At 58.4% G+C, this 86,285-nt stretch carries 80 protein-coding genes and 1 pseudogene (1 of these 81 only partly in view); 57 read left to right on the plus strand and 24 right to left on the minus strand.

Going from position 1 to position 86,285, the window contains the following annotated elements:
* From mtnA to HX807_RS20860, 28 genes are all read left to right on the plus strand, one after another.
* A protein-coding gene (mtnA, locus tag HX807_RS20725) for an S-methyl-5-thioribose-1-phosphate isomerase (protein ID WP_177050902.1) crosses the window boundary here: on the plus strand, nt 1-819 show its 3' portion. Its footprint begins 258 nt before the window's first position; only the last 819 of its 1,077 coding nucleotides appear in the window; its start codon lies beyond the left edge, outside the window; it ends in the stop codon at nt 817-819.
* Between the two features lie 302 nt (nt 820-1,121).
* Nucleotides 1,122-3,785 carry a DNA gyrase subunit A gene (gene gyrA, locus HX807_RS20730; RefSeq protein WP_003218817.1) on the plus strand — a complete coding sequence of 888 codons (2,664 nt, stop codon included), beginning with the start codon at nt 1,122-1,124 and terminating at the stop codon, nt 3,783-3,785.
* Nucleotides 3,786-4,003: 218 nt separating this feature from the next.
* Nucleotides 4,004-5,089, plus strand: a complete 1,086-nt coding sequence (serC, locus tag HX807_RS20735; RefSeq protein WP_003218814.1) for a 3-phosphoserine/phosphohydroxythreonine transaminase — start codon at nt 4,004-4,006, stop codon at nt 5,087-5,089.
* Nucleotides 5,089-6,183 carry a prephenate dehydratase gene (gene pheA, locus HX807_RS20740; RefSeq protein WP_003218812.1) on the plus strand — a complete coding sequence of 365 codons (1,095 nt, stop codon included), beginning with the start codon at nt 5,089-5,091 and terminating at the stop codon, nt 6,181-6,183. Before serC ends, pheA begins: the two co-directional genes overlap by 1 nt.
* 9 nt (nt 6,184-6,192) lie before the next feature.
* The gene (hisC, locus tag HX807_RS20745) at nt 6,193-7,305 is read left to right on the plus strand and encodes a histidinol-phosphate transaminase (RefSeq protein WP_008437685.1); all 1,113 of its coding nucleotides are present in this window, start codon (nt 6,193-6,195) and stop codon (nt 7,303-7,305) included.
* Nucleotides 7,306-7,333: 28 nt separating this feature from the next.
* Entirely contained in the window at nt 7,334-9,544 is a 2,211-nt protein-coding gene (locus HX807_RS20750) for a bifunctional prephenate dehydrogenase/3-phosphoshikimate 1-carboxyvinyltransferase (RefSeq protein WP_008437686.1), read from the plus strand.
* Nucleotides 9,541-10,230 carry a (d)CMP kinase gene (cmk, locus tag HX807_RS20755; protein WP_003172653.1) on the plus strand — a complete coding sequence of 230 codons (690 nt, stop codon included), beginning with the start codon at nt 9,541-9,543 and terminating at the stop codon, nt 10,228-10,230. Before HX807_RS20750 ends, cmk begins: the two co-directional genes overlap by 4 nt.
* A gap of 119 nt (nt 10,231-10,349) precedes the next feature.
* Nucleotides 10,350-12,044 (plus strand): 30S ribosomal protein S1, encoded by a 1,695-nt coding sequence (rpsA, locus tag HX807_RS20760; protein WP_003218806.1) that lies wholly within the window; start codon nt 10,350-10,352, stop codon nt 12,042-12,044.
* 339 nt (nt 12,045-12,383) lie between these two features.
* The gene (gene ihfB, locus HX807_RS20765; RefSeq protein ID WP_003218804.1) at nt 12,384-12,680 is read left to right on the plus strand and encodes an integration host factor subunit beta; all 297 of its coding nucleotides are present in this window, start codon (nt 12,384-12,386) and stop codon (nt 12,678-12,680) included.
* Nucleotides 12,681-12,703: 23 nt separating this feature from the next.
* On the plus strand, nt 12,704-12,946 hold the full coding sequence (locus HX807_RS20770; RefSeq protein WP_102606087.1) for a lipopolysaccharide assembly protein LapA domain-containing protein: 243 nt from the start codon (nt 12,704-12,706) through the stop codon (nt 12,944-12,946).
* 266 nt (nt 12,947-13,212) lie between these two features.
* A complete protein-coding gene (locus HX807_RS20775; RefSeq protein WP_003218800.1) occupies nt 13,213-14,562 on the plus strand; it encodes a Wzz/FepE/Etk N-terminal domain-containing protein in 1,350 nt (449 codons plus the stop codon).
* 649 nt (nt 14,563-15,211) lie between these two features.
* Nucleotides 15,212-16,489: a Vi polysaccharide biosynthesis UDP-N-acetylglucosamine C-6 dehydrogenase TviB gene (gene tviB, locus HX807_RS20780; protein WP_102606086.1), complete on the plus strand. Its 1,278-nt coding sequence runs from the start codon at nt 15,212-15,214 to the stop codon at nt 16,487-16,489.
* Between the two features lie 51 nt (nt 16,490-16,540).
* Complete coding sequence (locus tag HX807_RS20785) at nt 16,541-17,566, plus strand: NAD-dependent epimerase/dehydratase family protein (protein ID WP_023659073.1); 1,026 nt, start codon at nt 16,541-16,543, stop codon at nt 17,564-17,566.
* A gap of 105 nt (nt 17,567-17,671) precedes the next feature.
* Complete coding sequence (locus tag HX807_RS20790) at nt 17,672-18,793, plus strand: DegT/DnrJ/EryC1/StrS aminotransferase family protein (RefSeq protein WP_003218792.1); 1,122 nt, start codon at nt 17,672-17,674, stop codon at nt 18,791-18,793.
* Between the two features lie 14 nt (nt 18,794-18,807).
* Nucleotides 18,808-19,482, plus strand: a complete 675-nt coding sequence (locus tag HX807_RS20795) for a WbqC family protein (RefSeq protein ID WP_207241541.1) — start codon at nt 18,808-18,810, stop codon at nt 19,480-19,482.
* Between the two features lie 14 nt (nt 19,483-19,496).
* The gene (locus HX807_RS20800; protein WP_076017300.1) at nt 19,497-19,910 is read left to right on the plus strand and encodes an N-acetyltransferase; all 414 of its coding nucleotides are present in this window, start codon (nt 19,497-19,499) and stop codon (nt 19,908-19,910) included.
* 19 nt (nt 19,911-19,929) lie between these two features.
* Nucleotides 19,930-21,435 carry an oligosaccharide flippase family protein gene (locus tag HX807_RS20805; protein WP_003218787.1) on the plus strand — a complete coding sequence of 502 codons (1,506 nt, stop codon included), beginning with the start codon at nt 19,930-19,932 and terminating at the stop codon, nt 21,433-21,435.
* Nucleotides 21,432-22,352, plus strand: a complete 921-nt coding sequence (locus HX807_RS20810) for a glycosyltransferase family A protein (protein ID WP_177050904.1) — start codon at nt 21,432-21,434, stop codon at nt 22,350-22,352. The genes HX807_RS20805 and HX807_RS20810 overlap by 4 nt, the downstream gene beginning before the upstream one ends.
* A 7-nt stretch (nt 22,353-22,359) precedes the next feature.
* Complete coding sequence (locus tag HX807_RS20815) at nt 22,360-22,887, plus strand: serine O-acetyltransferase (RefSeq protein ID WP_177050906.1); 528 nt, start codon at nt 22,360-22,362, stop codon at nt 22,885-22,887.
* A gap of 19 nt (nt 22,888-22,906) precedes the next feature.
* A complete protein-coding gene (locus tag HX807_RS20820) occupies nt 22,907-24,190 on the plus strand; it encodes a hypothetical protein (RefSeq protein WP_173406090.1) in 1,284 nt (427 codons plus the stop codon).
* A 51-nt stretch (nt 24,191-24,241) separates the two neighbouring features.
* Nucleotides 24,242-26,131, plus strand: a complete 1,890-nt coding sequence (asnB, locus tag HX807_RS20825) for an asparagine synthase (glutamine-hydrolyzing) (RefSeq protein ID WP_102605093.1) — start codon at nt 24,242-24,244, stop codon at nt 26,129-26,131.
* Complete coding sequence (locus HX807_RS20830) at nt 26,128-27,270, plus strand: glycosyltransferase (RefSeq protein WP_102605092.1); 1,143 nt, start codon at nt 26,128-26,130, stop codon at nt 27,268-27,270. Before asnB (HX807_RS20825) ends, HX807_RS20830 begins: the two co-directional genes overlap by 4 nt.
* Nucleotides 27,270-29,228 carry an asparagine synthase (glutamine-hydrolyzing) gene (gene asnB / locus HX807_RS20835; RefSeq protein WP_003218773.1) on the plus strand — a complete coding sequence of 653 codons (1,959 nt, stop codon included), beginning with the start codon at nt 27,270-27,272 and terminating at the stop codon, nt 29,226-29,228. Before HX807_RS20830 ends, asnB (HX807_RS20835) begins: the two co-directional genes overlap by 1 nt.
* Nucleotides 29,225-30,355 (plus strand): glycosyltransferase family 4 protein, encoded by a 1,131-nt coding sequence (locus HX807_RS20840; RefSeq protein ID WP_102605091.1) that lies wholly within the window; start codon nt 29,225-29,227, stop codon nt 30,353-30,355. The genes asnB (HX807_RS20835) and HX807_RS20840 overlap by 4 nt, the downstream gene beginning before the upstream one ends.
* Nucleotides 30,352-31,320 (plus strand): SDR family oxidoreductase, encoded by a 969-nt coding sequence (locus HX807_RS20845; protein ID WP_102605090.1) that lies wholly within the window; start codon nt 30,352-30,354, stop codon nt 31,318-31,320. Before HX807_RS20840 ends, HX807_RS20845 begins: the two co-directional genes overlap by 4 nt.
* Nucleotides 31,321-31,359: 39 nt before the next feature.
* Nucleotides 31,360-32,382, plus strand: coding sequence for a glycosyltransferase family 4 protein (locus HX807_RS20850; protein WP_134325981.1), 1,023 nt, complete (start codon nt 31,360-31,362; stop codon nt 32,380-32,382).
* Nucleotides 32,383-32,484: 102 nt separating this feature from the next.
* Nucleotides 32,485-34,479, plus strand: coding sequence for a nucleoside-diphosphate sugar epimerase/dehydratase (locus HX807_RS20855; RefSeq protein WP_003218766.1), 1,995 nt, complete (start codon nt 32,485-32,487; stop codon nt 34,477-34,479).
* 110 nt (nt 34,480-34,589) lie between these two features.
* The gene (locus HX807_RS20860) at nt 34,590-34,922 is read left to right on the plus strand and encodes a helix-hairpin-helix domain-containing protein (RefSeq protein WP_003218764.1); all 333 of its coding nucleotides are present in this window, start codon (nt 34,590-34,592) and stop codon (nt 34,920-34,922) included.
* 44 nt (nt 34,923-34,966) lie between these two features.
* Here HX807_RS20860 and HX807_RS20865 read toward each other — a convergent pair whose 3' ends face one another.
* The 4 genes from HX807_RS20865 to eat form a co-directional block, all read right to left on the minus strand.
* Entirely contained in the window at nt 34,967-35,530 is a 564-nt protein-coding gene (locus HX807_RS20865; protein ID WP_134325982.1) for a TetR/AcrR family transcriptional regulator, read from the minus strand.
* A 353-nt stretch (nt 35,531-35,883) separates the two neighbouring features.
* On the minus strand, nt 35,884-37,566 hold the full coding sequence (locus HX807_RS20875) for a hypothetical protein (RefSeq protein WP_003218760.1): 1,683 nt from the start codon (nt 37,564-37,566) through the stop codon (nt 35,884-35,886).
* Between the two features lie 394 nt (nt 37,567-37,960).
* Nucleotides 37,961-38,128, minus strand: coding sequence for a DUF2897 family protein (locus HX807_RS20880; RefSeq protein WP_008437727.1), 168 nt, complete (start codon nt 38,126-38,128; stop codon nt 37,961-37,963).
* Between the two features lie 110 nt (nt 38,129-38,238).
* Nucleotides 38,239-39,603, minus strand: coding sequence for an ethanolamine permease (gene eat / locus HX807_RS20885; protein WP_177050908.1), 1,365 nt, complete (start codon nt 39,601-39,603; stop codon nt 38,239-38,241).
* Between the two features lie 344 nt (nt 39,604-39,947).
* Between eat and kdpF the strand changes: the two genes are divergently transcribed.
* The 6 genes from kdpF to HX807_RS20915 all read left to right on the plus strand — a co-directional run bounded on the left by kdpF (nt 39,948) and on the right by HX807_RS20915 (nt 47,952).
* Nucleotides 39,948-40,037, plus strand: a complete 90-nt coding sequence (gene kdpF, locus HX807_RS20890; RefSeq protein ID WP_003218754.1) for a K(+)-transporting ATPase subunit F — start codon at nt 39,948-39,950, stop codon at nt 40,035-40,037.
* Nucleotides 40,038-40,046: 9 nt separating this feature from the next.
* Complete coding sequence (gene kdpA / locus HX807_RS20895; protein WP_003218753.1) at nt 40,047-41,741, plus strand: potassium-transporting ATPase subunit KdpA; 1,695 nt, start codon at nt 40,047-40,049, stop codon at nt 41,739-41,741.
* 12 nt (nt 41,742-41,753) lie between these two features.
* Nucleotides 41,754-43,811, plus strand: coding sequence for a potassium-transporting ATPase subunit KdpB (gene kdpB, locus HX807_RS20900; RefSeq protein WP_003218752.1), 2,058 nt, complete (start codon nt 41,754-41,756; stop codon nt 43,809-43,811).
* Nucleotides 43,812-43,878: 67 nt separating this feature from the next.
* Complete coding sequence (gene kdpC, locus HX807_RS20905) at nt 43,879-44,424, plus strand: potassium-transporting ATPase subunit KdpC (RefSeq protein WP_087693688.1); 546 nt, start codon at nt 43,879-43,881, stop codon at nt 44,422-44,424.
* A 143-nt stretch (nt 44,425-44,567) separates the two neighbouring features.
* On the plus strand, nt 44,568-47,219 hold the full coding sequence (locus HX807_RS20910; protein WP_177050910.1) for a sensor histidine kinase KdpD: 2,652 nt from the start codon (nt 44,568-44,570) through the stop codon (nt 47,217-47,219).
* Nucleotides 47,220-47,256: 37 nt separating this feature from the next.
* The gene (locus tag HX807_RS20915; protein ID WP_003218747.1) at nt 47,257-47,952 is read left to right on the plus strand and encodes a response regulator; all 696 of its coding nucleotides are present in this window, start codon (nt 47,257-47,259) and stop codon (nt 47,950-47,952) included.
* A 128-nt stretch (nt 47,953-48,080) separates the two neighbouring features.
* Here HX807_RS20915 and HX807_RS20920 read toward each other — a convergent pair whose 3' ends face one another.
* The gene (locus HX807_RS20920; RefSeq protein WP_087693690.1) at nt 48,081-49,118 is read right to left on the minus strand and encodes a patatin-like phospholipase family protein; all 1,038 of its coding nucleotides are present in this window, start codon (nt 49,116-49,118) and stop codon (nt 48,081-48,083) included.
* A gap of 217 nt (nt 49,119-49,335) precedes the next feature.
* Between HX807_RS20920 and HX807_RS20925 the strand changes: the two genes are divergently transcribed.
* From HX807_RS20925 to HX807_RS20935, 3 genes are all read left to right on the plus strand, one after another.
* Complete coding sequence (locus HX807_RS20925; protein WP_003218744.1) at nt 49,336-49,614, plus strand: hypothetical protein; 279 nt, start codon at nt 49,336-49,338, stop codon at nt 49,612-49,614.
* Between the two features lie 80 nt (nt 49,615-49,694).
* Nucleotides 49,695-50,459, plus strand: coding sequence for a CHAD domain-containing protein (locus HX807_RS20930; RefSeq protein ID WP_134325986.1), 765 nt, complete (start codon nt 49,695-49,697; stop codon nt 50,457-50,459).
* Between the two features lie 101 nt (nt 50,460-50,560).
* The gene (locus tag HX807_RS20935) at nt 50,561-51,358 is read left to right on the plus strand and encodes an acyl-CoA thioesterase II (protein WP_008437738.1); all 798 of its coding nucleotides are present in this window, start codon (nt 50,561-50,563) and stop codon (nt 51,356-51,358) included.
* Nucleotides 51,359-51,377: 19 nt separating this feature from the next.
* Here the strand turns inward: HX807_RS20935 and HX807_RS20940 are convergent.
* The 3 genes and pseudogenes from HX807_RS20940 to HX807_RS20950 all read right to left on the minus strand — a co-directional run.
* A pseudogene (locus HX807_RS20940) lies at nt 51,378-51,635 on the minus strand (terminase); the annotation flags it as partial.
* A gap of 108 nt (nt 51,636-51,743) precedes the next feature.
* A complete protein-coding gene (locus HX807_RS20945) occupies nt 51,744-53,225 on the minus strand; it encodes a methyl-accepting chemotaxis protein (RefSeq protein WP_177050912.1) in 1,482 nt (493 codons plus the stop codon).
* 96 nt (nt 53,226-53,321) lie between these two features.
* Nucleotides 53,322-54,128, minus strand: coding sequence for a TatD family hydrolase (locus tag HX807_RS20950; RefSeq protein ID WP_177050914.1), 807 nt, complete (start codon nt 54,126-54,128; stop codon nt 53,322-53,324).
* A gap of 238 nt (nt 54,129-54,366) precedes the next feature.
* Here HX807_RS20950 and HX807_RS20955 point away from each other — a divergent pair, with 238 nt between their 5' ends.
* The 3 genes from HX807_RS20955 (at nt 54,367) to HX807_RS20965 (ending at nt 56,891) form a co-directional block, all read left to right on the plus strand.
* The gene (locus HX807_RS20955; RefSeq protein ID WP_177050916.1) at nt 54,367-55,788 is read left to right on the plus strand and encodes a transglycosylase SLT domain-containing protein; all 1,422 of its coding nucleotides are present in this window, start codon (nt 54,367-54,369) and stop codon (nt 55,786-55,788) included.
* A gap of 104 nt (nt 55,789-55,892) precedes the next feature.
* Entirely contained in the window at nt 55,893-56,327 is a 435-nt protein-coding gene (locus HX807_RS20960; protein ID WP_003218737.1) for a DoxX family protein, read from the plus strand.
* Between the two features lie 255 nt (nt 56,328-56,582).
* Nucleotides 56,583-56,891 carry a hypothetical protein gene (locus HX807_RS20965; protein ID WP_003218736.1) on the plus strand — a complete coding sequence of 103 codons (309 nt, stop codon included), beginning with the start codon at nt 56,583-56,585 and terminating at the stop codon, nt 56,889-56,891.
* A 4-nt stretch (nt 56,892-56,895) separates the two neighbouring features.
* Here HX807_RS20965 and HX807_RS20970 read toward each other — a convergent pair whose 3' ends face one another.
* Genes HX807_RS20970 through HX807_RS20980 form a run of 3 tightly spaced genes read right to left on the minus strand, consistent with a single transcriptional unit; the run spans nt 56,896 to nt 60,365 of the window.
* Nucleotides 56,896-58,701, minus strand: coding sequence for a Gldg family protein (locus tag HX807_RS20970; protein ID WP_177050918.1), 1,806 nt, complete (start codon nt 58,699-58,701; stop codon nt 56,896-56,898).
* Nucleotides 58,702-58,716: 15 nt separating this feature from the next.
* The gene (locus HX807_RS20975; RefSeq protein WP_008437749.1) at nt 58,717-59,442 is read right to left on the minus strand and encodes an ABC transporter permease; all 726 of its coding nucleotides are present in this window, start codon (nt 59,440-59,442) and stop codon (nt 58,717-58,719) included.
* Nucleotides 59,439-60,365, minus strand: coding sequence for an ABC transporter ATP-binding protein (locus tag HX807_RS20980; RefSeq protein WP_177050920.1), 927 nt, complete (start codon nt 60,363-60,365; stop codon nt 59,439-59,441). Before HX807_RS20980 ends, HX807_RS20975 begins: the two co-directional genes overlap by 4 nt.
* Nucleotides 60,366-60,669: 304 nt before the next feature.
* On the opposite strand from HX807_RS20980, the gene HX807_RS20985 reads away from it, so the two are divergent.
* Both HX807_RS20985 and greB read left to right on the plus strand, forming a co-directional pair.
* The gene (locus HX807_RS20985) at nt 60,670-61,899 is read left to right on the plus strand and encodes a hypothetical protein (protein ID WP_177050922.1); all 1,230 of its coding nucleotides are present in this window, start codon (nt 60,670-60,672) and stop codon (nt 61,897-61,899) included.
* Between the two features lie 152 nt (nt 61,900-62,051).
* On the plus strand, nt 62,052-62,525 hold the full coding sequence (gene greB / locus HX807_RS20990; RefSeq protein WP_008437752.1) for a transcription elongation factor GreB: 474 nt from the start codon (nt 62,052-62,054) through the stop codon (nt 62,523-62,525).
* Between the two features lie 46 nt (nt 62,526-62,571).
* Here the strand turns inward: greB and HX807_RS20995 are convergent, their stop codons facing one another.
* The gene (locus HX807_RS20995; RefSeq protein ID WP_177050924.1) at nt 62,572-65,082 is read right to left on the minus strand and encodes an ABC transporter permease; all 2,511 of its coding nucleotides are present in this window, start codon (nt 65,080-65,082) and stop codon (nt 62,572-62,574) included.
* The gene (locus HX807_RS21000) at nt 65,082-65,765 is read right to left on the minus strand and encodes an ABC transporter ATP-binding protein (RefSeq protein ID WP_177050926.1); all 684 of its coding nucleotides are present in this window, start codon (nt 65,763-65,765) and stop codon (nt 65,082-65,084) included. The genes HX807_RS20995 and HX807_RS21000 overlap by 1 nt, the downstream gene beginning before the upstream one ends.
* Nucleotides 65,766-65,775: 10 nt before the next feature.
* On the opposite strand from HX807_RS21000, the gene HX807_RS21005 reads away from it, so the two are divergent.
* The 3 genes from HX807_RS21005 to HX807_RS21015 all read left to right on the plus strand — a co-directional run bounded on the left by HX807_RS21005 (nt 65,776) and on the right by HX807_RS21015 (nt 67,774).
* Nucleotides 65,776-66,381: an arylesterase gene (locus tag HX807_RS21005; RefSeq protein ID WP_134325994.1), complete on the plus strand. Its 606-nt coding sequence runs from the start codon at nt 65,776-65,778 to the stop codon at nt 66,379-66,381.
* A 58-nt stretch (nt 66,382-66,439) separates the two neighbouring features.
* The gene (locus HX807_RS21010) at nt 66,440-66,733 is read left to right on the plus strand and encodes a hypothetical protein (RefSeq protein WP_003218723.1); all 294 of its coding nucleotides are present in this window, start codon (nt 66,440-66,442) and stop codon (nt 66,731-66,733) included.
* A 72-nt stretch (nt 66,734-66,805) separates the two neighbouring features.
* Nucleotides 66,806-67,774 carry a L,D-transpeptidase family protein gene (locus HX807_RS21015; protein WP_008437756.1) on the plus strand — a complete coding sequence of 323 codons (969 nt, stop codon included), beginning with the start codon at nt 66,806-66,808 and terminating at the stop codon, nt 67,772-67,774.
* Nucleotides 67,775-67,906: 132 nt separating this feature from the next.
* Here HX807_RS21015 and oprI read toward each other — a convergent pair whose 3' ends face one another.
* A complete protein-coding gene (gene oprI, locus HX807_RS21020) occupies nt 67,907-68,158 on the minus strand; it encodes an outer membrane lipoprotei OprI (RefSeq protein WP_003172710.1) in 252 nt (83 codons plus the stop codon).
* A gap of 626 nt (nt 68,159-68,784) precedes the next feature.
* Here oprI and HX807_RS21025 point away from each other — a divergent pair.
* Entirely contained in the window at nt 68,785-69,066 is a 282-nt protein-coding gene (locus HX807_RS21025; RefSeq protein WP_003189869.1) for a GNAT family N-acetyltransferase, read from the plus strand.
* 114 nt (nt 69,067-69,180) lie between these two features.
* Here the strand turns inward: HX807_RS21025 and HX807_RS21030 are convergent, their stop codons facing one another.
* Nucleotides 69,181-70,257 carry a 3-deoxy-7-phosphoheptulonate synthase gene (locus tag HX807_RS21030; protein WP_003218719.1) on the minus strand — a complete coding sequence of 359 codons (1,077 nt, stop codon included), beginning with the start codon at nt 70,255-70,257 and terminating at the stop codon, nt 69,181-69,183.
* A 133-nt stretch (nt 70,258-70,390) separates the two neighbouring features.
* Nucleotides 70,391-70,825, minus strand: a complete 435-nt coding sequence (locus HX807_RS21035) for a PilZ domain-containing protein (RefSeq protein WP_003218717.1) — start codon at nt 70,823-70,825, stop codon at nt 70,391-70,393.
* Between HX807_RS21035 and HX807_RS21040 the strand changes: the two genes are divergently transcribed.
* The 5 genes from HX807_RS21040 to cysB all read left to right on the plus strand — a co-directional run bounded on the left by HX807_RS21040 (nt 70,824) and on the right by cysB (nt 74,750).
* Nucleotides 70,824-71,216, plus strand: coding sequence for a thioredoxin (locus tag HX807_RS21040; RefSeq protein WP_177050928.1), 393 nt, complete (start codon nt 70,824-70,826; stop codon nt 71,214-71,216). The two genes, HX807_RS21035 and HX807_RS21040, sit on opposite strands and share 2 nt — an antisense overlap.
* Entirely contained in the window at nt 71,213-72,175 is a 963-nt protein-coding gene (locus tag HX807_RS21045; protein WP_003218713.1) for a putative 2-dehydropantoate 2-reductase, read from the plus strand. Before HX807_RS21040 ends, HX807_RS21045 begins: the two co-directional genes overlap by 4 nt.
* A gap of 14 nt (nt 72,176-72,189) precedes the next feature.
* The gene (locus tag HX807_RS21050; protein WP_134325996.1) at nt 72,190-73,107 is read left to right on the plus strand and encodes a 5'-nucleotidase; all 918 of its coding nucleotides are present in this window, start codon (nt 72,190-72,192) and stop codon (nt 73,105-73,107) included.
* Nucleotides 73,108-73,170: 63 nt separating this feature from the next.
* Nucleotides 73,171-73,671 carry a universal stress protein gene (locus tag HX807_RS21055; RefSeq protein WP_003218709.1) on the plus strand — a complete coding sequence of 167 codons (501 nt, stop codon included), beginning with the start codon at nt 73,171-73,173 and terminating at the stop codon, nt 73,669-73,671.
* Nucleotides 73,672-73,775: 104 nt separating this feature from the next.
* Nucleotides 73,776-74,750, plus strand: coding sequence for an HTH-type transcriptional regulator CysB (gene cysB / locus HX807_RS21060; RefSeq protein ID WP_003218707.1), 975 nt, complete (start codon nt 73,776-73,778; stop codon nt 74,748-74,750).
* 5 nt (nt 74,751-74,755) lie between these two features.
* Here the strand turns inward: cysB and HX807_RS21065 are convergent, their stop codons facing one another.
* On the minus strand, nt 74,756-75,238 hold the full coding sequence (locus tag HX807_RS21065) for a GreA/GreB family elongation factor (RefSeq protein WP_003218705.1): 483 nt from the start codon (nt 75,236-75,238) through the stop codon (nt 74,756-74,758).
* A gap of 15 nt (nt 75,239-75,253) precedes the next feature.
* Entirely contained in the window at nt 75,254-75,622 is a 369-nt protein-coding gene (locus HX807_RS21070) for a hypothetical protein (RefSeq protein WP_003218702.1), read from the minus strand.
* Nucleotides 75,623-75,753: 131 nt separating this feature from the next.
* Between HX807_RS21070 and earP the strand changes: the two genes are divergently transcribed.
* Nucleotides 75,754-76,887, plus strand: coding sequence for an elongation factor P maturation arginine rhamnosyltransferase EarP (gene earP, locus HX807_RS21075; RefSeq protein ID WP_177050929.1), 1,134 nt, complete (start codon nt 75,754-75,756; stop codon nt 76,885-76,887).
* Nucleotides 76,888-76,936: 49 nt separating this feature from the next.
* Nucleotides 76,937-77,509 carry an elongation factor P gene (locus HX807_RS21080; protein ID WP_003218698.1) on the plus strand — a complete coding sequence of 191 codons (573 nt, stop codon included), beginning with the start codon at nt 76,937-76,939 and terminating at the stop codon, nt 77,507-77,509.
* A gap of 67 nt (nt 77,510-77,576) precedes the next feature.
* Here HX807_RS21080 and HX807_RS21085 read toward each other — a convergent pair whose 3' ends face one another.
* The 4 genes from HX807_RS21085 to HX807_RS21100 all read right to left on the minus strand — a co-directional run bounded on the left by HX807_RS21085 (nt 77,577) and on the right by HX807_RS21100 (nt 80,772).
* Nucleotides 77,577-78,593: an alpha/beta hydrolase gene (locus HX807_RS21085; RefSeq protein ID WP_102368442.1), complete on the minus strand. Its 1,017-nt coding sequence runs from the start codon at nt 78,591-78,593 to the stop codon at nt 77,577-77,579.
* Nucleotides 78,594-78,618: 25 nt separating this feature from the next.
* Nucleotides 78,619-79,038 (minus strand): organic hydroperoxide resistance protein, encoded by a 420-nt coding sequence (locus tag HX807_RS21090; protein WP_003218695.1) that lies wholly within the window; start codon nt 79,036-79,038, stop codon nt 78,619-78,621.
* A gap of 253 nt (nt 79,039-79,291) precedes the next feature.
* Complete coding sequence (locus tag HX807_RS21095; protein ID WP_177050930.1) at nt 79,292-79,744, minus strand: MarR family winged helix-turn-helix transcriptional regulator; 453 nt, start codon at nt 79,742-79,744, stop codon at nt 79,292-79,294.
* Nucleotides 79,745-79,821: 77 nt separating this feature from the next.
* Nucleotides 79,822-80,772 carry a LysR family transcriptional regulator gene (locus tag HX807_RS21100; RefSeq protein ID WP_008437773.1) on the minus strand — a complete coding sequence of 317 codons (951 nt, stop codon included), beginning with the start codon at nt 80,770-80,772 and terminating at the stop codon, nt 79,822-79,824.
* A gap of 108 nt (nt 80,773-80,880) precedes the next feature.
* Here HX807_RS21100 and HX807_RS21105 point away from each other — a divergent pair, with 108 nt between their 5' ends.
* Nucleotides 80,881-81,630, plus strand: a complete 750-nt coding sequence (locus HX807_RS21105; RefSeq protein WP_102605071.1) for a sulfite exporter TauE/SafE family protein — start codon at nt 80,881-80,883, stop codon at nt 81,628-81,630.
* Here HX807_RS21105 and HX807_RS21110 read toward each other — a convergent pair.
* On the minus strand, nt 81,620-82,501 hold the full coding sequence (locus tag HX807_RS21110; RefSeq protein ID WP_023659060.1) for a LysR family transcriptional regulator: 882 nt from the start codon (nt 82,499-82,501) through the stop codon (nt 81,620-81,622). The genes HX807_RS21105 and HX807_RS21110 overlap by 11 nt on opposite strands.
* A gap of 70 nt (nt 82,502-82,571) precedes the next feature.
* Between HX807_RS21110 and HX807_RS21115 the strand changes: the two genes are divergently transcribed.
* Together HX807_RS21115 and HX807_RS21120 are read left to right on the plus strand one after the other, a co-directional pair.
* Nucleotides 82,572-82,778 (plus strand): DUF1127 domain-containing protein, encoded by a 207-nt coding sequence (locus HX807_RS21115; protein WP_003218685.1) that lies wholly within the window; start codon nt 82,572-82,574, stop codon nt 82,776-82,778.
* 45 nt (nt 82,779-82,823) lie between these two features.
* Nucleotides 82,824-84,053 (plus strand): winged helix-turn-helix domain-containing protein, encoded by a 1,230-nt coding sequence (locus tag HX807_RS21120; RefSeq protein ID WP_177050931.1) that lies wholly within the window; start codon nt 82,824-82,826, stop codon nt 84,051-84,053.
* Here the strand turns inward: HX807_RS21120 and HX807_RS21125 are convergent.
* Complete coding sequence (locus tag HX807_RS21125; RefSeq protein ID WP_087693647.1) at nt 84,033-85,379, minus strand: class II 3-deoxy-7-phosphoheptulonate synthase; 1,347 nt, start codon at nt 85,377-85,379, stop codon at nt 84,033-84,035. The genes HX807_RS21120 and HX807_RS21125 overlap by 21 nt on opposite strands.
* Before the next feature lie 118 nt (nt 85,380-85,497).
* Between HX807_RS21125 and HX807_RS21130 the strand changes: the two genes are divergently transcribed.
* Nucleotides 85,498-86,253 carry a spermidine synthase gene (locus HX807_RS21130; RefSeq protein WP_087693646.1) on the plus strand — a complete coding sequence of 252 codons (756 nt, stop codon included), beginning with the start codon at nt 85,498-85,500 and terminating at the stop codon, nt 86,251-86,253.
* The last annotated feature ends 32 nt before the right edge of the window (nt 86,254-86,285 follow it).

The raw sequence follows: 86,285 nt of genomic DNA on the forward strand, positions 1-86,285 counted from the left end.
GAGGACTACGCGCTGCTGGCGGATACCCGCCCGACCGCGTCGAATCTTTTCTGGGCCATGAAGCGCATGCGCGATTGCCTCGACCGCCTCAAGAAACACGCCGACCCGCTGGCGGTACTGGAAGCCGAGGCGGTGGCCATTCACCAAAGTGATCGCGAAGCCAACCTGACCATGGCGCAGCTGGGTGTAGAGCTGATCCGCAAGCATCAGGGCAATGTCCAGGCGATCCTGACCCATGGCAATGCGGGTGCGCTGGCTACCGGCGGCGTCGGTACCGCGCTCGGGGTGATTCGCGGAGCGTTCCTGGAAGGCATGGTGGAGCGCGTCTACGCCAACGAAACCCGGCCCTGGCTGCAAGGTTCGCGGCTGACGGCCTGGGAATTGGCCAATGAAGGCATTCCGGTCACCGTGAATGCCGATTCGGCGGCTGCGCATATCCTCAAGACCAAAGGCGTGACCTGGGTGATCGTCGGTGCCGACTGCATTGCGGCCAATGGCGATGTGGTCAGCAAGATCGGCACCTATCAGCTGGCGGTGTGCGCCATGCATCACGGCGTGCGTTTCATGGTGGTGGCGCCCAGCTCCACCATCGACCTGATGGCGGCCAGCGGTGATGACGTGCCGCTTGAAGAGCGCGACGCCCGTGAACTGCTGGAAGTCGGCGGCACCCGCGTAGCCGCTGATGTAGACGCCTTCAACCCGGTGTTTGACGTGACGCCGGCGGACCTGATTGATGTGATCGTCACTGAAAAGGGCATCGTCGAACGCCCCGACACGGCGAAGTTGGCGCAACTGATGTGTCGTAAACGCCTGCATTGAGGCAATTTGCCCGCAAAAATCCCCTTGGATCCAGCTCTAAGGCCCTCTCGTCGCCGTCAAGCCTGTCATCCGTCAACTTACTATGCTCCATGCGCATCAGGGGGATAGGTGCGTGGCGGCGATTGTGATAACATCCGGCGGTTTCCAGGGTCACCCCAAGGGGTAACCTTTAATGCGCAGATCCGTGTCATAACTCGTTGATTTGTCGTAAGTCGTTGCCAGGCATCATGCCGGCAGCGGCGAGCTTCGTTCGTCCCATAGGATGTGACGAGGTTTCACCCGAAAAAGGAATCAGGCTTCTCATGGGCGAACTGGCCAAAGAAATCCTCCCGGTCAATATCGAAGACGAGCTGAAACAGTCCTACCTCGACTACGCGATGAGCGTAATTGTCGGTCGGGCACTGCCTGATGCGCGCGATGGCTTGAAGCCCGTGCACAGGCGTGTGCTGTTCGCGATGAGCGAGCTGGGTAACGACTGGAACAAGCCGTACAAGAAATCTGCCCGTGTTGTCGGTGACGTGATCGGTAAGTATCACCCTCACGGCGACACTGCGGTGTACGACACCATCGTTCGGATGGCCCAGCCGTTTTCCCTGCGCTACCTGCTGGTAGACGGCCAGGGCAACTTCGGTTCGGTCGACGGCGACAACGCTGCGGCCATGCGATACACCGAAGTGCGCATGACCAAGCTGGCGCACGAGCTGCTGGCTGACCTGCACAAGGAAACCGTGGACTGGGTGCCGAACTACGACGGCACCGAAATGATCCCGGCGGTCATGCCGACCCGTATTCCCAACCTGTTGGTCAACGGCTCCAGCGGTATCGCCGTGGGCATGGCCACCAACATCCCGCCACACAACCTCGGTGAAGTCATCGACGGTTGCCTGGCCCTCATCGACAACCCCGAGCTGACCGTCGATGAACTGATGCAGTACATCCCGGGTCCGGACTTCCCGACCGCCGCGATCATCAACGGTCGCGCCGGCATCATCGAAGCCTACCGTACCGGTCGCGGCCGCATTTACATGCGTGCCCGCTCGATCATCGAAGACATCGACAAGGTCGGTGGCCGTCAGCAGATCGTCATCACCGAACTCCCTTACCAGTTGAACAAGGCGCGTCTGATCGAGAAGATCGCCGAGCTGGTTAAAGAGAAGAAGCTGGAAGGCATCACCGAGCTGCGCGACGAGTCTGACAAGGACGGTATGCGCGTGGTGATCGAGCTGCGTCGTGGCGAAGTGCCTGAGGTGATCCTCAACAACCTCTACGCCCAGACCCAGCTGCAAAGCGTATTCGGTATCAACGTGGTAGCGCTGATCGACGGCCGCCCGCGTATCCTGAACCTCAAGGATCTGCTGGAAGCCTTCGTGCGTCACCGCCGCGAAGTGGTAACCCGCCGTACCGTATTCGAACTGCGCAAGGCCCGTGAACGCGGCCACATCCTGGAAGGCCAGGCTGTTGCGCTGTCGAACATCGACCCGGTCATCGCCCTGATCAAGGCTTCGCCGACGCCGTCGGAAGCCAAGGAAGCGCTGATCAAGATGCCGTGGGAATCCAGCGCCGTAGTGGCGATGGTGGAACGTGCCGGTGCCGATTCGTGCCGTCCGGAGACCCTGGACCCACAATACGGCCTGCGCGACGGCAAGTATTTCCTGTCCCCGGAACAGGCCCAGGCCATTCTGGAACTGCGTCTGCACCGTCTGACCGGCCTGGAACACGAGAAACTGCTGGCCGAGTACCAGGAGATCCTCAACCAGATCGGCGAGCTGATCCGCATCCTCAACAGCGCGGTGCGCCTGATGGAAGTGATCCGCGAAGAACTGGAAGTGATCCGCGCCGAATACGGCGATGTGCGCCGCACCGAGATTCTCGACGCCCGTCTCGACCTGACCCTGGGTGACATGATCCCGGAAGAAGATCGCGTCGTGACCATTTCCCACGGTGGCTATGCCAAGACCCAGCCTCTGGCTGCGTACCAGGCCCAGCGTCGTGGCGGTAAAGGCAAATCGGCTACCGGCGTCAAGGATGAGGACTACATCGCTCACCTGCTGGTTGCCAACAGCCACACCACGCTGCTGCTGTTCTCCAGCAAGGGCAAGGTGTACTGGCTGAAAACCTACGAAATCCCGGAAGCGTCCCGCGCCGCCCGTGGTCGTCCGCTGGTCAACCTGCTGCCGCTGGACAGTGATGAATACATCACCACCATGCTGCCGGTAGACGAGTACACCGAAGGTCACTTCATCTTCATGGCCACTGCGAAAGGCACCGTGAAGAAGACCCCGCTGGAATCCTTCAGCCGTCAACGCAGCGTGGGCCTGATCGCCCTCGAACTGGACGAAGGCGACGTATTGATCAGCGCGGCCATCACCGACGGCGAGCGTGAAGTCATGCTGTTCTCCGACGGCGGCAAGGTCACGCGCTTCAAGGAATCCGACGTTCGTGCCATGGGCCGTACCGCCCGCGGTGTGCGCGGCATGCGTCTGCCGGAAGGGCAGAAGCTGATTTCGATGCTGATCCCGGAAGAAGGCAGCGAGATCCTCACGGCATCGGCCCGCGGCTACGGCAAGCGTACGGCCATCAGCGAGTTCCCCGAGTACAAGCGTGGCGGCCAGGGCGTTATCGCCATGGTCAGCAACGATCGCAACGGCCGCCTGGTCGGCGCGGTCCAGGTGCTGGATGGTGAGGAAATCATGCTGATTTCCGACCAGGGCACCCTGGTACGTACCCGGGTTGATGAAGTGTCGAGCCTGGGGCGTAACACCCAGGGCGTGACCTTGATCAAGCTGGCCAGCGACGAAACGTTGGTAGGCCTGGAGCGTGTCCAGGAGCCATCGGAAGTCGAAGGCGAGGAGCTGGAAGGTGAAGAGGGGATTGCACTCGAGGGGCAAGTGATCGGCGATGCCGATGACGGCGTCGACGAGCCAACACTCGACGCTGCCGCAGACGAAGAAGAACCGCAGGAATAAGCGGACACACAGGGGGCGGATGAAGATTCGCCCCCTTGTTGTTTGTCCCGTTTGAAATACGACGCCGCGCCGCTCTTGTAGGAGCCGGCTTGCCGGCGATGGCATCAACTCGATTCAAGTGAAGCACCGAGTCGTTTGCATCGCTGGCAAGCCAGCTCCTACAGGGTTCCGCGTTGCGGGATGTTGATTGCAGTCCCACCAGATCAGAGAGATTGGATGTGAGCAAGAGAGCCTATAACTTCTGTGCCGGTCCCGCGGCGCTTCCTGAAGCAGTCCTGCAGCGCGCGCAGGGTGAACTCCTCGACTGGCATGGAAAAGGCCTCTCCGTGATGGAAATGAGCCATCGCAGCGATGAGTTCGTGTCCATTGCCACCAAGGCCGAGCAGGATATGCGCGACTTGCTGGACATCCCGTCCGATTACAAAGTGCTGTTCCTGCAGGGTGGTGCGAGCCAGCAGTTCGCCCAGATCCCGCTGAACCTGCTGCCGGAAGATGGCACTGCGGACTATATCGACACCGGTATCTGGGGGCAGAAGGCCATTGAAGAGGCCTCCCGTTACGGTCACGTCAATGTGGCAGGCACGGCCAAGCCCTACGACTACTTCGCGATCCCCGGTCAGAACGAGTGGAAGCTGTCGAAAGACGCGGCCTATGTTCACTACGTGGCAAACGAAACCATCGGCGGCCTGGAGTTCGATTGGGTGCCGGAAGTGGGTGATGTCCCGCTGGTCTGCGACATGTCCTCGGACATCCTCTCGCGCCCGATCGATGTGTCCAAGTACGGCATGATCTACGCCGGTGCACAGAAGAACATCGGCCCGAGCGGCATCCTGGTCAACATCGTCCGTGAAGACCTGTTGGGTCGTGCGCGTTCGCTATGCCCGACCATGCTCAACTACAAGGTCGCGGCCGATAACGGCTCGATGTACAACACCCCGCCGGCCTTCGCCTGGTACTTGTCGGGCCTGGTGTTCGAATGGCTGAAAGAGCAGGGCGGCGTGGCTGCCATGGGCAAGCTCAACGAAGAGAAGAAACGTACCCTGTACGACTTCATCGACGCCAGCGGCCTGTACAGCAACCCGATCAACCTGACCGACCGTTCGTGGATGAACGTGCCGTTCCGCCTGGCGGATGATCGCCTGGACAAGCCTTTCCTCGCCGGCGCCGACGAGCGCGGCCTGTTGAACCTCAAGGGCCACCGTTCGGTAGGTGGCATGCGCGCCTCCATCTATAACGCTGTCGATATCCACGCCGTCAAGGCGCTGGTGGCTTACATGGCAGAGTTCGAAAAGGAACACGGCTAATGTCTGAGCAAGAACTCAAGGCCCTGCGCGTACGCATTGACAGCCTGGACGAGAAAGTCCTGGAACTGATCAGTGAGCGCGCGCGGTGCGCCCAGGAAGTTGCACGGGTGAAGATGGCTTCCCTGGCTGAAGGCGAAGTGCCGGTATTCTACCGTCCGGAGCGTGAAGCCCAGGTGCTCAAGCGCGTGATGGAACGCAACAAGGGCCCGTTGGGCAACGAAGAGATGGCGCGGTTGTTCCGTGAAATCATGTCTTCGTGCCTGGCACTGGAGCAGCCGCTGAAAGTGGCTTACCTGGGCCCGGAAGGCACCTTCACTCAAGCCGCGGCCATGAAGCACTTCGGTCACGCGGTGATCAGCAAGCCGATGGCTGCGATCGACGAAGTGTTCCGTGAAGTGGCCGCCGGGGCGGTGAATTTTGGCGTGGTGCCGGTGGAAAACTCCACCGAAGGTGCCGTCAACCACACCCTCGACAGCTTCCTTGAGCACGACATGGTGATCTGCGGCGAAGTCGAGTTGCGTATTCACCACCACTTGCTGGTGGGCGAAAACACCAAGACCGACAGCATCAGCCGCATCTACTCCCACGCCCAGTCCCTGGCCCAGTGCCGCAAGTGGCTGGACGCGCACTACCCGAATGTGGAGCGCGTGGCGGTGTCCAGCAACGCCGAAGCGGCGAAGCGGGTCAAGGGTGAGTGGAACTCGGCGGCGATTGCCGGCGACATGGCTGCCGGCCTGTATGGGTTGACGCGCCTGGCCGAGAAAATCGAGGATCGCCCGGATAACTCCACGCGCTTCCTGATGATCGGCAGCCAGGAAGTGCCGCCGACCGGCGACGACAAGACATCGATCATCGTCTCCATGAGCAACAAGCCCGGCGCGCTGCATGAGCTGCTGGTGCCGTTCCACGATAACGGGATTGACCTGACGCGAATCGAGACTCGTCCTTCGCGCAGCGGTAAATGGACTTATGTGTTCTTTATCGACTTCGTCGGCCATCACCGCGACCCTCTGGTCAAGGGTGTGCTCGAGAAAATCAGTCAGGAAGCCGTGGCACTCAAGGTGCTGGGCTCCTACCCGAAAGCGGTTTTGTGAGGCTTTAACATGAGTGGCAACTTCCTCGCCCTGGCGCAGCCGGGCGTGCAACAACTGTCGCCTTACGTTCCGGGCAAGCCTGTGGACGAGTTGGCGCGCGAGTTGAACCTGGATCCGTCGAAGATCGTAAAGCTGGCCAGTAACGAAAACCCGATGGGCCCAAGCCCCAAGGTACTGGCCGCGATTCGTGAGGCGCTGGCCGAACTGACCCGTTATCCCGATGGTAACGGCTTTGAACTCAAGTCCCTGCTGGCGAAAAACTGCCGCGTTGATATCAACCAGGTGACCCTGGGTAACGGCTCCAACGATATTCTGGAGCTGGTCGGCCGCGCCTATCTGGCGCCGGGCTTGAACGCGGTGTTCAGCGAGCATGCATTTGCGGTCTATCCGATCGTCACTCAGGCCGTTGGCGCCGAGGCGCGTGTGATTCCTGCGAGAGACTGGGGTCATGACCTGCCAGCCATGCTGGCGGCCATCGATGACAATACTCGTGTCGTGTTTATCGCCAACCCGAACAACCCGACCGGCACCTGGTTCAGCGCCGAGGTGCTGGATAACTTCCTGCAGGACGTGCCGGAGCATGTACTGGTGGTGCTGGACGAGGCATACATCGAGTACGCCGAAGGCAGCGACTTGCCGGACGGCCTGGACTTCCTCGCGGCTTATCCGAACCTGCTGGTCTCGCGCACCTTCTCCAAGGCTTATGGCCTGGCGTCGCTGCGGGTCGGTTACGGCTTGTCCACTGCGGTGGTGGCCGATGTGTTGAACCGTGTGCGCCAGCCATTCAACGTCAACAGCCTCGCGCTGGCGGCGGCTTGCGCTGCGGTGCAGGACACCGAGTACCTGGAAGAAGGCCGTCGCCTCAACGAAAGCGGCATGCTGCAATTGCAGGAAGGCTTCCGTGAGCTGGGCCTGGGCTGGATTCCGTCCAAGGGCAACTTCATCTGCGTCGACCTCGGCCAAGTGGCGGCTCCTGTGTTCCAGGGCTTGCTGCGCGAGGGTGTGATCGTGCGTCCGGTGGCCAATTACGGCATGCCGAACCACCTGCGCATCACCATCGGTCTGCCTGCTGAAAACAGCCGCTTCCTCGAAGCGCTGGCCAAGGTTCTGGCTCGTGGTTGATGTCACTGCATTGCAACCTGCTGTACCTATGATCGGTCGCCTGGTGGTGGTCGGTCTGGGATTGATCGGCGGCTCCTTTGCGAAGGGCCTGCGGGAAAGCGGCCTGTGTGGCGAAGTGGTCGGTGTGGACCTGGACCCGCAATCGCGCAAGTTGGCGGTGGAGTTGGGTGTGGTGGACCGTTGCGAGGCTGATCTCGCTGTAGCCTGCCAGGGCGCGGATGTCATTCAGCTGGCGGTGCCGATCCTGGCCATGGAGAAGTTGCTGGCGCTGTTGGCCGGCATGGATCTGGGCCAGGCAATCCTGACCGATGTCGGCAGTGCCAAGGGCAATGTGGTGCGTGCGGCGCGGCTGGCCTTTGGTGGCATGCCTGCGCGGTTTGTGCCTGGGCATCCGATTGCCGGGTCCGAGCAGAGCGGGGTGGAGGCGTCCAATGCGCAGCTGTTCCGTCGCCATAAAGTGATTCTGACACCGCTGGATGAAACCGATCCTGCGGCACTGGCCGTGGTGGATCGGCTCTGGCGCGAGCTGGGGGCGGATGTCGAGCATATGCAGGTCGAGCGCCACGATGAAGTGCTGGCAGCGACCAGCCATCTGCCGCATTTGCTCGCATTTGGCCTGGTGGATTCGTTGGCCAAGCGCAACGAGAACCTCGAGATTTTCCGCTACGCCGCCGGTGGTTTCCGCGACTTTACCCGGATCGCGGGTAGTGATCCGGTGATGTGGCACGACATCTTCCTTGCCAACCGCGATGCGGTGTTGCGCACCCTGGACACGTTCCGCAGCGACCTCGACGCCTTGCGCGACGCGGTCGATGCTGGCGACGGGCACCAGTTGTTGGGCGTGTTCACCCGTGCGCGGGTGGCGCGGGAGCATTTCAGCAAGATTCTGGCGCGTCGGGCCTATATGGATGCTGCAGTAAACGCGGATGACCTGGTGTTTCTCGCCAGTCCCGGTGGCCGCTTGAGCGGGCAGATCCGCGTGCCTGGGGATAAGTCGATCTCCCATCGCTCGATCATGCTCGGTTCTCTGGCGGACGGTGTCACTGAAGTCGAAGGTTTTCTGGAGGGTGAGGACGCCCTGGCGACTTTGCAGGCGTTCCGCGACATGGGCGTGGTGATTGAAGGCCCGCACCATGGGCGCGTCACCATCCACGGGGTTGGCCTGCATGGCTTGAAGCCGGCGCCAGGTCCGATCTATCTGGGTAACTCCGGCACCTCCATGCGGTTGTTGTCCGGTTTGCTGGCGGCCCAGCGCTTCGACAGTGTGTTGACGGGGGACGCCTCGCTGTCCAAGCGCCCGATGAATCGCGTGGCCAAGCCATTGCGCGCAATGGGCGCGGTGATCGAGACCGGGCCGGAAGGGCGCCCGCCGCTGACCATTCGTGGCGGCCAGGCACTCAAGGGGCTGACCTACGCATTGCCGATGGCCAGCGCTCAGGTCAAGTCCTGCCTGTTGTTGGCCGGGTTGTATGCCGAGGGTAAAACCTCGATTACCGAACCGGCGCCGACCCGCGACCATACCGAGCGGATGTTGCGCGGTTTTGGGTATCCGGTGGACGTGGCGGGCGCTACGGCTGCGGTCGAGTCGGGCCATGCGTTGACCGCGACCCATATTGAGGTGCCTGGGGATATTTCCTCCTCGGCGTTCTTTCTGGTGGCGGCTTCAATCGCCGAAGGCTCCGAGCTGTTGCTTGAACATGTGGGTATCAATCCGACCCGTACCGGCGTGATCGATATCCTGCGACTGATGGGCGCGGACATCACCCTGGAAAACCAACGGGAAGTGGGTGGTGAGCCGGTCGCTGATTTGCGTGTTCGTGCGGCGCCGTTGAAGGGGATCGAGATTCCTGAAGCCCTGGTCCCGCTGGCTATCGATGAGTTCCCGGTGTTGTTCGTGGCTGCGGCGTGCGCCGAAGGCCGGACGGTATTGCGTGGGGCAGAGGAGCTGCGGGTCAAGGAGTCCGACCGGATCCAGGTCATGGCCGACGGTCTGCTTGCGCTGGGCGTGAAGTGTGAACCGACACCTGATGGGATTATTATCGATGGTGGCGTGATCGGCGGTGGTGAAGTCCACGCCCATGGCGATCACCGGATTGCCATGGCCTTCAGCGTGGCTTCCCTGCGAGCGGCTGCGCCGATTCGTATCCATGACTGTGCCAACGTGGCTACGTCTTTTCCGAATTTTCTTACACTGTGTGCCCAAGTCGGCATCCGTGTTGCCCAAGAGGCTCAATTGTGAATATCAAAGCACCGGTGATTACCATCGACGGGCCAAGTGGCTCGGGCAAGGGCACGATCGCCGGCATCCTGGCCAAGCGCCTGGGCTGGTGCCTGCTGGATTCCGGGGCGCTATACCGCTTGCTGGCCTTTGCCGCCCGCAACCATGGTGTCGACCTGACCAACGAAGAATCGCTGAAGCTGCTGGCTGCGCATCTTGACGTGCAGTTCGTCGGGGCGACCGAAGGTCATCCCCAGCGCATCATCCTGGAAGGGGACGATGTGACCGACGACCTGCGCAACGAGCAGGTCGGCTCCTGGGCTTCCCAGGTCGCCGCATTGCCGGCGGTGCGCGATGCTTTGCTGCAGCGCCAGCGGGCTTTCCAGGAACCGCCGGGTCTGGTGGCCGATGGCCGCGACATGGGCACGGTGGTCTTCCCCGAGGCGCCGCTGAAGATTTTCCTCACGGCCAGCGCCGAGGAGCGGGCCCGTCGCCGTTACTTGCAGTTGAAGGGCAAAGTCGATGGTGTTAGTCTGTCGAGTCTGCTAGATGAGATCCGTGCACGCGATGAGCGTGATACCCAGCGTGCGGTAGCCCCGCTCAAGCCGGCGGCTGACGCCATACAGCTGGATTCCACGGAGTTGTCCATCGAGCAGGTGCTGGAACGCATCTTGAGTGAGATCGCCATTCGCGATATCGCCGGGTGACCAAGAAGGCCGCAGGGGACCAGTCATAGTCCTGTGGTGCTTCTTTTAATTGAAACTGACCCACACCGTCTGGGGTGTGGAGATGGGCGTATTCTTCGCCCTTATCAACAGGAATTAAAATGAGCGAAAGCTTTGCGGAACTCTTTGAAGAAAGCCTAAAAACCCTGAACCTTCAGGCAGGCTCCATCATCACCGGTGTTATCGTTGATATCGATTACCAAGCTCGCTGGGTAACCGTTCACGCTGGTCTGAAGTCTGAAGCTCTGATCCCGCTGGAACAGTTCTACAACGATGCTGGTGACCTGACTATCAATGTCGGTGACGAAGTTCACGTTGCTCTGGACTCGGTTGAAGACGGTTTCGGTGAAACCAAGCTGTCCCGTGAAAAAGCCAAGCGCGCTGAATGCTGGATTGTTCTCGAAGCAGCCTTCGCAGCTGAAGAAGTGGTCAAGGGCGTTATCAACGGTAAGGTTAAAGGCGGCTTCACTGTCGACGTTAACGGCATCCGTGCGTTCCTGCCAGGTTCTTTGGTCGACGTTCGTCCTGTGCGCGACACCACGCACCTGGAAGGCAAGGAACTCGAATTCAAGGTCATCAAGCTCGACCAGAAGCGCAACAACGTTGTCGTTTCCCGTCGCAGCGTCCTGGAAGCAGAGAACTCCGCCGAGCGTGAAGCTCTGCTGGAATCCCTGCAGGAAGGCCAACAAGTCAAAGGTATCGTCAAAAACCTCACCGATTACGGCGCATTCGTCGATCTGGGTGGCGTCGATGGCCTGCTGCACATTACCGACATGGCTTGGAAGCGTATCAAGCATCCATCGGAAATCGTCAACGTTGGCGACGAGATCGATGTCAAGGTTCTGAAGTACGATCGTGAGCGCAACCGTGTTTCCCTGGGCTTGAAGCAGCTGGGCGAAGATCCATGGGTCGCTATCAAGGCTCGTTACCCAGAAAGCACTCGCGTCACCGCGCGTGTTACCAACCTGACCGACTACGGCTGCTTTGCAGAGCTGGAAGAAGGCGTGGAAGGCCTGGTACACGTTTCCGAAATGGACTGGACCAACAAGAACATCCATCCTTCGAAAGTCGTACAAGTCGGCGACGAAGTGGAAGTTATGGTTCTGGACATCGACGAAGAGCGTCGTCGTATCTCCCTCGGCATCAAGCAGTGCAAATCTAACCCATGGGAAGATTTCTCTGGCCAGTTCAACAAGGGCGATAAAATCTCCGGCACCATCAAGTCGATCACCGATTTCGGTATCTTCATTGGTCTGGACGGCGGCATCGACGGTCTGGTTCACCTGTCCGACATCTCCTGGAACGAAGTTGGCGAAGAAGCTGTTCGTCGTTTCAAGAAGGGCGACGAGCTGGACACCGTTATCCTGTCGGTTGACCCAGAGCGCGAGCGCATCTCCCTGGGTATCAAGCAACTGGAAAGCGATCCGTTCTCCGAGTACGTTCAAGAGAACGACAAAGGCGCAATCGTTAAAGGCATCGTGAAGGAAGTTGACGCTAAAGGCGCCATCATCACTCTGGCCGACGATATCGAAGCGACTCTGAAAGCCTCCGAAATCAGCCGTGACCGCGTTGAAGACGCGCGCAACGTTCTGAAAGAAGGCGAAGAAGTAGAAGCCAAGATCATCAGCGTTGACCGCAAGAGCCGCGTAATCCAGCTCTCCATCAAGTCGAAAGACGATGCTGAAGAGAAAGAAGCCATCCAGAGCCTGCGCGACAAGCCAGCTACCTCTGAGCCTTCTGCTGGTCCTACCACTCTGGGCGACCTGCTGCGTGCACAAATGGAAAAGCAGAACTAAGTTCTGTCAGACCATAGAAAAAGGGCGACTTCGGTCGCCCTTTTTTGTGCCTGGGATTTGGTGTTGTGTGCAGCGTCGCCTTGGCGTTCTGTGGCTGGAGCGCCGTCGTCGCGCTGGCAGCGCGTTCGCGCTTACAGGCTCTATCTGGCAGCGATCGCGCTGGAGTGCCTCCAGTGAGACTGAGCGAGAGCTGGCTGTCGTGGTGCGCAATGCCAACTCTCTTCGAGTTGCACCCCAAGTCTTTGAATATAAGTCAATACATGGGCTGTTCAAATTCCTCCGGTCATGCTAAAACCTTCGAAGCGCTTTTCCTAGCTGCTTGAAAAAGAAGGGAAAAATATGACGAAGTCGGAGTTGATCGAACGAATTGTCACCCATCAAGGGCTGCTCTCATCCAAGGATGTGGAGCTGGCCATCAAGACCATGCTTGAGCAGATGTCCCAATGTCTGGCTACCGGCGATCGGATTGAAATTCGTGGGTTTGGTAGCTTCTCGCTGCACTATCGTGCGCCTCGTGTGGGGCGCAACCCAAAAACCGGGCAGTCCGTCAGCCTTGACGGCAAGTTCGTGCCTCATTTCAAGCCGGGCAAGGAATTGCGCGATCGGGTGAACGAAGACGAAGAAGAAGGCGTCTGAGGGTTTTTGGGTAGGAGAAGTTTATGCGTGGGGTCAAGCGCGTTGTGTCGGTGCTGATTACTTTGCTCGTCATGGTTGGGGTGCTGGCGTTTGTGCTGGAGAATCAACAGAGCGCCGCTTTGTCATTCCTGGGGTGGACCACTCCCCAGGCACCGATTTCCATCTTAATGACATTGGCTTTGCTTGTAGGAATGACCGTTAGTCCATTGGTGGGTTTGGCGTTTAGGTTGAATCGCTCTCCTCGGTCGAAGAGGCTGGCGCCCTGATTGATAGCTCGGTGCGCATGGGGTGCCGCGCAAGCTTTTGTAGCATTTTTCAAGGAGTTTGGCTTTTTCGGAACAGTCCTACAGATTGTCAAGACTTGTAATATGGCAATTAGATGGCAAAATGCTTGCTGTTCTCGAGAATAGGCAATTTTTGTGGCTCATCCCAGCAGCGACGCCGGGGGCGAGCCAGATGTTTATAATTCTAAAAAACCATGAATTGTCTGCATAACGAGCCCGCAGTTTCTCTTTGAAGGCAGGTTTTTGTTGTGAGTAGTAGTTTTAATGCCCCTCCGGTACCACCATCCGATGAAATTGATCTTGTCGCGCTTTTTCAGGCGGTATGGCAGCAAAAGGTCCTCATAGTCATAGTCACCGCGCTTGTTGGCGCGATGGCTGCCGCTTATGCCTTTTTTGCGACTCCTGAATATCAAGTTAGTAGCGTTTTGCGCCCTGCGGCGATCAACGAATTGGATGCGTTGAATCGATCTGAAATTTACGGTCTTCCTCCTGGAGAGGCGCTGATCAGGGTCGGAGCGTCTCTTGAGTCGTATGACACCCGCCTGAGTTTTTTTCGGACTCATCAAAATCTATTTAAGGCATTTGAGCGTCCAGGAAGAACTCTCGAGCAGAGTTTTGAGGAGTTCAATCGTAACTCGATCAATCTGGTTCTGCCTGATCCTAAAAAAGCCGACTCCCTGAGTGCCTATATCAAACTTGAGATGAACTATCCCAAGGGAATTGATGGTGTCTCGATTTTGAACGGGTTTATTCAGTTCGCGATTGATGCCGAGCGTCAGCAGATCGGCGCTGATTTGAACGTAATCGTGAAAAACCGACTGAACGAGATTGAAGGTAAGCTGAAAGCTGCTCGCTCAAGCTATGAGATCGATAAAGAGGCAAAAATTGCCACTCTGACTGAAGCTGATGTGCTTCGGCGTGCCCAGTTGCAGGATGAGCTCAAAGCGCTCAGGGCCCAATTGAAAATCATCCGTGGTGATCGGCTTGTACTGCTGAACGAGGCAATTGGCATCGCCAAGTCGCTGGGTATTAAAAAGCCAGCTACTCCCTCGTCGCTCGGCGATGAAAACCGCGCTGGGACGCCAGGCATGATGCGTACCGAAATCAATAACCAGCAGATCCCCCTATATTTTATGGGCGTAGATGCACTGGAGGCAGAGCGAAATGCCCTGCAACGGCGCACGTCTGATGACTTTACTGAAGGTCGTATCGCGCAAATTGCCAAAGAGCTTCAACTGCTGCGGGCCAATCGTCAGATTGAGGTCTTGAATCGTCGTGAGAATGAAGACCTGTTTCTAATCAATGTGGAGCCCCTGCGTGCAGAGGAGGCTCGGCTACGTAAACTGAATATCGATATGAGTCGGTTGAAACTGGTGACTATTGACAAGCAGGCGCTCGAGCCGCTGAGTCCAATTAAGCCGAAGAAAGCTCTCGTGCTCGCAATGGGGCTGGTTCTGGGTGGGATTCTTGGCGTTCTGATTGCTCTGGCTCGAACACTGCTGGCAAGCAGGAAAAGAATGGCGACACGTCAAGTGCCCGTTCTCGGCTCTGAACTGCTTGGAGAGGGAAAAGCTCAGGCTCAGACGCGAGTGTATTAACTGCGTCCAGTAGGGTTGTGTCGCTCGATTGTGTGCAAACAACCCGATCTCCAATTCTTCTCTCGGTATAGGGACTGCTCCTATAGCGAACCAAATCACCTTCGGGTGTTCAAAAAATGACTCTCCGGCATGCCATGAGCCTTCAGGCTCTTGGCGTTGCATGTCTGACGTCGGGATCCGGATGCCGCGAGTTCTGATTTATATTGGTATCGCGTAGTATGATTATCTAGCTGTCATGGAACTCTTCTAATTGAGAATCATCGAAGCATGATGGCATTGCGCTATGCTTCGCGGTCTTCTGATTATCCGATTCCGAGTGTAACTGAGGGCGATATTCTTCATGGTGTTCAGCGGGTTGTGGTGTTTAAACTATCCGGCGCTGATGGGCCAGGAGCGATACGTACCCTATTCGACAGGGGAGGCTGCGGCAGTGCCAGAAACAGACCTGAATTGTTCGCTGATGGAATATGCTGCTGACGAATAATATAGGTGGTGGAATGCCTCAAAAAGCATCACTGAGGGATTAGTTGGATGTGCGAGCCATGACTGTACCAGGAGAGAGTACTGAATCGGCGTCGCGCTTGAAGCACTTCATACTGAAATTAATTCAGTAAATATTATGGATTCTCTGATTATTTAGGCTTTGATTATGCAAAAACTGGAAGATATTAAGCTCGCCATTATCGGCCTTGGATATGTGGGCCTGCCCCTCGCAGTGGAGTTTGGTAAGCATCGGACGGTGGTCGGGTTTGACATTAACCAGCCGCGTATCCAAGCCTTGAAAGAAGGACATGATTCAACTCTTGAAGTCAGTGACGAGGAGCTGAAGCAGGCGGGCTATTTGAGTTATAGCTGTGAGCTGAATGAGCTGGCTGCCTGCAACACTTTTGTCGTTACCGTTCCGACCCCTATCGACGAATACAACCAGCCAGACCTGACGCCTCTGATCAAGGCTTCTGAAAGCATCGGGAAGGTGTTGAAGAAGGGCGATCTGGTTATTTACGAGTCAACTGTATACCCAGGCGCTACAGAAGAAGACTGCGTCCCGGTTCTTGAGCGGGTCTCTGGTCTCAAGTTCAACGTCGATTTCTTTGCTGGCTACAGTCCTGAGCGGATCAACCCGGGCGACAAAGAGCACCGGGTTACTACGATCAAAAAAGTCACTTCCGGCTCCACGCCTGAAATCGCTGACCTGGTCGACGCACTTTACAATCAGATCATTGTCGCGGGCACTCACAAGGCTAGCAGCATCAAGGTTGCCGAGGCTGCCAAGGTTATCGAGAACACTCAGCGCGACTTGAATATTGCGCTTATCAACGAGCTGGCGATTATTTTCAACAAGATGGGCATTGATACGGAAGCGGTGCTTGAGGCCGCGGGTACGAAGTGGAACTTCCTTCCGTTCCGTCCAGGGTTGGTCGGCGGGCATTGCATCGGTGTTGACCCCTACTACCTTACCCATAAAGCCCAGTCAATCGGCTACCATCCGGAAATCATCCTGGCCGGCCGTCGTTTGAATGATGGCATGGGCGCTTACGTTGTTTCACAGTTGGTAAAAGCGATGTTGAAAGAGCGCATCCATGTAGATGGTGCTCGCGTATTGATCATGGGTCTGACTTTCAAGGAAAACTGCCCGGACCTGCGTAATACTCGTATCGTCGATATCGTGAGTGAACTGGCAGAATACAACATTGCTGTGGATGTTTATGATCCATGGGTGAGTGTTGCCGAAGCGGAGCATGAGTATGGGATCACTCCTGTTTCCGAGCCGGGAGTAAATGCATACGACGGTATCGTTCTGGCGGTCGCTCACAATGAGTTCCGTGCCCTGGGTGCAGAAAATATCCGCCGGTTCGGTAAGGCGGAGCACGTTCTTTATGATCTTAAATATCTTCTGAGTCGTGAAGAATCGGACATTCGCCTGTAAGCCCCAGGTTTCTGAAGTCGTTAACCTAAATCAAATTACGAGCTAATATCGATGACCCGCTACGAAACTCTGATAGAAACACTTCCAGCTTCGCCGAAAACCTGGTTAGTCACCGGAGTTGCGGGTTTTATTGGCTCTAATTTGTTGGAAACACTGCTTGGTTTGAATCAGACGGTTGTCGGGTTGGATAATTTCGCTACCGGTCACCAAAGAAACCTCGACGAAGTAAAAAATACAGTTCTCCCTGAGCAGTGGGCACGTTTTCGATTTGTCGAAGGTGACATTCGAGAGCTCAAGGATTGTCATCAGGCCTGCGAAGGTGTGGATTATGTACTGCATCAGGCCGCTTTGGGGTCTGTTCCTCGTTCCCTTAACGACCCGATCACAACAAACGGTACCAACATTGATGGCTTCCTCAACATGTTGGTCGCGGCACGGGATGCCAAGGTAAAGAGTTTTACTTACGCGGCAAGCAGTTCGACTTATGGCGATCATCCCGGTCTGCCAAAAGTTGAAGATGTGATCGGTAAGCCGCTGTCCCCCTACGCGGTCACCAAGTACGTCAATGAACTGTATGCCGACGTTTTCGCCAGATGCTATGGTTTTGAAACAATCGGTTTGCGTTACTTCAATGTTTTTGGCAAGCGGCAGGATCCTGATGGTGCTTACGCGGCTGTTATCCCAAAATGGGCGGCTGCGATGATAAAAAACGAGGAAGTTTTCATCAATGGTGATGGTGAAACCAGTCGGGATTTCTGCTTCATCGAGAATACAGTTCAAGCCAATATTTTAGCCGCGACTGCAAGCGATTCTTCCGCGCGCAATCAGGTTTATAATGTGGCGGTCAGTGGGCGCACTGATCTCAATATGTTGTTTTCGGCGTTGCGCGAATCCCTGGCGGAAAACGGCATCACTTATGATAAAGAGCCTGTGTATCGAGACTTTCGCGCGGGTGATGTGCGCCATTCACAAGCAGATATTGGCAAGATACAAACGCTTTTGGGATATGCACCCAAGTTTAATATTGGGCAAGGCATCGCAAAGGCCATGCCTTGGTATGCGGAATTCTTGAAGTAAGAATAGCGCGAGATATGGGTTCTCTCTATCTCGCTATATGACTTACTAATAAGTACTCAGCTACGAGGCGCGGTTGAGTGATTAAGATTAGCGCAAGGAAGTTTTATGAGCGATAAGCCTGTTTATGTAACTCAGCCCTACCTTCCGCCACTAGAAGAGTTTGTTCCCTATCTTGAAAAAATATGGGAGAGCAAGACACTGACCAATGGCGGCCCAATGCACCAGCAGCTTGAAAAGGAGCTCTGTGAGTACCTGGGGGTGGAGCACATTGCGCTTTTTAATAACGGTACAATCGCGTTATTGACTGCGCTGCAGGCGCTCAGAGTTACAGGCGAAGTCATTACGACACCTTACTCATTCGTTGCGACTGCCCACTCTTTGTTGTGGAATGGGCTGCAGCCTGTTTTCGTGGATATCGATCCTGTTACTTTTAATTTGGATCCGAAAAAAGTCGAGGCGGCAATTACGTCGAAAACCACAGCTATCATGCCAGTGCATTGCTATGGTTATTCCTGCGATACCGACGCTATTCAGAATATCGCTGATAATTACAATCTGAAAATTATCTATGATGCCGCTCATGCGTTCGGCGTTAACGATGCAGGGGGAAGTATTCTTCGCCATGGCGACTTGAGCATTTTGAGCTTCCATGCCACTAAGGTATTCAATACCTTTGAGGGCGGCGCCATCGTCTGCCCCGACGCGAAGACAAAAAAACGCATAGAACAATTGAAGAACTTTGGCTTTGTAGATGAAGTCACCGTGGTCGCACCAGGGATAAATGGGAAATTAAGCGAGATTAACGCGGCGTTTGGGTTGCTTCAGCTGAAGCATATCGACAGTGCGATGAGTCTGCGTAAAGAAATTGGTCAACGCTACAGTTCCGGATTAAAAAGTGTTGAAGGTATCAGCCTGAGCCACATCAGTGCAGGCCTTGAGTCGAATTATTCGTACTACCCCATTCTGGTTGAAGATGATTACCCGCTCTCGCGAGACGAGCTTTACGAAGTGTTAAAGGAGCAAAACGTATTCGGTAGACGGTACTTTTTTCCTTTAATCAGCGAGTTTTCCATGTATAGAAGCATGCCTTCAGCGGACAGTCGGAACCTGCCTGTGGCTCATGATATTTCATCGAAAGTTCTTTGCCTTCCTATCTATCCGGCGCTGGAGATGTCTGCCGTTGATAAGGTTGTCGAAATAATTCGTAATGTGAGAAAAGCGTCGTAATGAAGCTCGCAATAATGCAGCCTTACTTTTTTCCGTATGTCGGATATTTTAAGCTGATAGGGTCCGTGGATAAGTTCGTTTTCTATGATGATGTCGATTTCATTAAAAATGGATGGATAAATAGAAATCGGATATTTGTATCCGGCAAAGTCGGTTATATGACTATTCCGCTCCTTGGGGCGAGCTCTAATCAAAAAATTTGTGACGTGCAAACCCAGAAAAAATCACTCTGGGTCCGTAAGCTGACCGAGGCGGTCAAACAGAACTATTCGAAAGCACCAAACTTCAAAGCGTGTTTCGAGTTGTTCAACGCCGTTCTCGAGCAAGAACAAGACTCAATTTCTGATTATGCAAAATCCAGTGTTTTGTTAACGGTCGAGGCATTGGGTATCGATGCTGAGATGGTAATGAGCTCGAAGGTTTACGCAAACGAGCAATTGAAAAGCGAAGACCGAATTCTGGATATTTGCAATAAAGAGCAGGCCGACGAGTACTGGAATTTACCAGGTGGTGCGCTTCTCTATGAGAAAGAGAGTTTTGCTTCGCGAGGCATTGACCTGAAGTTTGTCAAGCCGGCGCTAGTTGAGTATCCACAGGCGGGACGAGATTTCGAGCCCGGCCTCTCTATTTTGGATGTGATGATGTTTAACTCTTTTGATGAAGCTCGCCAGCTTGTCACTAATAAATAAACGATGGGTTATTTATGCTGCCCCCAGAGCTGAAAGATTTAATACACATTGAGCAGCGTCTTCAAAAAGGAGAGTTTATTCGCGGTATCTCTGCAGAAGACTACATTCTGAAAATTGAAGACCAGGCAGAGATTCTCATCCATCACTCTGGTGGGTCGTATAACGGGTTTGTGGCATTTTACTGCAATAATGATGTATCCAGGGAGGGATACATAGCGTTGCTTTTGATCGCTGCAAGTGGCCGAGGCAAAGGGCTTGGGGGCGAGCTCCTGAGCAGCGCACTCATGGTGATGAAGAGTCGCGGTTTCACTGCATGCAGCCTGGAGGTACGCGCAGGGAACAGTTCAGCGATAAAGCTTTACACGCGGTATGGATTCAAGATAGTAGCAGACGGCGACACGAACATAAAAATGCAGGTTCGGCTATAAATATTCGGGATATAAACAATTGTCGCTTCAGAAGAACATAGCCGCTAACTACGTAAGCCAAATATATGTGACGTTGATTGGCATCGTGATGCTGCCTGTCTATATAAAATACATGGGCGCGGAAGCCTATGGCCTGGTTGGATTTTTCTCCATGCTGCAGGCTTGGTTCAGCTTGCTTGATCTTGGCTTGACACCTACGATCGGCAGGGAAACTGCACGTTTCAAGGCTGGTGCGGTATCGGCATTGGACTTTCGGCGGTTGTTCCGGGCGCTCCATGTTTTATTTCTGGGCATTGGCATTCTCGGCTTTATTACGTTGTATCTGTTTGCCCCGCTTGTTGTAAAACATTGGCTGAAACTTGATGCGTTGAGTGTCGAACAGGCGAGTTTTGCTATACAGATAATGGCCGCATGTATCGCAATCCGCTGGATATGTGGCTTGTATCGAGGCGTCATCACCGGTGGCGAACATCTGGTTTGGTTGAGTGGCTATACGTCAATCATTGCGACACTCAGATTTATATTTGTTTTGCCCGTGATGTGGTTTTATGGATATACGCCGATTGTATTCTTCTTTTATCAATTAATTATTGCGGTTGTGGAAATTCTCGGGTTGTACATTAAGTCGTATGGCGTACTCCCAAAGGTAGTCAGCGCGTCGATGGGGTGGTCGCTCAAACCCATTAGAAGTGTCTTGGCTTTTTCCCTCACGGTGGCGTTTACTGCCTCAATTTGGGTAATGGTCACGCAGACAGATAAGTTGATACTTTCGAGCATATTGCCGCTAAGCCAGTACGGATACTTCACTCTGGCGGTGCTGATTGCTGGCGGGGTAATGGTTATAACCGGACCGATCAGCAGCGCGATTATGCCGCGAATGGCCCGCTTACATGCCGAAAACAAGGAAGCTGATGTGATTACGATTTATCGTAACTCTACTCAACTTGTTTCCATTATTGCCGGTGCTGCATCGATTACCCTTGCAATTTGTGCGCGTCCTTTGCTGTGGGCATGGACAGGTGACGCGACCGTTGTCGAAAACGTTGCCCCGACAATGGTGTTGTATGCGATTGGAAACGGGTGCTTGGCGGTTTCAGCATTCCCTTACTATCTTCAGTATGCTCGCGGAAACCTGAGGCTTCATTTTCTGGGTAACCTGATTTTGTTATGCGTCATGGTCCCCGCTATCTATTTTTCGTCGACCTATTACGGAAGCATCGGTGCTGGCTACAGTTGGATGATGGTCAACCTGACATTCTTGATCTTTTGGGTTTGGTTCGTTCATTCGAGGCTTGAGCCTGGGCTCCACAAGAAGTGGCTGACTCATGATATAGGTTTGATTGTTTTACCCGCAGCCGCAGCCGGACTGCTTGTTAATTGGGTAGATGTGCGAAGTGAAAGCAGGATTTTAAGCGTGCTCATAGTGTTTGTTTCAGGTGGGTTAATTATGTTGACCGCGGTGGCTTTTTCAAGCGCTGCCCGGGCAATGGTAGCTAACAAGATTGTTGGGCGGAGAGGCGTGTGAGTATTGTTTCCGAGGGAGAAAATATAAAGGTTTCAGTATGTGTGCTGACTTATAATCAGGTTGGTTATATCCGCGAGTGCTTGTTGAGCTTGATTAATCAGGTCACGGATTTCAAGTTTGAGGTGATCGTCGGTGATGACTGTTCGACAGATGGCACCAGCGACGTAGTACGTAGTTTGGCGGAGCAATACCCCGATATTGTCAAGCCGCTTATACATGAAAAGAATGTTGGTATCACGGCAAATTACCTTGAAGTGCACGCTTTGGCATGCGGCAAGTACATTGCTCATCTAGATGGTGATGATTACGCTCTTCCAGGGAAACTACAGGCTCAAAGTGACTTTCTGGACGAGCACCCGAACTATAATATCGTCTGGCACAGGATGCTCGTCGAGAATCCTGGCACCAAGGTTGTTGTAGAAGACCTCATTGACTTATCTCGCGTGAGTAACTCGTTCACCAGAAAGGACATTTTTCAATATATAACGATTGGAATGAACAGTTCTAAAATGTATCGGGCCACGGCAAGGGACATTGAACTGCCAGATTTTCCTTTGCTGGATTACTTTGCAAACGTCGAGCAGGTTGGACAAGGCTATGCAGGGTTCGTCAGCGCCAAGCCTTTGGGTGTTTATCGTACAGGTATCGGTATTGCCTCCTCGGGAAACAAGACAAAAGTTTTGCTGGTGAAGTCGTTTGATTACTTTTTGGAAAAGTACAAAGGTAGTGCCGCAGATATATCGGTGTCTATCAGCTTCTTGTTTATTGCCGCACTGAAAAACAGGCGTTTTGAAGACTGTAAACTGTTTTTCCCAATATTCGTTCGCGCTTTTAGACTGACGACTATACCCAAAGTATGGCGTGCCAGTAAGATGCTTTCAATGCTCAGAATCCCCGATGCGGTCAAGAGTAAATGAGGTTTTTATGTCGTTAACCTATTTGATCCAGGACCTACGCTCAATCGCAGGTAGTGAGCGGGCGTCCAGAGTGCTCAAGAGCGTAGTGTTTGATCACACCGCTCATTTGACCATCATGTTGCGACTGGGCCAAAGCCTGTTAAAAATTCCCGTTATCGGGCGTGTATTGAGCTTTCTGGTTGAGTATTTTATTCGCATTGTCTTTGGTAGCGATATCTCTTGCAGGGCACAAATTGGCCCAGGTCTCTGCATCATGCACGGTCATGACATAGTGATAGGTTCCGATGTAGTAATGGGGTCGAACTGCAAGATTTTTAATGGTGTGACTTTTGGGAACCAGGACCTATCGAAAACCAGCAAGGGCAATCAACCGACACTGGCAAATAATGTGGTTATTTGTACGGGTGCAAAAGTCCTCGGGCCGATTTTTCTGGGTGACAATGTGGTTGTGGGTGCGAACAGCGTTGTTGTTAAAAGCTTTCCACAGGATACGGTTGTTGTAGGTGTTCCTGGCAAGGCGCTCGTGAGAACGTAACTTCAACTTCGGTGGCAGGGTGAGCAAGGTGCGGTCGTTTTTTTTGGTGTTGGTTGTTTTTTTCTACGTGTTCAATTTTACGCTCAGCTTTCTGGGCGTGCCCTCTGTCGCGCTTCTCATTCCTGGGGCTTTGCTTCTGATTCTTGCTGATCCGTTGCTCCGCGGTTTTGTTGGTTATGCATTTGTCACCTGCCGCTTTGCCATCGTGGCGCTGTTGCTCGCGGGTTCCTTGGGCGTGATGCTGAGTGTTCTCTGGGGTAACGCTGAGACAATATTTCTGGAGATTTTCATAAAGTTTATTGTCGTTCTGCTGTTGGCGCTGGTTATAACTTATTATGCGGTTGGCCGGCGTGCGAATTCAGATGATGCACTCTATGGCTTTCATCGATGCTTCGAGTTGATCTATTGGGCGACTGTTCTTCAGGCGTTTTTCATTATGCTGTCGTTCGTGGAGCCCTCTTTTAGGGATTTGTTATCCGCGTCGTTGGCTAACCGTGGAAATATTGAAGTTGATAGTGTTCTGCGCTTTCGCGGTATTCACGATAGCGGCGGTTTTAACCTCAGCGCTATTCTTGCGCTGGCCGCTGTATACGGTGTTTACTCAGTATATTCCCGGGCCAATAATGCGACCATTTGGCGATTTCTAAGCATCTCCGTGATTGCTCTTTCAATTACACTGGTTGCACGTACCGGTGTGGTCGTGTTCCTTCTTGGCGTGGGGCTTCTCGCGATTCGATGGCCTCTGAAGTCCCTCATCGTAGGGGTGGCTTTTAGCGCCTTTGCTGCGCTGGCAATTTTGTTATTCCAGTATTTTTTTCCGGAAAGGTTCGAATTTTTTTCAACCTACGTTTTTGATTATGCGTTCGAGATTTTCATCAACTATTCGAAAGGTCAGGGCCTCACCTCTGCCTCTACGGATGATCTGAAAAGTATGCTTTTCGTCCCGGATCTGTTGAATATTATTGCAGGTAGTGGCTCGTTTGATGATCAAAGTGGTGGCGTCGCGCGGTCTGACTCCGGTTATCTGAAAACGCTGCTTGCCAGTGGCATCGTGGGATTTGTGCTGGTTTACGCGTCTTATGGTTGGATGTTCTTGAAAATCTGGACAGGGATGCGGCGATTTGCCGATGCGGGCTATTTTGTTTTGGTACTGTTGTGCCTGATTTTAGTTTTGGAAGTAAAGGCTCCTGTGTTTTATCAGAATGACGTGTCTCGCTTGTTTATATTGATATTTTCAAGCGCGCTATTGCACCGGTTTTATAATCGCTATGCGAGCGTGAACCCGAGTGCTCATCTGGCTTGACTCAGGCGGGCGAGAACGGCCCGACCAGTAAATTAATTGCGAGCTTTCCTGATGTGTGGTTTTTCCGGATATTTTACGAACAAGAAGTTTTCTACCGATGAGTCTTCGCTGCTTGAGGCAATGGGCCGCTCAATCATCAACCGTGGCCCGGACGGCGGCGGTTATTGGTTTGATTCAGCCGCTGGTATAGGCCTGTCCCACAGGAGGCTGGCGATTGTCGACCTGACTGCTGCCGGCCACCAGCCAATGCATTCATCAAGTGGGCGCTTCGTAATTGCGTTCAATGGCGAGATCTACAACCATGGCGAACTGCGTGCTCTTCTTGAGGAGAGTGGGCTTTCGCCTACCTGGAACGGGCACTCAGACACAGAAACGCTGCTTGAGTGCTTTGAGCACTGGGGAATCGAAAAGACCCTGCAGGCAACGGTTGGGATGTTCGCCATCGCGCTGTGGGATACGCGGCAAAATGAACTGGTATTGGCTCGGGATCGTCTTGGGGAGAAGCCGCTTTATTGGGGGTGGCAGAATGACGTGCTGTTGTTCGGTTCTGAACTCAAGGCGCTCAAGATCCATCCCGCGTTTTGCGCTGATATCGACCGTGACGCCTTGGCCCTTTATCTGCGCCACAACTACATTCCCGCGCCCTACAGCATCTATCAAGGGATAGAGAAGCTGAAGCCGGGGCATTATGTAAGGATCGCGATAGACCAGCGCCGATCGGATGTAAAAGCGCTTCCTTTTTGGTCTTTCAATCGGGCGGTTGAGGCGGGGCTTGCGTCTCCGCTGCAATCTGATGCCAACGCCGTAGTTGATACGCTTGAAGCACAGCTTAGCGAAAGCATCGGCATGCAAATGCTCGCGGACGTGCCCCTGGGCGCGTTTCTAAGTGGTGGCGTGGACAGCAGTCTTGTGGTTGGCCTGATGCAGAAACAAAGCCCGCGACCGGTCAAGACGTTCACCATTGGCTTCAGTGAGGCAGGGTTCAATGAGGCTGAACATGCTCTGGCCGTATCCCGCCATTTAGGTACTGAACATACTGAGATCTATGTTCAATCCAAAGACGCGTTGGACGTTATCCCGGATCTACCGAACATCTACTGCGAACCCTTTGCCGATAGTTCACAGATCCCGACTTTCCTGGTCAGTCGCCTTGCGCGACAACAAGTCACCGTCACGTTAAGCGGTGATGCGGGAGATGAGCTGTTTGGCGGCTATAACCCTTACCAATTTGCCCCACGTATCTGGGGGAAGATCAGCCAGGTGCCGTTACCCCTGCGACGTTTTGCATCCGCAACGCTCAGGGCATTGCCGATAAAAGGCAAGGTCGAGAAGTTGGTGGATATTCTTGATACTCCGAGTCGGGAGGACTTTTATCGGCAACTTGTCAGTCACTGGAAAACACCTTCCAGTGTCGTTATCGGCGCGAAAGAGCCGATTACGGTGCTTGACACCGCTTCAGCGTGGCCCGCTACGCAGCGGTATGAAGAGTGGATGATGGCGATGGATGCACAGACCTATATGGCTGACGACATCCTGGTAAAGGTCGACCGTGCGGCGATGGCCAGCAGCCTGGAAACTCGCGTGCCAATGCTCGATCACCGGGTTGTTGAATTGGCCTGGCGCATACCGTTGGATATGAAGATTCGAGGTGGTGTTGGCAAGTGGGTATTGAGGGAAGTGCTTTATCGTCATGTTCCTCGCGAGTTAATCGAGCGACCGAAAAAGGGCTTTTCCATACCTATCGCGACGTGGTTGCGCGGGCCCCTGCGCGATTGGTCGGAAAGCTTGCTGGATGAAGGCCGGTTGCGCCGGGAGGGTTTCTTCCATCCTGCACCGATCCGCCGTGCCTGGGAACAACACCTCAGTGGTCGGGCTGATCATTCAAGCAAGTTATGGGGTGTCCTGATGTTCCAGGCGTGGTTGGAGGAGCAAGGCCGTTGAAAGTTACCCATATTATTGTCGGTCTGCATATCGGCGGCGCGGAGTTGATGCTGCTTCGGCTCTGTGAGTCATTCAACTCAAGCGGCGATGATGAACACAGTGTTATCTCATTGACGGATTTGGGTGAAGTGGGCGCTCGGCTGCGTGCCTGCGGGGTGACTGTTGACACGTTGGGTATGCGGGGGGCCTGGGATGTCATGCCAACGTTTGCAAAGTTGGTTCGCCATCTTCGGCTGAACAAGCCTGATATCGTTCAGACCTGGATGTATCACTCTGACTTGTTGGGTGGCTTGGCAGCGCGTTGGGTGGGGATCAGGGGCGTGATCTGGGGGGTCAGGACCACTGACGTCAGCCGAGGTGGCGCAAAGGCCACAATTATTGTTCGCAAACTGTGTGCCTGGCTGTCGGCGACTGTCCCCAGCGTTATCGTGTGCGCTGCCCAGGCGTCACGAAAGACGCATGTGGCTGCGGGTTATTCCCCGAGCAGAATGGCTGTCATTCCCAACGGGTTTGATCTTGAGCGTCTGGTTGCATCGCCGCAAGAGCGTGAGGCCATAAGGTCGGCGCAAGGAATAAGCGCAGATGACTTCGTTGTAGGAAGCTTGGGGCGTTTTAACGAAGTCAAGGATCACGCCAGTTTTGTCGAGGCTGCCGGGCTCGTCGCTCCCAGGTTCCCGCACGTCAAGTTCCTGATGGTGGGACGTGATGTCGATGAGGCGAATAGCGTATTGATGGCGCAGATTGCATCAACCGGATTCGCTGATCGATTTGTGTTGCTGGGTGAACGAAAAGATGTGCCCGCCTGCTTTAAGGCGATGGACATGTTTTGCCTGCATTCATTTACCGAAGGTTTTCCTAATGTGCTGGGCGAGGCGATGAGCCTGGCGTTGCCTTGTGTGACGACCGATGCAGGAGACGCGGCATTCCTGCTGGGTGAAAATGGGTTTGTCGTACCCGTACAGGATCCACTCGCGTTGGCTGAAGCGCTGGCGAAGATGATTGCAGCGTCTCCTGCCGAGCGATCAATGATGGGGCAGGGTGCCTATACACGTATCGTCGAAAATTTCACGATGAAATGTACCGAGCATAAATTCAAAGAAATCTATGACCGGCTTTACTTAAATCAGGACGTTCATTGATGTGTGGTTTCAGCGGAATTTTCCAGGCCCGTAATAGTGATCTGGCATCGATCATTACCCGGATGAACGATGCCCTCGTGCACCGTGGCCCCGATGATCGTGGTGTATGGGTTGACGAAAATGCAGGCCTCGCGCTCGGGCATCGACGGTTGGCAATTGTCGATCTGTCGGAGGCCGGTCATCAGCCGATGCATTCCAGTTGTGGGCGATTTTTAATCGTCTTCAACGGTGAGATCTATAACCATACCGAACTCAGGCAGAAGCTGGACAATGAAGGATTGTCGCCACCCGCATGGCGAGGCCATTCTGATACCGAAGTCCTGCTCGCAGGTCTTGCAGGCTGGGGTGTCGAAAAGACCTTGCAGGCATCGGTTGGTATGTTTGCCTTCGCGCTGTGGGACAGGCAAGAGCAGGTATTGACGCTTGCACGCGATCGGATGGGCGAGAAGCCTTTGTATTACGGTTGGCAGGAAGACACGCTGCTGCTGGGGTCTGAGCTCAAGGCTATCAAGGCTTTCCCGCAGTTCACTGGCGAAGTGGATCGCAACGCGTTGACGCTATTGCTTCGGCACAACTGCATTCCTGCGCCTTACAGCATTTATAAAGGCATCGCCAAGCTCGAGCCCGGCCACTACGTAACGCTTGCGCTGAAGAATCTGCCCGCTGCAAAGGCCGCAGTCCCACAGGCTTACTGGCGTCTCAACGACGCAGTAGCAAAAGGCATTGCCGACCCCTTCAAGGGCACTCCCGCCCAAGCGACGGATTTGCTGGAGACGCAACTGAGCTCAAGCATTGGTCAGCAAATGCTCGCAGATGTGCCTTTGGGTGCATTCCTGAGCGGCGGCGTGGATAGCAGCACTATCGTGGCCTTGATGCAGGCCCAGAGCGCCCAGCCAATCCGCACATTCACCATCGGCTTCGACGAAGGCGGCTATGACGAGGCTGTTCATGCCAAGGCGGTTTCCAAGCATCTTGGCACGCAACACACCGAGTTGTACGTGCGCCCGGACGATGCCCTGGCTGTTATCCCGCGTCTACCGTCGATGTATTGTGAGCCGTTCAGCGACAGCTCGCAGATTCCCACATTCCTTGTCAGCCAATTGGCCAGCCAACAGCTCAAGGTTGTGTTGAGTGGTGACGGCGGCGACGAGCTCTTCGGCGGTTATAACCGCTACCTCAGCGCCAAGAAAGTCTGGTCAAAAATGCAGCAACTGCCGCCGTTTGCCCGACAGGCGAGCGCCGGGCTTTTACGCTCACTTTCACCGTCCACCTGGGACAGCCTGTTCCGTCTCTCCAAACCTTTGCTGCCCAAGCGGCTTCATCTCAGCACGCCTGGGGAAAAGGCTCATAAATTGGCTAGCGTCCTGGCGCTTGCGGATGGGCATGAGTTCTACCTGCAGCTCAACAGTCATTGGACTGACCCTGCCAGTGTCGTGATCGGTGGCAAGGAACCCGAAACCATTTTCACTGACCCTTCGCGCTGGCCCCAGACCGATAGTTTCGAACACTGGATGATGGCGATGGACGCCCAGACCTATATGTCAGATGACATCATGGTGAAACTGGATCGCGCTGCGATGGCCGCAAGCATTGAGGGTCGGGTCCCTATGCTTGACCACAGGATTGTCGAACTGGCCTGGCGCATGCCTCTGGACCTGAAGATTCGTAACGGCCAGGGCAAATGGCTGTTGCGAGAAGTGCTTTATCGTCATGTTCCCAAGGAGTTGATCGAAAGGCCCAAGCAAGGTTTTGGTATCCCGCTTGGGGCGTGGCTACGCGGTCCTTTACGGGAGTGGGCAGAGTCTTTGTTGGATGAAGCGCGCTTGCGCCAGGAGGGATACTTCCACCCTGAACGCATCAGGCACATGTGGCAGGAACATCTTGAGGGCCGCGGAAACTGGCAGCCTCACTTGTGGACCATCCTCATGTTCCAGGCATGGTTGGAAGAGCAGGCATGAGTAAAGTACTTTTGTTTATCGTCAACGACCCGGGTTTTTTTCTTTCGCACCGGCTGGCAGTTGCCAAGGGCGCGCAGGCAGAGGGCTATAGGGTTCATGTGGCGTGCATGCCTGGTCCGGCTGTTGCGGCTATTGCCGCTGAAGGTTTCGAGTTTCACCCGTTGCCGCTTTCACGTAGCGGCCGTAACCCCTTGGCCGAACTGGGACTGATGTTCGCGATCTGGCGGCTGCTCTGGCAATTGAAGCCGGACGTCTTGCACCTGGTGACCATCAAGCCGGTTTTGTATGGTGGCGTTGCCGCTCGGCTGGCACCGGTCAAAGGTGTGGTTACCGCTATTTCCGGACTGGGCTTTGTATTTCTCTCCAAGGGACTCAAGGCCACTATCACGAGAAAGGTTGTCAGCACCTTTTATCGGTTGGCATTGGGCAAGCGTAATCTGCGCTCGATTTTTCAGAACCCCGATGATCGTGACCTGCTCTTGAGCATGGGTGGACTTACCCAATCCAAGGTCGTGATGATTCGTGGTTCAGGCGTCGACCTGTCTCGTTACACCGCGTTGCCAGAACCGGAAGGGACCCCAGTGGTGTGCCTGGCGGCTCGACTGCTGCTGGACAAGGGCGTTGTCGAGTTCGTTGAGGCGGCAAAAATATTGACCGCGCGCGGTGTTAACGCGCGCTTTCAGTTAATTGGTGACATTGATCCCGGTAACCCGGCGACAGTTACCACCTCACAGTTGCAGCAGTGGCGAGAGGAAGGGGTGATTGAGCTGCTCGGTTACCGCGACGACATCGCAAATGTGTTCGCTGCGGCGAATATTGTGACCCTTCCTTCCTATCGTGAAGGCTTGCCCAAGGTACTGGTCGAAGCCGCAGCGTGCGGCCGCGCAGTGGTCACCACCGATGTGCCAGGTTGCCGGGATGCGATTGATGCCGATGTAACAGGGTTTCTGGTACCTGTTCGTGATGCACAGGCCCTGGCGAATCAATTGCAGGTGTTGATTGAGGCTCCTGCCTTGCGTGCCCGGATGGGGGCGGCTGGCCGTGAACTGGCTTTACGCGCATTTGCGATCGAGAAGATCGTGCAGCAGCATTTGGATGTGTACAGAGAGTTGGAGCGCGCGCTTTGAATCAGCACAAAACTATCTTCGTCACTGGAGCCAGTGGCTTTGTGGGGGGAGCACTGGTCAACCGGTTGGCGTCTGCAGGGGACTGTCGGGTGTTGGCGCTGGTACGTCGCGAGGGTGTGACACTGCCTGCGTCTGCTTTACCTGTGCGGGTCGGTGCCGATTATCTTGCGGGTGAGTCGCTTGTTCTTGAAGGGGTTGATGTTCTGGTTCACTGCGCCGCGCGCGTTCATGTGATGTCAGACGCCTCCAGTGATCCGTTAACCGAGTATCGCAAGGTCAACGTCGAAGGCACGTTGAAGCTGGCGGAGCAGGCAGCTCAGGCGGGCGTCAGGCGTTTCATCTTTATCAGCTCGATCAAGGTCAACGGTGAGGGAACCCAAATGGGCGCCCCTTACACGGCAGATGACGTGCCGGCGCCGTGCGACCCCTATGGTGTTTCCAAAATGGAGGCCGAGCAGCAACTCTTGTCGCTGGCGCAAAGAAGCGGGATGGAAGTTGTTATTATTCGTCCCGTCCTGGTGTACGGCCCTGGGGTCAAGGCAAACTTTCGCAGCATGATGAATTGGCTCAACAAAGGAGCTGTACTGCCGTTGGGCGCTATTCGTAACCAGCGCAGCCTGGTCGCGCTGGACAACCTCGTTGACTTGATTGTGACGTGCCTGGATCACCCGGCGGCGGCCAATCAGACGTTTCTGGCCAGCGATGGTGATGACATGTCGACCACTGATTTGTTGAGACGCATGGGGATTGCCTTGGGTAAACCGGCCCGGTTGATCCCCGTACCGGCAGCCCTACTGCAATTGGGCGCGACCGTGCTAGGCCGCAAGGCTATTGGCCAGCGCCTGTGTGGTTCGTTGCAGGTTGATATTGGCAAGACTCGCCAATTGCTGGGCTGGAATCCTCCATTGACGGTGGCCAGCGCATTACGCAAGACGGCTGAAAGTTTTCAGGGAAGCTTGAAGTAAATAGTGGTGCCCTATGAGGGACCTTAATTGGAGCTGTAGATGAATCGTTTACTGTGGCTGGCGCCTGCTGTTGCAGCCCTTGCTCTTCTTCTGACCTGGTGCCTGCGCCGTTATGCGCTGGCCCGAAGTCTGATTGATGTTCCCAATGCGCGCAGTTCTCATACTGTTCCGACGCCTCGTGGAGGCGGAGTGGCGATAGTCTTGAGCTTCTTGATTGCGTTGCCAGTATTGTTTATCGGTGATGAGATAACACGCTCGGTTACATGGGCGTTGCTGGGGGCTGGTGCGGCTGTGGCGGTGCTTGGGTTTCTCGACGACCATGGCCATATCGCCGCGCGCTGGCGTTTGCTGGGGCACTTCAGTGCCGCGGCCTGGGCTCTTTTCTGGTTGGGCGGCTTGCCCGCAATAACGCTGCCCTGGGTGGTCCTCGACCTGAGCTGGGCGGGGCACATCCTTGCCGCGTTTTATCTGGTGTGGATGCTCAATCTGTACAACTTCATGGATGGTATCGATGGCTTGGCCAGCGTCGAAGCGCTCTGTGCATGCCTTGGCGCCTGTCTGATTTATTGGTTGGTTGGTTATCAGGCGCTTATCTGGGCACCACTGTTATTAAGCATGGCGGTGCTGGGGTTTCTCTATTGGAACTTTCCACCGGCACGAATCTTCATGGGGGATGCCGGTAGCGGTTTTCTCGGTATCGTCCTGGGCGTGCTATCCCTGCAGGCCGCCTGGCAGAACGCCGACTTGCTGTGGGTATGGTTGATCCTGCTCGGTGTCTTTATCGTCGATGCGACGTTTACTCTGGTCCGCCGCCTGATGAGGGGCGACAAGGTTTACGAAGCCCATCGCAGTCATGGCTATCAGTTTGCATCGCGTAAAGTTGGAGGCCACTTGCCAGTAACGCTTGGGGTGCTTGCGATCAACGTGATCTGGCTGCTGCCGATCGCACTTTGCGTTGCATTACTGGGTCTAAACGGCGTGCTGGGCGTTGTAATAGCGTACATCCCGCTGGTGATGCTGGCAGTCAAGTACAAGGCGGGTGAGCTGGAAAGGGCCGCGTGATTGTGTTTTTAGAGTCATTTCAGCGGTGATTGACTGGCCTAAAGTGTTTAAATTCGCAGAGCAGCAGCCGTATCAGGAGCAACAGAGGTGTTTAAAGGGTTTATGAGCATAATTCGATCATATTTGTTGGGTCTCCCTCGCCGACAGAAGCGCATCCTGCAGGTTATTGCGGACATTCTTCTTGTTTGGCTCGCCCTGTGGATGGCGTTTGTCGTTCGATTGGGGGTGGACGATATGATCAACCCTGCGTCTGCGCATCGCTGGCTGTTTCTGAGTGCTCCGGTCGTCGCTATTCCGCTGTTCATCCGTTTTGGCATGTACCGTGCTGTCATGCGCTATTTTGGCAATGACGCGCTTATCGCGATTATCAAGGCCGTCAGCCTTTCATCGTTGATTCTGGGCGTGGTGGTCTATTGGTACAGCGATCATCAAAACGTGGTACCTCGTTCCATCATTTTCAACTATTGGTGGTTAAGCCTCATCATGGTTGGCGGCCTACGCCTTGCCATGCGTCAATATTTCCTTGGCGACTGGTTTGCCGCCGCCCAGCACGTACCGTTCACCAATCGCGAAGATGGCTTGCCGCGCGTCGCCATCTACGGCGCGGGCGCTGCAGGCAATCAGTTGGTCGCTGCCCTGCGTATGGGCCGGGTCATGCGGCCTGTAGCCTTCATTGATGATGATGACAGTATTTCTGACCGGGTAATTTCCGGACTTCAGGTGTACAAGCCACGGCACATTCAGCGCATGATCGATGCCACCGGAGCCCAGGAAATCCTGCTGGCGATACCGTCTTCCAACCGTGCCCGGCGTCGTGAAATCCTGGGCTACCTTGAAGGGTTTCCTCTGCATGTGCGCAGTGTTCCAGGATTTATGGACCTGGCCAGTGGCCGGGTCAAGGTCGACGATATTCAGGAAGTGGATATCGCGGACTTGCTGGGACGTGACGCGGTGCCTGCCCAGGGCGAACTGCTGGAGCATTGCATCAAGGGGCGCAGCGTTCTGGTAACGGGGGCCGGTGGTTCCATTGGTTCAGAGCTGTGTCGTCAGATCCTTGCTTTGCGACCGACCATACTGCTGTTGTTTGAACACAGCGAATTCAACCTCTACAGCATTTTGTCGGAGCTTGAACAACGGATTACCCGAGAGTCGCTGCCAGTAAGGCTGCTGCCCATCCTCGGCTCAGTGCGCAATCAGAGCAAATTGCTGGGTGTCATGAAAACCTGGGGCGTCGACACGGTTTATCACGCCGCCGCTTATAAGCATGTGCCCATGGTTGAGCACAATATTGCGGAAGGCGTGCTGAATAACGTTATTGGTACGCTTAACACGGCCCAAGCGGCATTGCAGTCGGGGGTAGCCAACTTCGTGTTGATCTCTACCGATAAGGCTGTACGGCCCACCAATGTGATGGGAAGCACCAAGCGTCTCGCCGAGTTGACCCTCCAGGCGCTCAGTCGTGAGTTGGCACCTGTGCTGTTCGGTGACAAATCGAATATCTCGCGGGTCAATAAAACCCGCTTCACGATGGTTCGCTTTGGCAATGTATTAGGCTCCTCCGGCTCGGTGATTCCGCTTTTTCACAAGCAGATCAAATCCGGTGGACCTCTCACGGTTACCCACCCGAAAATCACCCGGTACTTCATGACGATTCCCGAGGCCGCCCAATTGGTGATTCAGGCGGGCTCCATGGGCCTTGGCGGTGACGTGTTCGTGCTGGACATGGGTGAGCCGGTGAAGATTGTCGAGTTGGCCGAGAAGATGATTCACCTGTCTGGTCTGAGTGTCAGGTCGGATAAAAATCCTCATGGCGATATTGCAATCGAATTCTCTGGCCTGCGCCCGGGTGAGAAGCTTTACGAAGAGTTGCTGATTGGTGACAACGTAGTCGCCACGCAGCACCCGATGATCATGAGTGCCAATGAAGATTACCTGTCTTGGGATGTGTTGAAGGACAAGCTGGCAGAGTTGCTGGCAGCAGTAGAACAGGACGATTACACGCGTGTTCGCCAGCTTTTGCGCGAAACCGTCAGTGGCTACACGCCTGATGGCGAGATCGTCGACTGGATCTACCAACAGCGTCGTCTCGAGCCCTGACTCATACCCTGTAACTCACCTGTTTTTGACACCCTCCAAACATCACCTAAGTTTGAAAAGCAGCTTCGGAAAAGCTGCTTTTCTCTTACAGATGTCATGGAGCGTCACCTATGAATAAAACATGTTTCTCGTCCCTCATTTTCGCCTTCCTCTCCAGCATTTCACTGGCTACCACCGCAGCGCCGTCTACCAAGCCTGAAACGCCCACGCCGATAGCTGTGCAAATGACCAAGGCCGAGCAATCCAGCAAGGTCAGCCTCAACTCCGCCGACGCTGAAACCTTGCGCCGCGATCTGTTCGGAATCGGAGCAGCCAAAGCCAAGGCGATCATTGCCTATCGAGAAAGCAACGGGCCATTTACCGCAGTCGATGAGTTGTTGGAGGTGAAAGGGATCGGTAAAGCGCTGTTGGAGAAAAACCGCGATCGGCTGGAGCTCAATTAAGGAATAACGAAGTAAGCCAGGAGGCCGGTCATTGACCGGCCTCTTCAATTTTGTGCGATCTGTTTTTTCAGATTGCCACGTACTACCTCCAGGATCTGCGCTGCCAGCTCGGCGCTCTCCACGCTGCGCGCCAGCACCAGTGCTCCCACCAGAGTCGACATCATCAGCAGGCCTTGCTCATTGGCATCCGGCCGCCCCAGTGCGGATTGCACCTGCTTCAACCGTGCGCCAAGTACTGCATCAGTGGTCGGGCTTTGCTGACCCCGCAGTCCTAGCTCAGGGCACATGGTTGTCAACGGGCACCCTTCATGCGGTGAGGTCTGGTGCCACTGCGAAAGATAGTTGTCGATGAACGCTTCAAGGGGGCGTTCCTGGCTGAACAGCTGTTCGCAGTGTTCATCCAGTTGAGCGGCCGCAGCTTGCAGGGCCTTTTCCACCAGCTCATCTTTGGATTTGAAATGCGCATAGAATCCGCCATGCGTCAGACTCAAGGCTTTCATCAGCGGTTGCAGGCCGGTAGCCCCGATACCATCGCGGCGAAAACGTACGGAAGCCTCCTTGATGATGCGCTGATGGGTTTGAGCTTTGTGATTTGCCGAGTAGCGCATAGAACAGCCTCCGAAACATTGCGCCATATTAGCCAAGCTCATGCAGGCAAAGGGGCATCTCGTTACAAAATTGCTGACTGGCTGATCGAATGTCTTGGAGTCGTGCGCCGATATCGTCGGCAGTTATCTGCACCCTGGCATGTCGTTGATCGAAAAGTTCGACGCGCTGATTCGTACCGTGCATGCCTGGAAGGTCCAGGCTGGCCTGTTCGGTGTGGGATTTAGTGATCGCCACAGGCGTTGCTCGAATGCTGGAGCCAGCTTGAGCGTGCTGTCTATAGGGGAAAATACTGCTGCATATCGCCAAGGCGGGTTGGAAATAAAAAAGCCCTTCAGTGAAGGGCTTTCCTTGATCAGATCACGCTGAAAACTGCGCCACTCGCCAGTTTGTAGAGGTCTCCCGCCACCAAACCTGCGGCTTTTGCAGCCGTATTATCGTTGAATGTACGCAATGTCATGTTGACTTGGCCAGGCATCGCTACCGGCGTAGCGAACTCGACACGAGCGCCTGATTCGTTACCCAACAGTTGCAGCTTTTTCTGAGACGGCAGCCATTGGATGAAGAAGGAACCGGAACGATTACCGGATGCCGAGTGGAATGCCACTACAGAGCCCGTCGTATCGGCACTGATAAGCGCCATGATTGCAGTGCTGGCCTCTACCACTGCGGTGCAGTCGGACAAGCTCGAATAGTCGGTCCGCAACTTGCGCCCGCGTGCCCAGACCTTGACTTGACTGATGGTATTGGTCGGCTCGACACCGAACGTCGCATTGGTCGCGCGGAACGAACCGCCCAGTACGGTATTCCCGACAGCGACGTTACCGCCTACCGAGGAAGTTTCCGAGTCAAAAAGCTTGTTCAGTTGAGCACTGTTGTCGTTGCAGTCCACCAGAACGTTGTTACTGATCACGACACCTTCGAGCGGCGGAAACAGTCCCCAGAACAGTGCCTTGAAGCTCGTGGCAATGTTATCGCTGAAAATGATCCACTTATCCGGCATTGCTTCGCCGGAGGAAGGGCCAAAGCCCCCCAGCACGCTCTCATTGCCGTTCCTGAATTCGTTACCGGTGACAATCAGGCGCCCGGCGCCCCATGAAAACGTTACTGCACCCTCGGAGTGACCATTTGCCTGGTTACCCGCCAGGCACACGCTCTCAACATAGTTGTTGATGAACCAGGAGGCACTTCCAACTGCGTCTGTATCGTCGTGGCGGCTTGTATGAAAGGCCGAGCCCGAGAGGTTGCGAAACTCGCAACTTTCTACCCGCAGGCCATGACCGACGATGCATTCGCCTGTGGTGTTGGCAAACCGTACGCCACGGATCCCCGAAGAGCGGCCGTTGATATAGATCTCCATGGCGAAGCGCCAGGAGTTGTTGAGTTGATTGGCGCTGTTGCCATCGACGGAGCCGTTGATGATCTGCACGTTGTAGTTGATGCCCGGGCGCAGCTTGCCGCCTTCTTCGGTAGACGGACGGCCGAGGAAGCATTGGAAGCTTTTACCAACCCACGATCCAGCAGGGATGGTTTGGGTCGTGTTACCGAAGGGACCAAAGCCGGCAGCCAGGGTCACTGTATTCGTATTCGGGTCGATTGCAGTGATACGCATGGGGCTTCGGCTGGTGTCTTGATCCCCTGAGCCGACAAACGCTGTCACGGTATCGTTGACGTACCAACTGTCGGGCACGGCATCCAGCACGATTGTATTGCTGCTTACGCTGGTGTCTGTGGCTAGTCTGGCGGTGGTGACCGATGCATCTGCGCGCATGAGAGTCGCGCCGTTCAGATCGATAACCAGATTGTTGATGTAGTCAATTTCAGCCGTGCGGTCGTAAATATAGGTACGGCCGGTTTCGAAATACAAACGCGAACCCTGGCCGTCCGGCACGTTGGCGCTGATCCATGCGAGTGCAGCGCGGATAGTGCTCGAATCAGTACCGGTGTCATCGTCCTGGCGGAAGTCCTCCACAGCAACGTCGAAGCCTGAGTCGCTCGAATAGATGAGATTGGTTGCGGTTGCAGCTAGGTCGTTCATGTCAGTCATCGTGTCCCTCGATAGAAAAAAAACCGCGGAGTGCGGATTGTTTTGGGCAGCTATCCCCAAGCATTTGGTATGCCAATGGATTTCTGCATGCTCCATGCAGGTCATTCGCCGCAGAAAGTGCTTGGTTTCAAGCAAGAGGAAACGATAACAATGCACTGTATGAATAACCAGTACTTTTTTGAGAAATTAAACTCTTTGTTGATTGTTTTGCTTCGCGCGCGGTTTTTCCAGACGTGATTGCCAGTCATGAAACGGGGTTTTCCAGTGCGCGCGGAGGTGCCGCGACGCCGTCTATTCAGCTTGAAAAGACGGGCGGCGTGAAGGGAGGGGGAAAGCGAAACAGAGGGTTTTTAAGCAGGCTGAGCGAATATTTACACGAAAGTGATCAGCGATCCTGCGCATCCTTGGCGTCCGCCTGGGCATTGCGTTCTGCCACGCGCTTACGTTGTTCATCAGTCAATTCAACCTTGTTGGCGCTGTCTCGCAGCATCAACAAACCACCGACGATCGAACCGATCGCGACCACTAAAATCAACCAGGCATACCACGGCATAGGGCTCTCCTTGAGGCAGCAAACCGTGGGGAAATTTCCCACGGTAATGACTGCTTTGAGTAACGGGCTTTCTTAGTAGTTCATTGTAGGCCCGTTCTGCCCCGGTAGCCTTACAGCCCGGTCAACATAGCGTCCGCCGGTGCATCGGCGCGGTCTTGCGCGGTCAGTTGGAAGTACACAAAACCCACCACCATGAAGCCCAGGAAGATCAGCCCGATCAGCGCGTTGAACCACGCCATGGCCACCAGGCAGACCACGGCCAGTACCAGCGCAATCCCCGGCACGATTGGATAGCCCGGGGCGCGGAAGGTCCGCTCCAGCAGTCGCTCGGTCTTGCGCAGTTTGAACAGGCTGAGCATGCTCATGATGTACATGACGATGGCACCGAACACCGCCATGGTGATCATCGCGGCGGTCAGGGTCATGCCGCCCAGGTTGATCAGCCCGTCGCTGTAGATGGCGGCGATGCCGACGATGCCGCCGGCGATGATTGCCCGGTGCGGCGTCTGGAAGCGCGACAGTTTGGCGAGGAAGGAGGGCAGGTAGCCCGCGCGCGCCAGGGCGAAGAATTGGCGGGAGTAACCCAGGATGATCCCGTGGAAGCTGGCCACCAGGCCGAACAGGCCGATCCACACCAGCATGTGCAGCCAGCCCGAGCTGTCGCCGACCACGGTTTTCATCGCCTGGGGCAGCGGGTCGTTGATGTTCGACAGGGTGCGCCAGTCACCCACGCCACCGGCAAAGAACATCACGCCCATGGCCAGAATCACCAGGGTGAGGATGCCGCTGATGTAGGCCTTTGGAATAGTGCGCTTGGGATCTTTCGCCTCTTCGGCCGCCATGGCGGCGCCTTCGATGGCGAGGAAGAACCAGATGGCAAAGGGTATGGCCGCAAACATTCCGGCGATCGCCGGTGCGCCGAAGGTGTCGGAGCCGGCCCAGCCGTTGAGGGCGAAGTTGCTGAAGCTGAAGGCGGGAGCGACCACGCCCATGAACACCAGCAACTCGGCCACGGCAAGCACGCAGACCACCAATTCAAAGGTGGCGGCGAGCTTCACCCCGAGGATGTTCAGGCCCATGAACACAATGTAGGCGCCGACGGCCGCATGTTTCGGATCGAGGGCCGGAAACTGCACGTTCAGGTACGCGCCGATGGCCAGGGCGATCGCGGGCGGGGCGAAGACGAACTCGATCAGCGTCGCCAGCCCGGCAATCAAGCCACCTTTCTCGCCAAACGCCCGGCGGCTGTAGGCAAACGGGCCGCCAGCGTGAGGAATCGCGGTGGTCAGCTCGGTGAAACTGAATATAAAGCAGGTGTACATGGCGGCGACCATTAACGAGGTCACCAGGAAGCCCAATGTTCCCGCCACGCCCCAGCCATAACTCCAGCCGAAATACTCTCCGGAAATCACCAGCCCGACTGCGATGCCCCACAAATGCAGAGTGCCCAAGGTGGGTTTGAGTTGTGTGTTCATCGTGTAGCTCTCCCTGAACGGTTTGGAATGTTTCAGGGCATTGCAGCGGACATGCCATTAACCAAAGCCGTGTCGTAAAGGCGCCGAACTGTCGCCGAGGGAACGGTTTGGCGTTTGAATCATTTCAAGCGCTGCACCAGATAAGGGCGTTGGTGTCTGGTCTGACGCTATCGCGGGCAAGCCCGGCTCCCACATTTGAAGTGCATACCCCCCGTAAACCCCGCATAAACCCACTCTTTACGCCGTCTTTACGCCCCACCCATACCGTCGCTCTCGTTCCTTTACGCCACTCCTGCGGACAATCCTCCTACACGCGGCAGTCGCCGCACGACGGAGAAACTTCCATGAGCGTTCTGGACGGGGTGTCACTGCTGTTGGCTGTGGCGCTGTTCATTTATCTGCTGGTTGCGCTGTTACGCGCGGATCGGAACTAGGAGCAGGCTATGCACAGTTATGACTATTGGCTGATCATCGCCTTCTTTGCCTTGGTGCTGATTCCGGCACCGGCCCTGGGGCGGTTCTACTACAAGGTAATGGAAGGGCAGCGAACCTGGCTCACGCCGGTGTTCGGCCCGGTCGAGCGCGTGTGCTATCGCCTTTCGGGTGTCGATGCAGACCAGGAACAGAGCTGGCAGAAATACGCGCTGGCGTTGCTGGCGTTCAACCTTGCCGGTTTCGTGCTGCTGTTCGCGATCCTGCTGTTCCAGGAATACCTGCCGCTGAACCCGCAGAAATTGCCGGGTCAGGAATGGACCCTGGCGTTCAACACCGCCATCAGTTTCATGACCAACACCAACTGGCAGAACTACAGCGGTGAAGCGTCCCTGAGCTACCTCAGTCAGATGGTCGGCCTCACCGTGCAGAACTTCGTCAGTGCCGCCACCGGCCTCGCCGTACTGGTCGCGTTGTGCCGTGGGATCGGTCGCAAATCCACCAAGACTTTGGGCAACTTCTGGGTCGACATGACTCGCGCCACGCTCTACGGCCTGTTGCCGTTGTGCCTGGTGTTCGCGTTGTTCCTGGTCTGGCAGGGCGTGCCACAAACCTTCGCTCACTATGTGAACGCGGTCACCATGCAGGGCGTTGACCAGGTCATCCCACTGGGCCCGGCTGCCAGCCAGATTGCGATCAAGCAACTGGGCACCAACGGTGGTGGCTTCTTCGGCGTCAACTCGGCGCATCCGTTCGAAGACCCGACTGCCTGGGCCAACCTGTTTGAACTGGGCGCGATCATCCTGATTCCGGTGGCGCTGGTGTTCACCTTTGGCCACTACGTGAAAGACCTGCGTCAGAGCCGGGCGATCCTCGGTTGCATGCTGGCCTTGTTCATCATCGGCGGCGCAACCGCCATGTGGGCCGAATACCAGCCCAACCCGGCGCTGAACAACCCGGCGGTTGAACAGGCCGCGCCGCAGGAAGGTAAGGAAGCGCGCTTCGGCACCACTGGCACCGTGTTGTGGTCGGTGGCTACCACCGCCGCGTCCAACGGTTCGGTCAACGGTATGCAAGACAGCCTCAACCCCCTGAGCGGGATGGTGTCGCTGGTCAACATGATGGTCGGCGAAGTGATCTTCGGCGGCGTCGGCGCCGGCATGTACGGCATGTTGCTCAACGTGTTGATTGCGGTGTTCCTCGCCGGTTTGATGATTGGCCGTACACCGGAATACCTCGGCAAGAAACTCCAGGCCAAGGAAGTGCAGTTGCTGGTCGTGACCTTGCTGGTGATGCCGGTCGGCACCCTCGTACTGGGCGCCATCGCTGCCAGTTTGCCTGGCCCGGCCGGCGCCATCAGTAACCCTGGCCCCCACGGTTTCAGCCAGTTGCTGTACGCCTACACCTCGGCCAGTGCCAACAACGGTTCGGCGTTCGGCGGCTTCAGTGCCAACACCGCGTTCCACAACCTGATGTTGAGCCTGTCGATGTTGCTCGGTCGCTTCGGTTACATCCTCCCGGTACTGGCCCTGGCCGGCAGCCTGGCGATGAAGAAGACCGCACCGATTGGCCAGAACAGCTTCCCGACCCACGGCCCGCTGTTCGTGACCCTGTTGACCGTGACCATTTTGCTGGTGGGCGGCCTGACCTTCCTGCCGACGCTGGCACTTGGGCCTATCGCTGAACATCTGAGCATGGGCTTCTAAGGGGATATGAAAATGAATATGCCTGCAAAAAACGCGGCTCCGGTGAAAACCCAGGAGCCGGCCAAAACCGCAATGTCGGCCCTGTGGCGCCCGGCGCTGGTCCAGGCGTTCGTCAAGCTGGACCCGCGCCAGCTGCAACGCTCGCCGGTGATGCTGGTGGTCGAACTGACCGCGATCCTCACCACCATCCTGTGCTTTGTGCCGGAGGTGGCCGTACCGACCTACGTCTCCGTGCAAATCGCCGTGTGGCTGTGGTTCACCGTGCTGTTTGCCAACTTCGCCGAAGCCTTGGCTGAAGGCCGCGGCAAGGCCCGCGCCGACAGCCTCAAGGCCGGCAGCGAGGGCCTCAGCGCCCGCCGCAAGGAAGCCGACGGCAGCTTCAAGGTCGTGCCGGCCACCAGCCTGCGCAAAGGTGATGTGGTACGCGTGGTCGCCGGGGAAATGATCCCGGGTGACGGCGAAGTCATCGAAGGGATTGCCGCGGTCAACGAAGCGGCCATCACCGGTGAATCGGCCCCGGTTATCCGTGAATCCGGCGGCGACCGCTCGGCCGTCACCGGCAACACCCGCCTGGTCTCGGACTGGTTGATGATCCGCATCACCGCCAACCCGGGCGAGTCGACCCTGGACCGCATGATCGCTCTGGTGGAAGGCGCCAAACGCCAGAAAACCCCGAACGAAATCGCGCTGGACATCCTGCTGATCGGCCTGACGCTGATCTTCCTGCTGGTGGTGGTGACCCTGCAGCCGTTCGCCCACTTCGCCAATGGCAACCTGCCGCTGGTGTTTCTGGTGGCGCTGCTGGTGACGCTGATCCCGACCACCATCGGCGGCCTGTTGTCGGCCATTGGTATTGCCGGCATGGACCGCCTGGTGCGTCTGAACGTGATCGCCAAGTCCGGTCGCGCAGTGGAAGCGGCGGGGGACGTGCACGTGCTGTTGCTGGATAAGACCGGCACCATCACCTTCGGTAACCGTCGTTGCACCAACGTGATCGCCGCGCCGGGTGTCAGCGGCAAGGAACTGGCCGAGGGCGCGCTGCTGGCATCCTTGGCGGACGACACGGCCGAAGGTAAGTCCATCGTCGAATACCTGCGCGGCCAGCACCCACAAGCCGAGCCGTCGACGGATGAGCTGACCTCGGTACCGTTCAGCGCGGAAACCCGCCTGTCCGGCGTCGACTACCAGGGCCGTGTGTTCCGTAAGGGCGCCGTGGATTCGCTGCTGGCGTTCATTGGCCTGCAACGCCGCGACCTGCAACCGGCGCTGTCGCGGGAAATCGACAAGATCGCCCAGAGCGGCGGCACACCATTGCTGGTGTGTGCCGACGGCAAATTGCTCGGCGCGATTCACCTCAAGGACGTGGTCAAGCCCGGCATCCGCGAACGGTTTGCCGAGCTGCGCAAGCTGGGGATTCGCACGGTGATGGTGACCGGCGATAACCCGCTGACCGCCGCCGCGATTGCTGCTGAAGCCGGTGTGGATGACGTGCTCGCCGAAGCCACCCCAGAGAAAAAACTCGCGCGCATTCGTCACGAACAGAACGATGGTCGCCTGGTTGCAATGTGCGGCGACGGCGCCAACGACGCCCCGGCGTTGGCCCAGGCTGACGTCGGCATGGCAATGAACGACGGCACGCAAGCCGCTCGTGAAGCGGCCAACATGGTCGACCTCGACAGCGACCCGACCAAGCTGCTGGACGTGGTGCAGATCGGCAAGGAATTGCTGGTGACCCGTGGTGCGCTGACCACCTTTTCCATCGCCAACGACGTGGCCAAGTACTTCGCGATCCTGCCGGCGCTATTCGCCTCGATCTACCCGCAACTGGGTGTGCTCAACGTGATGCACCTGCAAAGCCCGCAGAGCGCGATCCTCTCGGCCATCGTGTTCAACGCGCTGATCATCGTGGTGCTGATCCCGCTGGCGCTGCGCGGTGTGCGTGTACAGGCGGCGAGTGCGGCGGCGTTGCTGCGTCGCAACCTGCTGATCTACGGCCTGGGCGGGATCGTGGTGCCGTTCGTGGGCATCAAGGCGATCGACATGCTGTTGACCGCGCTGCACCTGGTTTGACTCGATGCCCGCAGGTACCGGCAAACCGGTGCCTGCAGGTTGCAATGACCGAATTGAGGAATTTGAAATGTCCAACATTATCCGCCCGGCCCTGAGCCTGCTGGTGTTGATGAGCCTGATCACCGGCGTGGCCTATCCACTGGTTGTCACCGGTGTGGCGCAAGTCGCGTTCCCTGACCAGGCCAACGGCAGCCTGGTGCACGATGCCAGCGGCAAGGTTCGCGGTTCGAGCCTGATTGCCCAGGATTTCACCGGTGACGGCTGGTTCCACCCACGGCCATCTGCCGGTGCGTTTGCTACGGTTTCCAGCAGCGCCAGCAACCTCGGCCCAAGCAACCCCGCACTGGCCACTCGTGTATTTGACGATGCCAGGAAAATGCTGGTGCCAGACCAGGGACCGGTGCCGATGGCATTGCTGACTACCTCCGGCAGCGGTCTTGATCCACACTTGCCACCGCAGGCAATTGCCTATCAACTGGCCCGGGTAGCTGCCGCGCGTAATCTGCCGGTGGCGACCCTGCAGCGCTTGATGGATGAGCACATCGAAAGCCCGCTGGTGGGGCCGCCGGTGGTGAACGTGCTGGCGTTGAACATGGCCTTGGAAAAACTGTAAGCCGTGGCGCCGCTTTCGCGAGCAAGCCCGCTCCCACATTCGACTGAGTTTCACCTTTGGAATGCGGTCAAATGTGGGAGCGGGCTTGCTCGCGAAGGCGGACTCAAGAAACCCACATCAACACCTGAAGGAAGACCGCCCGCATGAGCGACTCCGGCCGCGCCGATGCCCTGTTAGCCGATCTACCCCGGGACGGCCGTGGCCGGCTCAAAGTCTTCCTCGGCGCCGCGCCCGGCGTGGGCAAGACCTACGCCATGCTCCAGGCTGCCCACACCCAGCTGCGCCAGGGCGTGCGGCTGATCGCCGGCGTAGTGGAAACCCACGGTCGCGCCGAGACCGAGGCCTTGCTCAGCGGCTTGCCACAACAGCCGTTGCTGCGCTCCGAATACCGCGGCGTGATGCTGGAGGAAATGGACCTCGACGGCCTGCTCGCCGCCAAGCCCAAACTGGTGCTGGTGGACGAACTGGCCCACAGCAACGCCCCCGGCAGCCGCCACGAAAAACGCTGGCAAGACATTCAGGAATTGCTCTCGGCGGGCATCAACGTCTTCACCACGGTCAACGTCCAGCACCTGGAAAGCCTCAACGACCAGGTGCGCGGCATTACCGGCGTGCAAGTTCGCGAGACCTTGCCCGACTGGGTCTTGCAGGAAGCCGATGAACTGCTGCTGATCGACCTGCCATCCCGGGAACTGCTGGAGCGCCTGCGGGACGGCAAGGTGTACGTGCCGGAACAGGCCCGTGCTGCCATCGATGCCTTCTTCACCCAGACCAACCTCATGGCCCTGCGCGAGCTGGCGATGCAAACCGCGGCGGCCCATGTCGACGATGACCTGGCCCAGGGTTATCGCCAATTGGGCCAGGCCGCACCGGCTGTGCGTGGCCGCTTGCTGGTGGGCGTGGACGGCGATGCCCAGGCCGAACGCCTGGTGCGTCATGCCAGCCGCGTAGCCCAGCGTCGGCATTTGCCGTGGAGCCTGGTGCATGTGGATAACGGCCGGGTGCGGGATGAACAATCGCGCCTGCGTCTGCAAAACGCCCAGCAACTGGCCGAGCGTCTTGGCGGTGAAGTGGTGTTGCTGCGAGCGGGGGAGGTGGCCAAGACCCTGATCCAGCACGCCGCCGAGCGTCGCGCCAGCTTGATTCTGGTGGGGCAGTCCCGGCCGCGCTGGCATCGCACCGTGTTTGGTGGTGGCCTGGCGTCGCGTTTGTTGCGCAATGCCAGGGGCCTGGAAATCAACGTCCTCGACAGTGACGAAGTGCCGGCTCCGCCACGCCTGCCGGATGTACGCGGGCTGGTGTGGTTTGACTATGCCCTGGCGGTGGTGGCGACCGTGATCGCGGCCGCAGTCGCATGGGGTGTCGCCAGTGCCTTGCCGTTGCCGAATATCTCGCTGGTGTTCCTCGCCGCCGTATTGCTGGTGGCGGTGCGCAGTAGCCTGGGGCCGGCGCTGGCGTGTGCGGCGCTGTCATTCCTGAGCTACGACTTCCTGTTCATCCCGCCGAATTTCTCCTTCGCGATCCAGCGTGAAGAAGACGTGCTGACGCTGTTGTTCTTCCTGCTGATGGCGGCGCTCACCGGTAATCTCGCTGCACGCCAGCGCCGGCAGTTGCAGGCGCTGCGCGATACCCAGGAAGAAACCACCGAGCTGCTCGACCTGTCCCGCAAACTCACCGCCGCCACCGATCGCCAGGCAGTGATCAGTGCCGCCGCGCATCATCTGGAAGGCTGGAGCGACCTGCAATTGTGCCTGCTCAACCGCGACGGGCAGGGCGACTGGAAGGTCGAGACCGGTGGCCCGATCACCTTTACCGAAGCCGAACGCGCCGCCGCCGACTGGGCCTGGCAGCACGATCAGCCGGCCGGCATGGGCACCGGCACCTTGCCGTTCGGGCGCTGGTGGTGGTGGCCGTTGTCCAGCGAAGAAGGCCCGTTGGGTCTGCTGGGGGTCAGCCCGAAGGCCGGGCTTGAACTGAGCGGCCAGCGCCGTCGCCTGCTCACGGCCTTGAGCCAGCCATTGGCTCAAGCCCTGGCCCGTGCACAACTCGGCCAGGAGCTGGAAGCCGCGCGCCTGCACGGCGAAACCGAGCAATTGCGCAGCGCCTTGCTGGCTTCGGTGTCTCACGATTTGCGCACACCGCTGACCTCCATGCGTGGCAGCATCGACAGCCTGCTGGCCCTCGGCGAGGCGATTCCCCTGGAAGATCGCCGGGAGCTGCTGGAAGGCACTCGCGATGAGGCTGAGCGCCTGGATCGCTACATCCAGAACCTGCTGGACATGACTCGTCTGGGCCACGGCGCGCTGAAGCTGGCGCGGGACTGGGTGTCACCCGGCGATATCGTCGGCAGCTCCCTGGGCCGCTTGCGTGCGGTATTGGCGCCGCTGCAGGTGATCACCGACGTGCCGCCCGAGCTGCCGCTGCTCTACGTGCATGCCGCGTTGATCGAGCAGGCACTGGTCAACGTACTGGAAAATGCCGCACGCTTCTCGCCGCCACAAGGCCGGCTGAAACTCAGCGCGGGCGTGCAGGATAACCAGTTGTTTTTTGCTGTTGCCGATGAGGGACCGGGGATTCCCGAGGAGGAGCGGGCGAAAATTTTCGATATGTTCTACACCGCCGCCAGGGGGGATCGCGGCGGGCAGGGCACCGGGCTCGGCCTGGCGATCTGCCAGGGCATGGTCGGCGCCCACGGCGGGCATATCAGCGTGGCCGACGGCATTGACGGCCGTGGCACCTGCATCACTTTATTCCTGCCATTGCAGGCCCAGCCTGGCCTGGAAAGCGAACCTTGAGCTACCCTCTTTTCTTCACGGATTTTGATTGGACACCATGAGCCAGACTGCGACGATTTTGGTCATTGACGACGAACCGCAGATCCGCAAGTTCTTGCGTATCAGCCTGGCCTCCCAGGGCTACAAAGTGATCGAGGCCGGCACCGGCAACGAAGGCCTGGCGCAGGCCGCCTTGAGTAAACCGGACCTGCTGGTGCTCGACCTCGGCCTGCCGGACATGGACGGCCAGCAGGTGCTGCGCGAGTTTCGTGAGTGGTCCACGGTACCGGTACTGGTGTTGTCGGTGCGAGCCAGTGAAGTGCAAAAAGTCGAGGCGCTGGACAACGGCGCCAATGACTATGTGACCAAGCCATTTGGCATCCAGGAGTTTCTTGCACGGGTGCGGGCGTTGTTGCGCCAGGCGCCGGCGGGGGAGGCCCAGGAAGCGGCACTACGTTTTGGCCCGCTGACGGTAGACCTGGCTTATCGGCGGGTGCTGCTGGACGGTGTCGAAGTGGCGCTGACCCGCAAGGAATACGCGGTACTGGCGCAACTGGCGCGGCATCCCGGGCGGGTGATCACCCAGCAGCAACTGCTCAAGGATATCTGGGGGCCGACCCATACCGAAGACAGCCATTACCTGCGGATTGTGGTGGGGCATCTGCGCCAGAAACTGGCGGATGATCCGACCCAACCACGGTTTATCGTGACTGAGGCCGGTGTTGGGTATCGGCTATTGAACACCGAAGCCTGAAGCGTTAGCTCACCTGTGGCGAGGGAGCTTGCTCCCGCTGGGCTGCGCAGCAGCCCCAGAATCCTGGGAGCGCTTCTCACTCCAGCGGGAGCAAGCTCCCTCGCCACACAAGCCCTGCTTATAAAACTTCAGTGTTGCTCGCTCTCGTAACGATCCAGCGTATCGCTGGCAATTTCCCGCCCCAGCGCGATCAACTCCGGCGCTTTGTAAAACTCGAAAAACCGGCACACGCGCTTCGGCACGTTGATCAGAATATCCGGCGGATACCCGGCGATCTTGTACTGCGCCAATGACGTCTGCATCACCTCGAAGCTCTGGTTGATCAAATCCAGCAGCGATGCAGGCCCCACGTTATCGATGATGAACGAGCCGGTCGCCGACTTTGGCGCCCCGGCCTTTTCCGGTGCCGCCGCCGGTTGTTGCGCCTCGGGTTCGGCAGAGTCCAGCCACGGGTTGATGTCGGCAGCCTGGGCCAGCAGCGCTTCCTGTTCCAGCATCAATAACTGCTCGGCCTGCTTGCGCCGAAACGGCAAGTGCGAACCCAGTGAACGCACCAGGTTGTCGAAGCGGCTCCTGAACGCCGGCGGACGCTGGATCACCGGAAGCTTGTAGTGCTTCTGGTTGGTGGAGTTGAGGTTGACCGCAATGATCAGGTCGCAGTGGCTCGACACCACCGGCACGATCGGCAGAGGGTTCAGCAAGCCGCCGTCCACCAGCATGCGATTGCCCTGCATCACCGGGGTGAACAGGCTGGGAATCGCCGCCGAGGCCCGCATGGCCTGGTGCAGGCAGCCTTCCTGGAACCAGATTTCCTGCTGGTTGGTCAGGTCCGTGGCCACGGCGGTGTAGGGAATGCGCAGGTCTTCGATATTGATCTCGCCGACGATCTTGCGGATCTGCCCGAACACCTTCTCGCCACGGATCGCCCCCAGGCGAAAGCTCACGTCTACCAGGCGCAGTACGTCCAGGTAGTCGAGGCTTTCGATCCAGTTTCGGTACTCTTCCAGCTTGCCCGCGGCATAGATCCCACCCACCACGGCGCCCATGGAGCAACCGGCAATGCAGGCGATGTCGTAGCCGCGTTTTTCGATTTCCTCGATCACGCCGATATGGGCGTAGCCCCGGGCGCCGCCGGAGCCCAGCACCAATGCAACACGTTTCTTCATGACCTGATCCTTCGCAAAACAGGTGACCACAATGCACCCATCGAGGGGCGCGCTTCAATCATCACTGTCACAACCGATTATTTTCGCGAGCGGGCCACCACGCTCGGGTATGCTCTGGCAATCGGGACTGCGGATTCAGGCAGTCGGATAAGGCACTTTTCGGTGTAGGCAACGTCTACACCTGTGACTGTTTTTTCTTTTCTTGAGGTGTCATTTGATGAAAGCCTGGATGTGTGTGCCTGTGATCGTGTTGGCCCTGGCCGGTTGTGCCGGGAAAACCGCTTATCGCGACAGCTGCGGCACGCAACTGGATGCTGCGTGGCACGAGCTGGACCTGGCCAAGGCCGAAGGTTTCGCCGGCACCGTGAGTTACTCCAAGGCTCTGTCGTTGTTGACTGGCGCCAAGACCCAGCAGCAGTTCGAAGCCTTCGAAGGCTGCTCGACCAAGGCCGAGAAAGCCCGCTTCTATATTCGTGAGTCGCGCGCCGGGCGCTAACCCCGCGTAGCAGTTGTCGAGTGCAACGAGGTTGCGTCGGCGGCCTCAAGCCCGAAGGTTTAATCATTGAGGAGGAAAGGATGTCAGCCTTGGTCGATCAGCTAGTCGCTCAGGTCATCGGCCTGGAAGTTGGGTTACTGAGCTGCCAGGCGCGCCTCGCCGCCGTCACGGACGACGAGGCCCTGCACGATCTGCGCACCACGGTGCGGCGCTTGCGCAGCCTGTTGCGGCCATTGCGCGGGTTGCCCGGTGTCGAGCAGCTCGAGGCGGCCGCCAGTGCCGTCGGCCAACTGACCACGCCATTTCGCGACCGCGAAGTGCTGGCGGCGTACCTCCACCAACACGGCCATCATGAGGCGGCCGAGCGGCGTATCCGGCAGCAGCCGGCCACCTACCGCTCGGTTGCACAAGGGCCTGAGCTGGCGCAACTGCTGTTGATCCTCGAAGCATTCCCCCGCTTTATCCGCGCCTCCCAACGGCAGAAATTGCTCAAGGGTCTGCGCACGCGCATTGAAAAACGCCTGGCCAAGCAATGGAAGAAGCTCGGCGAAGCGCTGCACGACCCCAACCACGACCGTCATCGCCTGCGCCTGTTGATCAAGCGTGTGCGTTATGCGGCCGAGGCTTATCCCGAGCTGAACAAGCTACCGCCCAAAGCCATATCGCGTCTCAAGGCGGCCCAGGGCGCCCTGGGTGATTGGCACGATTGCTGGCAATGGCTGGCGCAAGCCGGGCACGAGCCCGATTTGCAGCCGTGCGTGCCTGGTTGGCACCGCACCATGGCCGAGGCGGAAGGGCAGGCGGATCGGGTTTTGGATAAGTTGAACGCCGACTGCTTCGCTTGACCCTGCGACCTATCTGTCCGGGATTTTGGCCGGAATAGGCGCTGCATGGTGTAGGCCGGCTGGTTAAGATCCCTCAACTCCTTTTTCAAGTTGAGACCGCCATGCGCTTTAGTGATTTGCTCGACGCTGCCCGCAGCCACCCGTTGGACGTTTCGATCCCGGCCGAATGGGCCCAGGGCCGCGCCAGCTTTGGCGGGCTGGTTGCGGCGTTGGAGTACGAGGCCTTGCGGGCGAAAGTCCCGGCGGATCGCCCGTTGCGCTCACTGGCGATCACCTTTGTGGGCCCGGTGGCGCCGGACGTGCCGGCCCGCTACGAAGTCGAAGTGCTGCGCGAAGGCAAGGCCGTCAGCCAAGTGCTGGGACGTGTGGTGCAGAACGGTGAAACGATGACCCTGGTGCAGGCCAGTTTTGGCGCATCACGGCCTTCGCAGATTGACGTCGCCGCCGAACCGGCGCCCACCTTCAAGCATTGGGATGAATGCCAGGAGTTGCCCTACATCAAAGGCGTGACGCCGGAGTTCATGCGCCACCTGGCGATGCGCTGGAGCGTCGGTGGCCTGCCGTTCACCGGCAATACATCCCGGGAGATGGGCGGCTGGGTGCGCTTGCGTGGCGATGTAAAAGAAGAGCCGCTGACCGAAGCGCACATCCTCGCGCTGGTGGATGCGTGGCCACCGTCGGTGTTGCCGCACCTGAAACAACCGGCGGCCGGCAGCACCCTGACCTGGACTATCGAGTTTGTCCAGCCGCTGCAAAACCTGAGCACCCTGGACTGGTGCCAATACCTGGTCCACATCGAGCACGCCCGCGATGGCTATGGCCATGCGGCTGCGCAGTTGTGGAGCCCCGACGGCCAGTTGATCGCTATCAGCCGCCAGTCGGTGGTGGTGTTCGCCTGAGTCCTCAGACCAGCAAGTGTTGATCGCCGGAGGCGTCGCTGCCGCGTGCCTCCAGGCGGCGACCGTGATGCTGCAATCCAAGGGCTGCCAGAATGCCGACGATACCGATGGCGGCACTCGCCAGGTTCTCGCTGAACACGCCCGATGCCATCAACAGAAAACCGATGACCAGGAGTGGCAGCGCAATCAGCTGCAACACTTGATTGGTCCCGTGCTGGTGATTTTGCGGGTGGGTGCGCCATTGCCAGGCGGGGATATTTGGATGACGTTTGCCCATGATCGTGATTCCTCTGTCCGTTGAAACATCTTGAGCAGAGTTTAGGTCGGGCAGGGTGGGGCCGCGAATCAAGGATGGCTATGGGGGCCATAGCCACCCCTTCAGGGGTTAAAGCCGCAACTGGCCGATGGCCTTGCTCAGTTCCCCGGCCAGGGTTGCCAGCTCATTGCTGGTGGTCGCCGAGTCTACTGTCTGCTGCACGGTATTTTCGGTGACGTCCCGAATGCTCACCACCGCTCGGTTCATTTCCTCGGCCACATGGCTTTGCTGCTCGGCAGCCACGGCAATCTGCGTGTTGCTCTCGCGCATCTGCGCCACCGCGCCGGTGATCTCGGCGAGGGCAATCCCGGCTTCTTGAGCCTGTTGCACACAGTCGTCGGCCTTGAACGAGCTTTCCTGCATGAAGTCCACCGCGTCCCGGGTGCCGGCTTGCAGGGCGGACACCATGCGGGTGATTTCATCGGTGGAGCTTTGCACCCGCTTGGCCAGGTTGCGCACTTCGTCGGCGACCACGGCAAAACCCCGGCCCATTTCGCCGGCGCGGGCGGCTTCGATGGCGGCGTTGAGGGCCAGCAGGTTGGTCTGTTCGGCGATGCTGTGAATCACCCCGACCACGCCATTGATTTTCTGGCTGTCCTCGGCCAGCTTCTGGATCATTTCGGCGGTCTGCTGCACGCCGGTGGACAGCCCGGCAATCGAGCGCTGTACCCGGCTGACCACTTCCTGGCCGCTGCCGGCGAGAGTATCGGCCGTCTGTGACAGGTCGCGGGTGGCGCCGGCGTGCTGGGCGATGTGGTAGACGGTGGCGGTCATCTCGTTGATCGCCGTGGCGGCCTGGTCGGTTTCGCTTTGCTGGCCGAGCATGCCGTGCTGCACCTCGTTCATGCTGCTGGCCAGGCGTGCGGCGCCGTCGTCCAGTTGCCTGGCGGTGCGCGCAACCGTGTTGACCACCCGTTGATAACCCGCCTGCATCGCGTTGAAGGCGCTGGCCATCTGCCCGACTTCATCCTTGCAGGCCAGGGGGACGCGGGCCGAGAGGTCGCCGGTTTTCTCGACGTGCAGCATCACGTCTTTCAAGGTGTTGAGCTGGCTGAGGAGAAAGCGGATCAGCAGCTGTGAGGCGCCGAGCATGGCCAGCATCAGAATCATCACCGCTACGGCGTAGTTGGCGAAGCGTTCTTCGAACACTTGGCTCAAGCTGGGCCCGTAGGCCAGCACGGCGACCTGTTGACCGTCGGCGCGGCTGATTACTTCGGCGCCCATCAGCGGGTTTTTGCCGAGCAGTGGCATGTGATTGAAATCCACCCAGCCACTGGCGTTGGCCAGGGCTGACAGATCTTCGTCGCCCAGTTGTGGGACTTTGCCCCTGGCAAACGTCAGCCAGTGCTCGCCCTTGGGCAGTGGCTGGCCGGCGGGCCAGGCACCGAGCAAGCGCCCCTGGGCTTGCGCCGACGCCTGTGAGGCCTGGCTGCGGGCCTGTTGTTCGAGCTGCACGGCGTACAACACCAGCAGCAGGGTGGTGATGAAGGCGACCGCGTTCACGGCCCAGAATTTGTACTTCAGCGAGATGTTGCTAAGCCAGGCACCCATGGAAGGTTTTCTCTGATAGCGGAAACAGCATTGGCAAGGTGCCATTATTTTGCCGCTATCGGGATGCCGGGTTTTGATATGGGTCAATGCGCCGCGTCAATCCGGCACAGGCAATCCAAAAAAGGCGCGGGCACAGGCGGTGCTGTGTTGCGCCAGGTCTTCCACGGTTTCTTCGCGGTGCAACGCGACCTCCCGTAGGACTTCCGGTAAATAGGCGGGTTCGTTGCGACCGTTTTTCGGCTTGGGCCGCAGGGTGCGAGGCAGCAGGTAGGGCGCGTCGCTTTCCAGCATCAGGCGGCCCCGGGGGATTTCCCTGACCAGCGGATGCAGGTGCGTCCCACGGCGCTCGTCACAGATCCAGCCGGTGATACCGATATGCAGGTCCAGGTCGAGGTAGCTGAACAGCGCCCGCTGCTCGCCGGTGAAGCAGTGCACCACGGCGGCCGACAGGTGATCGCGGTAGTCCCGCAGGATTTCCAGCAGGCGCTGGTTGGCGTCACGTTCGTGGAGGAATACCGGGAGCTTCAACTCCACGGCCAGGGCCAGGTGTTCTTCGAGGACTTTTTCCTGCTGGGGGCGCGGTGAGAAATCCCGGTTGAAATCCAGCCCGCATTCACCCACCGCACGCACGCGACTTTCCTTGAGCAGGCCGCGCAGGCGCCTGGCGCTTTCGGCGTCCCAGTCACTGGCAGAGTGGGGGTGAATGCCGGCGGTGGCGAACAGGCGTTGGCCACTTTCGTCCAGTTGCTGGCACAGCTCCAGGGCCTGTTCGCTGCCGTCGACACTGGTACCGGTGAGCACCAATTGGCTCACCCCGGCGGCGTAGGCACGGTCGAGAACGGCCTGGTGCTTTTCGTCGAAACTTGGGTTGGTCAGGTTGACGCCGATATCAATGAGTTGCATGGTGCTACCTCCGCCTGCGGTCGGAAAGCATATCAGAGCTGTAGATTTATAAGAAAAGCCAAGAACTACAACGAGTTAAAGCTGTCTTTGAAAGTCGCAAGTAACACCGTGTTTGGTTTGTCGCCATCTGCCGTGCCACCCTTGCGCCCAAAGCCTGCGCTCATGGCGCTCTGTTTCTGTCCCCCAACGCCTCGTTTTTCGCGAAGCAATGGGCAGTATTCTTTCTTCCGGAGAGCGGATGATCCGACCCTCGGCGTTGCTTGTGTTGTGCCTGACGTTACTGCTGCCCACGGCGGCGGTTGCGCGTCTGGACGGGCCGCTGGAAGTGACCCGGCCCGGCAAGCTCCGCGACCTTGCGGAAATCCGCAGCAGCCGCACCTTGCGGGTATTGGTCAACCAGAGCCGCAACAGTTCCGGCGAAGTCCAGGGCCAGGCCATCGGTGTTGAATACCATCGCCTGCGCGCTTTCGAGCAATACCTCAACGGTCACGCCCGTGACGGCGAGGAAATCAACCTCAAGATTATTCCCAAGGCCAAGGATCAGCTGATTGGCGCATTGGCCCGTGGCGAGGGCGACCTGGTGGCACCCGGCGAATTGCTGGATGTGAAGGCCGCCCACAAGATTGCCACCAGCGACCCGATCGCCAGCGACGTGCCGTTATGGCTGGTGGGGCTGAAGGGCGAGCGGCGGTTTACCCGGCTGGAGCAACTGTCCGGGCGCACGCTGGCCTTGACCACGGGCAGTGCCGCGTCGGATGCGATCAGCCAGGTCAACCAGAAGCTGGCGCTGCACAAATTGCCGCCGGTGAAGGTGGAATGGGTGGATCCGAGCCTCGCGGTAGAGGACGTGCTGGAGATGGTACAGGCCGGGATTTTCCACCTGACCATTGTCGAGCGGCCGATTGCCGAACGCTGGGCGAAGATCCTGCCCAAGCTGCGTTTCGACCGGCAAGTGACCATCAGCGAGCCGGGCGAAGAGTATTGGTTTGTGCGCCAGGATGCCTCGATGCTGCGGGCCAGTATTGATCGCTTCCTCAAGACCTACCGCACGCCGTCCGATCAGGATGTGGCGTTCCAGCGCATCTACCGCCGCCTCTACCAGGTACGTTATCCACTGGCTCGCGTCGACCGCCAGCGCCTGGAAAAACTGCGCCCGGTGCTGCAAAAGCATGCCCGCGAGCAGGGCATGGACTGGCTGAACCTGGCCGCGCTGGCGTTCAAGGAGTCTGCCCTGGACCCTGGCGCTCGCAGCAGCGGCGGCCCCACCGGGCTGATGCAGATCACGCCATCGGCGGCGCAGCGGGTCGGGGTGAACAACATCGAAAGCCTGGACAGCAATGTGCAGGCGGGCGCGCGGTACCTGGCGATGATCCGGCGCAAGTTCTTCTCAAGCCCCAAGCTCAACGAGCGCGAGCGCATGGCGTTTGTGCTGGCGGCCTACAACATGGGGCCCGAGCGGGTCCAGGGAATGCGTGCCGAGGCGCGGCGGCGGGGGCTTAACCCAAACCAATGGTTTTTCCAGGTCGAGCGCATTGCCATGGAGCAGGTGGGAATGAGCGGCGTCAGCTATGTTAATAGCGTGAACAAGTATTACCTGGCGTTTGATCGTGAGCGGGAGTCGTTGGAGCCGGCAGCGCCACGGGTTGCCTCACGTAAATAATCTATTAATTCGATAATTATGAGCCGCTTTATCGGCTTTTATCATTGTTTAAACTGATTAATATAGCGGCCAACCCAACCCCTACCTTGAAAAGGATTATCAGCATGAGCCCATTGATCACCCGCATCCTCTCCACCCGCGCCGGCTACGGCCTGACTGTCCTGCGGATTTTTGTCGGGATCATCTTCGCCGCCCACGGTTCGCAAAAACTCTTTGGCTGGTTTGGCGGCGGCGGCCTGGCGGGCACTGCCCAGTGGATGGAAAGTATCGGCCTGGCCCCAGGTACCCTGATGGCGGTGCTGTCCGGTGGTACCGAGTTCTTCGCCGGGCTGGCGCTGATCATTGGTTTGCTGGCGCGGCCAGCGGCACTCGGCCTGTCGATCATTTCCCTGGTGGCGATTTTCTCGGTGCATATCCATAACGGTTTGTTCATGGCCAACAACGGCTACGAGTTCGCCCTGGCGCTGCTGGGCGGTACGCTTGCCGTGTTGTTGGAAGGTGCGGGCAAATTGTCCGCAGACCGCGCCATCACTCACTGATACCGCGAACCCCCCTTAAAAGGCCCGCCCAGTGCGGGCCTTTTCGTTGCTCGGGATTCTTGACACCGCCCTACAGGCTTCTCTAGGATGTTGCCCATGCGCCGATTTAAACAGCTAATTGCGGGGCGCCACCGGTGACTGATCACAGTCCCGACAGAAGCCAGAGCCATAGGCCAGCTTCGAAATTCCGCTAAAGCGCTGGTTCGGTGTTGCCTCTCACCTGCCCGCAGACTTTTGAGGCAGAGACACGACACAATGAATGCACTACGCCCCCTCATACGCCTGGCCCCGATCACCGCGGACCTGACCCAACGCAATCCTAAAATCCTCTTGGGCGGCAAGCATCAGCCGACGTTGCTGCGCTATCTGGATGGCTGGCCGCGCCGCACGGGGCGGCCTTCGGCCTTTCTGATCCAGTTTGTCGAAGACGGCGACTCCCTTGCGCGCTTTGCGTCCAACAGCTTCGACCTGGCCGTCATTCAGGCGCCCAGTGCCAGCGACGCGGGCGAAGTGATACGCCAACTGACCCGCATTGCCCGGCAAGGGCTGATCGCCCGGCGTTGAGCCCTCAGTAGAACGCTGCTGAAGGCAGGTGCCGGCGACGGCGACGCAACAGGAAAATACCCCCCGCAATCAGGCACAGTATCAGCGGTACAGGCACGATATTGAGCAGCTTCACTTTGCGTTCCAGGGCGTGAACCTCGGCGTATGACTGGACCTTCAGCGCGTGAATTTCCATGGGGATTCGCAACCGCTCCTTGTTGAGCGCTTGCAGCAGTGTGTTGGAGGTTGCAGCCTGAGGGCCCGGGGAAATTGTCGGGGGGTTGAGCAGTTGCCATTCCTTTTCCGTTTGTTCCAGGCGTTGCGCCAGTTCGGCGGACTTCTCACCGTAGGCCAGTGCCGCGTCTTCGCGCATTGCCTGCAGCACCTGCAGTGATCGAGCACCGCCTGCGCGGGGGCGAATGTTCATCAGTGCATCGGGCGCCGCCAGGTTGTCCAGGGTGTTCAATGCAAACATCGCGTTATCTGACAACGGGCTACCCGCCGCGCGATGCTTCTGGAGCATTCCAGACACACGATCGCTGAGCAGGTCAGTGTCGGCGACCACGACCACATGGATGTTCGCAGCCTTTTGCAAGCCGGTATTACGCCCACTGATGCCGTCAGGAAAGGCGGAATAGGCGGGCCCTTCGACGCGGGCGGCGATCACCTGTTGTTGAGCGCGAGTGGCTGTTTCATTGATCAGTGAATTGAGCTGCGCTGGCAGGGCGAAGCGCTCTGCCTCAAACAGCGCGGCGTGCGCGGAGCTTTGCAGCAACGGGGTGAAGGTCATGCGGCTTCTCTTGGCAGGGGCCAGGGCGCCGCTGCTCAGGACGTTGACGTTGTGAAGTTTCCAGGCGCTGATGTCATCCTGTGCCATCGCCTGGCGGGGCAAGGTCAGTGCCGCGGGATGGCGCACAGGCGGCTGGCCTGTGGTCAGGATCACCGAAGTGGCATAGTCGCGATCGGCAATCACCTTGTTCGCGGGCATCTGGATGCCCCAGGCGGACAGCAATGCCTCCAGCCTGGGGTTTTCCGGGGCCGTGACGCTGGTGTCCAGCCCGACAAGCGGGTCGATAAACATCATCAACTTGCCTGCGCCCAATACAAACTGGTCTATTGCGTAGAGGGTTTGGTCAGGCAGGTTGCCGGGATGAATCACCATCAGGGTTTTGACGTGTTCAGGAATTTGCGCGATACCCGGCTCCAGGCTCACCACGTTGAACTGGCGACGGATCTCCTGCAACACCTGCCAGGGAGGCGTATTAACGCCGTTGCGTTCATCTCGCTCACCGTTTATTGGCAGCCGGGAGATCACGCCCATGACGGGTTGCTCGGGGTGGATCACCTTATGAATCAAATGGCTGATTTCATACTCCAGCAGTGACTCCCGGTCCGGGCTGAATGACGGGATGCTATGGGGCGCATGGCCCGCGCTGGTACCCACCAGGCCGAAGAATCCGTGTTGTTCGTCAAGACCCAGTAACCTGGCTTTGTATTCATCTTCAGAAAAAGGGGTGGGGTCGATGAGGTGCAGGTTGATTTTGCCCTTTGCCGCTTTTTCATATTCCTTGAGCAGCAGCTCTACCCGTTTAGCGTAGCTTTCAACGGCGTTGGCTTTGTGTGCACGGTTGCTTGAATTGAAGAAGTACAGATCCACCGGTGTTTCCAGTGAACCGAGCATAGCCTGTACAGGATCGGAAAGTGTATGGATGTTCTGTTCCGAAAAATCCAGCCGTGGATTTGGAAGTTTCAGTGCCCAGACCAGGTTAAAAGCGAGAAACAGTAACAGCAGCGTGATAATTGTGAGGCTGGCACTTAGTCGCGTTTTCATCGTGATGTGTCCTTCTCAACCGTTTCTTACATTCAGGACAATGACCGTCGCGCCAAGAAAGGCGATGATCATACTGATGAAGTACAAACTGTCTTGAAGAGCCAGTACCCCTTGGTCAATGGCGGCAAAACGCGCAGACGGGCTCAGGGAAAGAAGGCGGTCAATCAGCCATACCGGAACTTGATGTTCAATTGCATCAAGAATGGATGACAGGCCACTGGCGGTCAGCAGCAAGCACAGGGTTACGGTGAATATAATCGCGCGATGGTGTGTCAGTGCGCAGATAAAACAGCCCACGGATAGATAACATCCGGCCAATACCCAACTTCCCAGGTATTGTGACGCAATGACTGTATTGTCCGGATTGCCAAAATAGTTGACGGTGATAACTATCGGGAAGGTCAACAGCAGGGCCACGCCAGAAACAATCCAGGCCGCCAGAAACTTTCCGACCACTATCTCGAAACGTGTGACGGGCAGGGTTTTCAGCAACTCCATGGAACCGGTGGTGGGCTCGTCGGCCCAAAGCCGAGTGCATAGAACAGGTGTCAACAGTAAGTAGAGCCAGGGGTGCAACTGGAAGAAGCCCTGCAAGTCGGCACTGCCGACTTCCAGTAACCGGGTTGCATGGAAGCCAAATACAGCAGCGGCGGTCAGGAAAACCGCAGTGCTCAGGTAAGTGAGGGGTGCCGAAAGATAACTGACCAGTTGACGCTTGAATATGACCGGGAGAAGTTTCAAATCGATGCCTCCTGGCTCATATGGTGCACAACGTCATCCAGGCGCCCGGCTTCCAGGCTCAGGGCATTGAGCTTCCAGCGGCGCTGGGTGACCAGTGCATTGATGTGGGGGTAGATGATTTGCCCCGGCAGGGCGAGTACGGTCACTGTGCCGGGAGTCTCGCGGTCTTCCTCGATGCCGGCGACCCCGGGCAATACCGCCAGGGCCAACAGGTCCAGTGGTGTGTCGGCTGCAAGGGTGACCGCCTGGTGATGACGGGAGCTGCGCTGCAGTTCGGGCACCGAAGTGTCTGCCACCAATCGGCCGTCGGCTATCACCAGTGCGCGGGTACAAATACCGGTCAGTTCTTCCGGCGCACGGGACGCGACAATGACCGTCATCTCGTCGCTGAGCGACTTGATGAGCATTCTGACTTTGTGTTTCTGGTCGGCATTCAGACCTTCTGTTGGCTCATCGAGCAACAGCAGGCTGGGGTCATGCAGGATTGCCTGGGCGATGGCTACCTTGCGTTTCAACCCGTCCGTGAGGGTTTCCACCGGGCTTTTGAGTATCCGCCACAACTCAAGCCGTGCAACTGCCCGGTCAATCATCTTGCGTTTTTCCGCGCCGCGGAATCCGCGTATTTCGGCAATGAAACCGAGAAAGGCCTTTACACTCATTGCACCATGGCTCAAGAGTCGCTCTGGCTGGTAGCCGGTGACTTTCTTTGCCTGGAATGCGTTCAGGGCGATATCGTTACCGAATATTTTTATATGGCCTGAAGAGGGTGTAGTCGAGCCTGAGATCATTTTGATAATAGTTGTTTTTCCCGCACCATCATTTCCAAACAGCCCGAGGCATTCCTGGGGTTGGGCGTTGAATGAGAAGTCATGAATAATGTTTTTTCCGCCCATGGTTTTTGTCAGGCTCGTTATCTCGATCATTATGCTTTTCTACTGAATGGATATGGCAAGGCTGGATTAACCTGGGTGAACAGCAGGTTGTGAATGTTCGAAATTTCAATGCTTGAAATCTTTTATGTTGAAGCTTTTCCGACGTCGCACTGTTAAAAAATGGTACGTTCAATAAACGCTCTTGGAAATGCTGAGGGGGCTGAATAAGATAAGTCCTACATGCCAGACTATGACTCGCTGAAACAATTGTTTTGCTTTTGATGATTTAATTACAGTCGTTGTTTATTTGGTGTTTATTTAAAGTTTATGCCAATTTGAAATGGAGCCTGATGTCATGCTGCTTCTACGTACCCTTGTTCTTGAACAGTCCGGGCATGATGCGCCGGTCAATGGTGCACTGCTTTGTGGTTTTGCGGTGGCGCAGATCTCTTCAAACTTTCTTGCCTACAGTCTGGATGAAGAAACAGAGCCCGGTAGTTCACGGGTGTACATCGCAGCGTTGCGCAAAAAGTCCGAACGTTACTTTCTGGGGGCGATAGACTCCAAGGAAGACCTGCAAATAGCGACCCATGTCTTCAAGCAAATTCTGACGCTCGCGGTTGCTCCCGGGGCAAAATCTGCAAGCAGTGGCGAAACTCAGATTCCCTTTCATTTTGTTGATTTGAAAGGCTGCAAATTGCCCCCGGCCAGGCCTGAAGATCATCACTCGTTGACGATCAAGAAATCCCTGGTGATGAAGGTGATTACCCTGGGAACGTCGGCGCCCGGTTTGCCCGCCATTGAAAGCAATACGTTGATCGTGCCGTCGATTCGTTTCTCCTCAAGAATGGTGTCTGCTCCCAGGTCCCCCGATCCTTCAGAGCCTGCGCGGTCATTGCCCGAGCCGGTGGCGCAGGCGCCCGAGGCTGAGCTCGAGATATCCGAGCCGCTCGTTGAGGCGCCACTACAGGCACCGATCGAGGCGCCTGCTGTCGCTGCGCCAGTGCCGGCGCCCATAGTCCAACAACCTGAACCGGTCCCCCAGGCGCCGCCGCCCATGCCTGCCCGGAATGAGTCATCCTCGTTGTTTGAAGTGGACGATACGCTGGCCAATCTTTCCCGATTGTCACAGGAACTGACGCAGCAAAAGCTCAGCGTGCTCAAGCAGGAAGAAGCGCTTGATCAGTTGCGTCTCGAACTGCGCCAGGAAAAGGCTGACCTTGAGCAGGAGAGTCAGCGGAGTGCCGATAGGATTGCCGAAAAGGAAACGTCCCTGGAACAGTTGGCCCGCACGCTCGCCCTCCGGGAGGAGCATCTGGCTGGCAGCTCGGCGCTGAACCAGACAGAGCAGCGTCGAATGGACGAGCGTGCGCGCTACCTGGAGAGCCAGGAAGCCCAGTTGCATGACCGTGACCTTGCGGTGCGCCTCAAGGAGCAACAGCTGACGGCTGCGCTGTTCCAGTTGCCTGTCCTGCGGGACAACCTGAGGGTTACGCTTCAATCCCTGGATGAGTCACTTGCATGGCTTGGCGAGAACGGGCGCGGCCAGCCTGAATGCGGCCCGACCCAGACGGAGGCTGACTGATACGCGTCGTTGCCGGAATCCGCCGGTGGGTCTGGCTACTTTCCCGAGTTCATTTATCATCGACCCCCACAGCCGACATCGGGCGTTAAATGCGTTGTGCCTGATGCGGCAGCGGGTCTGAAAAATGCAAACTTCCAGGGGATGTAGAGCTTTTGAGCACCAAGCTGATTACCAAAGAAGGTCATGAGGCCCTGAAAAAGGAGCTTGATTACCTGTGGCGAGAAAAGCGCCCTGATACCACCCGCAAAGTGACGTGGGCGGCCTCCCTGGGGGACAGGAGCGAAAACGCCGACTACCAGTACAACAAGAAGCTGCTGCGGGAAATTGATCGTCGGGTGCGTTATTTACGCAAGCGCCTGGAAGACATGCGCGTGGTCGAGTACATGCCCGAGCAGGAAGGGAAGGTGTTTTTCGGCGCCTGGGTGGAGATTGAAAACGAACAGGGCGAGACCAAGCGGTTTCGCATCGTGGGGTACGACGAGATCTATGAGCGTATGGACTACATCTCCATCGACTCACCCATGGCCCGGGCACTGTTGCGCAAGGAAGTGGATGACGAGGCGCTCGTGCAGACCCCGAGTGGCGAAGTGTGCTGGTGGATCACCGCTATCGAATATGTGAAGTGACAACGGATGGCCCGTACGCATGAACGCGTGCGGGCCATTTGCGTTTTCAGCCCTCGCGCAGCACCGTCAACGGGCTGGCATTTAGTGCGCGGCGGGTGCCGAACACGCCGGCACCGCCGATCAGCACGGCGCCGATCACCGGCAGCAGCAATAGCCACGGATGCGGGTGCCAGGTCAGGTCGAACGCGTAGCGGTACAGCACCAGTGTCACCAGTTCGGTGCCCAGCGCTGCCAACAGCCCGCTGACTGCGCCCAACAACCCGAACTCGATACGCCGGGCCTTGACCAGCAACTTGCGCTCAGCCCCCAGCGCCCGCAGCAGGGCGCCCTGGCGAATCCGCTCATCGAGGGTTGCCTGGAGCCCGGAGAACAACACGGCCATCCCCGCTGCCAGGACAAACAACAGCACGTACTCCACCGCCAGGGTGACCTGGGCCAGGATGCTGCGCAGTTGTTCCAGCAGTGCCTCCACCTGCAGGATGGTCACCGCCGGGAAGGCCCGGGACAGGTCGACGATCTGTTGGTCATGGCCGGGTGCGAGGTAGAAGCTGGTCAGGTAGGTGGCCGGCAGGTCCTTCAGGGTGCCGGGCTGGAAGATCATGAAGAAGTTGGGCTGGAAGTTGTCCCAGTTGATTTCCCGCAGGCTGGTGACCCGCGCTTCACGGTTTTCCCCGCCGACGGTAAACACCAGGTGATCGTTGAGCTTGAGTTTCAGGCTGTCGGCGACCTTGGCCTCCACCGAGACGCCTGGAATCTCGTCGGTCGGTTGCGCCGTCCACCAGGAGCCCGCCGTCAGCTTGTTGCCCGGTGGCAGGTCGGCGGCCCAGGTCAGGCTCAAGTCTCGCTGTACTGCACGATCGCCGCTGGAGTCCTTGCTGACAATCTCCTGCACTGGCGCGCCATTGATGCTGATCAGTCGTCCCGGTACCACCGGATACAGCGGAGCCGATTGCGCCTGTAATTCCAGCAGGCGTGCGCCGAAGGTGTCTTTGTCGGCGGGCAGGATGTTCAGGGCGAAATAGTTGGGGGCGTCCTTGGGCAACTGGTTCTGCCAGGTATCCAGCAATTCGCCGCGCAACAACGCGATCAAGCCCATGGATAACAGGATCAGCCCGAACGCCAGTGACTGCCCCGCGGCGGCCAGGGGATGACGCAGCAACTGGCCCAGCCCCAGGCGCCATGGCAGGGAGGCCCGGGCCAGCAGGCGTCGCAGGCTTTGCAGCAACAGGAGCAGCAGGCCGCCGAGAACCAGTGCAGCAATCACGCCGCCACCCAGCAGGGCGAAGGTCAGCACCAGATCGAGGCTCAAGCGCCACATGATCAGGCCCAGGGCGAAGAGTGCGGCGCCGTAGACCATCCAGGTGCTGGAAGGGATTGGCAGCAAGTCGCGGCGCAATACCCGCAGTGGCGGCACCCGCCCCAGGGCGGCCAGCGGCGGCAGGGCGAAACCGGCGAGGGCTACCAGCCCGGTGCCAATCCCGGCAACGGCCGGCAGCAGCCCGCCGGGTGGAACGTCCGCCGGCAGCAGGTCATGCAACAGCGCAAACAGGCCCAATTGCGCCAGCCAGCCGAGCAGGGCGCCGGTCAGGCTGGCCAGCAACCCCAGCACGGCCAATTGCAGGCTGAACAGCAACATGGTTTCGCGTCGCGACAACCCGAGGCAGCGCAGCAAGGCGCTGGCATCAAAGCGTCGGCTGGCGAAGCGATTGGCCGAGAGCGCCACGGCCACGCCGGAGAGCAGCACCGCCACCAGGCTGGCCATGTTCAAGTAACGTTCGGCCTTGCCCAGCGCGCCGCCGATCTGCTGGTTGCCGTCGCGCGCATCCTGCAGCCGCTGGTTGGCAGCCAGGCCGGGCTTGACCAGGTCGCGATAGGTTTGCAGCACGGTGCCGCCCTGTGGCGCTCGCCACAGGTCGCGATAACTCACGCGACTGCCGGGCTGCACCACGCCGGTGGCGTCAAGGTCGGCCAGGTTGATCATCACCCTGGGCGTCAGGCTATAGAAGTTGCCGGCGCGATCCGGCTCATAGGTCAGCACGCGGGAAAGGCGCAGGGTCTTCATGCCGACGTCGATGCTGTCGCCGATTTTCAGGTTCAGTGCCGTCAACAGCCGTGTTTCCACCCAGGCTTCACCGGGTTTGGGGCCACCTCCGGCAGTTTCTTCGGCGAAGGGTTCGGCGGCGCTCTTCAGCTCGCCGCGCAACGGATACGCCTCGTTGACCGCCTTGATGCTGGACAGCTGGATGCCAGCGTCAGTGGCAATCACGCTGGAGAATTCCACCACCCTGGCGTGCTGCAGGCCCAGCTCGGTGCCACTCTGGATTTGCTCGGTGCGGGCGGGTGAACTGCCTTCCAGCACCAGGTCGGCCGCCAGGAACTCGGTGGCGCGCAACATCATCGCGCCGTTCAGGCGGGCACCGAAGTAACCGATGGCGGTGCTGGCGGCCACGGCCACCAGCAGGGCGAAGAACAGCACACGCAGTTCGCCGGCGCGGGCATCGCGCAGCAACTGGCGAAGGGCAAGGCTGAACAGGCGCAACAAGGGCAAGCGTGCCATCAAGGCTCCAGGGGCGCGACCATCAGGCCGGCTTCAAGACGGATCAGGCGACGGCAACGGTGGGCCAGGCGCTCGTCATGGGTCACCAGCACCAGGGTCGTGCCGCTCTCTTTGTTGAGTTCGAACAGCAGGTCGCTGATGCGCTCGCCGGTATGGCTGTCGAGGTTGCCGGTGGGTTCATCGGCAAACAGCACGTCCGGTTCGGCAGCAAACGCCCGGGCAATCGCTACCCGTTGCTGCTCACCCCCCGAGAGTTGGCGCGGCGAGTGGGTGAGACGCTGGCCCAGGCCGACACGCTCCAGCAGGTGTTTGGCGCGCTCGCGGGCGTCCTTGCGACCGTCCAGCTCCAGGGGCAGCATCACGTTTTCCAGCGCGTTGAGGCTGTCGAGCAACTGGAAGGACTGGAACACAAACCCCACGTGCTCGGCGCGGATGCGTGCACGCTGGTCTTCGTCGAGGGTACTCAGGGCCTGGCTGGCGAGGGTGACTTCGCCACTGCTGGGCAGGTCGAGGCCGGCCAGCAGGCCGAGGAGGGTGGATTTGCCGGAACCGGAGGCGCCGACGATAGCCAGGCTATCGCCCTTGTTCAGTTCCAGGCTCAGTTCGTGCAGGATAGTCAGTTCACCTTCCGCGCTGGGAACCACTTTGCTAAGGTTTCGCGCGGTGAGAATGCTTGCGCCCATGGAGAATCCAATGCGAATGTGGTTTTTGAGTGCTGGCCTGGCCTTGATGTGCATGGCCCAGAACGCAGCGGCGGGTACAGTCCTGATCGTTGGCGATAGTATCAGTGCCGGTTTCGGGCTGGATACCAGCAAAGGGTGGGTAGCGTTGTTGGGACAACGGCTCAAGAGCGAAGGTTTCGACGATAAAGTGGTCAACGCCTCTATCAGCGGCGACACCAGTGCCGGAGGCCGGGCGCGGCTGCCGGCGGCGCTTGCAGAGCATAAGCCGGACCTGGTGATCATTGAGCTGGGCGGCAATGACGGCCTGCGTGGGCAGCCACCCGAGCAATTGAAACAAAATCTTGCATCGATGATTGAACAGTCCAAGGCCAGCGGTGCCAAGGTGCTGCTGCTGGGCATGCAGTTACCGCCCAATTACGGCCCGAAATACACCACCGCGTTTGCCGAGGTCTACGGGGCGTTGGCCAAGGAGAAAAGCGTCCCGCTGGTACCGTTTTTCCTGGAAGGAATCGGCGGCCATCCAGAGCTGATGCAGGCTGACCAATTGCACCCGGCGGTTGGCGCGCAGAGCAAGTTGCTGGAAAATGTCTGGCCAACGCTAAAACCACTGCTATGACGCTTTTCTAGCAGCGGTCTTTCGGCTAAGGTGGCGCCCCCCCGATTTGGAGCCCCCGATGTCGCGTCCTGCCTGGTCACTGTTTGCCTACCAACTGATCGAGCCTGACGAACAGCTGGATCTGTTCGCCTGCCAGGAAGTCCGGGTGCATCTGGTGACGCGTCAATTGGAGTTGGGCGGGTCCATCGACCGCACCCTCTGCGGCACGTTGTTGCCTGCCCAGCCGCGCTGGTCATCGGTGGATCGCTCGATCTTCCAGGACCAGCGTTTGTGCCCCCTGTGCCGGGCGATCCTCGAGTCGCAAAAACGCGGCACACCGCCGATCTGGCCAGAGCTGCGCTTCGAGCTTTGAATATGGGTGCCCGCCGGGCAGCCGTGTACAATCCATTTTCTACTACCCGTCGATCTGCGAAGGAATTCCCGGATGTTGTCGCGCCTTTCCGCCGTCACCTGCTGCCTGTCTCTCGCTGCGCTCTGCGCGGCCGGTCCTGCTGCAGCCTTGCAGTTGCCTTTGCCGCCACCGGGTGAAGATATCGTTGGCCAGGTCCAGGTGATCAAGGCCAAGTACGAAGATACCTTCGCGGACCTCGGCACCACCTACGACCTGGGTTATTCGGAGATGGTCGCGGCCAACCCGGGCGTGGATGCCTGGCTGCCGGGAGCGGGTACCGAGATCGTGTTGCCGACGCGCTTCATCCTGCCGCCCGGCCCGCGTGAAGGCATCGTGATCAACCTGGCGGAGTACCGGCTCTACTACTACCCCAAGGGCCAGAACGTGGTGTACACGTTCCCGTTGGGGATTGGCCGTGAAGGCTGGGGCTCGCCAGTGGCCCACACCACCATCACGGGCAAGATCCCGAACCCGACCTGGACCCCGCCAGCCTCGATCAAGGCAGAACACGCCGCCAATGGCGACCCGTTGCCCAACGTCGTGCCGGCCGGCCCGGACAACCCGCTGGGGCCGTTCAAGTTCACCCTCGGCACGCCGGGCTACCTGATCCACGGTTCCAACATGAAGTTCGGCATCGGTACCCGTACCAGCCACGGTTGCTTCCGCATGTTCAACAACAACGTGCTGGAAATGGCCGACATGGTGCCGGTGGGCACGTCGGTGCGGATTATCAACGACGCCTACAAGTTCGGCGCGGCCGGGGGCAAGGTCTACCTGGAAGCCCATACGCCGCTGAACGACGATGGCACCCCATCGGTCGTCGACAAGCACACCGCCGTCATCAACGCCTTGCTCAAGCGTGAAGACCTGTCCAGCAACCTGCGGGTCAACTGGGACCAGGTGCGTGACGTGGTTGCGGCTGAAGACGGTTTGCCGACGGAAATCGGTGTACCCGGCGGGGCGCCGATGGTATCGAGTACGCCGGTCGATCTGCAGCAGTAAGCCTGCACGATCCATAACCCGTTATCGCCTCGCGCGGTGACGGGTTTTTTATTGTCTGGAATCCAGCCAAATCACAGGCAAAAAAAAGCCGATCCAAGAATGGATCGGCTTGATAACAACCCCGGAGGATTATTACTTGCGGCTTGCTTTTTCAAGCATGCGCAGAGCGCGCTCGTTAGCTTCGTCAGCAGTCTGTTGTGCTTTTTGAGCAGCAGCCAGAGCTTCATCAGCTTTACGGTAGGCTTCGTCTGCACGAGCCTGGGAGCGTGCTGCTGCGTCTTCAGTTGCAGTCAGACGAGCTTCGGTTTCTTTGGAGACGCTGCTGCAACCGGTAGCCAGAACTGCGGCCAGAGCCAGAGCAGAGAATTTCAGAACGTTGTTCATCGTGTTCCCCTTCAAGGACTTTCTATTAAATGGCTACTTTCTCAGAGTGAGCTAATAGCCGGCGTACATACTACCCATTACTTGTAGTAAGTAAACTGACGTAGCGCAAGAAGCAAAAAAAATTCTCGCGTCCAATCTATTTTGGCTAATCTTTCGAGAGTCTGTATAAAAAATATGCAGATTTTTGCACTCGGCCGAGGATTGGATCCAGCCTGAAAGGGCCGGCTGGCATGTGTTAAGCCATGTAAACATAAGTCATTTTATATATCGTCCCTGACACTATTGTTCAGATTGTCTTTTCGCCATTCGGTATCTTTTGTGCATGTTGAGGTGACTTTAAGAGCGCGTGTTCGTCTCAAGCTTCAACTGCCGGCAATGTTCAGGCCATCGACGTAAGGAATCTCGATTGGCCCTTTCTATGTCCGCCAGCGCAACGGAAGACGAGCGCGTCTTGAGCAATTGAGCGATTGGCGCCTACTATTTCCCTGTGCTGGTTGTGAGCGCTAGTGCAAGGCACTGGCCGCTTTTCTCGTTGTCGAAACCGGCACCGGGTGGCGTAGATGTTCCTTCGCCGGAAAAACATCGGTAAGGTAGGGGTCAGAAACCAAGACCCGCGAGGAGTAGTGATGAGCGAGGCGTTGTCCATCCACCATGACCAGGCTGGTCATCAGTTCGAGACCAATGTGGACGGTCATCGTGCCTATCTGACCTATATGGATCTCGGGAAGCAGACCCTGGATATCTATCGCACCTTCGTGCCCAACGCATTGCGCGGCCGTGGCATTGCTGCCGCGCTGACCGAGGAAGCGTTGAAGTTCGCCGAAGAGGCAGGTTATACGGTGATCCCGTCCTGCTCCTACGTTGAGCGCTACATGGAGCGCCACCAGCGCCATGCCGCGAAGCTTTGAGCATTGAGTAGGGCGGTACGCAGAGCATCCCAGGATGCATTCCCACGCAGGGCGGGGGAACGATCAAAAAAAACGCCGGGTTTAGCCCGGCGTTTTTGTGTCCGCAGTCTGTGCTCAGCCGCGCTGGCGCTTGGGCAACACGTCCTTGAGCTTGGCGTGCATGCTGCGCAAGGTGGTCTCGGTGGCAGACCAGTCGATGCACGCATCGGTGATCGACACGCCGTATTGCAGGTCGGCCAGGTCCTTTGGAATCGCCTGGCAGCCCCAGTTCAGGTGGCTTTCGACCATCAGGCCGATGATCGACTGGTTGCCTTCCAGAATCTGGTTGGCCACGTTCTCCATCACCAGCGGTTGCAGGGCCGGGTCCTTGTTGGAGTTGGCGTGGCTGCAATCGACCATGATGTTCGGCTTGATCTTCGCCTTGTTCAGCGCCTGTTCGCACAAGGCCACGCTGACCGAATCATAGTTGGGCTTGCCATTGCCGCCACGCAGTACCACGTGACCGTAGGCGTTGCCCTTTGTGGTGACGATGGACACGCCACCTTCCTGGTTGATGCCCAGGAAGCGGTGCGGGCTGGAGACCGACTGCAGGGCGTTGATCGCCACGGTCAGGCCGCCATCGGTACCGTTCTTGAAACCCACGGCCGAGGACAGGCCGGAAGCCATTTCGCGGTGAGTCTGGGATTCGGTGGTGCGTGCACCAATTGCCGACCAGCTGATCAGGTCTTGCAGGTACTGCGGGGAAATCGGGTCCAGGGCTTCGGTTGCCGTCGGCAGGCCCATTTCCGCCAGGTCCAGCAGCAATTGACGACCGATGTGCAGGCCATCCTGGATCTTGAACGAGTCGTCCAGGTACGGGTCGTTGATCAAGCCTTTCCAGCCGACTGTGGTACGCGGCTTCTCGAAATAGACACGCATCACCAGGTACAAGGTGTCGGACACTTCCGCCGCCAGCACCTTCAGGCGCTCGGCGTATTCGTGGGCAGCCTTGAGGTCATGGATCGAGCACGGCCCGATGACCACGAACAGGCGGTGGTCGGTGCCGTCGAGAATCTCACGGATGACTTCGCGGCCCTTGGTGACGGTCTGCAGGGCAGCGTCGCTCAGGGGGATTTCGCGCTTGAGCTGATCGGGCGTGATCAGGGTCTCGTTGGATTCGACGTTAAGGTCGTTGATCGGTAAATCAGCCATCGTGTTACTCGTCAGGGTCACGGGTGCCGGCCGCCAGCGATCCCCGTGCGGCGGAGCACAGCATGATTTAAGTGCAGCGGGGAGCGGAACCTTAGCGCGTTACAAGGCTGCGAGACAATGGGCAACGTCCGCTTTAATCCAGCGCTGGCAGCACAAAAGCCTCATGGGAGAACTCGCCGGCATGGCGCGTGACCCATTCCCGGGCCAGCGCTTCGCTCTGCCCGGGTGTGGGCTCGACGCCTTCGTGGAGGCGGCAGTACCGTTCGATCTGGCACACTTGCTCACCCATCCGCGCACCGAACAAGGCCTGCTCATCGGTAAAGGCAATGTCGACGCGGTAGCCGTTTTCGGCCTTGCGGCACCATGCCACATAGCCCGGATAGCGGGCCGTCTGGCCCAGTGAGGGGATGTGCAACTCGATGGCCGCGCCCTGGCGCCAGGCGCGTGGGCAATTGCATGCGACGCCGCCCAGGCCGATAGTGTGCAGCCGTTGGCGGGAAATGCCGGAAATGGGGCGTTGGGTTATTTCGACAGCGACATCATCAGGGTGAGGAAAGAAACGACCCATGCACACGGACTCCGAGCACCGTCCAGTTGACGGCGGTGGCAGCAGTATAGTGAAAGAACTGCAACTTACCGACCTGGATATCGACCAGCAATTACTGGCGCTTCCCGGCACGTCCCTGGTGGTGTTTACCGGTGACGGCTGCTCGCGTTGCCGCTTCCTGCACCAGCAACTGCCGGGTTGGGACTTGCCGGTGGACCGGGTGTGCTGGGTGGATGCGGGTCACAATGGCGGGGCAGTGGAGCGCTACGAGATCTTTCACCTGCCGGCGTTGTTTGTGGTGTGTAACGGGAAATTCCATGGAATATTAGCGTCACTGACGCGTCTGACCGCCAGCGACCTGACTCAAGGTGTGCAGCAGGCGCTCAAACGAATACCAGAGGAGTTGCCATGACCGAAGTAACAAAACAGTCGCCACGGATCGGGATCATCGGCACCGGGGCCATTGGTGGCTACTACGGTGTGATGCTCGCGCGCGCCGGCTTCGATGTGCATTTCCTGCTGCGCAGCGAGTACGCGGCGGTCAGCGAGCGCGGCCTGCAACTCAACAGCACGATCCACGGAACCGTGCACCTTCACCCGGTACAGGCTTATGCCCGCGCCGCCGACATGCCGCCGTGCGACTGGCTGCTGGTGGGCACCAAATCGACCGGGAATGTAGAACTGGCCCCGACCATCGCTCAGGTTGCCGCCCCGGACGCCAGGATAATCCTGTTGCAAAATGGCCTCGACGTAGAGGACAGCCTGCGTGAACACCTGCCGCCGTCGCTGCACCTGCTGGGTGGCCTGTGCTACATCGGCGTGCACCGTTCCGGTCCCGGGATCGTCGAGCATCAGGCGCTGGGCCGGGTCAACCTGGGTTACCACAGTGGCCCCGCGGCCAACGATGACAGCGGTCGGCAAGCCATCGTCGAAGAAGGCGCCGCGCTGTTTCACCAGGCCGGTATCGATTCCCAGGCCATGGCCAATGTGCACCAGGCGCGCTGGCATAAACTGGTGTGGAACGTGCCTTACAACGGTCTCTCGGTAGTGTTCGGCACGGGCACCACGGCGATGATGGCGGATGAGTCCAGCCGCGAACTGATCCAGGCGCTGATGGCCGAAGTGGTGCAGGGCGCCCACGCCTGCGGGCATGAGATTCCCGCCAGTTACGCCGGGCAGATGTTCACCATGACCGAGAGCATGGATGACTACTTGCCCAGCATGTATCACGATTACGTGCACAAGCGCCCGCTGGAACTGGCGGCGATCTACGCGCGCCCCTTGGCCGCGGCCAACGCGGCGGGTTGTGAATTGCCACGCATGCAGGCGCTGTATCAGGCCTTGAGTTTTATGGATCGGCATAACCGCTGATTGGGGGGAACACCATGGCGAAGGGATTGGGCGACAAACTGGTGCTGGCGATTTCCTCGCGAGCGCTGTTCGACCTGAGCGAGAGCCACAAGGTCTACCTGGCCCAAGGCGTCGAGGCGTACCGCAAGTACCAGATCGACCACGAGGAAGAAACCCTCGAGCCCGGTGACGCCTTCCCGCTGGTGGAGAAACTCCTGAGCCTCAACGCCAGCCTCGGCCGCGCCCGGGTCGAGGTGGTGCTGGTGTCGCGCAACAGTGCCGACACCGGCTTGCGTGTATTCAATTCGATCCAGCATTACGGGCTCGACATCTCCCGCGCGGCGTTTGTCGGCGGGCGCAGCCCTTATCCTTATCTGGCGGCGTTTGGCTGCCACCTGTTTCTGTCCACCCATGCCGAGGATGTGCGCAGCGCCCTGGATGCCGGGTTTGCCGCAGCGACGATTCTGTCGGGCGGCGCAGGTCGGGCCTCCAGTGCTGAATTGCGGATCGCCTTCGATGGCGACGCGGTGCTGTTTTCCGACGAGTCCGAGCGCGTTTATCAGTCGGGCGGCCTTGAAGCCTTCCAGGCCAGCGAGCGCGAATCCGCCCGCGAGCCGTTGCGCGGCGGCCCATTCAAGGGCTTCCTGGCGGCACTCAACCTGTTGCAGCGCGAGTTCCCCGACGAGTCCTGCCCCATCCGCACTGCGCTGGTGACCGCCCGTTCGGCGCCTTCCCACGAGCGGGTGATTCGCACGCTGCGCGAGTGGGATATCCGTCTCGACGAGTCGCTGTTTCTTGGTGGCCTGGAGAAGTCGGCGTTCCTCGAAGCCTTCGCCGCCGATGTGTTTTTCGATGACCAGGAAGGGCATTGCGAGAAGGCCCGGGAGTTCGTGGCTACCGGTCACGTCCCCCATGGCATCAGTAACGAGTTGAAAATTCAGACCGAGGGCTGAGCACTGCCAAAGGCGCTGCTAAGCTGAATCAATCCCCGCCATCCTGGCTGCCCAGGAGGTTCTATGATTCGTTCGATGCTGTACGCCACTGACCTCGGTCTGTATGCCCCCTATGTGATGCAACATGCCCTGGCGCTGGCGCGAACGTTCAAGGCTGATCTGTATGTGATTCACGTGGTCGAGCCCATCGGGCTGTTCGCCGAATCGGTGTTGCAGAGCTACCTTGATGAGAAGGCCTTGAGTGAATGGCAAAGCCAGGGCCTGACGACGGTGATGGCGACCATCGAACAACGGGTGCTCGACAGTTTTCGCGAGGAGCTGGGGGACGGGGAGCAGGACCTCAAGTTGATCCGTTCGGTGCGGGTGATCCAGGGTGATCCTTGTGAAGTGATTCTCGACCAGTCGCAGAAACTCTCTGTGGATTTGTTGATCGTAGGTAGTCACAGCCAGGCGGTCGGGGTGGCAACACCCCTGGGGAGAACCGCCGCACGGGTGCTGCAGCTGTCCCAGGTGCCGGTGTACCTGGTACCGCTGTTGCAGCGTCGACGCAGTGACGACGTGTGATTGGTAGAAAACGATAAAAAGTTCTAGATTTATCCGTCTAACCTTTAATATAGTTATATACCGTCGCTGATACCCGTGGCGTCTATCCGCTTTGAGGGACACATATGAAGCTTCAACAACTGCGCTACATCTGGGAAGTGGCGCACCACGACCTCAACGTTTCCGCTACTGCTCAAAGCCTTTACACCTCGCAACCCGGTATCAGCAAGCAGATCCGCCTGCTCGAAGATGAGTTGGGCGTTGAAGTGTTCGCACGCAGCGGCAAGCACCTGACCCGTGTCACCCCGGCCGGTGAGCGCATCATCACCACCGCCGGCGAGATCCTGCGCAAGGTCGAAAGCATCAAGCAGATCGCCCAGGAATTCTCCAACGAGAAAAAGGGCACCCTGTCGATCGCCACCACCCACACCCAGGCGCGTTATGCGCTGCCGCCGGTGATCAGCAGCTTTATCAAGCAGTACCCGGACGTGGCCTTGCACATGCACCAGGGCTCGCCGATGCAGATCGCCGAGATGGCCGCCGACGGCACCGTCGATTTCGCGATTGCCACCGAAGCGCTGGAATTGTTCGGCGACCTGGTGATGATGCCGTGCTACCGCTGGAACCGTTGCGTCGTGGTCCCACAAGGCCACCCACTGGCCAAGCTGCCGAAGCTGACCCTGGAAGCCCTGGCTGAATACCCGATCGTGACTTACGTGTTCGGTTTTACCGGCCGTTCGAAACTCGACGAAGCCTTCAGCCATCGTGGCCTGACGCCGAAAGTGGTGTTCACCGCGGCTGACGCCGACGTCATCAAGACTTATGTGCGCCTGGGCCTGGGTGTCGGTATCGTCGCCAAGATGGCGGTCGACACCAAGCTCGACAACGACCTGGTGGTGCTCGATGCCAGCGAGCTGTTCGAGTCCAGCGTGACCAAGATCGGTTTCCGTCGTGGCACCTTCCTGCGTGGTTTCATGTGCGACTTCATCGAAAAGTTCGCGCCGCACCTGACGCGCGAAGTGATGGCCAAGGCCATCCAGTGCCACAACAAGCAGGAACTGGAAGAGCTGTTCGACGGCGTTGAACTACCGGTTCACTGATCGGCTTACTTCACCTCGGTAACAGCAAACTGTTGCCGAGCGCCCCCCACCAGAATCTCCACCTCATCCCCTTCGAACTTGCCCAGCAGGCTTTTGCCCAGGGGCGAGCGTGGGGTGATGACGGTCACCGGTTGCCCCACCACATCGACCTTCAAGCCTGCGCCGTCCGGCGCCAGGAATAGCCACTGCTGGCGATCGTTTTCATCTGCCAACCCCAGTAATGCGCCCACTTCGATGCCGCGCTGGTCATCGTAGGCCCGCAGTTGCATGTTCTGGCAGAGCGTCAGCGCCTGCCGGATCTCCTCGACGCGTCGGGCCTGGCCGGCTGCCAGGTAAGAAGCCTCCAGGCCCAGGGTGTCGTACTTGTTCTCGGCGATGTTTTCTTCGTGGGTCGCGGTTTCGTACGCGGTTTGCGCGGCGCGCTGGGCGATATCGAGATCGACCGCGAGTTTGTCCAAAACCAACTGGTGAACGGCGTGTTTATTCATGGGCGGCTTTCGTGATCAATCGCAAAATTGCAGGACGTTGGCCCGGCTCTTGTCGTTGGGGGCGTTCTGGTCCTGTTGCAGCCAGAACTGGCATTTGGGGTTGGACAGGTTACGCGGGTTGTTGCGGGCCTGGTCCAGGGTTTGCTGTTGCTCCTGCTTGCGCAGGTTCTCCTGGTACTGCTCGAACATCCGGTTCGGCGGCTCCGGTGCAACCACCTCTGGCTTGCCCAGTTGCTGCACCACTCGGGCCACCGGCGCCACGGTTTGCTCGGGCAGGTAGCGGGAAGCCAGCCAAACGCTCAGCACAATGGCGATAAACCCCAGCCACAGGCCGAAGGCCACGGCGATACTGAGTTTGAACAGCGAGAACGAACGATCAGACATGGTGGCCTCCTGGCAGGCACGTGCGGCATGGCGCCGATTGTCCCACAGCCGCGCGCAGAATAATCGCGATCAACCCTTCTGTATCGAGGCATTTATACGGACAATCGAGCCTTTGAGCGTTGGAGCCCGGAATGAAAGCCCGCTGGGATATTTTTTGCAGCGTCGTCGATAACTACGGCGACATCGGCGTGACCTGGCGCCTGGCCCGGCAATTGGTGGCGGAACAAGGGTGTGCGGTGCGCTTGTGGGTCGATGACCTGCGGGCGTTCGAACGCATGTGCCCCGAGATTGATGTGCAGGTGCACCAGCAATGGCAAGAGGGCGTCGACGTGCGCTACTGGCCCTCCGACTGGCCGGCGACCGACGCGGCAGACGTGGTGATCGCTGCGTTCGCCTGTCAATTGCCGCCTGACTACATGGAGGCGATGGCCGCACGCGACCGCACGCCGCTGTGGATGAACCTGGATTACCTGAGCGCCGAAGACTGGGTGGTCGGCTGCCACGGTTTGCCCTCGGTGAAATTCAAGGGCGTGCAAAAGTACTTCTTCTTTCCCGGATTCCGTCCCGGCACCGGCGGCTTATTGCGTGAGGCGGGGCTGCTGGAACAGCGCGATGCCTTCCAGCAAGACGCCGCCGCCCGGCAGCAGTTTCTGCAGGCGCTTGGGGTTTTCCCGGTGGACGGTGCGCGGATGATGTCGTTGTTCGCCTATGAAAACGCCGGGCTGGCCAGTTGGCTCGACGTGCTGGCGGCCGATGGGCGCGCCACTCATCTGCTGGTGCCGGAAGGGCGGATCCTCGGAGATGTGCAGGGCTGGCTGGGGGTCGAGTCATTGGAAGTAGGTGATGTGCACCGGCGCGACGGGTTGACCGTGCAAGTGCTGCCGTTTGTGCGCCAGGAGCAATACGACCGGCTGTTGTGGTGCTGCGACTTCAACGCCGTGCGCGGCGAAGACTCGTTCGTGCGGGCGCAATGGGCCGGGCGGCCACTGTTGTGGCATATCTATCGCCAGGACGAAGACATTCACCTGGACAAGCTCGATGCGTTCCTTGAGCTGTATACCGAAGGTCTGTCTCCGGCTGCGAAAGTCGCGTTGGTCGGCCTTTGGCAGGCCTGGAACGCTGATGGCGATATGGCACTTTGCTGGAAAATGCTGCTGGAACACTGGCCGGAAGTGACCACGAACGCCGAGAAATGGGCTCTGGAACAAGGCTCGCGGACCGATCTTGCGACGGCGCTGGTACAGTTTTATGTAAATTGGATATGATACGCGACCTTGATTTTTGTAAATCCCATCCAAATTTCGGATATTCGCAATGAAAACTGGTAAAGAACTGAAACCCGGTACAGTGATCCGTCTCGAAAACGACCCTTGGCTGGTTCAGAAAGCTGAGTTCACCAAGTCTGGTCGTAACAGCGCAATCATGAAGACCAAGCTGAAGAACCTGCTGACCGGTTACAAGACCGAGATCGTCTACAGCGCCGATGACAAACTGGACGACGTGATCCTCGACCGCAAAGAAGCGACCCTGTCCTTCATCAGCGGCGACACCTACACGTTCATGGACACCACCGACTACACCATGTACGAGCTGAACGCTGAAGACATCGAAGCCGTTCTGCCGTTCGTGGAAGAAGGCATGGAAGACGTCTGCGAAGCTATCTTCTTCGAAGACCGTCTGGTTTCCGTAGAGCTGCCGACCACTATCGTGCGTAAGGTTGCCTACACCGAAGGTTCCGCTCGCGGCGACACCTCGGGCAAGGTGATGAAGCCTGCCAAGCTGGCTAACGGTACCGAACTGCAAGTAGCCGATTTCATCGAAATCGACGACCTGATCGAGATCGACACCCGTGAAGGTGGTTCGTACAAAGGTCGCGCCAAGAAGTAATTCCTGCGCCACCGGTACGATAAAAAAAGCCCGACCATGCGTCGGGCTTTTTTGTGGGTGCCGCTTTTTACTTCAGGTGTTGCTTCAGTTCCTCGGACGCCTGCAGCAGCGCCGAACGAACCTCCGGTACCTGGCTGACGACATTCAGCAAACCGTAGTCATGGATCATGCCGTTGTAGCGCACGGCGGTCACCGGTACACCGGCCTCATCCAGCTTGCGGGCATAGGCTTCGCCTTCGTCACGCAGCACGTCCGAGCCTGCGGTCTGAATCAACGCAGGTGGCAAACCCTTGAGCTGCGCGGTGCTTGCCCGCAGGGGCGACGCATAGATCTCGGCGCGCTGGTTGGTGTCGGTGGTGTAGTTGTCCCAGAACCACTTCATCATGTTGCGGGTCAGGAAGTGGCCTTCGGCAAACTGGTTGTAGGACCCGGTGTCGAAGTTGGCGTCGGTCACCGGCCACAACAGCAGTTGGAACTTGATTGACGGAGTGCCCCTGTCCTTGGCCATCAGGCTGACCACCGCTGCCATGTTGCCGCCGACGCTGTTGCCGGCGACGGCCAGGCGTTTGCCATCGACGTTGATCTCGCTACCGTGTTCGGCCACCCACTTGGTTGCCCCGTACGCCTGGTTGATCGCCACCGGGTAGTGCGCTTCAGGTGATGGCGTGTAGTTGACGAACACCGCCGCCGCTCCCGACCCCACCACCAGGTCACGTACCAGACGCTCGTGGGTCGGGAAATCCCCGAGTACCCAGCCACCGCCGTGGAAGAACATGAACACCGGCAATGTGCCCTTGACCCCGGCCGGACGCACGATGGTCAGGCTCAGCGGCTGGCCATCGACCTGAATGGTCTTCTGGCTCACGTCGGCCTTGGGCAGCGTCAGTTTCACGCCTGACTGTGCACCTGTCAGCACCGCACGGGCTTCCCTGGGCGTCAGTTGCTCCATCGGTTTGCCGGTGCCGGCGTTCAGTACATCGAGAAACGCCTGGGTGTTGTGTTCCACGTCACCGCTGGCCGCAAAGGCATTGGTGATCGAGAAGGCGAGCAGGGTGCCGGTGAGTACTTTGCCAAATGTGTTCATGTTCTTCTCCAAAAAACCGCGTGGGTCAGACGGTTACGTGCAGGCGTACATCGACGTTGCCACGGGTGGCGTTGGAGTAAGGGCAAACCTGGTGCGCAGCGTCGACCAGGCTTTGCGCGTCGTCCTGGGCCAGGCCGGGCAAGCTGACGTGCAGGTCGATGTCCAGGCCGAAACCGCCGGGGATTTGACCGATGCCGACGTGGGCAGTGATCGAAGCGTCATCCGGGATTTTGCGTTTGGTCTGGCTGGCGACGAATTTCAGGGCGCCGATGAAGCAGGCTGAGTAGCCGGCAGCGAACAGTTGTTCCGGGTTGGTGGCCTGGCCACCCGCGCCGCCCAGTTCTTTTGGCGTGGAGAGTTTTACATCGAGGATGTTGTCGCTGGAAACAGCACGACCATCACGGCCGCCGGTGGCGGTGGCTACTGCGGTGTAGAGAGCTTGCATGGTGATTTCCTCGTCAGTGTTTGCGCTAAATGTTTGCGCGCTAAGTAAGTGGCGAGGTGAATGTATCGCGCTAATAGTTAGTGCGCAAGATATATTTGGAAAATATTTTGTGTGCTTTGATAGCCAGGCATTGCACAAACAAATGTGGGAGCGGGCTTGCTCGCGAATGCGGTGTGACAGTCACTAGATGCATTGACTGATCCACCGCATTCGCGAGCAAGCCCGCTCCCACATTTTTTGATGCGTGGTGCCTTTAGAGGGAGACTTGCAGGTTTTTTCGCAGTGCCAGTAAATCGCCCTGCAGCTTGCGCAACTGCTCGATGTCCAGCCCGCTGGCGCCCAGGATGCACTGTGGAATCTCCATGGCTTTGTCCCGCAGGGCGCGCCCGGCCTCGGTCAATTCAACCACCACCACGCGCTCGTCTTCGCGGCTGCGGGTGCGGCTGAGCAGGCCTTCGACTTCCAGGCGCTTGAGCAGCGGCGTCAGGGAGCCGGGATCCGTCAGCAGGCGATTGCTGATTTCGCCTACGGTCAAGCCATCCTCTTCCCACAGCACCATCATGGCCAGGTACTGCGGATAGGTCAGGCCGAGGGCTTGCAGCAGCGGTTTGTAGACCTTGGTCATCAACAACGAGGTGGAATGCAGGGCAAAACACAGCTGGTTGTCGAGCAACAAGGATTCGCAGGTATCGAGGGGCTTGGTCATGGCAGTGCCTTAAAACGTGTCTGGTTTCGAATCTAGCGGGCAAATCTTTAACGCGCCAGACAATTCTGTCTGGCCGGTCAACCCAGGCCGCTTTGCAGTGCCAGGTCCCAGGGCGGCACAGGGCTGAAGCGCGCCTTGAGGTATTCCAGCAACAAGCGGCTGCGGGCGTTGGCGTGTTGCTCCAGGCGTAGCGCATAGATGCCCGCGGTTTCAGGCGTCGGCAGGCCGTTCTCGCAGAACAGCGGGACCAGTTCACCGCGCACCAGGTATTCACTGGCGAGCCAGGTGGGCAGATGCGCAACACCCAGTCCGGCCAGCGCGCCTGAAAGCAGGGCTTCGGCGTTATTGGCGCTCATGCGAATGCGCTGCGGGCGGTAGGTGGATTTGCGCCCATCGAGCTCAAAACGCCAGGCGAACATCGGTGCCAGGCCTTCCCAGTCCAGGCCGTCATGCTCGCTTAACTGGCTGGGATGGGTCGGGGTGCCACGGCTTTTCAGGTAGGCCGGGCTTGCGCAAGCGATGCGCACGATGCTGGCCAGTGGCGTGGCAATCAGCCGGGTGTCGACGATATGCCCGGCCCGCAGCACCAGGTCGACCTTGCCCAGATGCTCGCCCTGCATGTCGACAAAGCTGTCGATCAAGTGCAGGTGCACGTCCAGTCCCGGATAGACGTTGAGAAAGTCAGCGATGGCAGGCGCCAAATGCCGCCTGCCGAAAGCCGCCGGTGCGTCCACGCGGATCAAGCCTTCAGGCGCATGACTCAGCGACACCGCTTCGGCCCGCGCCAGTTGCAGCTCGCTGACAATCCGCCGGGCGCGCTCGGCAAACGCCAGGCCGGCGGGCGTCGGCACCACCGCATGGGTGCTGCGTTGAAACAGCCGGCTACCCACCGAGCTTTCCAGGCTGTCGATGCGCCGCGCCACGGCCGAGGGCGTGAGCGGGTGACGGCGCGCGGCTGCGGAAAAGCTGCCGGCTTCCAGTACGTCGAGAAACAGGCTCAGTTGATCGGTCAATGTATTGGGGTTCATCAGCGTCTGCTTGTGCGAGATTGGCACAGCCATTGTGCGTTGCTGTGCGTTTCCGCACCAGAGCGGACTGCGTAGCATGCAAGGCCTGGGAACAGCAGGAGCGAGCGGGTGGCAGATTTAACGTTGTATTTAATGCTGGGCGTAGCGTTGGGCACGGTCGGTGGCTTGTTCGGCATCGGCGGCGGGCTGATTGCCATTCCCGTGCTGGGGGTATTTTTCGGCCTCGACCAGCAGATCGCCCAAGGCACGGCCCTGGTGATGGTGGTGCCGAATGTGATGCTGGCGTTGTGGCGTTATCACCAGCGCAACCGGATTGAATTGCGTCATGCACTGCCGTTGGGCGTGATGGGTTTTTCCTTCGCCTGGCTGGGCTCGATCTGGGCGGTGGGGATCGATGCTGACGTGATGCGGGTGGGTTTTATCGCGTTTCTGCTGGTATTGGCGTCCTACAACCTGCTGCGAATGTTTACCCACAATGCACCGCCGTCAGCGCAGATGCGTTATTCCTGGCCGTGGCTTGGGGTGTTGGGCGCGGCGTCAGGCTCCATGGGTGGCTTGTTCGGGGTGGGCGGTGCAGTGGTTGCCACGCCGGTGCTGACCAGCATCTTCGGCACCAGCCAGGTGGTGGCCCAAGGGCTGTCGCTGGCCCTGGCTCTGCCGAGCACCAGCGTGACCCTGGTGACCTACGCCTGGCACCACGAAGTGGACTGGCTGATCGGCGTGCCTTTGGCCGTCGGCGGTTTGCTCAGTATCAGTTGGGGCGTGAAAGTCGCCCACGCCATGCCGGAGCGCATGTTACGCGGGCTGTTCTGCGGGTTCCTGGCGGTGTGTGCGGTGATGCTGACGTTTAAAGTTTGAAGCCTTCGAGGATGTATTCGGCGAGGCATTCGGTAATCGGCGAGGTGGTGCGCGGGTTGCGCAACAGACGCAGGTTGACCGACGGCAGCGGCGGAAAACCGTCCGCTGTGCCCAATATGCGCAGGTCTTCGGTCACCAGGCTTTCCATATTGATCGTGACGGCCAGGCCGGCACCCACCACTGCGAGGATCGCGGCCCCGTTGGAGCTGTGATACGCCAGTCGGTACTCCTGCCCCTGGGCGTCCAGCGCGGCGCGTGCCCACTGCGTGCAAAAACTGTCGAGGCCGGAAATGGCCAGGGGCAGGGCGCTGTGCTCATCCATGCAGAAGCAGGGCGCCGCCACCCACACCATGCGTTCATGGCGCAGCAGTTCGCCGATTTCATTTCCCGGTTCGCGGCTGATAACGGTCAGGTCGAGGTCCCGGCGCTGCATCAGCACCGGCGACGACTCGCAGTGCATTTCAATCTGGATCAGCGGGTAAGCCTTGGAGAAGCGCTTGAGAATCCCCGGCAAGTAGCGCATCACGTAATCGTCCGGGGTGCCGATGCGCACCAACCCGACCATGTGCGGCTCGCGCAGGGTGTTGAACACCTCGCTGTGCAGCTTCAGGATCCTGCGGGCATAGCCCAATAGCACCTGGCCTTCCGGAGTCAGCCGCACCTGGCGACCATCGCGCTCGAACAACTTGCGCTGCAACACATCTTCTTCCAGGCGTTTCATCTGCATGCTCACCGCCGACTGGGTGCGGTTGACCTGCTCGCCGGCGCGGGTAAAGCCCCCTTGATCAGCGATGGCGACGAAGGTGCGCAGCACCTCGGTGTCGATACTCGGGTAGCTGGACAATTGATCAATCTCCGAGATGTATTGCATAAGAAACATTCGTTGGATTGATCATAGCGCCAGGCACAGACTTCAGTCATCCCCACTGGAGGGCGAGATGATGAAAGGTCAAAGAGGCTTTGTACTGATGGCGAAGCGGCCGTTTTCCGGGCTGCTTCAACTGGGTTCCCGGTGGATGGCCGTGCACCGTGAGCGTCAGCTGTTGATGAGCATGAGCGATGAGGCGCTCAAGGACATCGGGCTCAACCGTGGCGATGTCGAGCAGGAAAGCCGCCGGCATTTTTGGGAAGACCCGCTGCGAAAATGACTCGGGATACAGTAGGGTGGTTCGCGAGCACACAAGGAGATGCCCATGCCCGCAGAACTGTCCTTTTCCCTCAAGCAGGCGCGACGCCTGGCGCTGGCCGCCCAGGGTTTTTCCGGGCGCCAGCCGCCGGCGTTGATCAAGGCGGCGCAGGTCAATCGCCTGGTTGAGCGTTTGGGCGTGTTGCAGATTGATTCGGTAAATGCGGTGGTGCGTTCGCACTACCTGCCGCTGTTTTCCCGTCTGGGGCATTACTCTCCGTTGATTCTAGAACAGGCCGCCTGGAGTTCGGGGCGGCGCCGCTCGCTGTTCGAATATTGGGGGCATGAGGCGTCGTTGTTGCCAATGGCGCTGTACCCATTGATGCGCTGGCGCATGGAACGGGCGGCCCGGGGGCAGGGGATCTATCAGCAAATGGCGCGTTTTGGTCGCGAGCAGCAGGCCACCATCGCCCGGGTGCTGGGCATCGTCGAACAACTAGGCGCCCTGGGTGCGGGCAGTTTGTCGACCCGCGAGGAGCGCGCCGGCCCGTGGTGGGACTGGAGCGATGAAAAGCATGCGCTGGAATGGTTGTTCGCCGCCGGCCAGGTGACCGTCGCCGGGCGGCGGGGTTTTGAGCGTTTGTACGACCTGCCGGAGCGTGTGATCCCGGCCGACATTCTCCAGCAAGCCCCGTTGGACGAGGCAGAGGCGCAACGCGGTTTGCTGCTGCACAGCGCCACGGCGCTGGGGGTGGGCACTGAAAAAGACCTGCGCGACTACTTCCGTCTGGACCCGGCCGACAGCCGTGGGCGCCTGGCGGAGCTGGTCGAGGATGGGCAATTGATCACCTGCGAGGTCCAGGGCTGGAAACAGCCGGCTTATTGCCTGCCCGAGCCAAAAGTCCCGCGCAAGGTGCCTGCCAGCGCACTGTTATCGCCTTTTGATTCGCTGATCTGGGAGCGCAGCCGTACCGAGCGGTTGTTCGATTTCCGCTATCGGCTGGAGATCTACACGCCCCAGGACAAGCGGGTATATGGCTACTACGTGCTGCCGTTCCTGCACAACGAGCGGATTGCCGCGCGCGTGGATCTGCGAGCGGAGCGGGCGGCCGGACGCCTGGCGGTGCACGCCGTTCACGAGGAAGAGCCGGGGCTGGACGAGGAGGGCATGCGCGCGCTGGCCCTGAATCTGCGGCAGATGGCCGACTGGCTCGGGCTTGAGCAGATACAGCTCAATTGCCAGCGGGCCAGTGCGGCACGGTTGCGGGTAGAGCTTTTAACGCTTGACCTGTTTTAGCGTCTCGGCAATCAGGAATGCCAATTCCAGCGACTGATCGGCATTCATCCGTGGGTCGCAGTGGGTGTGGTAGCGGTCCGACAACCCGTCTTCGGTAATCGGCCGTGCGCCACCGATGCACTCGGTGACGTTCTGCCCGGTCATCTCGATATGAATCCCGCCGGCGTAAGTGCCTTCGGCTTCATGCACCTGGAAGAACTCCTTCACCTCACTGAGAATCTGCGCGAAGTCCCGAGTCTTGTAGCCGCTGCTGGCCTTGATGGTGTTGCCGTGCATCGGGTCGGAACTCCACAGCACCTGTTTGCCCTCGCGCTGTACCGCGCGGATCAGGTTGGGCAGATGGTCGCCGACCTTGCTGGCACCCATGCGCGCAATCAGGTTCAGGCGGCCCGGGTCGTTGTCCGGGTTGAGGATGTCGATCAGGCGGATCAGGTCGTCGGGGTTCATGCTCGGGCCGACCTTGACCCCGATCGGGTTGTTCACCCCGCGCAGGAATTCGACGTGGGCACCGTCAAGTTGGCGGGTGCGATCACCGATCCAGAGCATGTGTGCCGAGCAGTCGTAATAGTCGTTGGTCAGGCTGTCGCGGCGCACGAAGGCTTGTTCGTAGTTGAGCAGCAGCGCTTCGTGGGCGGTGAAGAAACTGGTCTCGCGCAGTTGCGGCGAGCTGTCCATGCCACAGGCACGCATGAAGGCCAGGGTTTCGTCGATGCGGTCGGCCAGTTGGCTGTACTTCTCGGCCAGGGCGGAGTTGGCGATGAAGTCCAGGTTCCACTTGTGCACCTGGTGCAGGTCGGCAAAACCGCCCTGGGCAAACGCCCGCAGCAGGTTCAGGGTGGCGGTGGACTGGTGGTAGGACTGCAGCAGGCGGTCCGGATCGGGCACGCGGCTTTTTTCGTCGAAGCCGATACCGTTGACGATATCGCCGCGGTAGGCGGGCAGGGTGATGCCGTCGATGGTTTCATCGTTGGAAGAGCGCGGCTTGGCGAACTGGCCCGCCATACGCCCGACCTTGACCACCGGGCAGCCGGCAGCGAAGGTCATCACAATCGCCATCTGCAGCAGCACCTTGAAGGTGTCGCGGATTTTTGCCGCCGAGAACTCGGCAAAACTCTCGGCGCAATCGCCGCCTTGCAACAGGAAGGCGCGACCCTGGGTCACCTCGGCAAACTGACGGCGCAACTCACGGGCTTCACCGGCAAACACCAGCGGCGGATAGCTCGCCAGGTTTTGCTCGACCTGCGACAAATGCGCGGCGTCAGGGTACTGGGGTTGTTGCTGGATCGGCAGGGCGCGCCAGCTGTCGGGGCTCCAGGGTTGGCTCATCATGAACTCGAGTGATTTGCGGTCGGGCCGTCATGTTATCAGCAATTAGTACGTGACCTGCTGCCGCCGGTTCGCCCACAATCCCGGCTTTCCCGTTGGCACGCCGTTAGGAGTTGCAATGTCTGAGGAGCGCGTCGAGCGCCTGCTGGCCGAGGTCCATGATGACTTCGGCATGATCCGCGTGCTGGAAGTGGCCGATTACCGCTTTCTCGAGTTTGGCGATGCCATCGAGCAGAGTTGTGTGTTTACTGCTGACCCGAGCTGGTTGGAGTATGACTACACCCGCGCGATGCTGATTGGGGCGTTGTGCCATGAGCAGCCGGAGAGTGCGTTGTTCCTGGGCTTGGGCGCTGGGACGTTGACCCAGGCTTGCCTGAAGTTTCTGCCTTTGGATGATGTGGAAGCCATCGAACTGCGGCCTGATGTGCCGCGTCTGGCCATTGAGTACTTGGGGCTGGATGATGATCCTCGGCTGTATATCCGCGTTGGGGATGCGTTGGAATTGCTGCCTTCGGCTGAGTCGGCGGACCTGATTTTTGTCGATCTGTATACGGATGTTGGCCCGGGCGTTGGGCATCTGGCCTGGACGTTTCTGGAGAACTGCCAGAAGAAGCTGAATCCGGGGGGGTGGTTGGTGATTAATCAGTGGGCTACGGATGATGGGAAGCCGTTGGGAGCGGCGTTGTTGCGTGGGTTGTATCACCGGCATTATTGGGAGTTGCCGGTGAAGGAGGGGAATGTGATTTTGCTGGTGCCGGCGGATCTGGATCAGGTGCTTGATGTGGCGGCGTTGTCTGCGCGGGCTGAGGCGTTGGCGCCGCGGTTGGGGTATTCGTTGCAGTCGCTGATCAAGGCGATTCGGCCGGCTACGTAGGGTTTTGATTGTGTACATATCCGTTGCTGCGG

This window comes from Pseudomonas sp. D8002 (assembly GCF_013385695.1).
Classification (GTDB): Bacteria; Pseudomonadota; Gammaproteobacteria; order Pseudomonadales; family Pseudomonadaceae; genus Aquipseudomonas.

Coding starts and splice junctions, on each gene's coding strand:
- gyrA (WP_003218817.1), top strand. CDS start 1,122: ATGGGCGAACTGGCCAAAGAAATCCTCCCGGTCAATATCGAAGACGAG.
- pheA (WP_003218812.1), top strand. CDS start 5,089: ATGTCTGAGCAAGAACTCAAGGCCCTGCGCGTACGCATTGACAGCCTG.
- hisC (WP_008437685.1), top strand. CDS start 6,193: ATGAGTGGCAACTTCCTCGCCCTGGCGCAGCCGGGCGTGCAACAACTG.
- HX807_RS20750 (WP_008437686.1), top strand. CDS start 7,334: ATGATCGGTCGCCTGGTGGTGGTCGGTCTGGGATTGATCGGCGGCTCC.
- rpsA (WP_003218806.1), top strand. CDS start 10,350: ATGAGCGAAAGCTTTGCGGAACTCTTTGAAGAAAGCCTAAAAACCCTG.
- ihfB (WP_003218804.1), top strand. CDS start 12,384: ATGACGAAGTCGGAGTTGATCGAACGAATTGTCACCCATCAAGGGCTG.
- HX807_RS20770 (WP_102606087.1), top strand. CDS start 12,704: ATGCGTGGGGTCAAGCGCGTTGTGTCGGTGCTGATTACTTTGCTCGTC.
- tviB (WP_102606086.1), top strand. CDS start 15,212: ATGCAAAAACTGGAAGATATTAAGCTCGCCATTATCGGCCTTGGATAT.
- HX807_RS20785 (WP_023659073.1), top strand. CDS start 16,541: ATGACCCGCTACGAAACTCTGATAGAAACACTTCCAGCTTCGCCGAAA.
- HX807_RS20790 (WP_003218792.1), top strand. CDS start 17,672: ATGAGCGATAAGCCTGTTTATGTAACTCAGCCCTACCTTCCGCCACTA.
- HX807_RS20795 (WP_207241541.1), top strand. CDS start 18,808: ATGCAGCCTTACTTTTTTCCGTATGTCGGATATTTTAAGCTGATAGGG.
- HX807_RS20800 (WP_076017300.1), top strand. CDS start 19,497: ATGCTGCCCCCAGAGCTGAAAGATTTAATACACATTGAGCAGCGTCTT.
- HX807_RS20815 (WP_177050906.1), top strand. CDS start 22,360: ATGTCGTTAACCTATTTGATCCAGGACCTACGCTCAATCGCAGGTAGT.
- asnB (WP_102605093.1), top strand. CDS start 24,242: ATGTGTGGTTTTTCCGGATATTTTACGAACAAGAAGTTTTCTACCGAT.
- asnB (WP_003218773.1), top strand. CDS start 27,270: ATGTGTGGTTTCAGCGGAATTTTCCAGGCCCGTAATAGTGATCTGGCA.
- HX807_RS20840 (WP_102605091.1), top strand. CDS start 29,225: ATGAGTAAAGTACTTTTGTTTATCGTCAACGACCCGGGTTTTTTTCTT.
- HX807_RS20850 (WP_134325981.1), top strand. CDS start 31,360: ATGAATCGTTTACTGTGGCTGGCGCCTGCTGTTGCAGCCCTTGCTCTT.
- HX807_RS20855 (WP_003218766.1), top strand. CDS start 32,485: ATGAGCATAATTCGATCATATTTGTTGGGTCTCCCTCGCCGACAGAAG.
- HX807_RS20860 (WP_003218764.1), top strand. CDS start 34,590: ATGAATAAAACATGTTTCTCGTCCCTCATTTTCGCCTTCCTCTCCAGC.
- HX807_RS20865 (WP_134325982.1), bottom strand. CDS start 35,530: ATGCGCTACTCGGCAAATCACAAAGCTCAAACCCATCAGCGCATCATC.
- HX807_RS20875 (WP_003218760.1), bottom strand. CDS start 37,566: ATGAACGACCTAGCTGCAACCGCAACCAATCTCATCTATTCGAGCGAC.
- HX807_RS20880 (WP_008437727.1), bottom strand. CDS start 38,128: ATGCCGTGGTATGCCTGGTTGATTTTAGTGGTCGCGATCGGTTCGATC.
- eat (WP_177050908.1), bottom strand. CDS start 39,603: ATGAACACACAACTCAAACCCACCTTGGGCACTCTGCATTTGTGGGGC.
- kdpF (WP_003218754.1), top strand. CDS start 39,948: ATGAGCGTTCTGGACGGGGTGTCACTGCTGTTGGCTGTGGCGCTGTTC.
- kdpA (WP_003218753.1), top strand. CDS start 40,047: ATGCACAGTTATGACTATTGGCTGATCATCGCCTTCTTTGCCTTGGTG.
- kdpB (WP_003218752.1), top strand. CDS start 41,754: ATGAATATGCCTGCAAAAAACGCGGCTCCGGTGAAAACCCAGGAGCCG.
- kdpC (WP_087693688.1), top strand. CDS start 43,879: ATGTCCAACATTATCCGCCCGGCCCTGAGCCTGCTGGTGTTGATGAGC.
- HX807_RS20910 (WP_177050910.1), top strand. CDS start 44,568: ATGAGCGACTCCGGCCGCGCCGATGCCCTGTTAGCCGATCTACCCCGG.
- HX807_RS20915 (WP_003218747.1), top strand. CDS start 47,257: ATGAGCCAGACTGCGACGATTTTGGTCATTGACGACGAACCGCAGATC.
- HX807_RS20920 (WP_087693690.1), bottom strand. CDS start 49,118: ATGAAGAAACGTGTTGCATTGGTGCTGGGCTCCGGCGGCGCCCGGGGC.
- HX807_RS20925 (WP_003218744.1), top strand. CDS start 49,336: ATGAAAGCCTGGATGTGTGTGCCTGTGATCGTGTTGGCCCTGGCCGGT.
- HX807_RS20930 (WP_134325986.1), top strand. CDS start 49,695: ATGTCAGCCTTGGTCGATCAGCTAGTCGCTCAGGTCATCGGCCTGGAA.
- HX807_RS20935 (WP_008437738.1), top strand. CDS start 50,561: ATGCGCTTTAGTGATTTGCTCGACGCTGCCCGCAGCCACCCGTTGGAC.
- HX807_RS20945 (WP_177050912.1), bottom strand. CDS start 53,225: ATGGGTGCCTGGCTTAGCAACATCTCGCTGAAGTACAAATTCTGGGCC.
- HX807_RS20950 (WP_177050914.1), bottom strand. CDS start 54,128: ATGCAACTCATTGATATCGGCGTCAACCTGACCAACCCAAGTTTCGAC.
- HX807_RS20955 (WP_177050916.1), top strand. CDS start 54,367: ATGATCCGACCCTCGGCGTTGCTTGTGTTGTGCCTGACGTTACTGCTG.
- HX807_RS20960 (WP_003218737.1), top strand. CDS start 55,893: ATGAGCCCATTGATCACCCGCATCCTCTCCACCCGCGCCGGCTACGGC.
- HX807_RS20965 (WP_003218736.1), top strand. CDS start 56,583: ATGAATGCACTACGCCCCCTCATACGCCTGGCCCCGATCACCGCGGAC.
- HX807_RS20970 (WP_177050918.1), bottom strand. CDS start 58,701: ATGAAAACGCGACTAAGTGCCAGCCTCACAATTATCACGCTGCTGTTA.
- HX807_RS20980 (WP_177050920.1), bottom strand. CDS start 60,365: ATGATCGAGATAACGAGCCTGACAAAAACCATGGGCGGAAAAAACATT.
- HX807_RS20985 (WP_177050922.1), top strand. CDS start 60,670: ATGCTGCTTCTACGTACCCTTGTTCTTGAACAGTCCGGGCATGATGCG.
- HX807_RS20995 (WP_177050924.1), bottom strand. CDS start 65,082: ATGGCACGCTTGCCCTTGTTGCGCCTGTTCAGCCTTGCCCTTCGCCAG.
- HX807_RS21000 (WP_177050926.1), bottom strand. CDS start 65,765: ATGGGCGCAAGCATTCTCACCGCGCGAAACCTTAGCAAAGTGGTTCCC.
- HX807_RS21005 (WP_134325994.1), top strand. CDS start 65,776: ATGCGAATGTGGTTTTTGAGTGCTGGCCTGGCCTTGATGTGCATGGCC.
- HX807_RS21010 (WP_003218723.1), top strand. CDS start 66,440: ATGTCGCGTCCTGCCTGGTCACTGTTTGCCTACCAACTGATCGAGCCT.
- HX807_RS21015 (WP_008437756.1), top strand. CDS start 66,806: ATGTTGTCGCGCCTTTCCGCCGTCACCTGCTGCCTGTCTCTCGCTGCG.
- oprI (WP_003172710.1), bottom strand. CDS start 68,158: ATGAACAACGTTCTGAAATTCTCTGCTCTGGCTCTGGCCGCAGTTCTG.
- HX807_RS21025 (WP_003189869.1), top strand. CDS start 68,785: ATGAGCGAGGCGTTGTCCATCCACCATGACCAGGCTGGTCATCAGTTC.
- HX807_RS21030 (WP_003218719.1), bottom strand. CDS start 70,257: ATGGCTGATTTACCGATCAACGACCTTAACGTCGAATCCAACGAGACC.
- HX807_RS21040 (WP_177050928.1), top strand. CDS start 70,824: ATGCACACGGACTCCGAGCACCGTCCAGTTGACGGCGGTGGCAGCAGT.
- HX807_RS21035 (WP_003218717.1), bottom strand. CDS start 70,825: ATGGGTCGTTTCTTTCCTCACCCTGATGATGTCGCTGTCGAAATAACC.
- HX807_RS21045 (WP_003218713.1), top strand. CDS start 71,213: ATGACCGAAGTAACAAAACAGTCGCCACGGATCGGGATCATCGGCACC.
- HX807_RS21050 (WP_134325996.1), top strand. CDS start 72,190: ATGGCGAAGGGATTGGGCGACAAACTGGTGCTGGCGATTTCCTCGCGA.
- HX807_RS21055 (WP_003218709.1), top strand. CDS start 73,171: ATGATTCGTTCGATGCTGTACGCCACTGACCTCGGTCTGTATGCCCCC.
- cysB (WP_003218707.1), top strand. CDS start 73,776: ATGAAGCTTCAACAACTGCGCTACATCTGGGAAGTGGCGCACCACGAC.
- HX807_RS21065 (WP_003218705.1), bottom strand. CDS start 75,238: ATGAATAAACACGCCGTTCACCAGTTGGTTTTGGACAAACTCGCGGTC.
- HX807_RS21070 (WP_003218702.1), bottom strand. CDS start 75,622: ATGTCTGATCGTTCGTTCTCGCTGTTCAAACTCAGTATCGCCGTGGCC.
- earP (WP_177050929.1), top strand. CDS start 75,754: ATGAAAGCCCGCTGGGATATTTTTTGCAGCGTCGTCGATAACTACGGC.
- HX807_RS21080 (WP_003218698.1), top strand. CDS start 76,937: ATGAAAACTGGTAAAGAACTGAAACCCGGTACAGTGATCCGTCTCGAA.
- HX807_RS21085 (WP_102368442.1), bottom strand. CDS start 78,593: ATGAACACATTTGGCAAAGTACTCACCGGCACCCTGCTCGCCTTCTCG.
- HX807_RS21090 (WP_003218695.1), bottom strand. CDS start 79,038: ATGCAAGCTCTCTACACCGCAGTAGCCACCGCCACCGGCGGCCGTGAT.
- HX807_RS21095 (WP_177050930.1), bottom strand. CDS start 79,744: ATGACCAAGCCCCTCGATACCTGCGAATCCTTGTTGCTCGACAACCAG.
- HX807_RS21100 (WP_008437773.1), bottom strand. CDS start 80,772: ATGAACCCCAATACATTGACCGATCAACTGAGCCTGTTTCTCGACGTA.
- HX807_RS21110 (WP_023659060.1), bottom strand. CDS start 82,501: ATGCAATACATCTCGGAGATTGATCAATTGTCCAGCTACCCGAGTATC.
- HX807_RS21115 (WP_003218685.1), top strand. CDS start 82,572: ATGAAAGGTCAAAGAGGCTTTGTACTGATGGCGAAGCGGCCGTTTTCC.
- HX807_RS21120 (WP_177050931.1), top strand. CDS start 82,824: ATGCCCGCAGAACTGTCCTTTTCCCTCAAGCAGGCGCGACGCCTGGCG.
- HX807_RS21125 (WP_087693647.1), bottom strand. CDS start 85,379: ATGAGCCAACCCTGGAGCCCCGACAGCTGGCGCGCCCTGCCGATCCAG.
- HX807_RS21130 (WP_087693646.1), top strand. CDS start 85,498: ATGTCTGAGGAGCGCGTCGAGCGCCTGCTGGCCGAGGTCCATGATGAC.